The 111,460-nt window shown below is 63.5% G+C and carries 120 protein-coding genes (2 of these 120 only partly in view); 72 read left to right on the forward strand and 48 right to left on the reverse strand.

Features of this window, described 5'->3' with window-relative positions; genetic code table 11:
- The 25 genes from rfbB to U1702_RS00360 all read left to right on the forward strand — a co-directional run.
- Positions 1–704: the 3' portion of a dTDP-glucose 4,6-dehydratase gene (rfbB, locus tag U1702_RS00240; protein WP_332721231.1), read on the forward strand. Its footprint begins 355 nt before the window's first position; only the last 704 of its 1,059 coding nucleotides appear in the window; its start codon lies beyond the left edge, outside the window; the stop codon is at positions 702–704.
- Positions 701–1,570, forward strand: a complete 870-nt coding sequence (rfbD, locus tag U1702_RS00245) for a dTDP-4-dehydrorhamnose reductase (protein WP_332721232.1) — start codon at positions 701–703, stop codon at positions 1,568–1,570. Before rfbB ends, rfbD begins: the two co-directional genes overlap by 4 nt.
- Before the next feature lie 271 nt (positions 1,571–1,841).
- Positions 1,842–3,125 (forward strand): sugar transferase, encoded by a 1,284-nt coding sequence (locus tag U1702_RS00250; RefSeq protein WP_332721233.1) that lies wholly within the window; start codon positions 1,842–1,844, stop codon positions 3,123–3,125.
- Positions 3,126–3,253: 128 nt separating this feature from the next.
- On the forward strand, positions 3,254–4,264 hold the full coding sequence (pseB, locus tag U1702_RS00255; RefSeq protein ID WP_332721234.1) for a UDP-N-acetylglucosamine 4,6-dehydratase (inverting): 1,011 nt from the start codon (positions 3,254–3,256) through the stop codon (positions 4,262–4,264).
- A gap of 5 nt (positions 4,265–4,269) precedes the next feature.
- Positions 4,270–5,424 carry a UDP-4-amino-4,6-dideoxy-N-acetyl-beta-L-altrosamine transaminase gene (gene pseC, locus U1702_RS00260; protein WP_332721235.1) on the forward strand — a complete coding sequence of 385 codons (1,155 nt, stop codon included), beginning with the start codon at positions 4,270–4,272 and terminating at the stop codon, positions 5,422–5,424.
- 4 nt (positions 5,425–5,428) lie between these two features.
- Positions 5,429–6,127 carry a pseudaminic acid cytidylyltransferase gene (gene pseF / locus U1702_RS00265; protein WP_332721236.1) on the forward strand — a complete coding sequence of 233 codons (699 nt, stop codon included), beginning with the start codon at positions 5,429–5,431 and terminating at the stop codon, positions 6,125–6,127.
- Positions 6,124–7,659: a UDP-2,4-diacetamido-2,4,6-trideoxy-beta-L-altropyranose hydrolase gene (gene pseG, locus U1702_RS00270; protein WP_332721237.1), complete on the forward strand. Its 1,536-nt coding sequence runs from the start codon at positions 6,124–6,126 to the stop codon at positions 7,657–7,659. Before pseF ends, pseG begins: the two co-directional genes overlap by 4 nt.
- Positions 7,646–8,689 carry a pseudaminic acid synthase gene (gene pseI, locus U1702_RS00275; RefSeq protein ID WP_332721238.1) on the forward strand — a complete coding sequence of 348 codons (1,044 nt, stop codon included), beginning with the start codon at positions 7,646–7,648 and terminating at the stop codon, positions 8,687–8,689. The genes pseG and pseI overlap by 14 nt, the downstream gene beginning before the upstream one ends.
- Positions 8,690–8,696: 7 nt before the next feature.
- Complete coding sequence (locus U1702_RS00280; RefSeq protein WP_332721239.1) at positions 8,697–9,683, forward strand: Gfo/Idh/MocA family protein; 987 nt, start codon at positions 8,697–8,699, stop codon at positions 9,681–9,683.
- A gap of 9 nt (positions 9,684–9,692) precedes the next feature.
- Positions 9,693–10,973 (forward strand): DegT/DnrJ/EryC1/StrS family aminotransferase, encoded by a 1,281-nt coding sequence (locus U1702_RS00285; protein WP_332721240.1) that lies wholly within the window; start codon positions 9,693–9,695, stop codon positions 10,971–10,973.
- A complete protein-coding gene (locus U1702_RS00290) occupies positions 10,973–11,500 on the forward strand; it encodes a GNAT family N-acetyltransferase (RefSeq protein ID WP_332721241.1) in 528 nt (175 codons plus the stop codon). The genes U1702_RS00285 and U1702_RS00290 overlap by 1 nt, the downstream gene beginning before the upstream one ends.
- Positions 11,478–12,341: a hypothetical protein gene (locus U1702_RS00295; RefSeq protein ID WP_332721242.1), complete on the forward strand. Its 864-nt coding sequence runs from the start codon at positions 11,478–11,480 to the stop codon at positions 12,339–12,341. Before U1702_RS00290 ends, U1702_RS00295 begins: the two co-directional genes overlap by 23 nt.
- Before the next feature lie 174 nt (positions 12,342–12,515).
- Positions 12,516–13,646, forward strand: a complete 1,131-nt coding sequence (locus U1702_RS00300) for an N-acetyl sugar amidotransferase (RefSeq protein ID WP_332721243.1) — start codon at positions 12,516–12,518, stop codon at positions 13,644–13,646.
- Positions 13,643–14,251: an imidazole glycerol phosphate synthase subunit HisH gene (hisH, locus tag U1702_RS00305; RefSeq protein ID WP_332721244.1), complete on the forward strand. Its 609-nt coding sequence runs from the start codon at positions 13,643–13,645 to the stop codon at positions 14,249–14,251. Before U1702_RS00300 ends, hisH begins: the two co-directional genes overlap by 4 nt.
- On the forward strand, positions 14,248–15,018 hold the full coding sequence (locus tag U1702_RS00310) for a HisA/HisF-related TIM barrel protein (RefSeq protein WP_332721245.1): 771 nt from the start codon (positions 14,248–14,250) through the stop codon (positions 15,016–15,018). Before hisH ends, U1702_RS00310 begins: the two co-directional genes overlap by 4 nt.
- Before the next feature lie 5 nt (positions 15,019–15,023).
- On the forward strand, positions 15,024–16,250 hold the full coding sequence (locus tag U1702_RS00315) for an N-acetyl sugar amidotransferase (RefSeq protein ID WP_332721246.1): 1,227 nt from the start codon (positions 15,024–15,026) through the stop codon (positions 16,248–16,250).
- On the forward strand, positions 16,247–17,245 hold the full coding sequence (locus U1702_RS00320) for a zinc-dependent alcohol dehydrogenase (protein WP_332721247.1): 999 nt from the start codon (positions 16,247–16,249) through the stop codon (positions 17,243–17,245). Before U1702_RS00315 ends, U1702_RS00320 begins: the two co-directional genes overlap by 4 nt.
- On the forward strand, positions 17,233–18,312 hold the full coding sequence (locus tag U1702_RS00325) for a Gfo/Idh/MocA family protein (RefSeq protein ID WP_332721248.1): 1,080 nt from the start codon (positions 17,233–17,235) through the stop codon (positions 18,310–18,312). Before U1702_RS00320 ends, U1702_RS00325 begins: the two co-directional genes overlap by 13 nt.
- A 77-nt stretch (positions 18,313–18,389) precedes the next feature.
- A complete protein-coding gene (locus tag U1702_RS00330; protein ID WP_332721249.1) occupies positions 18,390–19,238 on the forward strand; it encodes a hypothetical protein in 849 nt (282 codons plus the stop codon).
- 74 nt (positions 19,239–19,312) lie between these two features.
- Positions 19,313–20,659 carry a capsular polysaccharide export protein, LipB/KpsS family gene (locus tag U1702_RS00335; protein WP_332721250.1) on the forward strand — a complete coding sequence of 449 codons (1,347 nt, stop codon included), beginning with the start codon at positions 19,313–19,315 and terminating at the stop codon, positions 20,657–20,659.
- On the forward strand, positions 20,659–21,960 hold the full coding sequence (locus U1702_RS00340) for a lipopolysaccharide biosynthesis protein (protein ID WP_332721251.1): 1,302 nt from the start codon (positions 20,659–20,661) through the stop codon (positions 21,958–21,960). The genes U1702_RS00335 and U1702_RS00340 overlap by 1 nt, the downstream gene beginning before the upstream one ends.
- Entirely contained in the window at positions 21,957–22,553 is a 597-nt protein-coding gene (locus U1702_RS00345; RefSeq protein ID WP_332721252.1) for a DapH/DapD/GlmU-related protein, read from the forward strand. Before U1702_RS00340 ends, U1702_RS00345 begins: the two co-directional genes overlap by 4 nt.
- Before the next feature lie 72 nt (positions 22,554–22,625).
- Positions 22,626–23,882 carry an O-antigen ligase family protein gene (locus U1702_RS00350; protein WP_332721253.1) on the forward strand — a complete coding sequence of 419 codons (1,257 nt, stop codon included), beginning with the start codon at positions 22,626–22,628 and terminating at the stop codon, positions 23,880–23,882.
- A gap of 13 nt (positions 23,883–23,895) precedes the next feature.
- On the forward strand, positions 23,896–24,846 hold the full coding sequence (locus tag U1702_RS00355) for a WaaS/CpsH family glycosyltransferase (RefSeq protein WP_332721254.1): 951 nt from the start codon (positions 23,896–23,898) through the stop codon (positions 24,844–24,846).
- Positions 24,846–25,268, forward strand: a complete 423-nt coding sequence (locus U1702_RS00360; RefSeq protein WP_332721255.1) for an acyltransferase — start codon at positions 24,846–24,848, stop codon at positions 25,266–25,268. The genes U1702_RS00355 and U1702_RS00360 overlap by 1 nt, the downstream gene beginning before the upstream one ends.
- A gap of 13 nt (positions 25,269–25,281) precedes the next feature.
- Here U1702_RS00360 and U1702_RS00365 read toward each other — a convergent pair whose 3' ends face one another.
- The gene (locus U1702_RS00365; protein ID WP_332721256.1) at positions 25,282–26,370 is read right to left on the reverse strand and encodes an acyltransferase family protein; all 1,089 of its coding nucleotides are present in this window, start codon (positions 26,368–26,370) and stop codon (positions 25,282–25,284) included.
- Between the two features lie 109 nt (positions 26,371–26,479).
- On the opposite strand from U1702_RS00365, the gene U1702_RS00370 reads away from it, so the two are divergent.
- The 9 genes from U1702_RS00370 to U1702_RS00410 are packed head-to-tail and all read left to right on the forward strand — an operon-like array spanning position 26,480 to position 36,735.
- Positions 26,480–27,214: an FkbM family methyltransferase gene (locus tag U1702_RS00370; RefSeq protein WP_332721257.1), complete on the forward strand. Its 735-nt coding sequence runs from the start codon at positions 26,480–26,482 to the stop codon at positions 27,212–27,214.
- Positions 27,215–27,221: 7 nt separating this feature from the next.
- Complete coding sequence (locus tag U1702_RS00375; RefSeq protein WP_332721258.1) at positions 27,222–27,995, forward strand: WecB/TagA/CpsF family glycosyltransferase; 774 nt, start codon at positions 27,222–27,224, stop codon at positions 27,993–27,995.
- A 2-nt stretch (positions 27,996–27,997) separates the two neighbouring features.
- Positions 27,998–29,038, forward strand: a complete 1,041-nt coding sequence (locus U1702_RS00380; RefSeq protein WP_332721259.1) for a Gfo/Idh/MocA family protein — start codon at positions 27,998–28,000, stop codon at positions 29,036–29,038.
- The gene (locus U1702_RS00385) at positions 29,035–29,916 is read left to right on the forward strand and encodes a hypothetical protein (protein ID WP_332721260.1); all 882 of its coding nucleotides are present in this window, start codon (positions 29,035–29,037) and stop codon (positions 29,914–29,916) included. Before U1702_RS00380 ends, U1702_RS00385 begins: the two co-directional genes overlap by 4 nt.
- A complete protein-coding gene (locus U1702_RS00390) occupies positions 29,916–31,046 on the forward strand; it encodes an NAD-dependent epimerase/dehydratase family protein (protein WP_332721261.1) in 1,131 nt (376 codons plus the stop codon). Before U1702_RS00385 ends, U1702_RS00390 begins: the two co-directional genes overlap by 1 nt.
- A gap of 49 nt (positions 31,047–31,095) precedes the next feature.
- A complete protein-coding gene (locus U1702_RS00395; RefSeq protein WP_332721262.1) occupies positions 31,096–32,493 on the forward strand; it encodes an O-antigen ligase family protein in 1,398 nt (465 codons plus the stop codon).
- Positions 32,494–32,537: 44 nt separating this feature from the next.
- Positions 32,538–33,248 carry a polysaccharide biosynthesis/export family protein gene (locus U1702_RS00400; protein ID WP_332721263.1) on the forward strand — a complete coding sequence of 237 codons (711 nt, stop codon included), beginning with the start codon at positions 32,538–32,540 and terminating at the stop codon, positions 33,246–33,248.
- A 37-nt stretch (positions 33,249–33,285) separates the two neighbouring features.
- Positions 33,286–35,499 (forward strand): GumC family protein, encoded by a 2,214-nt coding sequence (locus U1702_RS00405; RefSeq protein ID WP_332721264.1) that lies wholly within the window; start codon positions 33,286–33,288, stop codon positions 35,497–35,499.
- Positions 35,500–35,505: 6 nt separating this feature from the next.
- Positions 35,506–36,735 carry a hypothetical protein gene (locus tag U1702_RS00410; protein ID WP_332721265.1) on the forward strand — a complete coding sequence of 410 codons (1,230 nt, stop codon included), beginning with the start codon at positions 35,506–35,508 and terminating at the stop codon, positions 36,733–36,735.
- Here U1702_RS00410 and U1702_RS00415 read toward each other — a convergent pair.
- The 4 genes from U1702_RS00415 to U1702_RS00430 form a co-directional block, all read right to left on the reverse strand.
- Positions 36,716–37,672, reverse strand: coding sequence for a GDP-L-fucose synthase family protein (locus tag U1702_RS00415; protein ID WP_332721266.1), 957 nt, complete (start codon positions 37,670–37,672; stop codon positions 36,716–36,718). The two genes, U1702_RS00410 and U1702_RS00415, sit on opposite strands and share 20 nt — an antisense overlap.
- Before the next feature lies 1 nt (position 37,673).
- Positions 37,674–38,645, reverse strand: a complete 972-nt coding sequence (locus tag U1702_RS00420; RefSeq protein ID WP_332721267.1) for an NAD-dependent epimerase/dehydratase family protein — start codon at positions 38,643–38,645, stop codon at positions 37,674–37,676.
- A gap of 161 nt (positions 38,646–38,806) precedes the next feature.
- Complete coding sequence (locus U1702_RS00425; RefSeq protein ID WP_332721268.1) at positions 38,807–39,049, reverse strand: hypothetical protein; 243 nt, start codon at positions 39,047–39,049, stop codon at positions 38,807–38,809.
- 236 nt (positions 39,050–39,285) lie between these two features.
- Positions 39,286–40,077: a metallophosphoesterase family protein gene (locus U1702_RS00430; RefSeq protein ID WP_332721269.1), complete on the reverse strand. Its 792-nt coding sequence runs from the start codon at positions 40,075–40,077 to the stop codon at positions 39,286–39,288.
- A gap of 122 nt (positions 40,078–40,199) precedes the next feature.
- Between U1702_RS00430 and U1702_RS00435 the strand changes: the two genes are divergently transcribed.
- Positions 40,200–41,189, forward strand: coding sequence for a M48 family metalloprotease (locus U1702_RS00435; protein ID WP_332721270.1), 990 nt, complete (start codon positions 40,200–40,202; stop codon positions 41,187–41,189).
- 1 nt (position 41,190) lies between these two features.
- Here U1702_RS00435 and wecC read toward each other — a convergent pair whose 3' ends face one another.
- Genes wecC through U1702_RS00450 form a run of 3 tightly spaced genes read right to left on the reverse strand, consistent with a single transcriptional unit; the run spans position 41,191 to position 44,610 of the window.
- Positions 41,191–42,489: a UDP-N-acetyl-D-mannosamine dehydrogenase gene (gene wecC, locus U1702_RS00440; RefSeq protein WP_332721271.1), complete on the reverse strand. Its 1,299-nt coding sequence runs from the start codon at positions 42,487–42,489 to the stop codon at positions 41,191–41,193.
- Entirely contained in the window at positions 42,473–43,603 is a 1,131-nt protein-coding gene (wecB, locus tag U1702_RS00445; RefSeq protein ID WP_332721272.1) for a non-hydrolyzing UDP-N-acetylglucosamine 2-epimerase, read from the reverse strand. The genes wecC and wecB overlap by 17 nt, the downstream gene beginning before the upstream one ends.
- Positions 43,600–44,610 (reverse strand): NAD-dependent epimerase/dehydratase family protein, encoded by a 1,011-nt coding sequence (locus U1702_RS00450; RefSeq protein WP_332721273.1) that lies wholly within the window; start codon positions 44,608–44,610, stop codon positions 43,600–43,602. The genes wecB and U1702_RS00450 overlap by 4 nt, the downstream gene beginning before the upstream one ends.
- Positions 44,611–44,694: 84 nt before the next feature.
- Between U1702_RS00450 and galU the strand changes: the two genes are divergently transcribed.
- The 3 genes from galU (at position 44,695) to U1702_RS00465 (ending at position 47,171) form a co-directional block, all read left to right on the forward strand.
- Positions 44,695–45,573 carry a UTP--glucose-1-phosphate uridylyltransferase GalU gene (gene galU, locus U1702_RS00455; RefSeq protein WP_332721274.1) on the forward strand — a complete coding sequence of 293 codons (879 nt, stop codon included), beginning with the start codon at positions 44,695–44,697 and terminating at the stop codon, positions 45,571–45,573.
- Positions 45,574–45,648: 75 nt separating this feature from the next.
- Complete coding sequence (locus U1702_RS00460) at positions 45,649–46,770, forward strand: hypothetical protein (RefSeq protein ID WP_332721275.1); 1,122 nt, start codon at positions 45,649–45,651, stop codon at positions 46,768–46,770.
- Positions 46,770–47,171: a hypothetical protein gene (locus U1702_RS00465; RefSeq protein ID WP_332721276.1), complete on the forward strand. Its 402-nt coding sequence runs from the start codon at positions 46,770–46,772 to the stop codon at positions 47,169–47,171. Before U1702_RS00460 ends, U1702_RS00465 begins: the two co-directional genes overlap by 1 nt.
- Before the next feature lie 5 nt (positions 47,172–47,176).
- On the opposite strand, the gene U1702_RS00470 is transcribed toward U1702_RS00465, so the two are convergent.
- Positions 47,177–48,493, reverse strand: a complete 1,317-nt coding sequence (locus U1702_RS00470) for a methyltransferase family protein (RefSeq protein WP_332721277.1) — start codon at positions 48,491–48,493, stop codon at positions 47,177–47,179.
- Between the two features lie 193 nt (positions 48,494–48,686).
- Here U1702_RS00470 and ppa point away from each other — a divergent pair, with 193 nt between their 5' ends.
- Positions 48,687–49,226: an inorganic diphosphatase gene (gene ppa, locus U1702_RS00475; RefSeq protein ID WP_332721278.1), complete on the forward strand. Its 540-nt coding sequence runs from the start codon at positions 48,687–48,689 to the stop codon at positions 49,224–49,226.
- Positions 49,227–49,285: 59 nt separating this feature from the next.
- The gene (locus U1702_RS00480; protein ID WP_332721279.1) at positions 49,286–49,936 is read left to right on the forward strand and encodes a hypothetical protein; all 651 of its coding nucleotides are present in this window, start codon (positions 49,286–49,288) and stop codon (positions 49,934–49,936) included.
- Here the strand turns inward: U1702_RS00480 and U1702_RS00485 are convergent.
- From U1702_RS00485 to U1702_RS00500, 4 genes are read right to left on the reverse strand one after another with little or no spacing between them, the layout of a single operon-like run.
- Complete coding sequence (locus U1702_RS00485) at positions 49,902–50,255, reverse strand: TfoX/Sxy family protein (protein ID WP_332721280.1); 354 nt, start codon at positions 50,253–50,255, stop codon at positions 49,902–49,904. The two genes, U1702_RS00480 and U1702_RS00485, sit on opposite strands and share 35 nt — an antisense overlap.
- Positions 50,245–50,736 (reverse strand): GNAT family N-acetyltransferase, encoded by a 492-nt coding sequence (locus U1702_RS00490; RefSeq protein WP_332721281.1) that lies wholly within the window; start codon positions 50,734–50,736, stop codon positions 50,245–50,247. Before U1702_RS00490 ends, U1702_RS00485 begins: the two co-directional genes overlap by 11 nt.
- Positions 50,733–51,632, reverse strand: a complete 900-nt coding sequence (locus U1702_RS00495) for a DMT family transporter (RefSeq protein WP_332721282.1) — start codon at positions 51,630–51,632, stop codon at positions 50,733–50,735. The genes U1702_RS00490 and U1702_RS00495 overlap by 4 nt, the downstream gene beginning before the upstream one ends.
- A gap of 45 nt (positions 51,633–51,677) precedes the next feature.
- Positions 51,678–52,418: a hypothetical protein gene (locus tag U1702_RS00500; protein ID WP_332721283.1), complete on the reverse strand. Its 741-nt coding sequence runs from the start codon at positions 52,416–52,418 to the stop codon at positions 51,678–51,680.
- A gap of 55 nt (positions 52,419–52,473) precedes the next feature.
- On the opposite strand from U1702_RS00500, the gene U1702_RS00505 reads away from it, so the two are divergent.
- Positions 52,474–53,121, forward strand: coding sequence for a DUF1345 domain-containing protein (locus U1702_RS00505; RefSeq protein ID WP_332721284.1), 648 nt, complete (start codon positions 52,474–52,476; stop codon positions 53,119–53,121).
- 10 nt (positions 53,122–53,131) lie between these two features.
- On the opposite strand, the gene U1702_RS00510 is transcribed toward U1702_RS00505, so the two are convergent.
- Genes U1702_RS00510 through ispG form a run of 3 tightly spaced genes read right to left on the reverse strand, consistent with a single transcriptional unit; the run spans position 53,132 to position 54,914 of the window.
- Positions 53,132–53,512, reverse strand: coding sequence for a type II toxin-antitoxin system VapC family toxin (locus tag U1702_RS00510; protein WP_332721285.1), 381 nt, complete (start codon positions 53,510–53,512; stop codon positions 53,132–53,134).
- Positions 53,509–53,754, reverse strand: a complete 246-nt coding sequence (locus tag U1702_RS00515) for an MraZ N-terminal domain-containing protein (protein ID WP_332721286.1) — start codon at positions 53,752–53,754, stop codon at positions 53,509–53,511. The genes U1702_RS00510 and U1702_RS00515 overlap by 4 nt, the downstream gene beginning before the upstream one ends.
- 35 nt (positions 53,755–53,789) lie before the next feature.
- On the reverse strand, positions 53,790–54,914 hold the full coding sequence (gene ispG / locus U1702_RS00520; protein WP_332721287.1) for a flavodoxin-dependent (E)-4-hydroxy-3-methylbut-2-enyl-diphosphate synthase: 1,125 nt from the start codon (positions 54,912–54,914) through the stop codon (positions 53,790–53,792).
- A gap of 176 nt (positions 54,915–55,090) precedes the next feature.
- Here ispG and U1702_RS00525 point away from each other — a divergent pair, with 176 nt between their 5' ends.
- The 4 genes from U1702_RS00525 to U1702_RS00540 are packed head-to-tail and all read left to right on the forward strand — an operon-like array spanning position 55,091 to position 59,329.
- Entirely contained in the window at positions 55,091–56,275 is a 1,185-nt protein-coding gene (locus U1702_RS00525) for an acyltransferase family protein (protein WP_332721288.1), read from the forward strand.
- 31 nt (positions 56,276–56,306) lie between these two features.
- Positions 56,307–57,464 (forward strand): acyltransferase family protein, encoded by a 1,158-nt coding sequence (locus U1702_RS00530; protein ID WP_332721289.1) that lies wholly within the window; start codon positions 56,307–56,309, stop codon positions 57,462–57,464.
- 8 nt (positions 57,465–57,472) lie between these two features.
- Complete coding sequence (locus U1702_RS00535; RefSeq protein ID WP_332721290.1) at positions 57,473–58,447, forward strand: isoaspartyl peptidase/L-asparaginase family protein; 975 nt, start codon at positions 57,473–57,475, stop codon at positions 58,445–58,447.
- 9 nt (positions 58,448–58,456) lie between these two features.
- Complete coding sequence (locus tag U1702_RS00540) at positions 58,457–59,329, forward strand: S1/P1 nuclease (protein ID WP_332721291.1); 873 nt, start codon at positions 58,457–58,459, stop codon at positions 59,327–59,329.
- 3 nt (positions 59,330–59,332) lie between these two features.
- Here the strand turns inward: U1702_RS00540 and U1702_RS00545 are convergent, their stop codons facing one another.
- From U1702_RS00545 to ybgC, 11 genes are all read right to left on the reverse strand, one after another.
- Positions 59,333–59,605 (reverse strand): hypothetical protein, encoded by a 273-nt coding sequence (locus U1702_RS00545; RefSeq protein ID WP_332721292.1) that lies wholly within the window; start codon positions 59,603–59,605, stop codon positions 59,333–59,335.
- Between the two features lie 91 nt (positions 59,606–59,696).
- Positions 59,697–59,906, reverse strand: a complete 210-nt coding sequence (locus U1702_RS00550) for a type II toxin-antitoxin system antitoxin (RefSeq protein ID WP_332721293.1) — start codon at positions 59,904–59,906, stop codon at positions 59,697–59,699.
- A 20-nt stretch (positions 59,907–59,926) separates the two neighbouring features.
- Complete coding sequence (locus tag U1702_RS00555; protein WP_332721294.1) at positions 59,927–60,820, reverse strand: SPFH domain-containing protein; 894 nt, start codon at positions 60,818–60,820, stop codon at positions 59,927–59,929.
- Between the two features lie 73 nt (positions 60,821–60,893).
- Positions 60,894–61,193: a hypothetical protein gene (locus tag U1702_RS00560; RefSeq protein WP_332721295.1), complete on the reverse strand. Its 300-nt coding sequence runs from the start codon at positions 61,191–61,193 to the stop codon at positions 60,894–60,896.
- A 78-nt stretch (positions 61,194–61,271) separates the two neighbouring features.
- On the reverse strand, positions 61,272–61,673 hold the full coding sequence (locus U1702_RS00565) for a hypothetical protein (RefSeq protein WP_332721296.1): 402 nt from the start codon (positions 61,671–61,673) through the stop codon (positions 61,272–61,274).
- Positions 61,674–61,791: 118 nt separating this feature from the next.
- Positions 61,792–62,304 carry a peptidoglycan-associated lipoprotein Pal gene (gene pal, locus U1702_RS00570; protein ID WP_332721297.1) on the reverse strand — a complete coding sequence of 171 codons (513 nt, stop codon included), beginning with the start codon at positions 62,302–62,304 and terminating at the stop codon, positions 61,792–61,794.
- A gap of 87 nt (positions 62,305–62,391) precedes the next feature.
- Entirely contained in the window at positions 62,392–63,756 is a 1,365-nt protein-coding gene (gene tolB, locus U1702_RS00575; protein WP_332721298.1) for a Tol-Pal system beta propeller repeat protein TolB, read from the reverse strand.
- The gene (tolA, locus tag U1702_RS00580; protein ID WP_332721299.1) at positions 63,753–64,610 is read right to left on the reverse strand and encodes a cell envelope integrity protein TolA; all 858 of its coding nucleotides are present in this window, start codon (positions 64,608–64,610) and stop codon (positions 63,753–63,755) included. Before tolA ends, tolB begins: the two co-directional genes overlap by 4 nt.
- Positions 64,610–65,044, reverse strand: coding sequence for a protein TolR (gene tolR / locus U1702_RS00585; RefSeq protein ID WP_332721300.1), 435 nt, complete (start codon positions 65,042–65,044; stop codon positions 64,610–64,612). Before tolR ends, tolA begins: the two co-directional genes overlap by 1 nt.
- Complete coding sequence (gene tolQ, locus U1702_RS00590; protein WP_332721301.1) at positions 65,044–65,760, reverse strand: protein TolQ; 717 nt, start codon at positions 65,758–65,760, stop codon at positions 65,044–65,046. Before tolQ ends, tolR begins: the two co-directional genes overlap by 1 nt.
- Before the next feature lie 7 nt (positions 65,761–65,767).
- Positions 65,768–66,223, reverse strand: coding sequence for a tol-pal system-associated acyl-CoA thioesterase (ybgC, locus tag U1702_RS00595; protein ID WP_332721302.1), 456 nt, complete (start codon positions 66,221–66,223; stop codon positions 65,768–65,770).
- A 138-nt stretch (positions 66,224–66,361) separates the two neighbouring features.
- On the opposite strand from ybgC, the gene U1702_RS00600 reads away from it, so the two are divergent.
- Entirely contained in the window at positions 66,362–67,702 is a 1,341-nt protein-coding gene (locus U1702_RS00600; RefSeq protein WP_332721303.1) for a tetratricopeptide repeat protein, read from the forward strand.
- On the opposite strand, the gene U1702_RS00605 is transcribed toward U1702_RS00600, so the two are convergent.
- On the reverse strand, positions 67,656–68,057 hold the full coding sequence (locus tag U1702_RS00605; RefSeq protein ID WP_332721304.1) for an EVE domain-containing protein: 402 nt from the start codon (positions 68,055–68,057) through the stop codon (positions 67,656–67,658). The two genes, U1702_RS00600 and U1702_RS00605, sit on opposite strands and share 47 nt — an antisense overlap.
- Positions 68,058–68,216: 159 nt before the next feature.
- Here U1702_RS00605 and U1702_RS00610 point away from each other — a divergent pair, with 159 nt between their 5' ends.
- Together U1702_RS00610 and U1702_RS00615 are read left to right on the forward strand one after the other, a co-directional pair.
- Entirely contained in the window at positions 68,217–68,576 is a 360-nt protein-coding gene (locus U1702_RS00610; RefSeq protein WP_332721305.1) for a hypothetical protein, read from the forward strand.
- Positions 68,577–68,643: 67 nt separating this feature from the next.
- Complete coding sequence (locus U1702_RS00615; RefSeq protein WP_332721306.1) at positions 68,644–68,919, forward strand: DUF3297 family protein; 276 nt, start codon at positions 68,644–68,646, stop codon at positions 68,917–68,919.
- Between the two features lies 1 nt (position 68,920).
- On the opposite strand, the gene U1702_RS00620 is transcribed toward U1702_RS00615, so the two are convergent.
- From U1702_RS00620 to U1702_RS00635, 4 genes are all read right to left on the reverse strand, one after another.
- Complete coding sequence (locus U1702_RS00620; RefSeq protein ID WP_332721307.1) at positions 68,921–69,754, reverse strand: alpha/beta hydrolase; 834 nt, start codon at positions 69,752–69,754, stop codon at positions 68,921–68,923.
- Between the two features lie 52 nt (positions 69,755–69,806).
- Complete coding sequence (locus tag U1702_RS00625) at positions 69,807–70,565, reverse strand: isocitrate lyase/PEP mutase family protein (RefSeq protein ID WP_332721308.1); 759 nt, start codon at positions 70,563–70,565, stop codon at positions 69,807–69,809.
- A gap of 71 nt (positions 70,566–70,636) precedes the next feature.
- Positions 70,637–71,437, reverse strand: a complete 801-nt coding sequence (locus U1702_RS00630; protein ID WP_332721309.1) for a LytR/AlgR family response regulator transcription factor — start codon at positions 71,435–71,437, stop codon at positions 70,637–70,639.
- 104 nt (positions 71,438–71,541) lie between these two features.
- The gene (locus tag U1702_RS00635) at positions 71,542–72,639 is read right to left on the reverse strand and encodes a sensor histidine kinase (RefSeq protein WP_332721310.1); all 1,098 of its coding nucleotides are present in this window, start codon (positions 72,637–72,639) and stop codon (positions 71,542–71,544) included.
- Between the two features lie 120 nt (positions 72,640–72,759).
- Between U1702_RS00635 and U1702_RS00640 the strand changes: the two genes are divergently transcribed.
- Positions 72,760–73,185: an OsmC family protein gene (locus tag U1702_RS00640; RefSeq protein ID WP_332721311.1), complete on the forward strand. Its 426-nt coding sequence runs from the start codon at positions 72,760–72,762 to the stop codon at positions 73,183–73,185.
- A 98-nt stretch (positions 73,186–73,283) separates the two neighbouring features.
- Here U1702_RS00640 and gpmA read toward each other — a convergent pair whose 3' ends face one another.
- Positions 73,284–73,970: a 2,3-diphosphoglycerate-dependent phosphoglycerate mutase gene (gpmA, locus tag U1702_RS00645; RefSeq protein ID WP_332721312.1), complete on the reverse strand. Its 687-nt coding sequence runs from the start codon at positions 73,968–73,970 to the stop codon at positions 73,284–73,286.
- A 70-nt stretch (positions 73,971–74,040) separates the two neighbouring features.
- Between gpmA and U1702_RS00650 the strand changes: the two genes are divergently transcribed.
- Complete coding sequence (locus tag U1702_RS00650) at positions 74,041–74,766, forward strand: dienelactone hydrolase family protein (protein WP_332721313.1); 726 nt, start codon at positions 74,041–74,043, stop codon at positions 74,764–74,766.
- An 84-nt stretch (positions 74,767–74,850) separates the two neighbouring features.
- On the opposite strand, the gene U1702_RS00655 is transcribed toward U1702_RS00650, so the two are convergent.
- From U1702_RS00655 to purB, 3 genes are read right to left on the reverse strand one after another with little or no spacing between them, the layout of a single operon-like run.
- Positions 74,851–75,474, reverse strand: a complete 624-nt coding sequence (locus U1702_RS00655; RefSeq protein WP_332721314.1) for a DUF4126 domain-containing protein — start codon at positions 75,472–75,474, stop codon at positions 74,851–74,853.
- Between the two features lie 19 nt (positions 75,475–75,493).
- Complete coding sequence (locus tag U1702_RS00660) at positions 75,494–76,075, reverse strand: hypothetical protein (protein WP_332721315.1); 582 nt, start codon at positions 76,073–76,075, stop codon at positions 75,494–75,496.
- 51 nt (positions 76,076–76,126) lie between these two features.
- Positions 76,127–77,440, reverse strand: a complete 1,314-nt coding sequence (purB, locus tag U1702_RS00665) for an adenylosuccinate lyase (RefSeq protein ID WP_332721316.1) — start codon at positions 77,438–77,440, stop codon at positions 76,127–76,129.
- Between the two features lie 264 nt (positions 77,441–77,704).
- On the opposite strand from purB, the gene U1702_RS00670 reads away from it, so the two are divergent.
- Positions 77,705–78,283 carry a CREC-EF hand family protein gene (locus U1702_RS00670; RefSeq protein ID WP_332721317.1) on the forward strand — a complete coding sequence of 193 codons (579 nt, stop codon included), beginning with the start codon at positions 77,705–77,707 and terminating at the stop codon, positions 78,281–78,283.
- Between the two features lie 76 nt (positions 78,284–78,359).
- Here U1702_RS00670 and U1702_RS00675 read toward each other — a convergent pair whose 3' ends face one another.
- Both U1702_RS00675 and radC read right to left on the reverse strand, forming a co-directional pair.
- Complete coding sequence (locus tag U1702_RS00675; RefSeq protein WP_332721318.1) at positions 78,360–78,761, reverse strand: hypothetical protein; 402 nt, start codon at positions 78,759–78,761, stop codon at positions 78,360–78,362.
- Positions 78,762–78,763: 2 nt separating this feature from the next.
- Positions 78,764–79,444 carry a RadC family protein gene (radC, locus tag U1702_RS00680; protein WP_332721319.1) on the reverse strand — a complete coding sequence of 227 codons (681 nt, stop codon included), beginning with the start codon at positions 79,442–79,444 and terminating at the stop codon, positions 78,764–78,766.
- 160 nt (positions 79,445–79,604) lie between these two features.
- Between radC and U1702_RS00685 the strand changes: the two genes are divergently transcribed.
- From U1702_RS00685 to U1702_RS00710, 6 genes are all read left to right on the forward strand, one after another.
- Positions 79,605–79,922, forward strand: a complete 318-nt coding sequence (locus U1702_RS00685; RefSeq protein WP_332721320.1) for an AtpZ/AtpI family protein — start codon at positions 79,605–79,607, stop codon at positions 79,920–79,922.
- 48 nt (positions 79,923–79,970) lie between these two features.
- Positions 79,971–80,753 (forward strand): F0F1 ATP synthase subunit A, encoded by a 783-nt coding sequence (locus U1702_RS00690; RefSeq protein WP_332721321.1) that lies wholly within the window; start codon positions 79,971–79,973, stop codon positions 80,751–80,753.
- A 75-nt stretch (positions 80,754–80,828) separates the two neighbouring features.
- Positions 80,829–81,056 carry a F0F1 ATP synthase subunit C gene (locus U1702_RS00695; protein ID WP_332724521.1) on the forward strand — a complete coding sequence of 76 codons (228 nt, stop codon included), beginning with the start codon at positions 80,829–80,831 and terminating at the stop codon, positions 81,054–81,056.
- A 66-nt stretch (positions 81,057–81,122) separates the two neighbouring features.
- A complete protein-coding gene (locus U1702_RS00700) occupies positions 81,123–81,623 on the forward strand; it encodes a F0F1 ATP synthase subunit B family protein (RefSeq protein WP_332721322.1) in 501 nt (166 codons plus the stop codon).
- The gene (locus tag U1702_RS00705) at positions 81,616–82,167 is read left to right on the forward strand and encodes a F0F1 ATP synthase subunit B family protein (RefSeq protein WP_332721323.1); all 552 of its coding nucleotides are present in this window, start codon (positions 81,616–81,618) and stop codon (positions 82,165–82,167) included. The genes U1702_RS00700 and U1702_RS00705 overlap by 8 nt, the downstream gene beginning before the upstream one ends.
- 109 nt (positions 82,168–82,276) lie before the next feature.
- Positions 82,277–84,136, forward strand: a complete 1,860-nt coding sequence (locus U1702_RS00710) for a CHASE3 domain-containing protein (RefSeq protein WP_332721324.1) — start codon at positions 82,277–82,279, stop codon at positions 84,134–84,136.
- A gap of 165 nt (positions 84,137–84,301) precedes the next feature.
- Here the strand turns inward: U1702_RS00710 and U1702_RS00715 are convergent, their stop codons facing one another.
- The 3 genes from U1702_RS00715 to U1702_RS00725 form a co-directional block, all read right to left on the reverse strand.
- On the reverse strand, positions 84,302–85,054 hold the full coding sequence (locus tag U1702_RS00715; RefSeq protein ID WP_332721325.1) for a class I SAM-dependent methyltransferase: 753 nt from the start codon (positions 85,052–85,054) through the stop codon (positions 84,302–84,304).
- Between the two features lie 83 nt (positions 85,055–85,137).
- The gene (locus U1702_RS00720; RefSeq protein ID WP_332721326.1) at positions 85,138–86,457 is read right to left on the reverse strand and encodes an amidohydrolase; all 1,320 of its coding nucleotides are present in this window, start codon (positions 86,455–86,457) and stop codon (positions 85,138–85,140) included.
- Between the two features lie 61 nt (positions 86,458–86,518).
- Positions 86,519–87,730 carry a DUF418 domain-containing protein gene (locus U1702_RS00725; protein ID WP_332721327.1) on the reverse strand — a complete coding sequence of 404 codons (1,212 nt, stop codon included), beginning with the start codon at positions 87,728–87,730 and terminating at the stop codon, positions 86,519–86,521.
- A 99-nt stretch (positions 87,731–87,829) separates the two neighbouring features.
- Between U1702_RS00725 and uvrC the strand changes: the two genes are divergently transcribed.
- Positions 87,830–89,746 carry an excinuclease ABC subunit UvrC gene (gene uvrC / locus U1702_RS00730; protein ID WP_332724523.1) on the forward strand — a complete coding sequence of 639 codons (1,917 nt, stop codon included), beginning with the start codon at positions 87,830–87,832 and terminating at the stop codon, positions 89,744–89,746.
- An 18-nt stretch (positions 89,747–89,764) separates the two neighbouring features.
- Here the strand turns inward: uvrC and U1702_RS00735 are convergent, their stop codons facing one another.
- Positions 89,765–90,325, reverse strand: coding sequence for a hypothetical protein (locus U1702_RS00735; protein WP_332721328.1), 561 nt, complete (start codon positions 90,323–90,325; stop codon positions 89,765–89,767).
- 174 nt (positions 90,326–90,499) lie between these two features.
- Between U1702_RS00735 and U1702_RS00740 the strand changes: the two genes are divergently transcribed.
- The 7 genes from U1702_RS00740 to U1702_RS00770 all read left to right on the forward strand — a co-directional run bounded on the left by U1702_RS00740 (position 90,500) and on the right by U1702_RS00770 (position 99,296).
- Entirely contained in the window at positions 90,500–93,298 is a 2,799-nt protein-coding gene (locus U1702_RS00740; protein WP_332721329.1) for a DUF3857 domain-containing protein, read from the forward strand.
- Between the two features lie 271 nt (positions 93,299–93,569).
- Positions 93,570–94,523: a polysaccharide deacetylase family protein gene (locus U1702_RS00745; protein ID WP_332721330.1), complete on the forward strand. Its 954-nt coding sequence runs from the start codon at positions 93,570–93,572 to the stop codon at positions 94,521–94,523.
- 20 nt (positions 94,524–94,543) lie between these two features.
- The gene (locus U1702_RS00750) at positions 94,544–95,458 is read left to right on the forward strand and encodes a GNAT family N-acetyltransferase (protein ID WP_332721331.1); all 915 of its coding nucleotides are present in this window, start codon (positions 94,544–94,546) and stop codon (positions 95,456–95,458) included.
- A 9-nt stretch (positions 95,459–95,467) separates the two neighbouring features.
- Positions 95,468–96,199 carry a DNA repair protein RecO gene (recO, locus tag U1702_RS00755; RefSeq protein WP_332721332.1) on the forward strand — a complete coding sequence of 244 codons (732 nt, stop codon included), beginning with the start codon at positions 95,468–95,470 and terminating at the stop codon, positions 96,197–96,199.
- A 48-nt stretch (positions 96,200–96,247) separates the two neighbouring features.
- Entirely contained in the window at positions 96,248–97,294 is a 1,047-nt protein-coding gene (gene leuB, locus U1702_RS00760; protein ID WP_332721333.1) for a 3-isopropylmalate dehydrogenase, read from the forward strand.
- On the forward strand, positions 97,291–98,394 hold the full coding sequence (locus U1702_RS00765; RefSeq protein WP_332721334.1) for a glycosyltransferase family 2 protein: 1,104 nt from the start codon (positions 97,291–97,293) through the stop codon (positions 98,392–98,394). Before leuB ends, U1702_RS00765 begins: the two co-directional genes overlap by 4 nt.
- 41 nt (positions 98,395–98,435) lie before the next feature.
- Entirely contained in the window at positions 98,436–99,296 is an 861-nt protein-coding gene (locus U1702_RS00770; RefSeq protein WP_332721335.1) for a TraB/GumN family protein, read from the forward strand.
- Here the strand turns inward: U1702_RS00770 and U1702_RS00775 are convergent.
- Positions 99,293–100,522, reverse strand: a complete 1,230-nt coding sequence (locus U1702_RS00775) for a glycosyltransferase family 39 protein (protein ID WP_332721336.1) — start codon at positions 100,520–100,522, stop codon at positions 99,293–99,295. The genes U1702_RS00770 and U1702_RS00775 overlap by 4 nt on opposite strands.
- Before the next feature lie 83 nt (positions 100,523–100,605).
- Here U1702_RS00775 and U1702_RS00780 point away from each other — a divergent pair, with 83 nt between their 5' ends.
- Genes U1702_RS00780 through U1702_RS00795 form a run of 4 tightly spaced genes read left to right on the forward strand, consistent with a single transcriptional unit; the run spans position 100,606 to position 103,556 of the window.
- Complete coding sequence (locus tag U1702_RS00780) at positions 100,606–101,814, forward strand: trans-sulfuration enzyme family protein (protein WP_332721337.1); 1,209 nt, start codon at positions 100,606–100,608, stop codon at positions 101,812–101,814.
- Entirely contained in the window at positions 101,811–102,209 is a 399-nt protein-coding gene (gene apaG / locus U1702_RS00785; protein ID WP_332721338.1) for a Co2+/Mg2+ efflux facilitator ApaG/CorD, read from the forward strand. The genes U1702_RS00780 and apaG overlap by 4 nt, the downstream gene beginning before the upstream one ends.
- A 4-nt stretch (positions 102,210–102,213) precedes the next feature.
- Entirely contained in the window at positions 102,214–103,008 is a 795-nt protein-coding gene (locus tag U1702_RS00790) for a LysR family transcriptional regulator (RefSeq protein WP_332721339.1), read from the forward strand.
- Positions 103,005–103,556: a GNAT family N-acetyltransferase gene (locus tag U1702_RS00795; RefSeq protein WP_332721340.1), complete on the forward strand. Its 552-nt coding sequence runs from the start codon at positions 103,005–103,007 to the stop codon at positions 103,554–103,556. The genes U1702_RS00790 and U1702_RS00795 overlap by 4 nt, the downstream gene beginning before the upstream one ends.
- On the opposite strand, the gene U1702_RS00800 is transcribed toward U1702_RS00795, so the two are convergent.
- Genes U1702_RS00800 through parE form a run of 4 tightly spaced genes read right to left on the reverse strand, consistent with a single transcriptional unit; the run spans position 103,553 to position 108,028 of the window.
- A complete protein-coding gene (locus tag U1702_RS00800; RefSeq protein WP_332721341.1) occupies positions 103,553–104,857 on the reverse strand; it encodes a serine hydrolase in 1,305 nt (434 codons plus the stop codon). The genes U1702_RS00795 and U1702_RS00800 overlap by 4 nt on opposite strands.
- Before the next feature lie 12 nt (positions 104,858–104,869).
- On the reverse strand, positions 104,870–105,460 hold the full coding sequence (locus U1702_RS00805; RefSeq protein WP_332721342.1) for a hypothetical protein: 591 nt from the start codon (positions 105,458–105,460) through the stop codon (positions 104,870–104,872).
- The gene (locus U1702_RS00810; protein WP_332721343.1) at positions 105,457–105,984 is read right to left on the reverse strand and encodes an RNA polymerase sigma factor; all 528 of its coding nucleotides are present in this window, start codon (positions 105,982–105,984) and stop codon (positions 105,457–105,459) included. The genes U1702_RS00805 and U1702_RS00810 overlap by 4 nt, the downstream gene beginning before the upstream one ends.
- A gap of 58 nt (positions 105,985–106,042) precedes the next feature.
- On the reverse strand, positions 106,043–108,028 hold the full coding sequence (parE, locus tag U1702_RS00815; protein ID WP_332721344.1) for a DNA topoisomerase IV subunit B: 1,986 nt from the start codon (positions 108,026–108,028) through the stop codon (positions 106,043–106,045).
- A 155-nt stretch (positions 108,029–108,183) separates the two neighbouring features.
- On the opposite strand from parE, the gene U1702_RS00820 reads away from it, so the two are divergent.
- A complete protein-coding gene (locus tag U1702_RS00820; RefSeq protein WP_332721345.1) occupies positions 108,184–109,029 on the forward strand; it encodes an outer membrane protein in 846 nt (281 codons plus the stop codon).
- Positions 109,030–109,101: 72 nt separating this feature from the next.
- On the opposite strand, the gene U1702_RS00825 is transcribed toward U1702_RS00820, so the two are convergent.
- On the reverse strand, positions 109,102–109,788 hold the full coding sequence (locus U1702_RS00825; RefSeq protein WP_332721346.1) for a GcrA family cell cycle regulator: 687 nt from the start codon (positions 109,786–109,788) through the stop codon (positions 109,102–109,104).
- A 62-nt stretch (positions 109,789–109,850) separates the two neighbouring features.
- On the opposite strand from U1702_RS00825, the gene U1702_RS00830 reads away from it, so the two are divergent.
- Entirely contained in the window at positions 109,851–110,696 is an 846-nt protein-coding gene (locus tag U1702_RS00830) for an ABC transporter permease (protein ID WP_332721347.1), read from the forward strand.
- A 113-nt stretch (positions 110,697–110,809) separates the two neighbouring features.
- Positions 110,810–111,460, forward strand: the 5' portion of a protein-coding gene (locus tag U1702_RS00835; protein ID WP_332721348.1) for an aspartate aminotransferase family protein. The gene runs 546 nt beyond the window's last position; the window shows 651 of its 1,197 coding nt (coding positions 1–651); it begins with the start codon at positions 110,810–110,812; its stop codon lies beyond the right edge, outside the window.

Here is a 111,460-nt window from a genome sequence, read left to right on the forward strand (position 1 = left end):
AGGGGGCGAAGAAGGATGCGTTCCGCTTCCATCATATCTCGACCGACGAAGTGTTCGGCGACCTGCCGTTCGACAGCGGCATCTTCACCGAGGAGACGCCCTATTCGCCGTCCTCGCCCTATTCGGCATCGAAGGCGGCGAGCGACCATTTCGTCCGCGCGTGGCACGATACCTATGGCCTGCCGGTGGTGCTCTCGAACTGCTCGAACAACTACGGGCCGTATCATTTCCCGGAAAAGCTGATCCCGCTCGTCATTCTCAATGCGCTCGAGGGCAAGCCGCTGCCGGTCTATGGCGCGGGCGAGAATGTCCGCGACTGGCTGTATGTCGATGACCATGCCAAGGCGCTGGAGCTGGTGCTGACCAAGGGCGTCGTCGGCGAAAGCTATAATGTCGGCGGGCGCAACGAGCGGACGAACCTGCAAGTGGTCGAGACGATCTGCGACACGCTCGACGCGCGCGTGCCGCTGGCCGACGGCCGCAAACGGCGCGAACTGATCACCTTCGTCACCGACCGCCCCGGCCATGACCGCCGCTATGCGATCGACGCGAGCAAGATCGAGCGTGAATTGGGGTGGAAGGCGGAGGAAAGCTTCGACACCGGACTCGCCCGCACTGTGGACTGGTATCTCGACAATCGCTGGTGGTGGGAGCCGATCCGGTCGGGCAGCTATGCCGGTGAGCGGTTGGGCAAAAGCGCATGAAAATCCTCGTCACCGGGCGCGACGGACAGGTCGCACAGAGCCTTGCCGAGCGGCATGGCGGGCATGAGCTGATCTTCGTCGGTCGCCCCGATCTCGATCTGGCGGACGCCGCCTCGATCGAGCGTGTCGTCGCGGCGGTGAACCCCGAACTGGTGATCTCCGCCGCCGCCTACACTGCGGTGGACAAGGCCGAGGACGAACCCGACCTCGCGATGGCGGTGAACGGGGAGGGGCCGGGCGTCCTCGCCCGCGCCGCCGCGCGGATTAGCGCACCGGTGATCCACCTTTCGACCGACTATGTCTTCGACGGCGGTCTCGACCGCCCGTGGCGCGAGGACGACGCCGTCGCCCCGCTCGGCGTCTATGGCCGCACCAAGCTGGCGGGCGAGGAAGCGGTTGCGGCGTCGGGCGCAGCTCACGCGATCCTGCGTACCGCCTGGGTCTATGGCCCGTTCGGCGCGAATTTCGTCAAGACGATGCTGCGGCTGGCGGCGGACCGCGATACGCTGAACGTCGTCGAGGACCAGATCGGTTGCCCCACATCATCGCTCGACATCGCCGACGGGATCAGTGCCGTAATCGCGGCGTGGCAACGCGATCCGGCGCATGGCGCGAACGCCGTCTATCACTTCGCCGGGGCGGGAGAAACGAGTTGGGCCGATTTCGCCCGCGCGATCTTCGCCGAAAGCGTGGGCCGGGGCGGGCCGGGTGCGGCGGTGACCGGCATCCCTGCCAGCGCCTATCCGACTCGCGCCGTCAGACCTGCTAACTCGCGTCTGGACTGCACGCGCTTCGCCAGCGTTTTCAATCATTCCACGCCGCTATGGCAGCAATCCCTTTCGGAAACCGTGGCGCGACTGGTCTGATATTTCGTCCCATTTTGAACACGGCTGGGACAAGGGTTCCAGTGCGTGAGACATGGGCGATAGCCGTAACATCCTGTAACTGATTGTTCCGCCGTCAGATTTGGTTAGATGCGGCGCGCTATTCTGCTGCGTAACCCGCTGGACTTCGCACATGCGAAAGGAGTATGGGGCCAACGCCCGGCATCGCCAGTAAATAGCGAGTCGGCTGCTCAGGCGTCAGGATAAAGCTAAAATCTTTCCGCAATCGCGGACAGAAGGGGTTCGGATGCTGATGGTTCGTGAAACGGTGGCGACGCAGGTGCAGGGAACTGTGTTTTCGTCCTTCCGTGTTCAGGCTCTGGCCGGACTGGTCGTCGCCGTGCTGCTGCCGGCGGCGATCCGCTACGGCACGTTCCAGTTTAGTGATATTACCGGGCTGGACACCTCGATGATCGCGGCGGCCGCGGCTTATCTTGTTGGCCTGTTTCTGATGCGTCGGGTGCTGATGTTCCCGGGGACGCGCAGCTTCGAGCTGATCCTCCCGTCCTTCAGCACATCCTTTGCGATTGCTCTTGCCACGCTCTTCGCGCTTCGCCTTGAATATCAGCGCATTTATTTCACCTCGACCTTCCTGCTGGCGGTCGGCATCACGTTCCTCATCAGCTTTTATGTGGAACGCCGGACCACGCGGCGTTTCTATACGATCCCCAACACCGATGTCGGTGAATTGCGACAGGTGCCGGGCATCGAATGGTGCACGCTGAGCGACCCCAATCTACCGGCCAATCGCAACGCGCAGATTGTCGCCGACCTGCATTATGACCACCCACCCGAATGGGAACGTTTGCTGGCCGAAGCGGCGGTGGCGGGGCATCCGGTCTATCACATCAAACAGCTGACCGAATCGCTCACCGGCTGCGTCAGCATGGAGCATTTGTCCGAAAACAGCTTCGGCTCGCTGATGCCGAACCTCGCCTATCGCAAGGTCAAGCGGCTTGCCGATATCGTCGGCTGTATTCTGCTGACCCCGATCCTGATCGGGCCGATGCTGCTGATCGCGCTGGCGATCCGGCTGGATTCAAAGGGGTCGGTGATCTTTCGGCAGGAACGGATGGGTTTCCGCGGACATCCTTTCATGATGTACAAATTTCGCACGATGCGGCCCCGGCCGGCATTCGAGTGCGAGGAGGCGTCACGGCAGGACGCGATGACCCAGGCCGACGATGCGCGGATCACGCGGATCGGCCGGTTCCTGCGCCGCACCCGGCTCGACGAGCTGCCGCAGTTCGTCAACGTGCTGCGTGGCGAGATGAGCTGGATCGGCCCGCGTCCGGAGGCGGTGCCGCTGTCGCGCTGGTACGAGGCGGAAATTCCGTTCTACTTCTATCGCCATATCGTGCGTCCGGGCATCAGCGGCTGGGCCCAGGTCAATCAGGGCCATGTCGCCGACCTTGAGGCTGTGAACCTCAAGCTCAATTATGATTTCTATTACATCAAGAACTTCTCGGCCTCGCTCGACATCCTAATCGTGCTGCGCACGCTTAGGACGGTGCTCACCGGCTTCGGGTCGAAATAGGGCAATTCGTTTTTAACGGGCGTGCGGACGCGGCTTGATCGCGCTTCGTCGCTCGACTACCGCGCGCATGCGCTCAACCGGGTCCGCACTGCCGGATCGATCCAAGAATTTCAGGGGCTATTCTCGCGATGCTGAACAACAAGTCGATCCTGATAACCGGCGGCACGGGCTCGTTCGGCAAGGCGTTCGTGAAAACGGTGCTGGAGCGCTACCCGGATGTGAAGCGCGTGGTCATCTATTCGCGCGACGAGCTCAAGCAGTTCGAGATGGCGCAGCAATTCCCGGAGAGCAAATATCCGGGCATCCGTTATTTCATCGGCGACGTGCGCGATGAGCCCCGGCTGCGCCGCGCGCTGGAAGGGGTGGACGTCGTGATCCACGCCGCCGCACTGAAGCAGGTGCCGGCGGCTGAATACAACCCGTTCGAGTGCATCAAGACCAACATTCTGGGTGCGCAGAATTTGATCGAGGCCTGCCTCGACAGCAAGATCGAGCGTCTCGTCGCGCTGTCGACCGACAAGGCCGCGGCTCCGATCAACCTGTACGGTGCGACCAAGCTCGCCTCCGACAAGCTGTTCGTCGCGGCCAACCGTATCCAGGGTTCGCGCGGCATCCGTTTCAGCGTCGTTCGCTACGGCAATGTCATGGGCAGCCGCGGATCGGTGATCCCGTTCTTCATGGATCGCAAGGACAGCGGCACGCTGCCGATCACCGACCATGAAATGACCCGCTTCAACATCTCGCTGCAGGAGGGGGTCGATATGGTCCTCTGGTCGCTCGAAAATGCGCTGGGCGGCGAGATTCTGGTACCGAAGATCCCGTCCTATCGCATCGGCGACGTCGCCACCGCGATCGCACCCGACGCGAAACAGGAAGTGGTCGGCATCCGTCCGGGCGAGAAGATCCACGAGGAAATGATTACCTCGTCGGACAGCCTGAACACCGTCGATCTCGGCGATTATTACGCGATCCTGCCGTCGGCGGGCGCATACAGCGTCGAGGAATATTGCACCAGGCAGGGCGGCAAGCCGGTCGAGCCTGGCTTTGCCTATAACAGCGGCACCAACCCCGATTTCCTGAACGTCGAACAGCTGCGCGAGCTGATCGACCGCCATGTCATCGGTCAGAAGGTCGACTGACCGCAATGTCCTTCATCCCCTATAGCTGTCAGCAGATCGAGGACGAGGATATCGCCGCGGTCGTCGCGGTGCTGAAGAGCGATTTCCTCACGCAAGGTCCAGCGATCACCGCGTTCGAGCAGGAATTCGCGGCAAAGCATGATGCCGCCTTCGGCATTGCCGTGTGCAATGCCACGGCGGCGCTGCACATCGCCTGTCTTGCGCTCGACATCGGGCCGGGGTCGCTGGTGTGGACCAGCCCGAACAGCTTCGTCGCCTCTGCCAATTGCGCGCGCTATGTCGGCGCGGATGTCGATTTCGTCGATATCGATCCGGTGATGCGCAATATGTCGCTGGAAGCGCTGACCGTGAAGCTGGAAGCGGCGGATGCCGCCGGACGGCTGCCCAACTTGCTGATCCCGGTCGATTTCGCGGGGCTGCCCTGCGACATGATCGAGATGCGCGCGCTGGCCGACCGCTATGGCTTCAAGATCGTCGAGGATGCCTCGCACGCGGCGGGCGCGACCTATCACGGTCGACCGGTCGGTGTGCACGCCGATATCTGCGTGTTCAGTTTTCATGCGGTGAAGGTCGTAACCACGGCTGAGGGCGGACTGCTCGCGACCAACGACCCGAAGATTGCCGAGCGGCTCGAATTGCTCCGCTCGCACGGTGTGACGCGCAAGCCGGAGTTGCTCGAAAACCCGTCCGAGGGTGGCTGGTATTACGAGCAGGTCACGCTCGGCTATAACTACCGCATGACCGATCTTCAGGCGGCGCTGGGAAGCTCGCAGCTTTCCCGCATCGACGCGATGCAGGCCAGGCGGATCGCGCATGCCGATCGCTATGACGAGCTGTTCGCGGATATGCCGCTCAAGCTGCCCGCGCGCGCCAACGACCGCGTGTCTGCGTGGCACCTGTACGCGATCGAACTGGGCGACGACGCGAAGGTCAGCCGCGCCGACGTGTTCGCAGCGCTTCGCGCGGCGCAGATCGGCGCCAATGTCCATTATATCCCGATCCATCGTCAGCCCGATTACGAACGACTGGGCTTCAAACGCGGCGATTTTCCCGCGTCGGAGCATTATTACGATCGCGCGATCAGCTTGCCGTTGTTCCCGCGCATGACGAGCGAGCAGCAGGAGCGGGTGGTGTCGGTGATCCGCGACGCGCTGAGCTGACCCCATGAAGGTCGCGATCATCCCCGCACGCGGCGGCAGCAAGCGCATCCCGCGCAAGAATATCAAGCCGTTCGCGGGCAAGCCGATGATCGGCTATGCGATCGACGCGGCGATCGAGAGCGGACAGTTCGACCGCGTGATCGTCTCGACCGACGATGCCGAGATTGCGGAGATCGCCAAGGGGCGCGGCGCGGAATTGCCGTTCATGCGGCCCGCCGACCTTGCCGACGACCACACGCCAACGGTGCCGGTGATCCAGCATGCGATTCAGGCGTGCAACGCGCTCGGCTGGGATGTTACCCATGCGTGCTGCATTTATCCCGGCGTGCCATTCATCCGCGCCGCCGATCTGGCCGCCGCGCTCGACCTGCTCGAAGCAAATGACGGCGAGGGTTACACCTTTCCTGTCACCGGCTTTCCCTCACCGATCCAGCGCGCATTGAAGCGCGGCGGCGACGGTGCAGTCGCGCCGTTCAATCCCGAGCATGTCGCAACGCGCACACAGGATCTGGAACCGGCCTATTTCGATGCCGGCCAATTCTATTGGGGTCGCGCCGAAGCATGGCTGGCGGGGCTGAACATCCACGCCAATGGCCGCGCGATCGTGCTGCCCGAATGGCGCGTGGTCGATATCGACACGCCCGATGACTGGGAGCGCGCCGAGGCGCTTCACCGCGTGATCGCGGCGACGCCCGACCGGTGAAAATCGCGATCCGCGTCGATGCGTCGCGGGCGATCGGCACCGGGCATGTCCGCCGGATGATCGCGCTTGCCGAAGCGCTGCGGACTTGCGGCGCGCAGGTTCGGTTCGTCACCCGCGACCTGGGTCTCGATGTGGCGGGGATGCTGGCGGAGGCGGGTTTCGAGTGCGCGCTGCTACCTAAACCGGCGGGCATGCCGTTCGAGAGCGACGTGCCGCACGGGCAATGGGCTGAGGTCGATCAGGGGAGCGATGCCGCCGACACGCTGATCGCGCTGGCCGCAAACACCGAATGGGTGGTGGTCGATCATTACGGCTTCGATGCGCGCTGGCATCGTGCGGTTGGGCAGGGCGCGGGCTGCCGGATCGCGGTGATCGACGACCTTGCCGACCGTTCGATCGATGCGGACGTCGTGATCGATCATAATTTCGCGCCCGATCACCGCGCCAAATATGCCGGTCGGATCGAGCGGCGGGCGAGCATATTGGGCGGGCCGCGTTTCGCGCTGCTCGGTCCGGCCTATGCTGATGCACCGCGCCATGAGCCGGCGGCGCAGGTTGGCAGTGTGGGTATCTTTCTCGGCGGGGTGGATCAGGACAATCTGTCGGCCACCGCGCTGGAGGCCGTCGACCTGGCCGGGTTTGTCGGGCCGGTCGAGATCGTCTCGACCACCGCAAACCCGAACCTCGCCGCCTTGCGTGTGACGGCAGCGAAGCGCCCCGGCACGACCGTCGCCACCGACCTGCCCGATCTCGCCGCGTTTTTTGCGCGGCACGACATTCAGATCGGTGCCGGCGGCGGCGCGACATGGGAGCGGTGCTGCATCGGCGCGCCGACGCTGTTGCTGGTCGTCGCCGACAACCAGCTGGCGGTCGCCCCGGCGCTGCGCAATGCGGGGGTGGTCGCAACGCCCGACCCGATTCGTGCGCTCGATCCGGCTGCGATTGCAGCCGCGTTGGGACCCTTGCTGGACGATACCCAACGCCGACAATCGCTGTCCGAACGATCCCGCGCGCTGGTCGATGGCCGTGGCGCGCGCCGCGTGGCACTGCGCCTGCTGGCCGATACGCTGAAGGTTGTGCCGGCAACCCTCGATCACGCCGAATTGACGCATTGCTGGCGCGATCATCCGGCAACGCGCGGCGTCTCGCGCAATGCCGAACCGATCCGCTGGGACGATCATCTGACCTGGCTGACCCGCACGCTGGATGATTCCACGCGGACCTTGTGGATCGGCATCATCGGCGAAACCCCGGTCGGCGTCATCCGCTTCGACCGGCTGAACGATCGCTCGGCAGAGGTTTCGCTCTACCTTGACCCCACACTCCACGGCCTCGGTCTCGGTCGCGCGTTGCTGCTGGCGGGCGAAGCGGCCGCTGCGGCTGGCATCGACGTCCATGCCGAAGTATTGGAAGGCAATATCGGTTCTGCCGGGCTGTTTGATTCGACGGGATATCGGCGCATCGACGCCACCCACTGGATCAAGCCTGCGGCGGGCCGCGAACGAACGGGAATGACAGATGAAGATCGGTGAACGCGAAGTCGGCCGGGGCGCACGCCCCTATCTGATCGCGGAAATGTCGGGCAACCACAACCAGTCGCTCGATCGCGCGCTGGAGATTGTCGACGCCGCCGCCGCTTCGGGCGCGGATGCGGTCAAGCTGCAAACCTACACCGCCGACACGATGACGCTGAACGTCCGCGCGCCGGGTTTCGTGATCGAGGATCCGAACAGCCTGTGGGCCGGTCGCCAGCTATGGGAATTGTATGACGAGGCGCACACGCCATGGGACTGGCACAAGCCGATCATGGATCGCGCCGCCAGCCACGGCATGCATTGTTTCTCCAGCCCGTTCGATGAGACTGCGGTCGATTTCCTCGAAGATCTGGGCGTCCCCGCCTACAAAATCGCATCGTTCGAGATCACCGACCTGCCGCTGGTGACCAAGGTTGCGAAAACCGGCAAGCCGATGATTATCTCGACCGGCATGGCCACGGTGGCCGAGATCGACGACGCGATCCGTGCTGCCAAGGAGGCGGGCAACGAGCAGCTCATCATCCTGAAGTGCACCAGCACCTATCCGGCGACGCCAGAGAACACCAATATCTCGACCATTCCCAACATGCGCGATGCGTTCGGGGTCGAGGTCGGGCTGTCGGACCACACGATGGGCTGCGGCGTCTCCGTCGCTGCCGTGGGAATGGGTGCGGTGCTGATCGAAAAGCACTTCACGCTGGCGCGCACCGATGGCGGGGTCGATTCGACCTTCAGCCTGGAGCCCGCCGAATTCCGCATGCTGCGCACCGAGACCGAGCGGGCGTGGCAGTCGATCGGCCATGTCACCTATGGCGGAACCAAGGCGGAGGAAAAGTCGCGCGCCTTCCGCCGCTCGCTCTATGTGTCGAAGGATCTGGCACCGGGCGATGTGCTGACGCCGGACAACCTCCGCATCATCCGCCCCGGTTTCGGCCTGCCGCCCAAATTCTATGAGCAGATGCTGGGCAAGAAGGTGACGCGGGCCGCACCGGCGGGCACGCCGATCAGCTGGGATCTGGTGGCGTAACCGCACCGTGTTTGATGTCCTGCTGATCGGATGCGGCAATATCGCGGGCGGCTTCGATGCTGACCGTGAAGGATTGCCGCCGCTGACGCATGCCGGGGCATTCGGTGAGCATCCCGAGTTTCGGATCGCCGCCTGCGTCGATCCGGATGCGGCGCGGCGCGAGGCGTTTCAGGCGCGATGGTCGGTGCCTGAGGGGGCCGCGGACCTGGCCGCGCTCGACGCGGAGCCGGGACGGTTCGATGTAATCGGCATTTGCTCGCCCACTGTTTTCCATGCCGAACATCTGGAGGCGGCGCTGGCGCTGCGGCCCCGGCTGATCTTTTGCGAAAAGCCGGTGACGCCAAGCGCCAGCGAAACCGAACACTGGGCCGCACGCGCTGCTGAGACCGGCGTGCTGCTGGCCGTCAACCACACCCGCCGCTGGGCACCCGATATCGTGCGGCTGGCAGCGGAATTGCGCGATGGCACGCACGGCGCGATCCGATCCATCGCCGCGACTTATAACAAGGGCGTGTTGAACAACGGTGCGCATATGATCGACCTGCTGCGGATGATCGTCGGCGATGTCCGCGTCGTCCATGCCGGTGTCCCGGTGCGTGATTTCTGGCCCGACGATCCGACCATCCCGGCGATGCTGGAGTCCGCCAGCGGCATCCCGATCCAGTTGAGCGTCGCCGACGCGCGCGACTATGCGTTATTCGAGCTGTCGGTCATCACCGAAAACGCGGTCATCGCGATGGAGGAGGGTGGCCTGTCCTGGCGCATTCGCCGGGCGGGCGCGAGCGGTGCATTCGCCGGCTATCGCGCGCTCGATCCGGGCGAGCGGATCGCTGGCGAGTATTTCGAGGCGATGCGCGGTGCCGTCGCCAATGTCGCCGCCGCATTGCGCGACGGCGCGCCACTCGCTAGCGACGGCGCCAGCGCGCTGGCTGCCCAGCGTGTGTGCGAAGCGATCCGGGAGGCTGCGGCATCCCATTCTCAAGACCGGGCCTAAGGGGGCTGCATGACGAATTCGACACTGGCGCTGCATGGGGGCGATCCCGCAATCCCGACGCCGCTGACCCCGTTCAAGAGCATCGGCGAAGATGAAGTTCGCGTCGCCGCCGAAGTCGTCTCGGGCGAAGTCCTGTCGGCCTATATCGGCGCACCCGGCGAAGGCTTTATGGGCGGCAAGCATGTCCGCGCGTTCGAGGCGAAGGCAGCAGAGTATTTCGGCGTCAAGCACGCCATCGTCGTCAACAGCTGGACCTCCGGCCTGATCGCCGCCGTCGGCGCGATCGGGGTCGAGCCGGGCGACGAGATCATCACGACGCCGTGGACGATGTCCGCGACCGCGATGGCGATCCTGCACTGGAACGCGATTCCCGTGTTCGCCGATATCGACCCGAACAGCTTCAACATCGATCCCGCATCGGTCGAAAAGCTGATCGGCCCGCGCACCCGCGCGATCATGGCCGTCGACATCTTCGGCCAGTCGGCGGACATGAAGGCGTTGCGCGCACTGTGCGACAAGCATGGCCTGAAACTGCTGTGCGACACCGCGCAGGCACCGGGATCGACGCATGAAGGACGGGCAACCGGCACCTTCGCCGATATCGGCGGCTACAGTCTGAATTATCACAAGCACATCCATTGCGGCGAAGGCGGCATCATCGTCACCGACGACGACAAGCTCGCCGAGCGCATGTGCCTGATCCGCAACCACGCTGAATCGGTCATCAAGAGCGAGAATCCCGAGGATCTCGTAAACCTGATCGGCTACAACTTCCGCATGGGTGAAATCGAGGCGGCGATCGCTTCGGTCCAGCTCGACAAGCTGAAGCCGCGCGTCGCCAGCCGCCAGCGCGCCGCCGCCGAACTGGACGCCGGCCTTGCCGGCCTCGAAGGGCTGACCACGCCATGGGTCGATCCCGACGGCACCCACGTCTATTACGTTTATGGTATGACGATTGACGTCGATGCGCTGGGCGTCAGCCGCGAGCGCATCGTCGACGCGCTAAAGGCGGAGGGCGTGCCGGTCTTCGCCGGTTACCAGAACCTCCATACGCTGCCGATTTTCCGCCATCGTATCGCTTATGGTCGCGGCGGTTTCCCCTGGACGCTGCTGGAGCCGGGCCGCGAGGTCCATTATGGCGAGGGCGTGTGCCCGGTCGCCGAGGACTTCCACACGCGGAAATTCGTCGGCCTGAACCTGTGCATGCATGATTTCCCGCCCGAGGAAGTCGCGCAGATCGTTACCGCGTTCAAAAAGGTCTGGGCTGGCCTGGATCAGCTGCGCACCTGATGGAAGCACCGTCGCTGCGCGGCACGAAGGTGCGGATCGACCGTTTCACGGCGGTCGATATCGGCGACGATTACATCGGCTGGCTTAACGATCCGGCAGTCACCCGCTTCAGCAATCAGCGGTTCCGCGCGCACGACCGCGCGAGTTGCGAAGCCTATGTCGCGAGTTTCGAGGGCAGCGCGAACTTGTTCCTGGCGGTGCGGCGGCTCGACGACAGCAAGCTGATCGGGACGATGACTGCCTATCGATCGGTTCCGCACGGGACGGTCGATGTCGGGATCATGATCGGCGATCCGGAAACCTGGGGTGGTGGTTTTGGGCAGGATGCGTGGAATCTGGTCATCGACTGGCTGGCCAGTCAGCCTGACATCCGCAAGGTTACGGCGGGCACGCTTGCCTGTAATCGCGGCATGGTGCGGCTGATGGAGCGGTCCGGCATGATCTTCGACGGCGCACGGCGCGCGCAGGAGATGGTCGAAGGCGAGCCACAGGACGTGGTCTATTATGCCCGCTTCGCCGACCGCTGATCTGCCCCGTCCGCTGGCGGTGGTCGCGCATGATGCAGGTGCGGCGAACCTGATATTGGCGTGGATCGACGGCGCGCCGGGCGAAATCCGCGCGGTGATGGCCGGTCCGGCCGCCGAGTTGTGGCGAAAGCGCTTCGGCGATCGTCTTTTGTGCGACACGGTCGAGGCGGCGCTGGACGGCGCGGCGACTCTGCTCAGCGGCACCGGCTGGTCCAGCGATATCGAACATGATGCGCGAGCCATGGCGCGCGCGCGCGGTATCGAATCGATCGCTGTGCTCGATCACTGGGTCAATTATCCGATGCGGTTCGAGCGGGCGGGGCAGACCGTTCTGCCCGACCGACTGTGGGTCGGCGATGCCGAGGCGGCACGCATCGCCCGCAACGCCTTGCCCGCCGTCCCCGTCACATGCAACGCCAATCGCTATCAATCGGAGCAAGTGGCCGCGATCGCCCCCGCGCCCACTGGCGGCGCGGTGCTGTTCCTCCTCGAACCCGCGCGAAGCGATTGGGGTCGAGGAATTCAGGGCGAGTTTCAGGCCCTCGATCATCTGACCGCCAATCTGGAACGGCTTGGGCTCGCCGACCGCGAGCTCGTCATCCGGCCGCATCCGTCCGATCCTGCGGGCAAATACGACGCATGGCTGGCGGCGAATCCGGGCGCGCGACTCGATGACGCAACCGACGCCGCCGCCGCGATCAGCGCTGCGGAAATCGTTGTGGGGATGCAGTCGGCGGCGTTGGTTATCGCGCTCGAAGCAGGTCGCCGCGTCATCTGTGCGCTGCCGCCCTGGGCACCGCCCTGCCAGCTCCCGCATGACGGGATCGAGCGACTGGACTGACGGCCGCGTCGCAGTCCCGAATTGAACGTAAATTCCTAGCTTTTGCTGGATTTACCTTCCCGAAAGCATATAACGCCGCCGATCGCGCCGCTGCTCCGAGAAGGGCGGGGACGGTTACGGCGGTATCGGCCACAGAGCCGAATCGGCGGGGGGTCGCAGGATTTTGGACATTCAATGAAATATTGCTCGCGCTGTCTTCAGCCTGACACGCGCCCGAACACCCAGTTCACGGACGAGGGGATCTGCCCGGCGTGCGATTATTTCGTGCGACTGAAGCATGTCGATTGGGAAGAGCGTGCCGAAATCCTGACCGATTTGCTTAAAGGCTATAGCCGCAAGCCGGGGCAGCGCTTCGACTGTATCCTGGGTGTCAGCGGCGGCAAGGACAGCACGCGTCAGGCCCTGTGGGCGCGCGATCGCCTTGGCCTCAACCCGCTGCTCGCCTGTCTCAGCTACCCGCCCGAACAGGTGACGCAACGCGGTGTCGACAACATCTCCAACCTGATCGAGCTTGGCTTCGACGTGGTGATTTCCGCGCCGGCACCCGGCGTGTGGCAGCGGATGATGCACGCGGCGTTCCTGCGCTTCACCAACTGGGCGCGATCGACCGAGCTGGCGCTGTTCGCATCGGTGCCGCAACTGGCGATCGCCTATGACATCCCGCTGATCCTGTGGGGCGAGAATCCGGGGCTTCAGCTGGGCGACCTGCGCACGCTGGGTCGCACCGGCTATGACGGCAACAATCTGCGTTTCATGAACACGCTGTCGGGCGGCGCGAACGACTGGATGTTCGAGGACGGCGCGGTTCGCCGTGAGTTGATCCCCTATGACTATCCGTCGATCGAGCAGTTCGAGGCGCATCAGCTGCAGATCGTCTATCTGGGCTGGTTCCTCGGCGACTGGTCGCTGATCGAAAATGGCATGTACGCCGCGACCTGGGGCCTTCACATCCGCGACGATGGGGTCGAGAATACCGGCGACCTTGCCGGCGTCAGCTCGCTCGACGAGGATTGGGTGACGCTGAACCAGATGATCAAATATTATAAGTTCGGCTTCGGCCGCGTCACCGATTACGCGAATGAGGAAATTCGCGTCGGCCGGATGACGCGTGAAAAGGGGATCGAACTGGTCGAGGCGTATGACGATGCCTGTTCGCCCGACTATATCGCGTCTTTCTGCGACTATATCGGCGTGAGCGTCGACTTCTTCCACGATCATGTCCGCAAGTCGGTGAACCGCGATCTGTTCACGGTTCACGACGATGGTCGGATCGAACGCAAATTCCGCGTCGGGGTGGGGCTGTGATCCGCCGCCGCATCGGCGTGATCGACTATGGCGTGGGCAACCACGCATCGGTCGCAAGTGCGCTGACCAGCCTGGGCCATCGTTGCCGCACGACGCACGATCGGGACGAGCTGGCGGCGTGCGAGCTGCTGGTGCTTCCCGGTGTCGGCGCGTTTCCGGCGGCGATGCAGGCGTTGCACGCATACGGGCTGGTCGAGTTCATTCAACAGCGCGCCCGTCTGGGTACGCCAATGCTGGGCATTTGCCTGGGCATGCAGCTGTTCGCGGACGGATCGTCCGAAAATGGCGAGACGGTCGGACTGGGTCTGATCCCGGGGCGGGTCGAGCCGTCGTCGGAAATTGGCTGGCATATCGGCTGGAATAGCCTCGCGGTGACCAACGGCAATTCGCGGTTCGCGCGCGCGGACGGGGCGCTGGTCTATTTCAACCACAGCTATTTCTTTCAGGTGCCGGCCGAATATGAGGTCGCACAGGCGCGGCATCACCGTCCGTTCGCCGCCGCCGTGCAGCGCGGTCGCATCCTGGGCATGCAATTTCACCCGGAAAAGAGCCAGGCCGCCGGGCGAATGCTGCTCCACGACGCGATCGAGGGATTGTGCGCATGATCCATAAGCGCTTCGTCGGTGTTGTCACGGTCCGCGATGGCTGGGCCGTGCAGTCGTTCGGCTATAATCGCTGGCTGCCGCTGGGCCGTCCCGAAACACTGGTCGAGAATCTCGATCGTTGGGGCGCGGACGAGATTCTGCTTCAGGTCACCGACCGCAGCCGTCGCGGGCAGGGACCGGACTTCGACTTGCTCGAACGCATCGCCAAACTCGGGCTGGCGACGCCTTTGGTCTATGCCGGTGGCATTCGCGGCGCCGACGATGCGCGCGACGTCATCCACACGGCGGCGGACCGGGTCTGCGTCGATGCATTGCTCCACGACGACCTCCCCGCCGCACTGGCAATCCGCGAGCAGATCGGGGCGCAAGGAATTATCGCCGCGCTGCCGCTGGCGATCGAGGATGGCGACTTGCGCTGGCTCGATGCCCGCACCGGCAAGTCCCGCCCGCTCGATCCGGCGCTGGTCGACGGCCTTGCCGATGGCGCGATTTCTGAAGCGCTGGTGATCGACTGGCGCGGAGAGGGTTCGCCCGGCGGGTTCGATCCGGCGCTGCTCGATGGCCACCTTCCGGCCAATGTGCCGCTGATCGCATTCGGCGGGCTGTCGAACGGCATGCTGCTGCGCCGGGTGCTGTCGCATGCACAGGTCGCGGCGGTCGCGCTCGGCAATTTCCTGACTTACCGCGAACACGCCGTACAGGCTTTCAAACGCGAACTGGCCGGTCTTCCCGTCAGGCCCGCGATGACCGCCGGGGCGGGATACTGAGAATCATGACCGAACCCATTGCCTGCAAGCGGTGTCTCTACACCACTGCCCATCCCCTTGGTCTGGTGATCGATGCCGAAGGCATCTGTTCCGGCTGCCGCATTCACGAAGAAAAGGACACGCTCGACTGGGATGCGCGCTGGACCCGGCTGGAGCAGCTGGTGTCGCCCTATCGCGTGGCCAGCGGCAAGGCGTATGACTGCATCGTGCCGGTCAGCGGCGCGAACGATTCGCACTTCATCGTTGATGTCGTGAAGCGGCGGCTGGGCCTCAATCCGCTGCTCGTCACCTATAACAAATATTTCAACACGCCGCTGGGCATCCGCAACCTTGCGAACCTGCGGATCAAGCTCGACTGCGACATCCTGTTTCAGAATGTGAACCCGCTGTCGGTTCGCAAGATCACGCGATCGACGCTGCGGCGAATGGGCAGCATGTACTGGCCATGCCTCGCCGGACAGAGCGTGTTCCCGGTGCAGACGGCGGTGCGGCTGAAGGTCCCGCTGATTATCTGGGGCGCGCATCAGGGTCTCGAACAGACCGGCATGTTCAGTCATGAGCATGAGGTCGAGATGACCCGCCGCTACCGCAAGGATCACGACCTGATGGGCGCGGAAGCCGACGATCTGCTCTCGCTGTTCGACATGCTGACCGAGGACGATATCTGGCAATATCGCTATCCCGAGGACCGCGATCTCGACGCGGTCGGCGTCCGCGGCATCTATCTCGGCAATTACGTCCGCTGGGATCCCAAGGCGCAGCATCAGGCGATGGTCGAGCGCTACGACTATAAGGGCGCGAGCTTTGCCCGGACATTCGACACCTATGACCATGTCGACTGCTACAATTTCATGGATGTCCATGACCGCCTGAAACAGATCAAGCACGGCTATTCCAAGGTTACCGATCATGCCTCGCGCGAAATCCGCCACGGGCGGCTGACGCGCGAACAGGGGCTGGCGCTGGTCCGCGCGCATGAGGATGCACCGCTCGGCCATGTCGACAAATTCTGTGAGTGGTTGGGCATGGAGCAGCCCGCGCTCGAATGGCTGATCGACCAGCACCGCAATCCGCGCGTGTGGGAGGAGGGCAAGCCCGGCGACTGGCGGCGGCGCGCAGCGGTTGCCCCCGCCGGAGCGGTTGAGCCGCAACCCGGCTTCGATGCGCATTCCGATTTCGCCGCCGGGCTGGACGACCGTTACGTCGTGGTCGGCAAGGGTTACCCATTGTGAGCGATATCGAGGCGGCGATCGTCCAGCTCGACGGGCCGCGTCAGCTGGTCTGGCGGCGCGAGACGCTGGCGGCCCCGACCGGCAATCAAATTCGCTGCGCAACCATCGTATCGGTGATTTCGCCGGGGACCGAACTGGCCGCCTATACCGGCCTCGCGCCCCTGCGCCCCGGCAATCCCTATCCGCGCGTCCAGGGTTATTGCAACGTCGCGCGGGTGATCGACGCGGGACCGGACGTTACCGATCTGGCCTCGGGCGATGTCGTGTTGACGTTCAGCTCGCACCGCAGCCATTTCACGATCGACGCGGGCGAGGTGCTGGTGAAGCTGCCCGCCGATGGCGATTACGGGAAGCTCGCCTGCGCCTATCTCTATCATCTCGGCTATAATGCGGTGCTGCGCAGCGATGTGCGTGCGGGATCGACGGTGCTGGTGATCGGGCTGGGGGTGCTCGGCCTGACCTCGGTCGCAATGGCGGCGCTGGCAGGCGCGAGAGTTCATGCGGTCTCGAATCAGGCATCGGCGGCGCGAATCGCCACCGCCTTCGGCGCGCGTGCGGTACATGCGCGCGATGCGGTCGATGCCGCACTGGCGGGCGGCGCGGACGTCGTGATTGCCACCACCGGCGGCTGGGACGACTGGCAGATGGCGTTGCGCAATGCAGCAACGATGGGCCGGATCGCGGTGCTCGGTTTCCCGGGCCGGGGTCTGCTCGCGCCTCAGGTTAACCCGCTGGACAGCCAGTATTTCTACGCCAAGCAGCTACGGATCGAGGCGGTCGGCATGTCGCCGAGCAGTGCAGATGACCGGGGTTTCCTGCCGTTCAACGAGCGCGCGAATCTGGCGTTTCTGGCCGATGCCATCCACCGTGGCGATCTCGACCCGTCGCCGCTTATCTCGGGCAGGCTGTCTGGATTTGACATCATTCAGGCCTATGAAGCTATTGTGCAGCGCGATAACGACGCACTGACCTTTATACTGGAGTGGGGCGGTTGATTCAGGCGGCGGTGATCGGTTGCGGGCGAATGGGCGCATTCACCAGTGAATCGGTGCGCCGCTACTCCCCCGCCGCATGGCTGCCGCTGAGCCATAGCGAGGCGATCGCCGCACACCCCTCGCTCCAGCTTGCCGGCCTGTGCGACCCGCATGCCGAGACGCTGGCGCGGGCACAGGCGGAATATGATGTGGCACAGGGTTTTGCCGGTCACCGCGAATTGCTGGCCGCCGTTCAGCCGAAACTGGTCGGGATCGCCACGCGCACCGTCGGCCGGACGGAAATCATCCAGGATTGCGCGGCCGCCGGCGTGCAGGCGCTGCATATCGAAAAGCCGCTGTGCAACAGCGTCGCCGAACTCAACGCGCTGAGCCGTCTGGCGGACGAGCATGGCCTGTTCATCACCTATGGCGCGATCCGCCGGTTCCTGCCGGTGTTTCAACAGGCCAAGGCGATCGCCGATTCCGGCGACCTCGGCGACCTGCTCGAAATGCGGTTCAGTATGGGTGCGCGCACGCTGTACTGGACGCATCCGCACACCGTCGATCTGGCGCTGTATCTGGCGGGCGACCGGCGGCTGACCAATGTCAGCGCGCGGCTGGCCCATGTCGAGCGCTCGGCCCCGTTCGTGATCGAAAGCGATCCGGTGATCGAGGCGGCGGTCTTGTGGTTCGACGATGGTGTCGCCTGCCATATCGGTCGCGCGCCGGGGAACGAGGCCGAACTGGCCTTCACGCGCGGACGCATCAGCATCAAGGCCGATGGCCGCGTGCTGGTGGTGGCCGCCTATCGTGACGACGATCCCTATCTGCACGAGAGCAAGGTCGCGGTGCCGGACGCGGACGGCCCGACCGGCACGCTGGCACCGGTGTCGCAACTGGTCGCATGCCTTCAGGGCGATGCGGCGGCGATCGCGGCGAATGCCGTGGTGCGCAGCGATATCTTCGGCGGCCAGTGCGCGCTGTTCGCGCTGGTGCAGTCGCATCTCGACGACGGCCGCGCGACCGCGCCGGGTGCGGTCGATCCCGCGATGACGATCCTCGCCGCCACCGATGGCCGCTATGCGTGAACCATGTCCCGGTCTTTGCCGCGCATCGCGCGATGAATATCTGGCTCATTTCAGCACATTGATATAGGGAGCGCGCCATGAATGCGGTTCGTGAAGCCTATCGTTTCCTTCGCTGGCGGCCGATTCCGATCCGCTATGCCGGGAAATTGCGCCGGACGCTGACCGGATCGCGCCCCGCGCCGGTGCCGCGCAGTGCGGGGCTGGAGGGGCTGTGGGACAATGGCTGGGTCGCCGGCCCGTCGATTCCACAGGCCGATCTGGAGCCGATTCGCGCACTCTATGCACCTCGCATCGCCGCAGTGAAGCCGGTGCCGGGCGGCCATCCTTTCACCAATTTGTTCGAGGCGCAGGATATCTCGCCCGACAACCCGCTGTGCCGCTTCGCCTTTTCGCGCGAAGTGCTCGACGCGGCGCACGACTATTTCGACGGCCAGCCGCGCTACAATTCGATTCAGCTGATGTATTCGTGGCCGACCGAGGGGCCGTTGCGTGAGAGCCAGATGTGGCACCGCGACTATGGCGACAGCAAGTCGTTCCACTGCATCGCCTATATCAACGACGTGCTGACCGCCGACCACGGCCCGTTCGGCTTCGTCGACAAGCATGACACGCGGCGCATCCGCAAGCTGCCGATCATCCGCCGCATTTCCGACGACAAGTTCGCGCGCGAACTGGGCGACGGAAAAGTCATCACCTTCACCGGCAAGGCGGGCGAATCGGTGTTCGTCGATCCCTCGGCCTGCTATCATTATGGCAGCCGCTGCCGGATTCCGCGGCTGGCCGTGTTCGTGACGTTCAGCACCGACCGTCCCTATGTCAGCCAGACCGGCTTCGTCGAGGAGAACCGCGAACGCTTTCTGGAGACGGCACGCGCGATCCGGCCGGATCTGTCCGACGCATATCTTCGTTCGATCCTGTCGTCCTGACCTGACCCACGACGTGAGCGTGGTCGCCGGACGGCGATGCGTCACGCCGCATCCCGACCCGAGAAATGCCTGACATGACCAAGCCGAAAATCCTGTTCTTCGCGCGCGGCTATCAGGCCGATCTCTATCCACGCCTGCGCGACGATCGTTACGACGCCGTCTATGTCACGCTGACCCGCGCGGAAAAGGCGAAGGTCGAGGCACAGGGCGCAACGGTCGCTGCCTGTTTCGAGGCGGATTTCGACAGCCTGCCGGTCGATCCGGTGCCGGACGATTATCTCATCACCTCCTACATGTCGGACCGCTTCCTCGGCCGCTTCGGCCATGCCGAGCGCGTCCGCATCCTCGGCCGCGAAATCGCCTTCTGGCGGCAATTGCTCGACGCGCATCGGCCGATCGCGGTGCTCAACGAACTGGTCGCGCTGGAAATTTCGGAGGTGCTGCTGATCGAGGCGCGTCGTCGGGATATCCGCTATCTCGCCCCCATGCCCGCGCCGACCGAGGGGCGTTTCTACTGGCTCCCCAATCCGATCAGCCTGTCGGGGCGGCATCTGCCGAAACTGACACCCAGTGCTGAAATGCGCGCGCTGGCCGATACCTATGTGACGCAACTCAAGGTCAAGGACTGGCGTCCCTTCTATGTCCGCGATCTCTCGGGCCGGCGAGCGTTGAAACCGTTCCTGGTCGGTCTCGCCAAGGCGGCGATCTGGCAGCTGCGCGCGCTCACCGCCCGAAACGACGGGCCGTTCCGCTACGAAAGCTATGACGAGGAATATTCTAAGCGCGTCGCGGTCTATCTGAAGGGATTGTGGACCAAGTATGACCGCATCGAGGACATTCCGGCGGAGGTGGAAGTGTTTTTCTACCCGCTCCATCAGGAACCCGAAGCGACTTTGCTGTATCTGTCCGAATTCTACGCCAACCAGCCCGCGCTGATCGAGAATATCATGCGCTCGCTCGGCCCGAACCAGGCGCTGGTGGTCAAGGAGCATCCGGTCGACAAGGGGTCGCTGTTGCGCCGCAAATTCCTCGAACTGCGCGACCGCTATTCCTCGCTCTATTTCGTCCCCGCGGAAGTGCATGGGCGACAAGTGCTGGAACGCTCGGAGCGCGTCGTCACGCTGACCAGCACGGTCGGCTGGGAAGCGGCGGCGATCGGCAAGAAGGTCTATGTGCTCGGCGACATCTTTTTCGACTCGCTGCCCGGCGTAACGCGTCTGTCGAACATCAACGATCTGCGCCGCGTGCTGCGCGACGGCACCGGGGCCGACAGCCGGCTGGAGCATGACGTGCTGGTCGATTTCATCGGGTCGATGCTCGAACTGTCGCATCGCGGCAATCCGTTCCCGCATGCCAACTGGCTGGAAGAGCCGAACACCGGGCTGGTGCGCGATGCCGTGGCGGCGGGCGCCGGCCTTTGATGGTACGGCGCTACGCCCTCCGGATGCTGACGATCTCGCGCAGTGCACAGGCGTTGTTCCTTGCGATCACGATCCTCGTCAATGTCGTGGTGCTCGGCCGCAGCTATGTGACGATGCTGGTGCTGGATTTCAGCCAGTTGGGCCTGGTGGCATTGCTGCAATCGATCATCCTGCTGGTCGGCACGCTGCAATTCGGCTTCCATCAGGGCGGCTATCGCCTGATCTGTTCGGCCGAAGGGGACGAGGCGCGGCGGATCAACAATCTCGTCTACAGCTATACCGCGCTGATCGGCATCGGCGCGCTGGTGGTGGCGGGGGCGATGTTGCCCTTCACTTCGCTCGCCATCACGCAATTGTTTCTGATCCTGGGCGCGGTCGGCGGCGGCACGACGCTGCTGCGCAACTGGCTGAACAGCCAGATGATCGCGCTGGGGATGCTGCGGCAGCTAAACTGGGTCAATCTGTGGTCGGCGCTGGGCTCGCTGGTGCCGTTTCTGTTCCTGAAAAATGACCCGCTGCTGATGTGCGCACTCTCGGTGTTGCTGCAGCCGATCATCGGCGTGGCGATGGCGATGGTGCTGTACCGCGACCTGCGTCCGACCGCGATCAACGCCGACAAGCTGCTGGCCAAGGCGATCATCGCCAGCGGCTTCGCGGTATTCCTGTCCAGCCTGTTCCTGCAACTCAACATGCAGATCGAACGCTGGTACGTGCTGCGCTTCCTTGGCCTCGACGCGCTCGGCCACCTCTATCTGGCAATCCTGTTCGTGACCTTGTTTCAGATCGTGCCGACCGCGCTCAACTCGCTCTACATGCCGCGGCTGGTCCGCGCCTATGACGCGGCATCGGATCATGAGCTCAGCCGGTCGATGCGCCAGTTCTTCCTGCTGACCGTCGGCTACTCGCTTGCGGGTGCGGCGGCGCTGCTGCTGCTGGGCAAGCCGGTCGTCGCGCTGGTGCTCCCGCGTTACGTCCCCGATATTCTCTACGCCGAACTGCTTCTGCCGGGGCTGGCAGCGTTCACCGTCGCCAACACGCTCGCCATCGTGTTCAACATCCTGATCCAATACCGCACCTATCTGATCGGGTTCGGGTCGGGGATCGTCGCTACCGGGTTGCTGCTCGGTTCGACGTTGGTGACCGGATACCGGTTCGATCTGGTGCAGGTCAGCCTCATCAAGTCGGGCGTCTATCTGCTGATGGCGGTCATTCTGATCGCGGGCTATCTGGCGATCACGCGCGGGCGGCCCGGTTTCCGGTTTGCGATCCTGCCGCGCGCGCATTCGGGGGTGGCCGCATGATCCTGTTCCGCATCCGCGACATGGTCTCCACGCTGTTCTGGCGTGCGATGGGACCGTTTTTCGGCAGCTTCGGCCGCCGCGTCCGCCTGATCCGCCCGCTGCGGATCGTCGGCAACCGCTATCTGCACCTGGAGGACGATGCCGGGATCCAGATCGGCGCCTATATCGCGATCCTGCCGGTCCATGCCGACCGCCCGTCGCTGCGGCTGCGGCGCGGGGCCAAGATCGGGCATCACGCGCACATCATTTGCACGCACGATATCGAGTTCGGCGAAGATGTGCTGACCGCCGACCGGCTCTATGTCGCCGACAATCGCCACGGGTTCGAGGATCTGGGCGTACCGGTGCTCGACCAGCCGCTGAAGAAGCTGTCCGCCGTGCGGATCGGCGCACGCACCTGGATCGGCGAAAATGTCTGTGTGATCGGTGCCAGTATTGGCAAAGAATGCGTGATCGGCGCGAACAGCGTGGTGCTGCGCGACATCCCCGACCGCTGCGTCGCGGCGGGATCGCCGGCCGTCCCGATCCGGCGCTACTGCGACCAGCGACAGGCGTGGTTGCGCTGTGATCCACAGGGGAACATTCTCGACTGAGGCGGGCCGCCAGCGGGCTAGGCAGGTCGCGCCTGCTCGGCTATCGCGCTGTGCGGCAAGAGGAAATGCGCGATGAGTATGCTGGCAGCAGGCGATCGGATAAGCCCGGGCATGTTGCAGGCGCTGCGGCGTCTGTTGATGTTCATTGCGATTCTGATGAGCGGTGGGTCGTCGATGATTCCCCGAATTCCACTGATGATCGCGGTTTTCGTGTTGTGCTTCGTTATCAAAGGATCGTCATTCGGGCTTCGCCGCGAAATGGGCGCGGTTGGCTTATTGATGCTGGCGGTGCTGATCGTTGCGCTCGCAGGATCGACAACGATCGATATTGTCGCACTGTCGATCCGATACAGTAACTTCTTGCTGGGCGCAGTGCTTCTGGGCGTATATTGCGACCTGCCGCGCGATACCTTGGCTGGTGACCTGCGGCCGATCTTTTTTTGGATGAGTTGGCAGGCGATTCTGACGCCGATCTTTGCGATTCTGACACCGTTTTTGTTCGTAACCGTCTACAATCCCGGTCAAGAAAACGACATCATTACGATGTTTGGTATTTTCAATTACCACATAATGGTCGATGATCCTTCGTTATATCTGCATCGTCCAAACGGGTTTTTCTTTGAGCCCGGTGTGTTTCAGCTGTATTTGAACATTTACCTGTTTATAGCTGCATTTGTATTTAACCAGCGCAAAGAGGTTTTGCTCGCGATGGCGGGCGTGATCGCTACACAATCAACGGCGGGTATCGTGTTGGCATGCGGAACCGCTGGCGTTTACTTCCTGAATTACCTTCGCACTGCGTCATTTACGGAAAAGTGGATGGCGCTTGTGATAGCCCCAATCTTGCTTGTCCCCTTGTCTTTTTTGATGCTCGCCAATCTTAATAGCAAACTCTACGGTGACAATTCAGGATCAGCAGAAGCTCGAAATTACGATCTGCAAACCGGATGGGAAATTGCGAAACAAAATCCATGGTTCGGCATCGGATTCGATTATCAAAGATACTATCTGGAAGCTCAGACGTACGGGTATAAGGAGGCGCGGCTTAGTGACGAAAATATCACAAATCGCGGAAACTCCAACGGGCTGATAACTGTAGTTTACACCGTGGGTTTTCCGCTCGCTTTGGTATTTTTTATAGGATTGTTTCGACAGCGTTTTTTTAGAGCAAAGTGGTGGATGATGGCGATTTTCCTGCTTTCTCTCTCCACCGAAGCAATTTTCTACACGCCATTCATTCTTATGTTTGCATATAGCGGACTGCTTCTACGAAAAGCTGCAGTGGTCGCGTCAAAACGTCCGGGCGTCGCCGACCCGCGCTTCGCCTGACGGAAAGCCCGTAATGTCACGCATGCTGTTCGTCGGGATCGACTACTATCACTATATTCCGAAGATTCGTGAGGCGTTCGGACGGCTGGGCTTTGAGTCCGACTGGTATCCGATCGAGAATGCCGGATTCTGGGCCAAGACGTTCAAGAAGTTCGCACCGTCGGCCTATCGCGCGCGGCTCGACGCCTATCATCGGCGAATGATCGAGGCGACGGCGGGCACGCATTATGACGTGGTGCTGTTCATCCAGTGCCATCATGTGTCGCTTGAGAATATGCGCCGTCTGCGCCAACTGCACCCGGCTGCGCGGTTCGTCCTGTACAATTGGGACTCGCTGACAACGCATGATTACCAGCCGTGGCTGCCGTTGTTCGACCGTGCGGCCACGTTCGACCCGGTCGATGCCGCAAAGATCGGGATCACCTATCTGCCGTTGTTCGCGATCCGCGACTATTTCGAGGCGGACAAGACGCGCGCGAAGGATTTCGACCTCTACTTCGTTGGCGCGATCGGTTCGTTGCATCGCTTCGACGCGTTGGCGCGCCTTCACGATTTCTGTCAGGCAAACGGTATCCGCACGCACTTTCACCTGAAATGCAGCCCCGCTGTGCGATTGATGCTGTGGCGCAAGCGCAAGTCGCTGCCCGGACTGACGCTCGCATCCTTGTCATTCGGCGGGATCATCGACCTGATCGAACGGTCGCGCGGCGTGTTCGATTTCGCCAACCACAAGCAGACCGGCTATACGATGCGCTTCATCGAGAATATGTGCGCGGACCAGAAGATCGTGACCGAAAATGCCCGGGTGCTGGATGAGGATTTTTATCGCGCAGACCGGATTCTGGTTATCCGCGATTTCGATTTCTCTGGCGTGAAGGACTTCCTTGCGCGCCCGATCACGTCGCAGCTGGATACCGAGCGCTTCTCGATCGACAGCTGGGCAGCGGGGCTGGTGGAGGGGTGATGCGACTTTTCATTTCAAAGATCGTGCAGCGGCTGCGCTACCATTGGTACCGGGCACGCGGGTATGACATGCACATCACCTGCGAACTGGAGCGCGGACTGAACCTCGACCGATATTTCCCGCAGGGCATCCATGTCGGACCGCACACCATCCTGACGTCGCGCGTCACGATCCTCAGCCACAAGCTGATCCCGCGCAAATCGCTGGGCCGTTACGACGGCGAGAAGGTGCATACCTATATCGGGGAATGGTGCGTGATCGGCATTGGTGCGGTTATCATGGGTGGCGTGCGGATCGGCGATCAGGTGGTGGTCGGCTCTGGTGCAGTAGTGACGAAGGATGTGCCGTCGAACTGCATCGTGGCCGGTAATCCGGCGCGGATCGTGCGGGAAAACATCACGATGGAAGGTCTGCGGCTCTAGATCGCTTTTCGAGCTAGCTTTGCGAACTTTCTTTCGATCGCGTCATGTGGCGTAACAACGTCAGTGACGGTTGCTCAAAGAAGCGGAACAGCAATGCCCCCGCGATGATGACCGCCACAACGGCGCCTGCGATATAGAGCGCCGCGAACACCGGTGACCTGAGATCGAAGAGGCGACCATAAATCTGGAACAGGGCCGACAGCAAGATCGCGTGGGATAGATAGATCGAATAGGATGCGTCCCCGATGAGCAGCGGCAGGCGATAGCGGCGGATCGGCCGCCGGATCTCGCCCAGAACGACGGCGGTGACGATCAGGATCGAGCCGACCCCGTTACGGATCAGTCGATGCGCGTCGAACTGTGCGGCGATCAGGACCGCGCCGAACAGCAATAGCGTGATCGCGACACCCCGCGGCAGCCACGCGCCGCGCTGAATCGCATAGCCGAGCATGGCCCCGGCGGCGAATTCGAGAATTATCGGATCGGTGTAGAAACCCAGCATCGAGGCACCGTCCGGCGCAAAGACATGTGCAACGGCCAGCAACGAAAACACTGCTGTCACCGTGATGACCCGCGCGAGGGGCGGGAGAGGCAGCATCAATCCGAACAGCAGATAGAAATACATTTCATAGTTCAGCGTCCAGCCCGGTACGAGCAGCGGAAACATCGAATCTGCGATGGCCGGATGGGGTTGGGCGATAAAGAAATAGGATGCGACAACATGCCCCCAGTCCAGCGCACCTGATTTGACCAGTATGGGCGCAAGCAGCAGGATCGCGAGCATCAAACTGGTCAGCAGCCAATAAAGCGGAACGATTCGGATAATCCGCCGAAAATAAAAGTTGCGGGTTGAAGTTGGCTTGACCGTGGTGTGCCACATGACAAAACCGCTGATGACAAAGAAAATATCGACGCCCGCCGACCCGTAATTGACCAAGCCAAGGCTGATGCCAACCCGCTGAAGCTGCTCCTGCAAATGGATCAGAACGACGAGCATGGCAGCGACACCGCGAAGATACTGTACACCCAAAAGCGTCTGACCCGGTGTGTCTTGCGCAGAACCTTTTGCGCCACCGGCTGGTGATACCGCGCTGCTCGTCATGATGCCCCCATTTGACGCAAAGATGCGCGATTGCGTCAGTTGAACTTCCGCAAGCCGTTGTCAATTAAGCGGCAGGGCTGTAGCGCCGCAACAAATTTTGGGGAATCATATGAGCGCGAAGAAGACGTTGTTGGGCGTGGCGAACGCGCTGCTTGGCCCTGTGGGCGTTCAGCTTTACCGCAAGGGCATCGATATGGAGTCGGTGCTGAAGCAGATGTCGGGCTGGAATCACGGCATCGGATCGATCCTCGATCTGGGTGCGGCGCGCGGGCATTGGAGCCAGATGGCGCTGAACCTGTTTCCGGGCACGAAGATCGTCGCGGTCGATCCGCTGAAGGAGCGCGAGCCGTTCCTGTCGCGGCTCAAGGACCGCTATTCCGACCGTTACGATTATGTGCTGGCTGTGGCCGGGCGCGACGATGGCGGGTCGGTCGAACTCGCGGTGACGCCCGATCTGGACGGCAGCACGGTGCATGGGCTTGAGGGCGAAGTGCGCACCGTGCCGGTGCATTCGGTCGACAGCATCGTCAAGATGAAGGGGCTGAAAGGGCCGTTCTTCCTGAAGTTCGACACCCACGGTTTCGAGAAGCCGATCCTCGACAGCGCCGAAGAGACGCTGAAAGAGACCAAGTACATGGTCATGGAGGCGTATAATTTTCGTCACAGCCCCGACACGATGCTGTTCCACGAGATGATCGCATATCTGGAGACCAAGGGGTTCCGCGTGTTCAATCTCGTCGACATTCTCCAGCGTTCGACCGATGGCGCGCTGTGGCAGATCGACCTGTTCTTTGCGCGGGCGGACGACCCCATCTTCAACAGCAACAGCTATCGCCATGCTTGACGATCCGATGAAGCCCGGGCCTGCGGGCGTGCCCGACCGGGCCAGTCCGGATCAGTGCGTCTCGGCGATGGGCTATGCCGTTTATAACGAGGATCTGTCGCTGATCCCGATGAACCGGCCCTGTTCGACGATTCAGACGATCAGCCCGATCTCCTATGGCAATGCCACCCGCGACACCGTCTATCGCGACGCGATGCAGCGGGCCGACTGGCTGTGCCTCGACGGCGTCTATTTCGGGCTGGCCGGGGTGGTGCTGAAGGGCAAGACGGTCAAGCCCAACCAGGGGCCGGACATCTTCTATCACTTCATGCAGCGCGTGGAGGAAAAAAAGGGCCGGGTGTTCTTCCTCGGCGCGTCGGACAGCACGCTGGAGAAGATCCGCGTGCGCGCGGCGAAGGAATATCCGAACGTCACGGTCGGCAGCTACTCGCCGCCGTTCAAGCCGGAGTTCAGCGACGCCGATAACGATGCGATGATCGCCGCGATCAACGCCTTCAAACCCGACATCGTGTTCCTCGGCATGACCGCGCCGAAGCAGGAGAAATGGGGCTATGTCCACCGCGACCGGCTCGACACGTGTCTGGTCGCGGCGGTCGGTGGCGTGTTCGACTGGTATGCCGGCAACCGGCCCGAAATCGCCGCGATCTGGTGGAAACTCTATCTCGCCTGGCTGATCCGCACGATCGACCGCCCCGAGCTGCTGAAACGCTATCCGCAGATCGGCAAGTTCTTCTGGCACCTCGCGCTGGCGCGGGTCGGTATCAAGAAATATCCGGAGTGACTGTGAGCAAGCTGAAAATCGGCATCATCGGTGCCGGGCGCATGGGCGTCACGCACCATTGCATCACCAATACCCATCCGAACGCGCAGGTGGTCGCAACCGCCGATCCGTCGATCGTGATGAACAAGATGCTGTCCAAATATGCCGGCGTCGAGACGTACAAGGATTATGCCGCGATGCTGGCGAAGCAGCCGCTTGACGCGGTGCTGGTCTGCACACCGCCGGCGCTGAACTACGATATCCTGAAGGCCGTCCATGCCAAGGGGCTGCACGCGTTCGTCGAGAAACCCTTCACCCTGTCGCCTGTGCTTGGCGCGGAGCTGGCCGGGCTGTTCGACGGGGCGGGGCTGGTCAACCAGGTCGGTTACGTCAACCGCTTCAACGACGTGTTCGGCAAGACCAAGTCGCTGATCGAGGACGGCGTGATCGGCAAGCTCGTCCGCTTCCGCACCGAGATGTTCAGCAGCACGATCATCCGCGAGCAGGAAGAAGAAGGCTGGCGCGCAAGCCACGCCAATGGCGGCGGCGCGATGTATGAAATGGCCAGCCACGCCATCGATCTGGTCAACTATCTGTTCGGCGCGCCGGACAAGATTTCGGGCACGTGCCTGACCCCGGTCTTCTCCAAGAATGTCGAGGATATCGTCGCGGGCAGCTTCCGCTATCGCAGTGGCGTGACCGGTTCGATCTACGTCAACTGGAGCGACCAGAGCTTCCGCAAGCCGACCAACAAGATCGAGGTGTTCGGCACCGGCGGCAAGATTCTGGCCGACCAGCACGGCATGAAGATCTACCTGACCGAAGCATCGCCGAAGCACGGTTACGAAAAGGGCTGGAACCAGGTCTATATCACCGACGTGTTCAGCAACGTGCCCTTCTATCTGCGCGGCATCGAGTTCACGGCGCAGCTTTATCACTTCATCGACACGATCGTGGCGGGCGGCGGCAAGACGCGCTGCAACTTCGCCGATGGCACGGCCGCGCTGGGCGTCATCGACGCCATGTTCCAGGATAATAAAGAACTTCAGGGTGAGCTCGCATGAGCAAGATCGATCGCGTCGTCTTCGGCGACAATCAGTTTTTCGGCATCAACCACATGTCGCAGGACAAGGCGCAGGCGCAGTCCGAGCGCTTTGCCGATCTCGACAACATCTTTGGCGTCTATCAGAACGCGTTCGACGCGGGCGTGCGAGCGATCATGCTGAACAGCAACGATCGCGCCGCGTCGATCACCGACCGCTTCCGCAGCAACCCGTCGGCCTATCCGGAGATCGCCTGGTATCCGTCGATTCCGTACCCCCATAAATACGCGAATCTGGTCGCGGAAAAGGGCATGGTCGGCGCGATGAACAACATCCTCTTCTCCGAAGGTGCAGGCTCGGCGCTGGGCAAGATGGCACGCGGTGCGACCGCGATGATGACGCTCGACGCGGTCAAGCTGATGAAGATGCTGATCGATCAGGAAATGACGATCTTCAAGGGGCTCGATGTGCGCGTCGTGTTCCTGCAGAACATCGTCACCGATCTGGTGATGGGTTTCGGCGTGCGCGAAGCGATTTACGAATATTGCGAGCATGTCCGCAAGAAGCACAAGGCACTGCCCGGCCTGATCACCCAGAACATGCCATTCACCCGCGCCAAGCTGATCGAATGGGGCATCAAGGACGTGGTGCTGTGCTCGTCGATCAACAAGATCGGCTATCTGATGTCGCCGGACGTGCCGACCTATGAGTCCGTGCTGGCCGAGAATGACGGCGACACCTATCCGATGATGGCGATGTCGACGCTGGCATCGGGCGCGGTTCCGGCACCCGAAGCTTACGAGTTCATCAACCAGCTCAACATCCAGTCGGTCGTGTTCGGCGCCTCGTCGCGCGGCAATATCGACCAGTCGGTCAAGCTCATCAACGGACAGGGCTGATGCGCGTCCTCATCACCGGCGGGGCTGGCTTTATCGGCTCGCGGCTTGCGCTCAAGCTGATCGAGCGCGGGCATGAAGTGTCGGTGCTCGACACGCTGTCGCCCCAAATCCATGGCGACCAACCGGAAGAGGGCGACCTCTATCGCTCGATCGCGGGCAAGGTTCGTTTCTTCCACGGCGACGTGTCGGTCAAGGCCGATCTGGAGCCGGCGCTGGCGGGGCAGGAGGCGATCGTCCACTATGCCGCCGAAACCGGCACCGGCCAGTCGATGTACCAGATCGAACATTACACTCGCGTCAATGTCGGCGGCACCGCGCTGATGCTCGACCTGCTCGCCAACAATCCGCATCAGGTCAAGCGCATCGTCGTTGCCTCGTCGCGCTCGGTTTATGGCGAGGGGCGGTACCGCACCGCCGATGGCCGCTTCGTCTATCCCGAGCATCGTTCGGCCGAGGCAATGATTGCGGGCGATTTCGACGTCCATCATCCGGGCGAAGGCGCGCTTGAACTCGTTGCCACCGACGAGGAATCCAAGCTCCACCCGTCGTCGCTCTACGGCATCACCAAACAGGTGCAGGAGCAGATGGTGATGACCATTGGCCCCACCATCGGGATCGAGCCGGTCGCGTTCCGCTATCAGAATGTCTATGGCCCGGGCCAGTCGCTCAAGAACCCGTACACCGGCATCCTGTCGATCTTCTCGACCCAGATGCTGGCGGGCAATCCGATCAACATTTTCGAGGACGGGCTGGAAACGCGCGACTTCGTCTATGTCGACGACGTGGTCGAGGCGACGGTGCGCGGGATCGAGTTGCCCGGTGCGGCGGGTCATGTGTTCAACGTCGGCACCGGCGTTGCCACCAGCGTGATGACGGTCGCACAGACCTTGAAGCGCCTGCTCGGATCGACCTCGACGATCTCGGTCAGCGGCAATTTCCGGCTGGGCGATATCCGGCATAACTATGCCGAAATGGCGCGCGCCGAACGACTGCTCGATTTCCGCCCCGCATTCGATTTCGAGACCGGCATCGCCAATTTCTGCGCCTGGGTCCAGGCGAGCGCACCGGAGGCCGATGGCAGTTACGAGGCGTCGATGGCGGAGATGCGCGCAAAGGGACTGATGAAGTGACGCGGCCTGCGTCTTTCGTTACGATGTTCCGATCGGGGATGGAGGACGCGTGACGGCACGGACGGGCAGGGCGAGCGGGCTTTCGGGCAATTATGCTTACTGGACGCTGGTCGTCCTGCTGCTCGCCGCGTTCTTGCTGGGCGGAAGCTCGCGTGAGGATGTGCCCGGTCTGATTGTGCTGCGGCCGCTGGCGATCGTCTGCCTCGCCATCGGTTTGGTCGGGTTGACGCGCGACGAGATCGCTCGCTTCCGCTGGCCGCTGGGGTTGATGCTGGCGTGGATCGGGCTGATCCTGCTCCATCTGGTGCCGCTGCCGCCATCGCTATGGACGACGCTTCCGGGTCGGGACCTGGTGGCGGAGGCGGCCGTCGCCAGTGGCATCCCGCAACCGTGGCGCCCACTGACGATGGTGCCGTGGCGCGGATGGAACGCCTTTTACGCGGCGTGCGTGCCGCTGGCCGCCCTTGTCCTCGCCATTCGCTGTACCCCTGAACAGCGTCAGAGCTTGGTCCCGCTGATCGTCGGTATCGGTCTGGTCAGCGGCGCGCTGGGCGTGCTCCAGCTCGCCGGGGGCGAGTCGATCGGCTTGTCGCTTTACGGTGAACGCAGCGAAGGCAGCCCGATCGGCCTCTTCGCCAACCGCAATCACGCGGCGGCGTTTCGATGCTGCCTCATCCTGATGGTGCCCGTGTTGATCCGTATGGTTCCGGATGGTTCGGATGGAAACAGGATGCGCCAGATTTTGGCGGCAATGGTGGTCGTTCTGGTGTTCCCGCTGATTCTGGTGACGGGATCGCGTGCCGGACTGATGCTGGCGATGCTGGCAATCCCGCTGGCCGCAGCAATTTACCTGATCCCGCGCAACCGCAATGCCGGTGCGAAGCGGCGGACGATGCTGTGGGTCGCGGCGGTGGTCGGCGGGCTGGCGCTGTTGTTGATGCTGTCGGTAACGCTGGCGCGATCCGACGCGCTCGACCGGCTGCTTGCCACGGCGTCCGCCGACGAAATGCGATTATTGTCATGGGGGCCGATTGTCGAAATCGCGCGCGCATATCTGCCCTTGGGCGCGGGATTCGGTTCGTTCGTGGAGGCCTATCAGGTAAACGAGGCGGCGGTGTTGCTTCAGCCAAGCTACCTCAACCATGCGCATAACGACCTGCTCGAAATTGCGATGGAGGGCGGCATTCCGGCGCTGTTGCTGCTTGCGGTCGCCGTGCTGGGATCGTTTTTCCGGACAATCCGGGTTGCCCGAAGCTGGCACGGTGACGACTCATTTCCCTATCTCGCCATGCTTGGCGCGGGGGTGCTCTTGCTGTTAGGATTGGCGAGTCTGGCGGATTATCCGTTGCGGACGCCGGCGCTCGGCTGTGTGCTGGCAATTGCGGCGGTCTGGCTGGCGGCGGATGACCGGTCTGCCGCACCGGTCCGTCGTAAAACCGGTTGGTGACAGCGTGATGGACAAAGAAGACCTAAAAAGACATAGGGGTTAGCATGAACGGCAAGCTCTTCGTGATCGCGCTCGCGGGCGTCCTGGCATCGTGCGGCTCTCCGGAGCCGCTTCAGAGTTCTGGGTCGCTTCAGGTGCTCCCCGGCAGTGAGCTGCCACCCCCCGGTGCCGCCGACCTGATTGGCAGCAGCCGGCCGTATCTGGTCGGTCCGCTCGATAAGCTGCGGGTCGAGGTTTATGGCATCCCCGATCTTCAGAGCCGCTCGGTTCAAGTCGATTCGAGCGGGCGTCTGTCGTTTCCGCTGGCCGGCACGGTCGAGGTCGCCGGCAAGTCCCCGCCCGAGATCGAACGCCTGATCGAACAGCGGCTGCGCGAGGCGTTCATCCGCAACCCGCAAGTCACCGTCAACCTGGAAGAGGCCATCAGCCAGCGCGTGACGATCGATGGTGAAGTGAAGGATCCGGGGCTGTACCCGGTCGTTGGGCGTATGACACTGATGCGCGCGGTGGCAGGTGCCAAGGGACTGACCGAGTTCGCCCGGCTCGACGACGTGATCGTGTTCCGCACCGTCGGCGGTCAGCGCATGGCGGCGGTCTATAATATGAAGGCGATTCGCCGGGGCGCGTATCCCGATCCTGAAATCTATGCCGACGATATCGTCATTGTCGGCGATTCGCCGCAACGCCGCATGTGGAAGGACCTCATCGCCGCCGCGCCGCTGATTACCACGCCGCTCATTATCGCGCTTCAGTGACCTGCCAGTACGCCAGGCCAGCCAGAGATTATCCCTGATGAATTATAACTCGACCCTCGACCGGGCGCCGATGCAGCAGACGCTGATCGACGATGTTGGACCCGGCCAGGGCGGCGGTCCTGCCGCTGCGCCTTTGCTGCTCGAATATTGGCACATCTTTCTTCGCTGGCGCTGGCTGATTCTCGGTATCATCGCGGTTGCGCTGGTGCTCGGTTTTGTCGTCACCATGCTGATGACGCCGCAATATACGGCGGTCAGCCGGATCGAAATCGCGCGCGAGCAAAAGCGGGTGACGAACGTCGAAGCCGTCGATCCGTCGGAAGGCAATCGCAACCAGGAATTCTATCAGACGCAATATTCGTTGCTCGAAGCGCGCTCGCTCGCCGAACGTGTCGCAAAGAAGCTGCGTCTTGCCGAGAATCAGGCATTTTTCGAGGCGCATCGCCCGCAATTGTTCGGCAAGGCGCCGGCACAGGCTGCAACCGCTGGCTCCACTGCTGAAGAGCGGCGGACGCTGGAGCAGCGCGCGGTCGGCCTGATCCGCCGCAATATCAAGATTGCACCGGTCGCGCGATCGTCGCTGGTCGATATTCGTTATACCAGCGCCAATCCCGAACTGTCAGCGTTGATCGCCAATACCTTTGCCGAGCAGTTCATCGCTTCGTCGATCGATCGCGGTTTCGCATCGACGGCGGACGCGCGCCAGTTTTTGGAGCGTCGCCTCGAAACGCTGCGTGCCCGATTGCAGGAATCCGAATCCCGGCTGGTGAACTATGCCAATGAAAAGGGCATCGTTACGCTGTCCAAGACTGAACAGGATGGTCGCACCACCGGCGAACGCACGCTTGCTGCGGACAATCTGGGCGCGCTGAACGGTGCGCTGTCCGAAGCGACTGCTCAACGCGCCGCGATCGAAGGGCGGATGCGCGCTGGCGGTGGACGTGCGTCGAGCACGGAGACGGTCAACAACCCGGGCATCACCGCGCTTCGTCAAAAGCGGGCCGAAGTGGCGGCCGAATATCAAAAGCTGATGGTCCAGTACGAACCCGGCTATCCTGCGGCACAGGCCCTGCGTCAGCAGCTTCAGTCGCTCGACCGCAGCATCGGCACCGAAGAAGGCCGCGTAAAGGGCAGCCTGACCACCGAATATCAGGCCGCGATCGAGCGCGAGTCGATGCTCAAGGCACAGGTCGAGATGTTGACGGGCCGACTGGCGACGCAGCAGCGCGACGGTATTCAGCACAATATCTTCCAGCGCGAAGTCGATACCAACCGCACCCTCTATGAGGGCCTGTTGCAGCGCTACAAGGAGATCGGCGTCGCCGGTGTAGCCGCGAACAACATTGCGGTGGTCGACGAAGCGCGTCGCCCCGGAATGCCGTCCTCGCCAAGCTTGCCGCTCAACCTGGCGATCGCATTTCTGGTCGGCTTTGGTGTTGCGGGCGTCGCGGTGTTCGCGCTTGAGCAGATCGACGAAGGGCTTCGCAGTCCGGCCGATGTGCCGCGCTTGCTCAACATCCCGTTGCTGGGTGCGGTGCCGCATCTCGACGATGCCGAGGCGCACGAAATGCTGCGCGACACCAAGTCGCATCTGTCGGAGGCGTACCTCACGATTCGGTCGGTGCTCGCTTTCTCGACCGACCACGGCGTCCCGCGCTCGATGGTCGTCACCAGCACGCGCCCGGGCGAGGGCAAGAGCACGAGCAGCATGGCGCTTGCCACCGTCCTGGGCCGTACCGGCAAGCGTGTGCTGCTGATCGACGCCGATCTGCGCTCCCCGTCGGTCCACACCTTGTTCGGGTTCCAGAACGAAGCCGGCCTCAGCAACTTCCTTGCTGGTGACGGTGACTGGCGACGGATGATTCATTCCGAGGCGGCACGCAACGTGTCGGTGCTGACGTCGGGGCCGATTCCGCCAAGTGCCGCTGAATTGCTCAGCAGCGATCGCATGCAGCATCTGATTGCCGAACTGCTCGAAGTGTTCGACCATGTCGTGATCGATGCCCCGCCGATCCTGGGCCTTGCCGATGCGCCTTTGCTGTCGCGTTCGGTCGAGGGTGTCGTGTTCGTAATCGAAGCGGAAGGTGTCGCGGTACGCGGGATCAATTCGGCGCTGGATCGTCTGCGGTCCAGCCACGCGCACATCTTCGGCGCAATCCTGACCAAGCTTAAGGAGCGTTCGGCTGGCTACGGTTACGGCTATGGCTATGGTTACGGCTATGGTTATGGCTATGGCAAAAACGCCGAGTAGGCCGTTGTGAAGCACAGCGATCGGCCGTCCTGGTGGCGGATCGCCGTGGTGGCGGTTATTTTCGTACCGCTTGCTTATTTCGCGGGGACCCATGTTGTGGCCGTGCTGACGCGGACCAGCGAGCCCGAGCGCGCGCTGGCGCTGGTCGGCAACGATGCAGTGGCGTTGATGCGACAGGCGCAGTCGGGAATCGGCAAAGACGGCAAGGTCGATCAGGTGACGGTCACCAGCTTTGCCAAGCGCTCGGTCGAGGCACAGGGCCTCAACCCGCGCGCGATCGAAGCGCTGGGTGCGGCGGCTGCGTCGCGGGGCGATGTTCCGGCGGCAAAGCGTCTGTTTGCCTTGTCCAACGCCCAGTCTCGCCGCAATTTGAGCACGCAGCTGTGGCTGATCGAGGAAGCCGTGCAGGCCAATGACGTGCCGCGCGCCTTCACCCATTATAACGCGGCACTGCGCACCCGAAATGCCAGCCAGGACCTGTTGTTTCCGGTGCTGACGGTCGCGCTGGAGGATGAGCGGTTATGGCCGGCCTTTCTCCCCTATATCGATCCGTCCAACCGCTGGCTCGGTGCCTTTTTCCGTTATGCCTTCCGTCAATCGGCGAATCCGGAGGCGTTCGCACGGCTTCTGGCCAGCGCCAGGACGATACCGGCTTCGACCGAAATGGAAGCGTTGCAGGGCGAACTGCTTCGCCGGCTGATATCGCGCGGCAGCATCGCCGACGCGCGCCGCCTCTATTTGCGGCTGCCCGGTGCGGCGGCACCGGTGTTTGCGTCGCCCGCGCTCTCGGCGGCCAGCGCCGACCCGCGCTATGTGCCGATTACCTGGATGTTGTTCCAGCGCGATGGCGTGGGCGCATATTTCCAGCGTGACGGTGCGGAGAACCAGACAGCGCTCGCCTTCTCCATCGATCGCGGGACGCCCGGCACGTTAGCGCGAAAACTGTTGGTCGTACCTGCCGGCGTTTACCGTTTCAGCACGCGGCAGCACATCGAAACGCCCGCACCGGATGTGACCTTGACCTGGTCGCTGCTTTGCCTGCGCGGTGAAAAGGCCGAGCCGCTTCAGCGCAGCTCGTCGAATCTGGGACAGACCCGGCGCATGGTGGACGTAACCGTGTCGATATCGCGCGCATGCAGCGCAATACTGCTCGATCTTGCCATGGCCAGCGGTGGAGAAGAAGTGACGGTCGACTTCACCATCGACCACGTCACCCTCACCCCCCTGGGCGATTAGGCCCGCGCCCCGGACCTTCGTTGCAATACCAGCGATAGGTTTCTTTCAGGCCCCGCGTCAGCAGCGTTGCCGGTCGCCAGCCGAGCGCGGACAGACGGCTGCTGTCTAGCGCCTTGCGCTGAACGCCATCAGGCCGGGTGGCATCCAACGTTAATCCGCCGGAAAAGCCGACGACATCAGCCACCAAACGGGCGAGATCGGCGATCGACACTTCTTCGCCACTGCCGACATTCACCGGTTCCTCGCCGTCATAGCGTTGCGCCAGAAACACCAGCGCATTGGCGAAGTCATCGACATAAAGGAATTCGCGCAGCGGCTTTCCCGAGCCCCAAAGCTCGAACGACCCGGCACTCGCCAGCTTCGCCTCATGCGCCTTGCGCATCAATCCGGCGAGGACATGGCTTCCCTCGGCGTCGAAATTGTCGTGCGGGCCATAGAGGTTCGTCGGCTGGGTGGCGATGAAGTGGCAGCCATATTGGCGGCGATAGGTCTGGCACAGCTTGATTCCCGCGATCTTGGCGATCGAATAGCCTTCATGTGCCGGGTCCAGCGGGCCGGTCAGCAGCGCGCTTTCCGAAATCGGCTGCGCTGCCTCTGCGGGGTAACTCGCCGATGAGCCGATTGCGACCAACCGGCTGACCTTGGCCCGACGCGCGCCCTCGATCACATTCGCCTGAATGACCAGATTGTCATAGAGAAATTCGGCCGGACGGTCGCGGTTGGCGAGGATTCCGCCCACGCGCGCTGCCGCCAGAAAGATGAAATCGGGACGGGCCGATGCGATCCACGCGAACGCAGCATGCTGATCGCGCAGGTCGATTCGGGCGGGCGGGGCGACCAGTTCGCACTGCTCGGATGCCAATCGACGGGTCAGCGCGCGTCCGACCATGCCGGTCGCCCCGGCAATCCAGACGCGGCTGCCCGCTAGCTTAAACACGTCAGGCGGCGTTGCGGCGCAATTCGTGCTCGATCCAGGCATAGGATTTTTCGAGGCCCGAACGCAGCGTCGCGCTGGGCTTCCAGCCGAGCTTTTCCTGAATCAGATGATTGTCGGAATTGCGACCGCGAACACCTTCCGGCCCCGGAATATGGTTCTTGTACAGCGTCTTACCCGCAATGTCCGACACGATGTCGACCAGCTGGTTGATTGTCACCATCTCGTCGGAGCCGATGTTCACCGGACCCTCGAAATTGGAGCGGGTCAGGCGCAACGTACCCTCGATGCATTCGTCGATGAACAGGAACGAGCGGGTCTGCTTGCCGTCGCCCCAGATTTCGATCTCGCCATTGTTCGGTGCAGATGCAACCTTGCGGCACACTGCGGCGGGTGCCTTCTCCTTGCCGCCCTGCCACGTACCCTGTGGGCCGAAGATGTTATGATAACGCGCGACTCGGTTGGCCATGCCGTGGTTGCGGTTATAGGCGAGGAACAGGCGCTCGCTGAACAGCTTTTCCCAGCCATATTCGCTGTCGGGCGCGGCGGGATAGGCCGAGCTTTCGACGCAATTGGGGTTGTCCGGATCTTCCTGATTATAGGCCGGGTACATGCACGCCGACGACGAGTAAAACACGGTGCGGATGTTCCGCTTGTGCGCACGATCGGCGACGTTGAGGTTGATCGTCGCCGAATTGTGCATGATGTCAGCATCATGCTCGCCAGTGAAGATGTAGCCGGCACCGCCCATATCGGCGGCGAGCTGATAGACCTCGTCAAAGCGGCGGTCGATCACGCGATCGCACACCGATTGGTCGCGCAAGTCGCCGATCACGAAATCGTCGGCTTGGGTCTCATCGAATTCGGGGAATTTCAGGTCCACGCCGCGCACCCAGAAGCCTTCTTGCTTCAGCCGCTTGACCAGGTGCCCGCCGATGAAACCACCGGCACCGCACACGAGAGCAGTCTTGGTCACGTATCGTGTTCCTTATCTGGGATTGAACCCAGCACTGATGAACAGGGCTGGGAGACCTCGCCCGTGCATTCGCACAGAGAGTCAAAGTCAATTGCGCGCGCCGCGCGAACAAAAATGGCGGCCCAAGGACCGCCATTTCGTAAAATTCAAAGCTTCAGAGCTTACGGGCTCTGCGGCTCGTCCTCTTCATCGACAGCCACCAGGATGCCGAGGATGATCGCGATGATCGCAATCGCAGGAATGATAAATCCGCCAGTACCTTCGTTCGACTCACCGGCCGTGGTCGAACCACGTACCGACTTCGAAGCCGAAACCGACAGCTTCGACGCTGCAGGTGCGGCCAGCACCGGAGTCGCCGCGAGCGAACAGGCCGCAACGGCCATCATCATCTTTGCCAACCGCATCTTAAAACTCCCTCTTTTCAATTCCCGGGGTTCAGCACGCTCGCCATATGGCACAGGCCACTAACGCTCGCAACCGAGAAACCCCAACTTGCCGAAACTCTGAACGACCGTTGCCTGAACAACACAGCAACGTTTCGGTTCCGTGACTCGCAAGCCTCTTTTCCGACACGTTGCGGCGAACAAACACCGACAAGTTCAGTCGTTTTATACTGCACCGCACCCATGTCGCCAAGGGGTTAAAACTTCGTGGAAGTGCCTTTTGTCTGCAAAATCCAGCGATCTGACGCTTCAAACCCCATCGCGGTGAGCCGACCGGACGCATAGGCCCCGGTATCGAGTCCGATTCGGCACACGCGCTCCTCGACCTCGGTGGAAATCGTGTGACCGTGAACGACCACTTTTTCCAGGGGCTGGTCGTGACCCAGAAATTCTTCACGAATCCAGCGCAGCGCCGCGATATTCTGGCGATCGAGCGGCAGATCGGGCTTTATCCCGGCATGGACAAAGGCATAGTCCCCGATGACGATAACGTCCTCGAATCGAGAGATGAAGTCGATATGCGCCCCGGGAACGCGGGCCTGAAGCAAATCGAGCAATGCCGGATAATCGCTGTCCAGATACTCATCCTCGGTGATTCCATAGCTCAGTGTCGTCGGCTTGCCGCCGATCTTGATAAAAAACGGCAACGCGCCTTTCTCACCCGCCAGCGCCTTGAGAAACACCTCCTCATGATTGCCCAGGAGAAAGCGGATCGACGGGGATTCGCGGGAAAGATCCAGTAACCGCTGAACCACTTGTGCCGAATCGGGACCACGATCGACCAGGTCGCCCAGGAAGATCAGCGTCGTTTCCATCGGTGCGCGCGTGGCGTCATCTGCTTCGATTCGCACGAGAAGATCGTCGAGTAAGTCCAGCCGACCATGAATATCGCCGACCGCATAGACGCGCTGACCCGGCGGCACCGCACCGACCGGAGTCGTGACGGGCGCGGGTTCGGGCGCAAAAGCAGAAAGGAGCCGACGGAGCATGGCTAGATTTTCGATTCATTCGGGCAATGGACGCGCCCGACTTCCCCATGCAACCGTGATCGGCCATAGGCAAGTCCATGATCCGGCGGCGAATTGCGATCCTGTGGCTGACGCTCCTGAGCATGGCCCTCGGTACGGCCGCAGTTGCGCGTGCGCAGGGCGGCGATGCGGCCTTGTTTGAGGCGATTCGCGCGGCGGACATGGTGCTGGCGACCACCGGCTTTGAACTGAGCACGGCCAATGCCCCACTCTGCGACCGGCTGGAGCCCGGGTTGGGCATCCAGTTGCACACGCTGGCCCAATATGACGTGAAAGTTCGCGAGTCGGTGCGTGGGCATTTCCGATTCGCAGGGTCGGTCGCGGTCGAGGGCGTCGTCCCCGGCAGTCCGGCCGCCGCAGCGGGGGTCCGTCAGGACGACACTGTGGTCAGCATCGGCGGGCTGGTCCCGGCCGAGCCGCCGTCCGGCGCCGAACCGACCGCACAGTTGGCCAGCTATGTCGCGGCGATCGCCCTGCTGCCATCCGATCAGCCGGTGAAGCTTGTCCTGTCCCGCGCAGGTGCACGCATCGAGCTGACCGTGCGCCCCGTGCCGGCATGCCGCAGCCGCTATGAATTGCGGATCGCCAATATGTTCGACACGCGAGCCAATGGCGAAATGGTGCAGATCACCTCCAAATATATCGATGAATATGGTGTGGAGAGGGTGCGGGGCGTGGTGGCGCACGAACTGGCACATAATATCCTGCGGCATCGAGAGCGGCTGGCGGCGGCCGGCCTGAGTTTCGGGATCGCGTCGGGGTTCGGGCGCAATGTCGGCTATTTTAGGCAAGCGGAGATTCAGGCCGATATCCTGTCCGCGCATTTGCTCGTCCGCGCCGGCTATGACGCGAATGCTGCTGCGCAATTCTGGCGCGATGCGGGGCCGGCATTGCTGGGCCTGAAGATCCGCAGCCGTTCGCACCCGGCCTTCAAGGACCGCGCGGCGACGATCGAGGCCGAAGCGGTGCGGATTGCAGCCAGTGGCGGCGTTGCGACACCGCCCGCCTTCCTTGCCGACCGCGACAAGCCGCTCGACGGCAAGTGGCAGCCGCTGCTGGTGCGCGCGCGCTAAACTATACGGCGAGACGCAGGGCACCGGGGGCATCGCCGCGTGCAGGCTGGTCGGGCCAGATGCCGCGCGTGTCATAGATGATCTTGTCGGTGCGTTCGGCCAGCGGGACCGAGCGGAACACGTCGTGATCGACCAGCACGATCATGATCGGGCACGTCTCCAGCGCGGTGTCGATATCGGTCAGCACCGCGCCGGTGTCGGCCAGCGTCGGCGGGAGCGACGCGGCATAGGGCTCGACGATGCGAATGCGAGACCCGTGGCGAGCGGCCAGCGCCTCAGCGACATGCAGCGCCGGGCTTTCGCGGAAATCGTCGATATTCGCCTTGAACGCGAGGCCGAGGCACGCGACCGGGGCGCCCGGCAATTCGGCAATCAGCTGTTCGGCGCGCTCGACCGAATAAGCAATCTTGCCGTCATTCACTTCGCGCGCCGTGCGGATCAGCGGGGTGTTGGCACGGTCGGCGGCGACCAGAAACCATGGATCGACGGCGATGCAATGCCCGCCGACGCCGGGGCCGGGCGACAGGATGTTCACGCGCGGATGGCGATTGGCGAGGCGGATGACCTCCCACACGTCGATGCCCATGCCGTCCGCCACGATCGACAGCTCATTGGCAAAGGCGATGTTGACGTCGCGGAATGCGTTTTCGGTGAGCTTGGTCATCTCCGCCGCCTTGGCCGTCGTCGTGACGCACGCCCCGCGAACGAAGCGGCGATAGAATTGCAGCGCCTTACGCGCGCACCGTGGCGTGACGCCGCCGACCACGCGGTCATTCTCGATCAGCTCGATCAGGATGCGGCCAGGCAGCACGCGCTCGGGGCAATAAGCGATGGCAACGTCCGCGGTGCCGATGCAATGGCCGGGGATTTTCAGGTCCGGGCGAAGCTGGTTCAGCAACGCCGCGACCTTCTCGGTGGTGCCGACCGGTGAGGTCGATTCGAGGATGACGGTGTCGCCCGCCTTCAGCACCGTCGCCACCGTCGTCGCGGCCTGAAGCACATAGCCGATGTTCGGCGCGTGATCCTCGGCAAAGGGGGTGGGGACGGCGATCAGGAACACGTCCGATGGCTCGATCTGGGTCGAGGCGCGCAACGTGCCCCGCGCGATCACGCCGGAGACGAGGCCGTCGAGGTCGACTTCCTCGATATGAACCTTGCCCGCATTGACCGTGTCGACGACGCTTTGGTGGACATCGATGCCCAGCACCATCGCGCCGGTGCGGGCGATCACCGCCGCCGTTGGTAGTCCGATATAGCCCAGACCCAGTACGGCGACCGTGAGTTCAGAACCCGAATCCATGTGCGACGACCCTTGCAATCCGTGCCGAGGCATGGCCGTCGCCAAACGGATTGTGGGCGCGGGCCATTGCCGAATAGGCAGCCTTGTCGTCCAACAGGGTTGATATTTCGGAAACGATACGCGCCGCGTCGGTGCCGACAAGCTTTGCGGTGCCCGCGACGACGCCTTCGGGGCGTTCGGTGGTCTCACGCATGACCAGCACTGGTTTGCCGAGGGCAGGCGCTTCTTCCTGCACACCGCCCGAATCGCTCAGCACGATTTCGCACAGGTCGAGCGCGCGGATGAAATTGGGATAATCGAGCGGTTCGATCCGCGCGACATTGGGCCGGTCGCCCAGCACTGCGTCCATAACGGACACGACATTAGGGTTGGGGTGCATTGGAAACAGGATGGCCGTATCCGTCCGGTCGGCGATTTGGCGAATCGCGGTGGCGATCGATTCCATGCCCCCACCGAAATTCTCGCGCCGGTGGGTGGTGACGAGGATCAGGCGCTTGCCCGCAAACCGTTCGGCGATGGGATCGAGGCCAGCGGCAAGCGCGGGTTCGGCGGCAATGCGCGCCTGTGTCGCCAGCAGCGCGTCGATCACCGTGTTGCCGGTGACATGGATCGTGGCGGGATCGATATTCTCACGGCGCAAAGCATCAGCGGCGGTTTCGGTCGGCGCGAAATGCTGGTCGGCGATGGGCGCGACGATGCGGCGGTTCACCTCCTCGGGCCAGGGTTGCCAGATGTCGCCCGAGCGCAGCCCCGCCTCGACATGGCCGACCGGAATTTTGCGGTAATAGGCCGCCAACGCGCCGACCATCGCGGTGGCCGTATCGCCCTGCACCAGCACGCGATCCGGCTTCTCCGCATCCATTACTTCGCCCAGCCCGGTCAGCAGACGCGCGGTCAGGCGGTCGAGCGACTGACCCGGCTCCATCAGGTCGAGGTCGATATCGGGGGTCAGGCCCGCGATCGACAACACCTGATCCAGCAGTCCGCGATGCTGCGCCGTCACGCAGGTCCGAACCGTGAGCCCCTGCGTTTCGGCCAGCGCGCGGATGACCGGGAAGAGCTTGATCGCCTCGGGCCGGGTGCCGAAAATCACCAGGATTTTTGCGTTCGTCATGCGTAAAACTCCCGATACCAATCGACGAACGCCTGCACGCCCTCCCGCACATCGGTGGTGGGAACGAATCCGATCAGGTTCCGCAGCAACTCCGGCGACGCCTCGGTCGCGGGGACGTCGCCCGGCTGCATCGGCATGAAGTTCTTGCGCGCCTCGCGGCCCATCGCGCCCTCAAGTGCCGCGACATAATCCATCAGCGGCACCGGCTTGCCGCCGCCGATATTGACGGTGCGGAAGGGCGCGACGGGGGACAGGCTGTCGCCCGAGACCGGCTTGCTCCCCGGCACGACATCGATCAGCGCGATCAGCGCGGTGACGAGATCGCCGGCATAGGTGAAATCGCGCACCATCTGGCCATTGTTGTAGATGTCGATCGGCTCGTCGTTCAGCATCGCCTTGGCGAACTTGAACAGCGCCATATCGGGCCGCCCCCATGGGCCATAGACGGTGAAAAAGCGGAAGAACGTCGCCGGTATCCCGAACAAATGGCTGTAGCTGTGCGCGATCAGCTCGGTCGAGGCTTTGGTCGCGGCATACAGGCTCATCGGTGTCTGCGTTCGCTGCGTCTCCGCAAACGGCATGTCGGTATTCGCGCCATAGACCGAGCTGGTCGAGGCGGCGAGGAAGTGGCGCACCGGGTGATGCCGCGCCAGCTCCAGCAGGTTGAAACTGCCGGTGATGTTCGCCGCCATATAGTCGGCGGGATGCTCGATCGAATAACGCACGCCGGCCTGAGCGGCGAGATGGATGACGGTGTCGGGCGCAAAATCCCGCCACGCCGCGCCTAGCGTGTCGGCATCCTCGATCGATAGACGCGCGAGGTTGAAGCCGGGATGTTCGGTCAGGATCGCGTTGCGGCGCTCTTTCAGCGACACGTCGTAATAGGGCGCGAAATTGTCGATGCCCAATACCGTTGCGCCCGCCTCCAGCAGCCGTAGCGCGGTGTGGAACCCGATAAACCCGGCCGAGCCGGTGACGAGGATGCGGCGGTTGGCGAAGTCGTTCATCGGCATGGCCCTATACCGGTTGCCGTTACGCCGCCGTTAAGTCCAGCGCTTTGCCCGCGCCGCGCGTTCGGCTAAGCGCGGGGAATGACCATCAAGCCCCTGCGCAAGGCCGTATTCCCCGTTGGCGGACTCGGCACCCGTTTCCTCCCAGCGACCAAGGCGCTGCCCAAGGAAATGCTGCCGGTCGTTGATCGCCCGCTGATCCAGTACGCGGTGGACGAGGCGATCGAGGCTGGGATCGAGCAGATGATCTTCGTCACCGGACGGGGCAAGAGCGCGATCGAGGATCATTTCGACATCGCCTATGAGCTGGAAACGACGATGTCCGCGCGCGGCAAGTCGCTTGAGGTGCTGGATGCGACGCGACTGAAGCCCGGCGCGGTTGCCTATGTGCGGCAGCAGGAGCCGATGGGCCTTGGCCATGCCGTGTGGTGCGCCCGCGACATCGTCGGCGACGAGCCGTTCGCGGTGCTGCTGGCCGATGATTTCATGGTCGGCGACCTCGGCCAGCCCGGCTGCCTGAAACAGATGGTCGAGGCGTATAACCGGGTCGGCGGCAATTTGATCTGCGCGCAGGAAGTGGCCGACGAGCAGACCGACAAATACGGCATCATCACCCCCGGCACGCGCGACGGCACGCTGACGCAGGTGCTGGGTCTGGTCGAAAAGCCCCAGGCCGGGACCGCACCGTCCAATCTGGCGGTGATCGGGCGCTATATCCTGCAACCCGAAGTGATGCGCGTGCTGGAAGGTCAGGAAAAGGGCGCAGGCGGTGAGATCCAGCTGACCGACGCAATGGCGCGGATGATCGAAGGACAGGCGTTCCACGGCGTGACGTTTCAGGGCACGCGCTATGATTGCGGCGACAAGGCGGGCTACGCGCAGGCGAACCTCGCGCTGGCGCTGAGCCGCGAGGATATCGGGCCAGCGGTGCGGGCGTTTGCGAAGGGGTTGTTGGGATAAATCTGCCAAAATCGGTTGACTTGTTGGAAAATGTTGCTGATATGTTCTCACCGCTATTCGGAATGAGGCAGCGGTATGGATATTTCGACACAGGGGCAGCGATACGCATTTTCGCAGTGGATACGGACAGGACTTTGGCCCGGTGACCCGGATGCGAATGATGTTGAGGTCAAGTTCAATCCCTATCACGACCCACGCAACGGACAGTTCACTTTTGCGCCGGGCGGCCCGCGCTCGCTAAGTCGAGTGACTATTTCACATAGACGGCGCGGGACGCAGCGCGCGGCTGGTTCGGCTATCCAATCCGTAAGATCTGAAACGCAGCCAGCGCTGGTCACGCCGTCCAACCATGTGCAAAGCGCACCGCTTTTCGATGCTGTTTACAGGACGGATGAACCTGCACAATTGGAACAGGTTTCACGCGGGTGGCGGCCGAATCGCGGTAGCAACAGTCTTGCATTCCAGGATCCAATGACGCTGGAGCAGGTGTTTCCCGGGCTACGGAATTCCCCCGGCGGCGCGGTGGTTGCGGTGGCGGACAATATCTTTGATTTGTCAGGCCCGTCGCGTGCGGCCAATGCTGCAATCGTGCAGAACTGGTCGAATGTGCTGATCGAGCAGATCAGGGCGACCGAGCCGGGATACCGGTATGATTCTTTTGGTTTTCCGCAAACTTTCCAAGGGCAGATGAATCAGTTGAATCATCTGCGTTGGACACGCGCCGCCGCACTCGTACGAGCAAAGGCAGAGTTACGGCCCCTTCAGGTTGAGACGCTACGGTTCATTCAGGAGCGCGCTGATCGTGCTTATAGCGAGGGTGTGTCGCTATTGCGGGCGGGCAAGTTGCCAATACGGCTCTCACCGCAAGAAGCGTTGGGAAACTATATCGACCAGAGAGTGCGGCATGATCTGCGTAAGCTATATAAGCTGCATGGGGTCGAAGCTGCGGGAAGGGGCTTAGTTCGCGTAAACCGCCGCGAGAACGATAGTTCGGGCAGCGAGTTGACCTACCGACTGCCAGACGCGCGGGTAGGCAGCATCGCGTTTGATGTGACTTTGACGCCGAAGAACCTGAAGACGCCACAAGTTCAAGGTTTCTTTGGTACGGATTTCAGACCAACGCATGTGATTATTATTCGCCCTCGGCAGGTCGGGGCCGACCACACATATGTTATCACTCGACCGGAGAGAAAGTGATGAGCGACTCTAACGTCAATTCATATCATAATCCTGAGCCATATATCCCAGAATCGTTGAGCGAGATCCATGACTTCCTCGCAGGCTTAATCGGTGGGGCACCGACATTCGTGGATGATACGGGCTTCTATCCAAACCAAAGTATCGACACGGAGTTTGCCGTGCTCCTTGCCGCTTTCGACAAGGTTCGCGAGAAACTGGACGAGGACCGTTATGCGCGTCTGGTCGACCTTGCTGCGCGGGCGAAGGCGCTATTCGAAGCCGATCCTGACGAGAGCAACGGTAAGACGCTGGAGGGCTGCAAGCTTATTTGGGAAATAGAGGAAATTGTTCAGGACGCGCGCAAGCGCCGGGTCGAGGAGAAGCTGAAAGACGATGAGGGTCGGACTAGCGGTGACTGACGCGCTCAAGTTTCAGAACCCGCATATCCCGGCGTGAACTGCCGCCCCGTCACCCACGCCACAAACCGCGGGATCGGTGCATTCCGCTCCATCCACTCGCTATACTCGCGGTACGCCGGGTCTGCGCCCAGATGGCGTTCCTCGGTCTTGGCGCGCCAGTAATAGACGGCGCTGACCACGCCGAGCAATGCGGTGGCGCGGATGGCGTCGACCAAACTGCCGGTGGTGACGATCAGCGGGCAGGTTGACAGCCACCAGAACAAATTCTTCGACACATAGGCCGGGTGGCGCGTCCAGCTGTACGGGCCATGCGTAATGATGCCGCGATGGGTGAGGTTCGAGAAGCGGAAGCCGAACGCCATCGTCGCCCAGGCATAGATCGCCGTCAGCGCGACCAGCACCGCGCCCATGATCCACAGCAACACGTCATAGCCCGCCAGCCACTGCGTCCAGTCCGAGGTGCCGGGGTGATAATCGAGCGGCCCGCCAGTCCCCATCATGATGAACGGCGGATAGCAGATCAGCGCCGCCGCCCATGCCGCCGCATAGGGATTGGCGGTGCGGATATGGCTGTCGAGCGGGCGAAACGTCAGGACATAGCCGACCGTGGCGAACGCCACGTCGATCATGAACATGCCGGTGATGAGCCAATTGGCCAGCGCCACCGGATTATGCAGGATGCCATCGCTGCTCGCGCGGATGAACGCGCCGAAACCCGGCGGGACGATGGCGAGCATGAAGGCGAGGAAGAACGCCTTCACCGCCCAGCTGCGCAAATGGTTGTGGATCGCCTCGCGGTCCAGTTCTTCCTTTGCGCCGAGCAGCCATGCGCCCAGATTCCACGCGCCGTCCTTGGGCTTTTCCAGCCGCCGGTCGATCCACATGACATAGGGGATGGAGAGCAGGAACACTGCCGGTGCCGCCATCTGGAAACACCACATGGCGAAGGCGAAATTGCCTTCCCAGTAAAAGCGACACACCGAATAGATGAACGCGATCCCGCCCCAGGTCAGCCACAGCCCGGCGATCTTGGTGATCGAGATATCGAGCGTTTCCCTGAGCGGGCGGGGATTCTCCCATTTCACGCCGGTGGTCGGGTTGCGGTGGACCTTGTCCACGAACACCGCCCACAGCACCATCGGAATACCGCACGCGAGCAGATTGACCAGCGCGCCGAACGGGCCGTCCAGGCCATAGTGGCGGGCAACGCCGAGCCAGATGACCATGCCGACCAGACCGGCAAGGCCCACGCCGCCACTGACCGCCGATTTGGGACGCGGATCGGCCTGAATTTGCCGGGCGAGCGCGGTGTCGTGATACATGACGCCCGCATAGCGGTAAAATGGTAAGCAAGCCGTGAAGGCTGTTTGGGCACGCGCCGCGATTGCCAACTAGCCATCGACACTCCTGAAAGCCTGCGCTATCCGCGCGGCAACAAAGGGGCCGGAGAGGGTGCCTGGATCGGCTGAAAGTCCCGCGATGACGGGATCGCCGAACCAACAGAGGAAGAAATACATGCGCATCGACATGATTCCTGTCGGCGACGATCCGCCGCACAGCCTGAACGTCATCATCGAAGTCCCGACCGGTGGCGAGCCGGTGAAATACGAGTTCGACAAGGCGTCAGGCGCGTTGTTCGTCGACCGCATCCTGCACACGCCGATGCGCTATCCGGCCAATTACGGCTTTGTCCCTCACACGCTGTCGCCCGATGGCGATCCGCTGGATGCACTGGTGATCTCGCGCTCGCCCTTCATTCCCGGTTGCGTAGTGCGTGCGCGGCCGATCGGCGTGCTGAAGCTGGAAGACGAGGCTGGCGGCGACGAGAAGCTGATCTGCGTGCCGGTCGACACGACCTTCCCATATTATACCGATGTCGGTGAGCGTGGCGATCTGCCGTCGATCGTGCTGTTGCAGATCGAGCATTTCTTCAAACACTATAAGGATCTGGAATCCGAAAAGTGGGTGCGGATCGGCGAATGGGGCGATGCCGAGGAAGCCAAGCGCATCGTGCTTGAGGCTATCGACGCGGCGAAGAAGGCGAAGGCCGCCTGAACGGGGCGCTCGCCTGGCGGGTTTGTGCCCTCGCCGGGCTGGCGACGCTTGCCGTGTCGGTGATGTTCGGTCGCGTGCCGAACCTCACCCCGTGCGGCCCGTCGGGCGGCGCAGGTGCGATTATCGCGCTGGAGCTGGTTCGCAGCGTCTCCGACGTCACCGCGCTGTTCGGCAACGAGCCGTGTACCGGCGGCCTGATCGTGGCGCAGCGTCAGGCGCTGTGGCTGGACATGCTGGGGTTCATCCCCGCCTATACGCTGTTCCTGCTGGGCGCGGTGGTGGCGCTGCGGCGCGCGAGCTTGGGGCTGGCGCTGGTCGCGTTCAACCTCATCATGATCGCGGGCGCGCTGGATTTCATAGAGGGGCTGATCCTGTTCAAGCTGCTCGGCAATCTGCCGGGGGATGAGCGGACCTTTACCGGCCTGTTCTGGACCGTGCGGCCCAAGTTCGCGCTGCTGGCACTGGGCGAGGTGATGATCGCGCTGATGCTGTGGCGCGGCGCGCTGGCGGCGAAGATCGCGGCGGGCGTGATGGCGGCGGGCGGCGTGGTGGCGCTGGTCTATCTGTTCCGCGCGCCCCACGATCCGGCGATGATGAAGGGCCACACCGTCGCCTGGGGGGCGCTACTGGTCGTGGCGGCAATCGGCGCGCTGCGGCCGGGTGTGCTCGGGCTGGCTACTTCGCCCGCTTCTTCTTCACCGGCGCCCTGAGTCCTGCCGCAAGTCCAAGCGTCGCCCATTGGCGCATCGCATCGGTATCGTCGTAAACGTCGTCCGGCGCGCGGCGATAGTTCATCGACACGGTCTCGCCCTCCTTTGTGATGAAGGTGAAAGGCGGGCAGCCCGCTTCGTCCCACACCGGCGCGCTGACCGTATCCATCTTGAAATAGATCGCCTCGTCATCGACGACGGCGAATAAGGTGCCATCGCAATAGAGCACCGCCGCACCCATCATCGCGCGGTGGGTGATCGCACCCATCGGCTCCAGCGCTTCCTTCGCCCACTCGATCAGGGCGGAATCAGCTGCCATTTTCGCTTCCTGCGGCCAGCCCCGTCAAGGCGTCGTCCTGCATCCGCCAGCGCTCCCACCCGTCGACATGCGCTGCGCCTATGCTGCGGTAAAAGCCTTTGCCCAGCTCGTTCCAGTCGAGCACGTTCCACTCCAGCCGCGCGCCGCCGCGCTCGATGACCAGCGCGGCGAGGCGGGAAAGCAGCGCGCGACCCAAGCCGGAACCCCGCGCATGCGGTTCGACGAACAGATCCTCCAGCCAGATGCCGGGCTTGCCCTCAAAGGTCGAGAAGGTCTGGAAGAACAGCGCGAACCCGGCCGGCGCGCCGTCGATCTCGCCGATCAGCACTTCGGCGGCAGGGCGTTCGCCGAACAGATGGTGGTGCAACGTGGCATCGTCGAAGCGGACTTCATGTGCGAGCTTTTCATACTCGGCCAGCTTGCGGATGAAGGCCGCGACCAGATCGAAATCGTCGGAAGTGGCAATGCGGATTGAGATCATAACTGCGCCTCGGTATCGGCCACGGGGGCGTGGTCGCGCCGTCGTGCGGCGATGATGCAGCCGCCGACGATCAGCGCCGCCCCCGCGACGGTGAAGAAGGATACGCTCTCGCCGAACACGACCCAACCCCACAGGGTCGCCCACAGAAATCCGGTATATTCGGTGGGCGCGAGATAGTTGGCCTCGGCGCGTCCATAGGCCCAGGACAGCAGGAACAGCGACGCGGTGGCGAGCATGGCGGCGAGGATCAGCGCCGGGGCATGCTCGATCGCCGGGACCACCAGCAGAAACGGCGCAGCGAGCAGGAATACGATCGTGACCAGCAGGGTCTGAAAGAATGCCACCTCCGTCGCGCCGGCCACCAGCGACTGTTGCCGCATCAAAATGATGTTCCACGCATAGCAGACGGCGGAAACGAGGATCGCGATGGCACCCCAGAACGCTTCCCGCCCCAGCTGCGCCTGTGACTGACCGTAGAGGATGACGAGGATGCCGCCGAACGCCATGACGGTGGCGATGATGGCGACGCGGGTAATCCGCTCCTTCAGGATGATCGCCGCCAGGAACAGCGCAATGATCGGCGCGATGAACGACAGCGCGATCGCCTGAGCCATCGGTACGCGGCCCAGGCCCCAGAAGAACAGATAGGCCATCACCGCCGACACCAGCGCGCGCACGATGTGCAACCGCAAGACATGCCGTGCGGGCCATTTGGGTTTCGACAAGGCATAGGGCACCGCGCTGACCGCGACCCCAGCCATCATCCGCCATGTCAGCGCATTGTATGCGCCAAGCGTCAGCACCAACCCCTTCATCACCGCATCCATCGACGAGAAGATCGCGATGCCGAGCGACGCGACCGCGAACGCGATCAGGGGGGAGGCGGTGCGCGACATGACATGCCGGTTAGAAGCCGTGCGCGTGGTTCGCAATGGCCGTGTCTATGCGGGTGCTCGCAGCCGTCGCGCCATCGCGTCATAAGCGGTGTAGAGCGCTGCGCCGACCAGCGACGCCAACAGCCCGACGACGACGGAATCGACGATCATCAATACCCAGATCACCGGGCGCGACTGGCCGATCGCCCATTTGTGAAGCAAGCCATGAACGAACTGAGGCGGCGCGAAGGCGAAGATCATCAGGAGCGCGAGCAGAACCACCCAGGGCCAGCTGCGTTTGAGCATGACCGACAATGGAATGCTGCGGTCGCCAAACAGGCCGGACAGCATGTAAAACACCAGCGGCAACGTCAGCAGCGACAGGATCAGATCGGCGATGTCGAGCCAGTTGTCCTGCACATGCCCTCGCAGCGGCCAAGTGGAAAGCGACACCAGCGCGATGATCGCGGCGGCGCCGAACAGGCGACCCCAGGCGATCTCGCCCGGCCACCACCAGCGGCCACCATGCTCACGCGTCCACCAGAAACGTGCGCAGGCGAGGAATGCGAGGACAAGGCCAACGAGCTTCACATAGCCGAAGCCCCAGCGCAGCGGCGTGTTGGCGAACGCCTGAGCGCCGGCACGGCTATCGAACATGCCATTCTGGATTTCCGCCACATGCTGTGCGAACTCCGGCACGATAACGAGCGCTGCGGCGGGGAGGCCGATGGCGAACAGCATGAAACCGCGACGATACGTATCGCTGAGGCAGCCAAGGATCATCTGGGCGGTATTCTGAACGGTCATTGCGGCTCCCCCGACGGTCTGGAACGACGGTGCCGGATAGGCTTATACCAGCGACATGGATCGTCCAGCCCCGTCGATCGGAAACCGCATCGCGCCGCCGCGCTTCCTGCTGTTCTGCGTCGTTCTGATCGTGGCGGGGGTTCCCGCCGTTGCGACGTTCGGCTGGGCGGCGGGCGGGATGGCGGCGTTCGATCTGGCCGCGATGGCGTTTCTGCTGGCGTGCCTGCCGCTGCTTGGCGATGTCGGCGCACCGGTGATGCGCGACGCTGCGACACGCAACGACGCCAATCGCGCGATGCTGCTGGCGATCAGCTCGGTCACGACGCTAGCCGTGCTGGCCGCCGTCGCCAGCGAACTCGGCGGAGCGGGTGCACCGGGAGCGTGGATGGTCGCCGCGATCGTCGCCACGCTGATGCTGACGTGGCTGTTCGGCAACACCGTCTATGCGCTGCACTACGCGCATTTGTTCTACAGCAAGGGCGAGGACGGCAAGGATGCCGGCGGGCTCGATTTTCCTGGCACCGACGAACCGAATTACTGGGATTTCGTCTATTTCGCCTTCACGCTGGGCATGACGTTTCAGACCAGCGACACGTCGATCCGATCGACGCGGCTGCGCAAGGTGGTGACTGCGCATTCGCTGGTGGCGTTCGTGTTCAACCTGGGTGTGATCGCGTTCACGATCAACGTGTTGGGTGGGTAGGGGCGGATAGTCAGCGGATCATGCGGATGTCGAGGCCGACGTCCGCTTCCGCCATCCGGCGATCGGCGGTGAGGATCGGCCGGTCACTGAAATGTCCCTGAGCAAGACAGGCACGATCGCCAAGCGACAGACCGAGATGCGAGGTAAGCGGGCGAAGTCGGGCTGCCTCGAGCGCATGCTCCTCCCGAAACGCACGAATTCGAATTCCATAGTCGAGCAGAATCTGGTGGGTTTCATCCCGGTCCGCGCCATTTTCCGCGATTTTAGACATGACCTCGCAGTGATTGACGGCTGAGAGTTCCGAACCTCGGACAACTTCAGCGACCATGGCTGTGCCGGGTTCATCGAGGAGCAGAGCCAATATTGCCGAGGTATCAAGGACGAAGATCATTCGTGCTCTGCGTCGGCACGCTTCTCGGCGATATACTCATCGACGGTGAAAGGGCGCTTCAGCATGGCGCGAAATCGCTCCTGCCCTTCGCGGATAATCTGCGAATGTGTCCGGATTGTCAGTGTGCCGGTAGGGGACCGGTCGACCAGAACGAAATCTCCGTCCTGAATACCCAAATCCCGGCGGAACTCTGCTGGAATGACGATCTTGCCACCGGCAATCACTTTGGCATGATAGGTCATTTTAGGACTCCAGTACCTGAGACTTAACACAGGCCCTATTCGGCAGCCAGTACCTTCTCAGCATCCGCCGCCTCGATCTCCGCCGCCTTGGCCTCGACCAGCTTGACGATGTGTTCCAGCATGTCTGCGCTTTCGACCGTGTGATCGGTCACGCCGGACAGATAAACCATATGCTTGCCGTTGCCGCCGCCGGTCAGGCCGATATCGGTCTCGCGCGCTTCGCCCGGACCGTTGACGACGCAGCCCAGCACGCTGAGCGACATCGGCGTGCGGATGTGCTGGAGGCGTTCCTCCAGCGCCTGGACGGTGCGGATCACGTCGAAGCCCTGACGCGCGCAGCTGGGGCAGGAGACGACGCGGACGCCACGGTTGCGGATGCCCAGCGCCTTGAGAATCTCGAAGCCGACGCGGACTTCCTCTTCCGGCTCGGCGGAGAGCGAGACGCGGATCGTGTCGCCAATGCCGTACCACAGCAGCGAACCGATCCCGATCGCGCTCTTCACCGCGCCGCCGACAAACCCGCCCGCCTCGGTGATGCCCAGATGCAGTGGGCAATCGACCACTTCGGCGAGCTGCTGATAGGCAGCGACGGCGAGGAACAGGTCGGACGCCTTTACTGCGACCTTGAAGTCGTGGAAATCGCGGTCCTGCAACAGCTTGATATGGTCGAGCGCGGATTCGACCAAAGCTTCCGGGCACGGCTCGCCATATTTTTCGAGCAGGTCTTTCTCAAGCGAACCGGCATTCACGCCGATGCGGATCGCGCAGCCATTGGCCTTCGCCGCGTTCACGACTTCGTTCACCCGCTCGGCGCTGCCGATATTGCCGGGGTTGATGCGCAGGCACGCGGCGCCCGCGTCTGCCGCTTCGAGTGCGCGCTTATAGTGAAAGTGGATGTCGGCGACGATCGGCACGCGCGCGGCGCGGACGATCTGGCCCAGTGCCGCCGTGGATTCGACGTCGGGGCAGGACACGCGAATGATGTCCACACCCGCATCCTCACAGCGGCGAATCTGGTCGATCGTCGCGCGCGGATCGCTGGTCGGGGTGTTTGTCATCGTTTGAACGGTGACCGGCGCATCGCCGCCGACGGGAACGTTGCCGACCATGATCTGGCGGCTGGTGCGGCGCGTGATATCGCGCCAGGGGCGGAGTGACATCTGGATTCCTCGGGGTTTGGCCGCGCTATACGCGAACCGGCACGTCAGCGGAAGGCGACGGTTGCGATGAAAGCAGCGTCAGAATTGCCGCCGAAATGGCGGATTTCGGACCGATCCTTGCATTTCGCTAACCAATTGGTGATTGCCCGACCTTTATAGCGCGTCCCGTGACACCGATGGACGAACATCTGCGCAACGGGCGCCATTACGGGCTGGACTGGCTGCGGATCGCGGCGTTCGCGCTGTTGATCCTCTATCATATCGGCATGGTGTTCGCGCCGTGGGACTGGGTCATCAAGACCAACCACAGCTATCCTGAGCTGATTGCGCCAATGTCCGCGCTGACGCCGTGGCGGCTGGCATTGCTGTTCGCGGTGTCGGGCTTTGCTTCACGCCACTTGTTTGAAAAATCGGGAAATCCCGGCACATTCCTGAAATCCCGCAACCTGCGCCTGCTGGTGCCGCTGGCGTTCGGCATGGCCGTGCTGGTGCCGGTCGAGATGTGGATTCGGGTGGTCGAGGCGGGTTATCCGAACGGCTATCTGCATTTCTGGGCGCGCGATTACTGGCGCTGGGGCGAGTTTTGGGGCCGCGAGTTTCCCAGCTGGGAGCATCTGTGGTTCGTCGTCTATCTATGGGCCTATACGGCGATTCTGGCAGCGGCGCTGTTCGCATTCCGGGTGCGGCTCGAGGGTGGCGCGGCGTATCTGGTGCGGTGGCTGGCAATCGGCTGGCGCATCTTGTGGCTGCCGATGGCGGGGCTGGTCGTCGCCAAGCTGGCGCTGATGTTCGTCGTGCCCGAAGATCATGGCCTGTTCAGCGACTGGATGGGACATGCGCAATATTTTCCGATGTTCCTGTTCGGCTTCGTGCTCGCCGGATCGCCGGCGTTGTGGCCTGCATTGCAGCGCGTGTGGAAACCGGCACTGGGCATCGCGCTGCTGACCGGTGGAATCGTCGTCGCGGTCGAAACGCTGTTTCCGGGAGAGGCGGTGCCGTCGCGCTGGATCATGGCAGGCGAGCGCGCGGCGCAAGTGGCGATGGGCTGGACGATGACGGTCGTGCTGTTCGTGCTGGCCGATCGGTTCCGGAACCGCGACCATCGCTGGCGCAAAACCTGTGCCGAGGCGGTATTCCCCTTTTACCTGATCCATCAGCCCGCGATCGTGCTGATTACGTGGTTCTCATTGCCGCTGAAATTGAACGCATGGGTCGAGTTCGCCGTGCTGCTGACCGGGACGGCGCTGGTGTGCAGCGCATTCTATCTGATCGGGCGCGAGATCGGGTGGCTACGGCCGCTGATCGGCCTGGGCCCGCGTGCCGCCATCAAGACTCAAGGTGTTTCGCCTCAACCAGCCTGACAAGGCCGTCCACACCCGCTAAAGCCCCCGCGTGGAACGGCATTATGGCATGGACTGGTTGCGGATCGGGGCTTTCGGGCTGCTGATCCTCTATCATATCGGCATGGTCTTCGTGCCATGGGGTTATCATGTAAAAACCGCCGCACCCGCCGACTGGGTGACGGTGCCAATGCTGTTCACCAGTCCTTGGCGGCTGACCTTGCTGTTTCTCGTCTCCGGCTATGCCAGCCGTGCGCTGTGGATGAAGTCGAAGGGCGCGGGCGCGTTCGCCGGGAACCGCACCTGGCGGCTGATCGTGCCGCTGGCGTTCGGCATCGCGGTGATCGTGCCGCCGCAAAGCTGGGTCGAGCTGGTAACCAAGCTTGGATATCGGTTCGATTATCTGACCTTCTGGTTTCATCATTACTGGTATTTCGGAAAGCTGGGGCATTTGATCCTGCCGACCTGGAACCATCTGTGGTTCGTCGCTTATTTGTGGTTGTACACGCTGGCGCTGATCGTGATCGCGCTGCTGCCCGGTGGCGCCACCGCGCAGCGGGTGTTCGACCGGGTGTTCGCGGGTACGCGCGTGCTGTGGCTGCCCACCGCCTGGCTGCTCCTGACACAGGTGGTGTTCTTTCAGCGGTGGAGCGACAGCCACGATGTCATCAACGATGGCGTCGCCCACCTCGCTTATTTCCCCGCATTCCTGTTCGGTTTCGCGCTGGCGGGAGCGGGCAGCGTGATGGCGTGGATCGCGCGCTTATGGAAACCGGCGCTGGCGATCGGGCTGGCGGGATACGCGACGACCGCCGCGATCGACATCGCCTATACCGACGATCCGCCCTGGGTGGTCGCACGGATCATGCTGGCGGCGCGCTATATTCAGTGCTGGATGACGATCGCGGCGCTGATCGGGATTGCGGAGGTGTTCCTCAATCGCGACCATCGGCTGCGACCGATGCTGACCGAGGCGGTGTTTCCCTTCTATCTGATCCATCAGACCATCATCGTGGTGGCGATGTACTGGCTGTTGAAACTGAGTCTGCCCGCGCCGGTCGAGTTTGTCGTGCTGGTGCCGGTGACCGCGCTCGGGTGCTGGTTGTTTTACCGTTATGGCCGAGAGGTGAAGCTGTTGCGGCCGTTGATCGGCCTGCGCATGGAGCGGCGCGACCGGCCCGCGCCGACGCCTGTTCCGGAGGCCGTATGAACCGCCTGATGATCCTGATTGGAGCCTTGCTGATGTCCGCCCCTGCCGTCGCCGAAACCAAACCGCAATGGACGCTCGTCATTCACGGCGGGGCCGGGCTGCTGGAGCGCGCAAAGATGACCCCCGAGCGCGAGGCGGCAGCGCGCGCCGGGCTGGACGCGGCGTTGTCGGCAGGTGGCAAGGTGCTGGCCGATGGCGGCAGCGCGCTCGACGCAGTCGAGGCGGCGGTGCGCGTGCTGGAGGATGATCCGCATTTCAACGCCGGGCGCGGGGCGGTGTTCACTTATGAGGGTACGAACGAACTCGACGCCGCGATCATGGAGGGCACTGAGCGCAGGGCGGGCGCGGTTGCGGGGGTCACGCGCACGAAGAACCCGATCAGCCTCGCGCGGAAAGTGATGGAGGACAGCCCGCATGTGATGCTGGCGGGCAAGGGCGCGGATGTGTTCAGCGTGGAAAAGGGACTGCCACAGGTCGATCCTTCCTATTTCGGAACGGACGAGCGTCGCCAGCAGCTGGAGAAGATGAAGGCGCAAAAGACCAGCTGGTTCGACGTCGACATGAAATACGGCACGGTCGGCGCGGTGGCGATGGATGCAAAGGGCCATGTCGCCGCCGCGACGTCGACCGGCGGCGTCACCGGCAAACGCTGGGGCCGCATCGGCGATTCGCCGCTGATCGGCGCGGGGACTTATGCCGACGACCGGGCGTGTGCAGTGTCTGCGACCGGGGCCGGGGAGTTCTTCATCCGTGAGGGCGTTGCGCACGAGATTTGCGCGCGTGTCCGCTTCAAGGGCGAGAGCCTGAAGGCCGCGGCGGACGCGGTGATGGCGGATACCAAGTCGCTGGGTGGCACCGGCGGCGTGATCGTTACCGGGCCAAGTGGCGAGATGGCGTGGAGCTTCAACACGCCGGGCATGTATCGCGGGCGGGTGAGCGCGGGCGCGGCGAAGGTCGTGGCGATCTATGGCGACGAAGACTAGGAAGGCGGCATGATTCGCACCCTACTCGCCGCCGTCGCGCTGTTGGCATCGCTCGTCTCCACCCCGGCGCTGGCCTATTGGGAATATGGGCATGAGACGATCGCCAGCATCGCCTACAAGAACGTAAAGCCCGAAACGCGGCGGGCGATCGACCGGTTGCTGGCGCGGCAGGCGTTGCTGGAGACGCCGACATGTCCCGCGAAAACGATCGAGCAGGCGAGTGTGTGGGCCGATTGTATCAAGCCGCTGGGACCGCGCTTCAGCTATGCCTATAATTGGCACTATCAGAATGTGAACATCTGCAAGCCGTTCACGCTGAAGGGCAATTGCCCGGACGGGAATTGCGTCTCGGCCCAGATCGAACGTGACGTGAAGCTGTTGCAGGACAAGGGCGTGCCGGCGCGCGAGAAGGTGATGGCGCTCGCGTTTCTGGTGCATTTCGTGGGCGATCTGCACCAGCCGCTGCATGCCGGGGACAAGGGCGATCTGGGCGGCAACCGGGCGCGGTCGGATTACGGGATTTACGGGCCGGAGCGCCTGAACCTTCATTCGATCTGGGACGGCTGGTTGGCCGAGCGCGCGATCTCGACCCCGCCGCCGGTGATTGTCGCTTACTCCGCCGAAGAGAAGCTGCTTACCGGAGCGGGGACGGTCGAGGACTGGAGCCGCGAGAATTGGCAGGTGGCCCATAAAGCCTATGCGGCGGCATATGGCGGCGATCCTTGTCGTGCCGATTTGCCCGAGCGCGGCAAGCTCGACGACGCTGCAATCGAAGAGCTTGTGCCTGTGTTGCGTCTGCAGGTGCAGCGCGGCGGCCTGCGCCTCGCCCGGCTGCTCGACGAAGCGTTCGGACCGCCACCGCCGGAGCAGCCAAAGCGCTGATCCTCACTTCTTTTCCGGTCCCCAGCGCCAGCCGAAGCCGCCATCGGTCCGGGTCCACACGAAATAGAGATACACCGTCGTGATCGGCACGATCGTTCCGACTTTGAGGAACGTGGTCGGTGCCAGCCACGCGGCAAGGCCGACAATGCCAAGATAGACGAGCGCACTCAGCCAGCCCTGCCACGTCACCGGCGTCGCGCCATAACCATAGAGTTTGCGCGCGAACCAGTAGCCGGGGCGCACCTTCATCGCGTCGCGATGGGCCTGAAGCGTCATCACAGCATCACCAGCAGGCCGACGCCGAGCAACAATGCCGACGCGGCGGCGAGCCAGCGCAGATGTGAGCGGCGGGCGAACAGGGCAATCATCATGTGTCGTCTCCTTGCCTGGGCGGTCGGCCGCGTTTTGCGCGCACCGGGTCCGCGAGTTTGATGCCGCGCTTCGCCAGCGCTTCGCGCAGCAGGCATTCGACCTGCGCGTTGACGCTGCGCAGATCGGTCGCCGCGCACCGCTCGATCGCCGCATGCAGCGCGGGATCGAGGCGGAGCGGGAACGCTTTCTTGGGTGGGGTCGCCATGGTCGTTACTGGCGCTGGCGTTACTGGTACAGCCCGCCCGCATTGACGACCGGCTGCGTGTCGCGTTCGGAGCAGAGCACGACCATCAGGTTCGACACCATCGCCGCGCGGCGCTCGTCATCCAGCTCGACGACGTTCTTTTCCGACAGCAGGTCGAGCGCCATCTCGACCATGCCGACCGCACCCTCGACCAACGTTTTCCGCGCAGCGACCACCGCCTCGGCCTGTTGCCGGCGGAGCATCGACTGGGCGATTTCCTGCGCATAAGCCAGGTGGGTGAGGCGGCATTCGTCGATATGGACACCGGCGGCGAGCACACGCTCCTGCAACTCGATCCGCAATTCGTCGCTGACATGCTCGGCATTGCCGCGAAGCGTCATCTCTTCATGGGTGAAATCGTCATAGGGGTAGCGCGATCCGATTGCGCGCACCGCGCTTTCGATCTGGATGTGGACGAACTCGCGATAATCGTCGACGTCGAACAGCGCCTGTGCCGTGTCGGCGACGCGCCATACCACGTTCGACGCGATCTCGATCGGATTGCCACGCAGGTCGTTCACCTTCAGCCGTTCCGACGTGATGTTGTGGATGCGTACTGAGATCTTCTTCTTGACCAGCCACGGCCATGCCCAGCGCAGGCCAGTCGTGCGATCGGTGCCCTTGTAATCGCCGAACAGCATGATCGCTGCCGCCTGATTCGGTTGCAGCAGGTAGAAGCCGACCGACACGAAGCTAAGGACCACGCATCCCGCGACCAGCACCCATGGCGCCCAATCCGCTTCCCCGATCTGGGGCGCAGATGCGATGACGGCGACCAATGCGGCGAGCGCGACCAGCAGCATGAAATAGCCGCTGGTGGTATAGGCAGGACGCTCGGTGCTGCTGCGGAGCGCGCTGATATTGAAGTCCGACATATTTGCCTCCCCGTTAATGTGATATCACTGTTATATCGATTTAACGGGGAGGCAAGTGGAATCTGGCGCGACGTTATCTCGCGCCGCTGTCCCACATCAGCCAGCATAGCACCAGGAAGGGCAGGGTGATCGCCAGCGCGATTCCCAGATGTTTGCCCAGCCCCACACGGAAATGCTCGGCATGATCGGCCAGTACGCGCTGGATGACGGGAGCCGTCGCGGGATCGCCCTTCAGCATCCCGCGATCGACGGCAGGACCGAATTTCAGGAAATCGAGCAATTCACTGGTCTCGCGGGGTTCCAGGTTGGGATAGCGATCGAGCAGGGCCGCGACATGGGTTCGCAGACTGGTTTCGGTGATGGTTTCGGTCATGATGGTCTCCAGGCGCGCGCACGCACCTTCGCCGCCGGAGCGGCGCGATGGTCTGAATTAGGGTGAAACCAGCAGCAGTTATGCTGCGTGTAGACCGACCGGGGGTGCGCGCGCGCTATACGCGTCGCGGATATTTGAATGGGGGAACGCGGTCGCGTGGAGGCCATCGCTGGCGCTGATTGCGAGCGCTGTCGCCCCGAAGGCGAATGCCTTGCCCGGCAAATGCGGATTGCCGTCGCCGCTGCCATCATGCGCCTTGAACGAGAGCGCACTGGCGCGGGCGACCTGAACGGTCTGGCCGGATTCGCGGAATTGCACCGCAAGCCGGGCGGCGGCGGTGACCTTTGCGACGCGCCACTCGTCCTGCGAAAAAGCAGTGGCAGTCGGCGTCGAGACGGTTGCATGAAATGCGAGCAACAGCCCAAGCGTTGCCAGCCACAGCGCGCGAAGCGAGGCGAGAGGGAGGGGCAGGACACGCATTACTGCAAACCTAGATAGGTCGCAGGTTGCAAAGGGCCACAAACCGGACACGAAAAAGGGGCGCAGCCGCACGACCACGCCCCCGATTCATCGATAAATCGATCGGTTCAGGACGCCATCAGTTCAGCACGATCGTCACCGCACGACGATTCTGTGCCCAGCTGCCCTCGTCGGAGCCAAGTGCCAGCGGGCGTTCCTTGCCGTAGCTGATCGTGGTGATGCGCGCGGGCGAAACGCCGCGTGCCGCCAGATAGTTTTTCGCGGCATTGGCGCGGCGGTCCCCCAAAGCGAGATTGTATTCGCGCGTGCCGCGTTCGTCGGCATGTCCCTCCAGCGTGATCCGCGTGTTGGAGTATTGCGTCAGCCACTGCGCCTGACTGTCGAGGATCTGGCGCGCCTGGGCGTCGATATCATACTGATCGAAGCCGAAGTTGATCGTGTCGCTCGTAACATTCTGCTTGAAATGCTCGGGCGTGCCGGGACGGGCAGGGCCGTTTCCATCCGGACCGGGTCCGGGGCCAGGATCGACCGGACCGGGGCCGGGCGGCAAGGTGTCGGGGCGCTTTTTCTGACAGCCAGCGACGGCGATGGCCATCGTTGCGATAATCAGAGCGGTTTTCAGCTTGGCCATTGGTTTGTCTCCCTAGGCGTCTTCAGATTTCGATACCCCTGCGTAACAAGCAAGGTGCGGGTGCGTTCCGGGTCACGTCAACCCCGTTCAGGGGCGTAACGGTCCCCATGCGGGATCGGATCCATCCAACGGAGTCGGAATCCGCCGCGCATTGGTGCCGGTCAGGTCGACCGACCACACATCGGCCTTGCCCGAGCTACCCTGTGATCCGCGATAGAACATCAGCACGCGGCCATTGGGCGACCAGGTCGGGCCTTCGTCGCCCCAGCTTTCGGTCAGCAATTTCTCGCCACCGCCGCCGGGGTTCATCACCCCGATGCGAAAGCCGCCGCCGATGCGGGTAAAGGCGATCAGATCGCCGCGCGGGCTCCATGACGGCGTCGCATAGCGGCCGCTGCCAAAGGAGATGCGCTGCTGGTTCGATCCGTCGGCATTCATCACGTAAAGCTGCTGCGTGCCCGAACGGTCGCTCTCGAACACGATGCGGCTGCCATCGGGCGAATAGCTGCCGCCGGTGTCGATGCCGGGGCCGCTGGTCAGCCGCTGTGCCGCGCCGCCGGTCGAGGAAATGCGGAAGATATCGGCATTGCCCGCGGTGGACTGGGTGAACACGATCCAGCGCCCGTCGGGCGAGAAGCGCGGCGCAAAGGCCAGGCTGACATTGGTGACCAGCAGCCGTTGCGTGCCGTTCGACAGGTCATAGACGTACAGCGACGGCTTGTCGTTCTGGTAGCTCATATAGGCGATCTTGCGTTCGTCCGGCGACAGACGCGGAGTCAGCACGATCGACTGGCCGTTGGTCAGAAAACGGTGGTTCGCGCCGTCCTGATCCATGATCGCCAGCCGCTTGATGCGGCGACCCTTCGGCCCGGTTTCACTGACATAGACGACGCGGCTGTCGAAATAGGCACCCTCGCCCGACAGGCGGGTATAAACGGTGTCGGCGCATTTATGCGCGGCGCGGCGCCATTCGGCGGGGCGCACGACGAACCCCTGCCGCGCCAGTTCGGTGCCGAGCGCGATGTCATAAAGATAGCAGCCGACGGTGAGGTTGCCGTCGCCATTGGCGCGGACGAACCCCTGCACCAGCGCCTGAGCACTCGCCCCGCGCCAGTAAGCGAAGTCAGGCGCACTCGCCTCCGAGAAAGGGATCGCGCGCACGCCGGTGGGGCCAAGCGGCTTGAACAGGCCCGAATTGCGCAGATCGGCGGCGATCACGTCGGAAATCTGGCGACCCAGCGCATCGGTGCTGCCCGCGGCGGTCTGGGTGACCTGCGCGGCGGGCATGGGGGGGATCAGGATGGTGAGGTCGGCCGACGCGGTGTCGGTGACATCGACGCTCAGCCCTTCCTCTTCCTGCTGCGGCGCTGCCGCGACCGGCGGCGGAGTCACCTGCTGCGCGACCACCGGTGTGGCGATCAGGAGGGCGACGAGCGAGAATACGGGCTTCATCGGCTGAGATTCCTGTCGAAATTAGGTTTGAGGATTTTCCAGGCTTCGTAATATTCTGCGGGCAAGTTGAACGGGGCGGCAAGGCGGGCGGCGTTGAGCGCGCGCTCCTTGTGCAGTTCAGCCTGAGCGCGATTGCTGGCATTGACGCCGGTCTGGCCGATCACGCGCGGGGGCGCGGCGAGCGATCCGTCCGGTTTCAGGCGAATCTCGACCGTGGTGCGGAGTAATTCGACATCGGCGCCGGTTGGCGAACGCCAGTGCGGGCGGAGTTGGCGAATGACCTCCGCTTGCAACGACGATTTCACTGCAGCACCGATCTGGCTCGCCTGCGGTGTCGTCGCCTTGCCCTTGCTCGGCTGGTCGGTCAGGCCATCGACGATGCCGGTCAAGCGACCGGTGGGGCGCGCGGATTTGGTCGCGGCCTTCGGTTGCGCTCTGGGCTGGCTTGCCGTCTTGGTCGCTGCCTTTGGCTCCGCGCGGGGCGGGGTCGCGGCCTTTTTCGGTTCGGCCTTGGGCTGCGGTCTCGGCGCGGGCGCGGGGGCCGCCTTGGGCGGTGTCGGATCGGGCCGCGCGATCGGCTGCGGATCGGGGATCGGCGCAGGTGGCGGCGTGTCGGGTTCGACCGGGCCAGGAACTTCCGCAAGCCGCTCGGCGGGGGCCTCGCGGTTGATGACCGGCGCTTCGCTCTTCAATCCAACCTCATCGGTCAGCGAGATTTCGATCGGGATGGGTTCGAGCTTCAGCGGATTCGGGGTCGCCAGGAAACCGACCGAGAGCACGCCGAACAGGATGACGTGGCCGATGACGGCCAGCCCCAGTCCGGCGGATTCCCTGCGGTCGATCGCCAGTGCCATCAGTCGCCGTCCACCGGGGTGGTGACCAGCGATACCTTGTTCAGCCCGACCCGGTTGAGTTCGCCCATCACGCGCATGACCTTGCCATATTCAAGCCGCATGTCGGCGCGCAGATACACTTGCGGCTTTTCCTCGCCACCCTTGGCCGCGATTTCCTCAAGCAACGGCCCGAGGCCGGCTTCGGTCACTTCGGTGTTGTCGAGGAAGATACCGCCGTTCTGATCGATCGAGATCTGCACCGGCTCCTTGTCCTGGTCCAACGCCTTGGCCTTGCTCTCCGGCAAATTCACCGGGACGCCCGCCGTCAACAGCGGGGCGGTGACCATGAAGATGATGAGCAGCACCAGCATCACGTCGACCAATGGCGTGACGTTGATGTCCGCCATCGGGGCGCGACGGCCCTTGCTGCGGGCGGAGGGAAGTTGCGCGCCCATTACAGCAGCGATCCGCTGTGCTGGGCCGGACCGCCGTCGAGCTGGCGGCTGAGGGTCGCGTGAAAGCCGTCGGCGAAGCGGTTGAGCCGTGCCTCGATCATGTTCATGCGGTGGCTGAAACGGTTATAGGCGATCACCGCCGGAATGGCGGCAAACAGCCCGATGGCAGTGGCGAACAGCGCCTCGGCAATCCCCGGCGCGACCACGGCGAGCGAGGTATTCTGCTCGCTGGCGATCGCGGTGAAGCTGCGCATGATGCCCCATACGGTGCCGAACAGCCCGACGAACGGCGCGACCGACCCGACCGTGGCGAGGATGTTGAGCCGTTCCGACAGCCTGTCGATCTCCAGCGCGACCGCCGCGCCCATGGTGGTCGCCAGCCGCTCGCGCGTGCCCTCCCGGTCCAGCGATTTGCCGCCGGTCGAGCGCCGCCATTCGGTGACGCCCGCTGCAAACACGCGCGCGACCGGATGATCCTCGTCGCCGTGCAGGCGGTGGAAGGCATCGATATCGTCGCTCTTGCGGTAATCGCGCTCGAACCGGTCGGTCGCCTTGCGCACCTTGCCGATCCGCCCCCACAGGCTGAAGATGATGCCCCAAGTCCAGATGCTGGCAAGCAACAGGCCGAGCATCACTGCCTTCACCACCCAGTCGGCCTGAAGGAACAGGCCAAATGGCGACATCGTCGCGGCGTCGGTATTCATGAACCAGTCCATGTGTCGCTTAAGTCCCTTTATATATCAGCGGCACGAACGCTTCGACCCACTCGGCCGGTTGCCGCTTCGGACGCCCGGATGGCGTGACGAACGCGGCCTCGACCGTGGCTTCGGTCAGCAATTCCCCGCCGCGCATGACTCGTTGATGAATATCGACCGACGCTGCACGCAAACGCACCAGCCGACTGACCACCACCAGCGCATCGTCGAGCCGGGCGGGGGCGTGATAGCGGATCGCGAGATCGCGGATCGCATAGACGCCCTCACCCGCCTCGAACACCGCACGCTGATCGACCCCGGCACAGCGCAGCATATCGGAACGCGCGCGTTCCATGAACCGCAGATAATTGGCGTGATAGACCACGCCGGACAGGTCGGTGTCCTCAAAATAGACACGTACCGGGAAGCGATGCTCGATACCGTCGAAGCGGCCGGCGATGGGTTGGTCGATTTCAGCGGCCACCCGTGCGCCATAGCGGCGGGGGGATTCGGTTGGCAACGGTCAGGGGCGGTGAGGGGGTGCTGCGGCGGGATGAGTGCAGTGCGCGATGACGGGAATTGTCAGGGGACAGACCGGGTCGCATCGGTAACATGATTGTCGATGCAGCTGATTCGCCTCGCTTTTGCCTTATGGATGCTGGCGATGCTGCCTTTGTCGGCGCAGGCCGCAGAGCGATGGCCCTATTCGGACTTCGGAATGGCTGCCTTCAATCGCGGTGACTATGCCGCTGCGCTCAAATCATTCCGCCTTGAATTAGAGAAATGCGAAGCGATGCGACTGGTGGGTGATCAATGCCTCGACCTGTTGCTTGGCGTTGCTAACATGGAGTTGTTGGCGGGTGATATGCGGGCAGGCGAGCGCTATGCGCGACAGGCGCTGGCGCTTGCTGAGCGCACCCTCAACGTTGGCCATCCAGACGTGGCGACAAGCGCGAACGTACTGGCTGCCATTCTGAACGCACAGGCGCGTTATGCCGACGCGGAAGTGCTTTATCGTCAGGCACTGGCTATCCGTGAGAAAGCGCTCCCGGCTGGACATGAAGATATCGCGGCGAGCTCTAACAATCTGGCTGAGAACCTGCGGACACAGGCTAGATATACGGAGGCGGAGCCGCTCTATCGTCGGGCGCTGATGATGCGTGAGGCTTCGCTGCCCGCGATGCATCCAGACCTTGCCAGCAGCTACAGCAATTTGGCATCCAATCTGGCTGCGGAAGGGCGTTACGCGGAAGCGGAGCCATTCTTACGCCGGGCGCTGACGATCAGCGAAGCGTCGTTACCGCCGACCCATTTGTTCATCGCGGTCGTTACCGAAAATATGGCGTCGTGCCTGGACGCGCTGGGCCGCCATGCAGAGGCGGAGATATTGTTTCGCCGCACGCTTGCCATGTACGGATCGAATCTCGCCCCCGGCCACCCTTCGATCGCCAGAACGCTCAACAATCTGGCCCTCAACCTGCATAAACTAGGTCGGTACGCGGACGCGGCAAAATCATATCGTCAGGCATTGGCGATACGCGAGGCAGCACTGCCGGCCGGGCATCCCGATATCGCAATCGCATATAGCAATTTCGCGCTCGTCCTGATCGACCAAGGCGATTCCGCGCAAGGGGAAGCGATGCAGCGCAAGGCACTGGCGATTTACGAGGGTGCGCTGCTGGCGTCCCATCCAGATCGGATAAGAGGATATTGGGAACTCGCCGTCCAGTTGCAGCGGCATGGCGGCGGGCGTCCCGAAGTCCGAACACTTTATCGACGGGCCGCAGCGGGTGCTTTGTCACGGATGCGGTCGTTCACCGGTTTCAGCCAAGCCGCTCAAGCCGAAATCCGCCAATATCGACCGGTTTTCACGAACCATGTGCGCGCGGCATGGGATCTGTCGAGCGGTGGGGCCGTTACCCCTTCGCCATCTTCAGCACCTGCTTCCACTCCGCCTCGCTGACCTTGCCCACCGACAGTCGCGAATATTTGGTCAGCTCCATCTCCGCCAGTTTTGGTTCCGCCTTGACCGCCTTCAGCGTCACCGGGTTGGGCAGCTTCTCGACCGGCTTCAGCTCGACCGAAACCCAATGCTTGCCGTCGCCGTCGGGCTTGGCCTCGCGTGTCACTTCCATGATGCCGACGATCTCAAGCCCGATATTGCTGTGATAGAAAAACGCCCGATCGCCGACCTTCATCGCGCGCAGATTACCCGCCGCCGTGTGGTTGCGGACGCCGTCCCATTCGGTCGTGCCGTCGCGGACCAGATCGTCCCAGCCGAACACGTCGGGTTCGGACTTCATCAGCCACAGGTTCATGAAAAGCTTCTCCTTTTCGGCTCTCCTGCGCCAACCCTTGCCTAAACCGCAAGTGAACATGCGATTCCGGACGCGTTCAGGACGACTCGGGCAATTTGCATCCACGACGTCGTTTATGCGTTCTGACGTCAGTTTGTGCAGATGCACGAGGAGGAAGTCATGAAGATCATCACCAAAGCGGTGCTTGGCCTGACGCTCGGCGCCACCGCGCTCACCGTTGCCGCTCCGGCGGAAGCGCAGCGTTATCGTCATCGCGACCGCGACAATACCGGCACCGCCATTGTTGCCGGGATCGCCGGCATCGCGATCGGTGCGGCCATCGCAGGATCGAGCCGTGATCGCGGTTACGACGACCGACGTTACTATGACGACCGGCGTTATTACCGTCAGCGCGGCTATTATTCGCCGCAGAGCAGCTATTATCGCGATTACGAGCGTCGCGGGTTTCGCGGCTGCTCGGTCCGTCGGGTCTATGACCCGTATCTGGGCCGTCGCGTGAAGGTACGTTACTGCCGTTAATCCGGTCCGACGATACAAACAGGCGGCGCGGGTTTATTCCCGCGCCGCTTTTGTTTAGGGGGCGCTGATGAGCGACACTCCCCCCGACCGGCTCTCGGTCAATCCGAAGAGCCCGTATCACGACCCGACGCTGCTTCAGCGCGGCATCGGCATCAAGTTCAAGGACGTCCAGCGCCGCGACGTCGAGGAATATTGCGTGTCCGAAAACTGGATTCGCGTTCAGGTCGGCAAGACGATGGACCGCAAGGGCAATCCGCTGACGATCAAGCTAAGCGGGCCGGTCGAGGCGTGGTTTGAGAGTCCTGCGCCGGGTGAGGATGCGGGCGAGGGCGCGACGGAATAGACTATCGTTCGGGCGGCTTGAACAACAGCCGCATACCGGCGCGATAGGCGTCGGTGCTGTTCGCGGCATGCGTGCCGCCCGCGATCGACACGGCGTGCAGCCGCCACGGCAGATCGCGCCGTGGTTTCCAGCGTTCGATCCATGCGCTGGTACCGGTGCGCAGCTCCGGCCTGTCGTTCGTGCCGCTGGTGACGATCAGGGCAAGGTCGGATCGCACGGCACGCGCCGGTTCGCCTTCATAGGAATAGGTGAGCGTCAGCGCGGGGTTGCTGGCGATTCGGCCCCAGAACATGTCCGGTTCGACAAAGGCCGAATGGATGGCGAATCGTCCGCCGAGCGACTGCCCGAACAGGATGCGGCGGGCAGGATCGGCCCGATAACGCGTTTCGACCGCAGGGATCAGTTCGCCCTTGAGGAAGCTCAGAAACGCCGCGGCACCCGCCTCGCCGGGCGCCTCGCTCGTGCTGCGTTCACGATAGTCGATGCCGCGTTTGTTGACGGGTCCGAAGCCGCCATAGGCGATGCCGACGACGATCGCCTCGGGGAGCTTGTCGTCGAGCGTCAGGAACAGGTGCGTCGCGCCGAGGATCGGGAACAGCGAGTCGCCGTCGAGCAGATAGACGACCGGGTAGCGCCGCGCCGGATCGGCGGCATAGTCCTGCGGCAGCCGGACATAGATATGGTAAGTGCGCCCCGTCGTGCGCGACGGCTGCGAGAAATAGTCGCCGCTCAGTGCGGGGAGATACGCCAGTGTCGGTGCGGCCGGTACATTAGGAACCGGCGTGCAGCCACTCGCCACGAACGCGCAAGCGGCAAGGATCGTGATGCGTGACATTCGGCCCACCCCTGCCGTCGTCGTACCGCAAACGTGGCGACGGCGCGAGGGGTCAGGCCTCGCCGCCCAACGTTGCTCGCGCCGCATCCTCGAACGCCTTCATTGCCAGCCGATGCGGGAACGGCCCATGGCTGATACGCGCCACACCCGCCTTCGCCACCGACGCGGAATCCGGTGCACCGGGAAAGGCCATGAAGTTCACCGGCAGCGGCGATTCCCAGCAGACTCGCTTCAACAGATCGAGATCGGCCAGGCCGGGGACGAAAAAGCCGTTGGCACCGGCCGCCGCATAGGCATGCGCGCGTTCGATCGCGGCATCGACCTTGGCTTCGTCATGCGTGTCCGCTTTGGCTTGGAGGAAAATGTCGGTGCGCGCGTTGATGAAGAAAGCGGGGCCGGTCGCGGCCCGGATCGCTGCGATGCGCGCAGCCTGAACCGCGACATCGTGAATCCCGCTGCCGCCGATCACCTGATCCTCGAAATTGCAGCCGATCGCACCGGTTGCAGCCAGTCGCGCGACGTTGCGCCCGACCGCTTCCGGATCGACCGCATAGCCACCCTCGAAATCGATGGTCACCGGCAGATCGACGGCACGCACGATGCGTTCGGCATTGGCCAGCGCGAGATCGATCGGAAGCTCTTCGGCGTCCAAAAAACCGTTCGCCACCGCGACCGAGGCACTGCCGGTGGCAATCGCCCTCGCCCCGGCCTGCGCCGCGACCTTTGCCGATCCGGCGTCCCAGATGTTGAACAGGATCATCGGATCGCCGCTGACGTGCAGCGCGGCGAAACGGTCGAATCTTGCAGTCATCGTCGTGGTCCTTTCTCGTTCCCAACCTTTCTAGGTTAGGAACGAAAGCGGAACAATCCCGATTCTTGCGATCAATGAACGAAGCGCGCCACCACGTCGCGATACGACCGGCTGACCTTCACCTGCGAACCCGAATCGAGCACCAGGAAGCATTCGCCATTGGTGTGCGGCTTGACCTGCTTCACCTGATCGAGGTTGACGATGGTCGAGCGGTGAACGCGCTGAAACCGGCGCGGATCGAGCCGCTTTTCCAGATCCTTCATCGTCTCGCGCAGCACCAGCGTGTTGTCGGCGGTCTTGATGCACATATAATCGCCGGCCGCCTCGACGATCTCGATCGTGTCGACATCGACGCGGAAAATCTGGCCGCGATCCTTGATGTTGATGAGCTTCTCGTAGCGGTTGGCGGAAACCTCGCCATCGGCAGCGGCCAGTTCCTCGGCGGCGTCCGGTGCGACCTCGGCCAACACTTCCTTCAGCTTCTCGACTTCCTCGACACCGCGCTTTTCGGTCAGCCGCTGGCGCACGCGCTCCAGCGTGTCGGCCAGGCGCGCCTCGTCCACCGGCTTCATCAGATAATCCATTGCGTTCGCCTCGAACGCACGGATCGCATGGTCCGAATAGGCAGTGACGAACACGAACAGCGGCGGCTCGACTTCCATCAGACCCTGAACGACCGAAAAGCCGTCGAAACCGGGCATCTGAATGTCGAGAAAGACCAGATCGGGCTTGTGCGTCTTGATCGCTCGGATCGCCTCGCGGCCGTTTTGGCATTTGTCGATGATCTCGACGTCTTCATGCGCCTGAAGCCGCAGTTCGAGGCCCTGAATGGCCAGCGGTTCGTCATCGACCAGGATGGTACGGATCGTCATGGTTCTTTCTTACTCTCATCCGGCGCTGCGTCGATGCCCCCGACGCGGTGCCAACAATCCCCTGCCTTTAATGTCCAACGCAGAACGTTACGGTCCGGTTACGATCAGGCGGCTTCCTTCGCTTGTTCCTCGATCTGGAACGGTATCTCGATCTCAACGCGGAAACCGCGTCCGGGGTCCGTTCGGGTTTCAAAGCGGTGGTCAGGCCCGAATGCCTGCGCCAGCCGCTCCCGTATATTGGTGAGCCCAACCCCGGTTGAAAGGCTTGGACGGTTCTTGCCCTCGATCAATCCCGGGCCGGTGTCGGACACGGTGATCTGCACCCGATCGCCGTTGAGTCGAGCAGCGATGGCGATTTCGGCACCCTCTTCCTGGGGCGTGACGGCATATTTGATCGCGTTTTCGACGAGCGGCTGCAGCAGCAGCGAGGGCAGGCGGGCCTTGGCCGTACGCGGGTCGATATCGAACACCGGCTTCAACCGTTCCTCGAACCGCATCTTCTCGATCTCCAGATACAGTTTTAGCGTTTCCACTTCCTGCGCCAGCGTGACGTGCGCGGTGGGTTCGTTGGCAAGCGTGTAGCGCAGGAAATTGGCAAGCCGCGCCAGCATCGCATTTGCGCGATCGGTCTGTTTGAGCAGCACCAGCGTCGAAATCGAGTTGAGCGTGTTGAACAGGAAGTGCGGGTTGAGCTGATAGCGCAACATCGCCAGCTGCGCCGACGATGCCTGATTCTCCAGCAACTGCATCCGATCGATCTGATCTTCCACGATCAGATAGAAATTGATTCCGAAATACAGCGCCGACCAGCCCGCCAACACGGTGAAGTTGAGGAACAGACTGCCCAGGATGAGCGGCAGTTCGATCCCCGGATCGGCGCGCATGACCGAGACGGTGAACGCATTCAGCATCGCATAGACGAGCGTCGCGGCGGCCAGCGTCGCCACGGTTGCGAGGATGCCGGTGATCCGCGGCAGCCGCCGGTAACTGCCGTACAGCGCCGACAGCAGCAGCGTCAGGCAATAACCGACGATCGATTCGATCAGAACGCGGATCAAGTCTTCAAAGCTGAACGTGCGGTTCGAGAAATTGGAGACCGCGCGAAGCAACAGATATCCACCCCAGCCGGCACCCTGCAACATCCAGAAGGCGCGTGTCTTCTGTTCAAAGAACGGACGGGAAAGGACGGCGGGGTTCTTCATGCTCCGGGGGGTGCTCTACAGGTCGGGGAGGGCGAAGGGCAAGAATGGGGAACGACGGCGCGATGATATCGTTGCAGACCCGTTCACATTGCTTGTCCGCCTCCCCCAAGGAGATTTCGCATGACCACCCGCACCGCCACCGCCCGCTATTCCGGCTTCGGCAAGGAAGGGAAGGGCGCGATCACCACCCAGTCCGGCGTGCTGACCGACCAATTCTATGGCTTCAACACGCGCTTCGAGGACGAGCCGGGTACGAACCCGGAGGAGCTGATCGCCGCCGCCCATGCCGGGTGCTTCACGATGGCGCTAAGCTTCGCGCTGGCCAAGGGCGGGTTCAGCGAAGGTACGCTGGAGACCAAGGCCGCAGTGAAGCTGGAAAAGGATGGCGACGGCTTCACGATCACGCGGTCGGACCTGACCCTGACTGCCAGCGTGCCGACGATCGACGCGGCGGTGTTCGCCGAGCTGGCCGAGGGCGCGAAGAAGAACTGCCCGGTGTCGAAGCTGCTGAAGGCTGAGGTGACGCTGGACTATACGCTGGCGTGATTTGAGCGCCCTCACCCTTCGCGCCTTCGGCGCTCTTCCCTCTCCCGGTGGGATAGGGAGGGAGGCGCGAAGCGCCGAAAGGGTGAGGGTGACGGCCCTTACCGCTCGCTCAAATAATACCGATCCACTGCCTTCAACCCCCCGTCCAGTTCATAAACGATCGGCTGCCCCGTCGGAATTTCCAGCGACGCAATCTCATCGTCCGAAATGCCCGACAGATGCTTGACCAGCGCGCGCAGCGAATTGCCGTGCGCCGCAATCAGCACCCGCTTGCCGGCCTTCAGTTCAGGCGCGATGCGCTCTTCCCAATAGGGCAGGACGCGCGCGATCGTGTCCTTCAGGCTCTCGGTCTGCGGGATCGGGATGCCCTTATACCGCAAATCCGCCGCCAGATCCCAGGGCGACCCTTCCTCTGGCAAGGGCGGCGGGATGTCGAAGCTGCGACGCCAGATCTTGACCTGATCGTCGCCGTGCAATGCGGCGGTCTCAGCCTTGTCCAGCCCGGTCAGGCCACCATAATGGCGCTCGTTCAGCTTCCACGATTTCTCGGTCGGCAGCCACAGCCGCCCCATCGCCTCCAGCGACAGGTTTAGCGTCTTGATCGCGCGGCTCTGAAAACTGGTGAAGGTCAGGTCGAAATCCAGACCCTTTTCCTTCATCAGCACGCCCGCCGCGACCGCCTCGCGCACGCCCTGCTCGGTCAGGTCGACATCCCACCAGCCGGTGAAGCGGTTTTCCAGATTCCAGGCGGACTGGCCGTGGCGGATCAGGACGAGATTGGGCATGCGCGTCTCCTTGCGGATTATTGCCCGCGTCCTTAGCGGATGCAGACGACAGGGCAACGGAAGGATGGCCATGGCGATCGAAAGGCAAACCATCGTCTATGACGGGCCGGGCGGCCCGTTCGAGGGTGTCGTGGCGGCGGACAGCGACTGGGATGCGCCACGTCCGGGCGTGATGATCGTCCCCAATGTGCTGGGCCAGAAGGAGGCCGACAACGTCATCGCGGAGCGGATTGCGGCGCTGGGCTATGTCGGCTTCGTCGCCGATACCTATGGGCAGGGCAAGCGAACGACCCGCGAGTCGCCCGATCCGGCGGTCTATATGAACGCGCTGAACGCCGACCGCGCGTTGCTGCGCGACCGGTTGTTGGCGAGCGTCGCGGCGCTGCATGCCTTGCCACAGGTCGATGCGGCGCGAACTGCGGCGACGGGCTATTGCTTTGGCGGCAAGTCGGTGATCGACCTCGCACGGGCCGGCGGCGACGTGCTGGGCGTGGTCGCATTCCACGGCATCTTCGATGCGCCCGATTATGTCTATGCAAAACCGATCGCGGCCAAACTGCTGGTCTGTCACGGCTGGGACGATCCGCTCGCGCCGCCGGAGTCAGTGACGGCGTTGGCGGCGGAACTGACGGTGGCGGGCGCGGACTGGCAGCTGCACGGTTACGGCCATGCGGGACATGCGTTCACCGATCCCGGTGTTAAGGCGGGCACGCGGCCCGGCTTCGGCTATGACGCCAATGCCGATCGGCGCAGCTGGCGGGCGATGACCGATTTTCTGGCGGAATTGTTCGCCTAGCCCGAATTCGGTCTGCCCTTATCGTCATCCCTGGCTTGACCCGGGACCGAGCTTCTTCGCCGTCGTCAGAAGCTGGGTTCCGGGTCACGCCCGGGATGACTGAGGGGGTTGGGCTGTCTTGGCTGGCTCTCGCCTCAGTAGCCGTCGCAACACCCGCCGCAGCAACACCAGCGCCGCGATCGTCGCGGCGAGGATCAGCACCGCGATCACCACCGCCGCGACCGGGTTGGCGAGGGCGAGGAACAACAGCCCGCCGGTCAGGATATCCTCACCGGTCGACACAACCGCGTTGCTGAACGGCTCCGGACTGGCATTGACCACCGCTCGCCCGCTGGCCTTGGCCCCGTGCGTGAGCAGCGCCCCGCCACCGCCCAGTAGCAGCGCGGCGACCTGCCATGCCGGGTCCGACGGATCGACGATGGCGAGCGCAAGCAGCGCGCCGCCGACCGGGCGGATCAGCGTGTGGACGGCGTCCCATGCCGAATCGACCCACATCACCTTGTCCGCGACGAACTCGATCACCGCGCCTGCCCCGGCGATGCCGATCAGCCACGGATTGGCGAGCACGTCGAGCGCCTTCAGTTGCGCCGGCAACTCGACCCAGCCGGTGTACATCGCCAGTCCGACCGCTAACACGCACAGGTAAAGCCGCCAGCCCGCCAGCAGGCTGACGCTGGCGGCGAGGCCGATGATCTCGACGGCGTTCACGCGGCGGCCCGCCCGCCGGTCAGCTGACGGGCTTGGCGGCGGGTTTGCGGGCGGCGGGCTTGCGCGTCGTTGCGCGTGGCTTGACCGGTGCTTTCGGCTTGGCCGCCGCCTTTACCGCAGGCGCCTTGACCACAGCCGCTTTCGCGGGTGCCTTGGGCTTTGCGGCGGCCGCCAGCTTCGTCGCAGCAGGCTTGGCAGCAGCTGACTTCGTCGCGGCGGGTTTCCGTGCAGCCGGCTTGCGCGCCGCCGGTTTCGGCGCGGCGGCGGGCGTTGACGGTGCAGGCGGCGGTGCGGGACTGTCGAACAACCGGCTCGATACCGTCTGCGCTGCCTTGGCTGCGAGCGCGGTCGCCAGGATGGTTGCACTCTTGCTCAGATTACCGGCCGCATCGGAGGGCTTGGGCGCGACGTCGGCCTTGGCATCGCCCTTGCGCATGCTGGAGGCCAGCGCGACCAGCCCGGCGGCGACGATGTCCGAAACCATCGGATGCTTCGCCAGTTCGACGAACTTTTCGACCTGCTTGCGGACTTCCTTGGGGATCTTGATCCCGTCATTCTTCTTGTCCGATTTCGCCGACTTGCTCTTCTTATCTTTGGCCACGGCCCGGTCTCCTGTTGTGTTACCGAAGCGTCACACCAACCGGGCGCTACGTCAATCGGCGAAAACTCTGGCGAAAATGGTGTCGACCTGCTTGAAATGATAGCCGAGGTCGAACTTGTCCTCGATTTCGGCCTCCGACAGCGCTGCGGTGACCTCAGGATCGGCCTTGAGCAATTCGAGCAGCGACAGCTCGCCATCGCTCTCCCACACCTTCATCGCGTTGCGCTGGACTTGGGCGTAGCTATCCTCGCGGCTCACCCCGGCCTGCGTCAGCGCCAGCAACACGCGCTGTGAATGGACCAGCCCGCCCATGCGATCCAGATTCTTCTGCATCCGCACCGGATAAACCAGCAGTTTGTCCATCACCCCGGTCAGCCGCGCGAGCGCAAAGTCGAGCGTGATCGTCGCGTCGGGGCCGATATAGCGTTCGACCGACGAATGGCTGATGTCGCGCTCGTGCCACAAAGCGACATTCTCCATCGCCGGGATTGTCGCCGCGCGAACCATGCGGGCGAGGCCGGTGAGGTTCTCGGTCAGCACCGGATTGCGCTTGTGCGGCATCGCCGACGAGCCCTTTTGCCCCGGCGAGAAATACTCCTCCGCTTCCAGCACTTCGGTACGCTGGAGGTGCCGCACTTCGACCGCGAGCCGCTCGATCGAGCTGGCGACAACCCCCAGCGTGGCGAAGAACATCGCATGGCGATCCCGCGGAATCACTTGAGTCGAAACTGGCTCGATCGCCAGACCCAGCTTCGCCGCGACGTGCGCCTCCACGCGCGGGTCGATATTGGCGAACGTGCCAACCGCGCCGGAAATCGCGCAGGTGGCGATGTCGTCGCGCGCCGCGATCAGCCGCGCCCTGTTGCGTTTGAACTCGGCATAGGCCTCCGCCATTTTCAGGCCGAACGTCACCGGTTCGGCGTGGATCCCGTGGCTGCGGCCGATCGTCGGGGTGAGCTTGTGCTCGAACGCGCGCCGCTTCAGCACCGCCAGCAACTGATCGAGATCGTCAAGCAATATATCGGACGCGCGCACCAGCTGCACCGACAAACAAGTGTCGAGCACGTCGCTCGACGTCATCCCCTGATGCATGAAGCGCGCTTCATCGCCGACTTGCTCCGCGACCCAGGTCAGGAACGCGATCACGTCATGCTTGGTCACCGCCTCGATCGCGTCGATTGCGGCGACGTCGATCACCGGCTTGGTCGCCCACCAGTCCCACAGCGCCTTTGCGGCGGATTGCGGGACCACGCCCAGATCGGCCAGCGCCTGCGTCGCATGCGCCTCGATCTCGAACCAGATGCCGAAACGGGTTTCGGGCGACCAGATCGCGGTCATGGCGGGGCGGGAATAGCGGGGGACCATGGCAAGCCTTTCGTGCGGAGCCGCCCCCTAGCAAAGCCATTCATCCCCGGCAAACCGCCGTGCTTGGAATCTTTTCTAAACGGTTCGTCGCGGATTCAGCACGTCATTGCGACGAGTCGAGTTAAGTTGCCGACAAGTTGAACGAGTGCGTAATTTTATAATGGAACGTGATAAATATGCAACGTGTTATATGGTTGCAGATCAATCGAGCTATCCTATCTGTTAATGCAAGAACAACGGATAGAATAACTTAGGAGACATATCATGTTGAAGAGCATTCTACTTGCCAGCGCTGTGATGATTTCGGCCCCTGCACTTGCGCAGGAGGCGGCACCACAGGAAACAACGCCTCCGGCACAGGAACAGACCGTGCCACCGGCCGCTGAGCCGACTGCGCCTGCCGACGCTCCGGCGCCCGCCGATGAAACCGCAGTCGACAGCACGGCGCAGACTGCACCGGCTCCGGCTGAACCTGCCGCACCCCCGGCTGAACAGCCGGCGCAGACCGCCGAGCAGACCCCGGCTCCCGCCGAGCAGCCAGCGCAGACCGCGCAGCAGCCTGCGCCCGCAGGTCAGCAACCGGCCAATGCGGCTCAGATCGCTCAGGTCGTCGATTCCGGCTTCCCGACTTACGACAAGGATGCCGACGGCAATCTGAAGGCGGAAGAGTTCGGTGCATGGATGGTGGCGCTGCGTTCGGCGAGCGAACCGGCCTTTACCGGTCAGTCGGCTGCCGACAAGGAGTGGATTACCCGCGCCTGGGCCGCTGCCGACAAGGACAAGTCGAACGGCATTAACAAGGACGAGCTTAAGGGCTTCCTTGCCCCCGCTGCCGCTTCCTAACGAGGCCCTCCGAGGCAGGGACCGCATCTCCTGCCTCAGCGGCCGTCGGACCTCGGTCCGGCGGCCGTTCTCTTGTTCAGTTTGCTGAAGCGCGAGTCCAGCTTCTGCCCACCGGCGTCAACAACATCGTCACGGCAACGACCTGAACAATTCCTGCAATTGCGCCAAGCAGGATTACTGGCTCATTCCAACGTTCGATGCCGATCGAAACCGCGCTGAAAACAGCGAACAGGATAAGAATGATGAGGGTCCATTTGGCGGCTTTGCTGCCTGCCCGTGTAACGGCAATGCCTAGCAGCAATACGATCCACGGCACGCCAAACGTAAAGACGGCGGCGAGCATCTTCCCATCCACGTCTACACGCCGGTCGAACAATCCGATCAGGTGAAGCGTCTCGAAAAGTGCGGCTACAGCCAGCAACAGCTCGAATCGAGCCTTGGTCACGAACGATGTCGCCCCCTGGTTGCCTTTCGCCATCGTCACATCAACCCCATCGCGCGCAGGCTGGAATGGCCTTCGGACCCCATGATGATGTGGTCGTGCACGCCGATGCCCAGTCGTTTGCCCGCCTCGACAATGTTGCGCGTCAGTTCGATGTCGGCGCGGCTCGGGCTAGGGTCGCCGCTGGGGTGGTTGTGGACCAGAATGATTGCGGCAGACCCCAGGTCGATTGCGCGGCGGATAACCTCTCGGACATAGACCGGCGCCTCGTCCACCGACCCCTCCTGCATCAATTCGTCGCGGATCAGCATGTTGCGACTGTTCAGATGGAGCACGCGCACCCGCTCGATCGCGTGATGCGCCATGTCGGCACGCAGATAGTCGAGCAACGCCTGCCAGTTTGCCAGCAAGGGCCGCGCGGCGACTTCCCCCCGCAAAAGGCGCAGCGCTGCGGTGTGGACAATTTTGATTGCTGCAACTGAGGTTTCGCCCATCCCGCCGACCCGCGCGATCGCTTCGCCATCGGCGGTCAGCAGGCCGCCCAGCCCGCCAAACTCGCGCAACAACGCCTTCGCCAGTGGCTTGGTATCCCGGCGGGGAATGGCCAGCGCGAGCACATATTCGATCAGCTCATGATCGAGCAGCCCCTCGCCATCGCTCAGCAACCGCTGGCGCAGGCGGGCGCGGTGGCCACTATTGTCGGTGTCGGCTTCCCCCATGGCCCCAAACCTAACCCGGTGTTCCGCGACAGGGAAGGGCGCAGCAATGTTGCGCTGCGGTTGACTCGGGGACACCCCCTTTCTAAAGCGCGCGTGCCTTGGCGGGCTCGCCGCTCGGCACATGCGTTTCGCCGGGCGTCACAGGCGCTGGAGAGACGAAATGGCCGAGAACGAGCCCGGACTGGACCCCCTCAAGGAGGATGCCCGCATCACCTCGCTCAACGAGCGGCTGGCGCAGGCGAAATCCGAAGAGGCGATCCGCAGGGGTGAGGGGCGCGACAAGGGCGATGCGGATTACCGCCTCGGCAGCCGCGTTCTGACCCAGCTGGTCGGTGGTTTGGTGGGTGGCGCCGTGGTCGGGTGGACGCTCGATCATTTTCTCGGCACTTCCCCGTGGTTCCTGCTCGGGATGCTGTTCCTCGGAATCGCATCGGCGTTCAGGAATATCATCAGGATTTCAAACCAGCGCTCGAAGTGATTTTCGGGCGCTTCGGTTAATTCTAGTCGGTTAAAGTGGGACGCAAGCGTGGCTGAGGAATCTGGCAAGATCGACCCGATGCACCAGTTCGAGGTGCAGGTTGTTGGTGGCCCGTGGGAGATTTTGGGCCAGCCGATCGCACTGACGAATTCGGCGGTGTGGATGCTGCTGACCGTCGCGGTGCTTTGGGTGTTCATGGCCGGTGGGATGAAGCAGGCGGTCGTCCCCGGCCGCTGGCAGATGCTGGTCGAGAATTTCACGGGCTTCATCGCCAAGCTGGTGGACGAGAATATCGGCAAGGGCGGGCGCAAATACCTGCCCTATATCTTCTCGCTGTTCATGTTCATCCTGTTCGCCAATTTGCTCGGCCTGCTGCCGATTGGCCTGTTCGGGCTGCACCCGTTTACCTTCACCAGCCATTTCACCGTCACCGGCGTGCTGGCGATCCTGTCCTTCTCGATCGTGCTGATCGTCGGTTTCTGGAAGCACGGGTTCAAGTTCTTCAGCCTGTTCGTGCCGGCGGGAACGCCGCTGCCGATGGTGCTCATCATCTTCCCGATCGAGCTGGTCTCGTTCCTGTTTCGCCCGTTTTCGCTGGGTCTGCGACTGTTCGTTGCGATGATCGCCGGGCATATCCTTTTGAAGGTGCTGGCCGGTTTCGTCATCAACGCCGCGAACGCCAGCCCCGTATGGGGCGGCGTGGTCGGCATTCCCAGCTTCGCGCTGATGATCGGCGTGTCCGCACTCGAAGTGCTGGTCGCCGGTATTCAGGCCTATGTCTTTGCACTGCTCACGTCGCTGTACATCCACGACGCCGAGCATCTGCACTGAGTTTCCCATTTACCGACCAACCCAACCACCAACGATATCTGAAGCAGGAGTTTTGAAATGGAACCGACCGTCATGATCAGCCCGGATGCGGCGAAGCTCATCGGCGCCGGCCTGGCCGCCATCGGCGCGGGCATGGCCGCAATCGGCGTGGGCAACGTCTTTGGCTCGTTCCTCGAAGGCGCGCTGCGCAATCCGGGTGCGGCCGATGGCCAGCAGGGCCGTCTGTTCATCGGCTTCGCGGCTGCCGAGCTTCTCGGCCTGCTCGCGTTCGTCGTGGCGATGATCCTGATCTTCGTCGCGTAATTTCTCCGGTTTCGGGCCGGGCCAAGCTTGCGGACTGGCTCCGGCCCGTATTCGGCTAGGAAAACAATGCCACAAATCGCGCAACTCACGCAGGACTCCTGGTACGTCGGTTCACAGCTATTGTGGCTGTTGCTGACGTTCGGTGCCGTCTATTTCTTCATCGGCCGGGGCATGGCGCCCAAGGTCCAGGCAAATGTCGATCAACGCGACAAGACCGTCGCCGACGATCTGGCCGCTGCCGAAGCCGCGCGTGTCGCAGCCGACGCCGCCGAAGAGACTTGGCGGGCGCATGAAAATGCGGCGCGTGAGGCGGCGCAGAAAAAGCTCGCCGAAGCGCGTGGCAAAGCCGCCGTGGCGACCGAAAAGCAGCTGGCCACGGCCGGCAGCGCGATCGACGCCAAGGTGGCCGAGGCCGAGGCGCGGATTGCGTCTGCGACCGGCGCGGCTCAGGCCGAGATCGAGGCGGTTGCGGCCGAGGCTGCGCAGGACATCGTCACGCGTATTTCAGGCGTGAAGGTCACTGCGGCTGAGGCACAGACAGCAGTAAAGGCGGCGATCAATGGCTGAAACCACAGCAGCAGTCGCCGCTGAGGGCGGTGCCGTGCATCACGCCGAACCGGCGGTGTTCGGCGTGCTCGACGCCACCGTGTGGGTCAGCATCGCCATGGCGGTGTTCATCGCCATCCTGATCTGGAAAAAGGTGCCGGCGCTCATCACGCGCGGCCTCGACGGCCAGATCGCAGCGATCAAGGCGCGACTTGAAGAAGCCAAGGCGCTGCGTGCCGAGGCCGAAGCCTTGCGCGACGAATATGCGCGGAAAATCGCCAGCGTCGAGGAACAGGCCGCAGCGATGGTCGCCCATGCCGACGAAGAGGCCAAGGCGGTGATCGCCAAGGCCAAGACCGACGCCGAAGAACTCATCAAACGCCGCGGCAAGATGGCCGAGGACAAGATCGCAGCCGCCGAGCGTTCGGCGCTGGAGGCGGTGCGCGCGCAGGCAGCCGATGCCGCCGCGAAGGCAGCGGCGTCGATCATCGCTCAGAAGCACGATGCCGGGGCCGACAAGGCGCTGGTCGATCGCACGATCGCGGGACTTTCGCGGTTGAACTAGACGCAGGTTAAGGCGATTTCGCCCTTCGCGTCGCTAACACGTTGATAACGTAACAAAGACGGGCGCGGCCACTTGCCGCGCTCGTCTTTTTGCGTATTGCCGACATGCTATGGGGGATGCTCGCAAAGACCGCGGCCTGATCGCGCTCATCATCGGCTTTGCCATCGTGGCCACGGCGGTGATCGGCGTGCTGTTGATGTTCAATGCACATCAAAAGGCACAGGCGCGCGTGCTGCACACGCTGACCGTGCAGGAGAGCCTTAGCCGGACGCTGTCGCACCTGCAGGATGCCGAGACGGGGACGCGCGGTTACTACATCACGCGCGATCTCGATTACCTTCGGCCATATATCGATGGCCGACGGGGTCTGGCGGCGGATTTGCGTTCGCTCCCCGGTCAGGTTGCGGACAATCCGTCGCAGGTGAAGCGCGCCGACGCCTTGGCGCAATGCGTGCGCGATCGCGTGCGGACGCTGGAGATCGGAGTCGCCGATGCCCGGCAAGGCCGTTTCGAGCGCTCGCAGCAGGTGGTTCGGTCCGGCGTCGGCAAGCGCCAGATGGACCAGTGCCGCGCCCTGATCGGCGAGATGAAGGCGGAGGAGCAGCGCCTGCTCGCCGAACGCAACAGCAATTTGCAGGATTGGGCCAATCGGCTGACCTTATGGCTGGTATTCGGCGGGATCGCGATCTTCGCACTTGCATGGTACGCCACACGCGATGCACGCCGCCGCGCGCGCGCTGCGATCAGGGCGGGTGACGCGCTGATCGTCGCCAACCAGCAATTGACCGAGGAAGCGGAAAGCCGCGTCGCCGCCGAGGCACAGGTGCGTCAGCTGCAAAAGATGGAGTCGATCGGCCAGCTGACCGGCGGCGTCGCGCATGATTTCAACAACATGCTGGCGATCGTCATTGGCAGCCTGGATATGGCGCGCCGCCGTTTGCGCAGCGATCCCGACAAGGCGAGCGAGAGCCTGAACAATGCGATGGAGGGGGCGGAACGCGCGGCACAACTGACCGCGCGGCTGCTCGCTTTCTCGCGCCAGCAGCCGCTCGCGCCCAAGGCGGTCGATGCCAACAAACTGGTCGGCGGGATGTCGGAGATGCTTCGCCGCACGATCGGTGAGGATGTGCGGATCGAAACCGTATTGGCCGGCGGCCTGTGGCCCGCGTTCATCGACGGCGCGCAGCTTGAGAACGCCGTGCTCAACCTGTGCGTCAACGGGCGCGACGCGATGCCCGATGGCGGGCGGCTGACGATCGAAACCAACTGTGCGCACCTCGACGACGCCTATGCCGCCGCGCATGCCGAGGTTGTCGCCGGGCAATATGTCATGGTGTCGGTCACCGACACCGGCACCGGCATGCCACCCGAGGTGGTCGAGCGCGCGTTCGACCCATTCTATACGACCAAGGGTGTCGGCAAGGGCACCGGGCTTGGCCTCAGTCAGGTGTTCGGCTTCGTCAAACAGTCCGGCGGCCATGTGAAAATCTATTCCGAACCGGGCGTCGGTACCACGGTGAAGCTGTATCTGCCGCGCCATTTCGGCGAGGCGGAAACCACCGGCACAAACGATGGCGACACCGCAGAACTCCCGCGCGCGCAGGGCGACGAGATCATATTGGTGGTCGAGGACGAGGATCGCGTGCGGCACATGTCGGTCGATGCGCTGCGCGAACTGGGCTATGTCGTGGTACAGGCGGCGGACGCTAACCAGGCGCTGACCGTGCTGGAAATCCAGCCGCGTATCGACCTGTTGTTCACCGATATCGTCATGCCCGACATGAACGGGCGGCTGTTGTCGGACCGTGCGCGGGTCATGCGCCCGGACCTGAAAGTGCTCTACACCACCGGCTATACCCGCAACGCGATCGTCCATAACGGGATGCTCGACCACGACGTCGCGTTCTTGGCCAAGCCCTTTACCGTGCAGCAGCTGGCGGTGAAGGTGCGGGAAGTGCTGGATAGCTAGAGCATGATAACGACTTCAGCTTGAACCAACCTCCGTCACCCCGGGCTTGACCCGGGGTCCCGCTAATGGCGAGCGCTCGAAGAAGCGGGACCCCGGGTCAAGCCCGGGGTGACGATAAATCAGCATGATGTCGTCACGCTACAAAGGCGGGCGAGCTAGTCGCCCTCAATTCGTCGGACGCGGCTTCACGAACTTAAACACGAACTGGTCGCTCTTGCCGCGGATCGAGGGGTCGAACACGCTGGCGGTGCGCGGGTCAGACGGGTTGCGCAGGATCTCCAGCTTTCCGGCGAAACGGAAACCGGCCGCCTGAATGGCCTTGCGCGCCACTTCCGGATCGATGCGGTGGATCGCGTTCGGCGCCTTGTTCTCCGGATCGGCATTGGCGACATGGTCGATCACCAGCAGCACGCCGCCGGGTTTCAGCGAATTGTACAGCTTGCGCGTTACCGACTCCGCCGTGCCCTTTGGAAAGGGCGCGAGGAACAGGTCGTGATAATTCTGGACCGTCACGATCACGTCGAGCTGTTCGGGGAAGCTGAACGCCGGGAAGCTGCCGTTGACCGCGACCGCGTTGGACAGCCCTGCCACCGCAGCCGTCTGTTCCTCGCCATAGGCGGCGCGGAACGTGATGAACTCGGCGGGCTGATAGGCATAGACCTTGCCCTTTGGCCCCACGAGCGGGGAGAGGATGCGCGTCCAATACCCGCCGCCCATCACGAAATCGCCGACCTTGTGCCCCGGCTTGACCCCGGCAAAGGCGAGGATTTCGGCGGGCTTGCGCACCGCGTCGCGTTCGCGCTGATCGGCGGGGCGCGAGCTGTCGGCCAGCGCAGCGGTGATTGCGGGCGTGACCTTCTGTGCGGCGAGCGGCGCGGCGGTGGCCAACAGGATGGTGGCGGCCAAGGCAAATTTCATGATCTTCCTCCCCAGAAACGCGTAAAAGCTATGGTTAGCACCGATCAGCAGCAATCTTCTTTCGACGAACGCCCGACCGGACCCTATTTCTTCAGCAGATCGAGCACCGCGACCGTCATCGCCTGAGTCCCCAGCGTCACCGAAGACTTCGGATCGATCCGGAAGAACGGCGAATGGTGACCGGGGACCGGCTTGCCGCCCGCCTTCTCGGCGTCGATATCCGCCTGTGGCGTGCCGCCGACGCCGAAATAAGCGCCCGGCACCTTTAGCTCGGGCTGAATGAAATAGGCGAAATCCTCCGCGCCCATGCTCTCGCGGGGTTCGACGAGGATGATGTCGTTGCCGAACGCGCTGGTGAAGGCACCGCGTACCCGCGCGGTCAGTGCGGGATCGTTGAGCGTCACCGGAGTCGATTCAAACCCGACTTTGACCGTGGGTAGCTTGTCCTCGGGCAAACCATTCATGCGGCCGACATTGGCGGCGATGCGCTTGATCCCGTCGAGCAGCTTCTTACGCGTGGCCTCGTCATCCGACCGCACGGTCAGCTGCAATTCGGCCTTGTCGGAAATGATGTTGTGCTTGAACCCCGAATGGAACGACCCGACCGTCACCACGCCGGGGCGCAGCGGCGCGATCTCGCGGCTCACCAAAGTTTGCAGCGCCATCACGATTTCCGCGCCCATCACGATCGGGTCCTTGCCCATGTGCGGTGACGCGCCATGGGTGCCGACGCCGTGGATGGTGATATCGACGCTGTCCGATGACGACGAACTGATCCCGGGTTCGAGCAGAAGCTTGCCCGTCGGGGTGCCGGCCGACACATGGAAAGCGACGGCGAAGTCGGGCTTGGGAAAGCGCGTGTAGAGGCCGTCGGCCAGCATCCGCCGCGCCCCGTCGATCCGCTCCTCGCCCGGCTGAACGACGAACACGATCGTGCCCTTCCACCGGTCCTTCATCTTCGCCAGCTGGCGCGCGGTGCCGATCATCGACGTGATATGCACGTCATGCCCGCACGCATGCATCACCGGTTTGGTCACCCCGTCAATATCGACCTGGGTGACGGCGGAGGGATAGGCGACGCCGCTATCCTCTTTCAGCGGCAGCCCGTCCATGTCGGCGCGGACCAGCAGCACCGGGCCGTCGCCATTCTTCATCACCCCGACCACGCCGGTCCCGCCGACCTTTTCGGTCACCACGATCCCGCCGACCGCGCGCAACTCCTTCGCCATGATCGCGGCGGTGCGGACCTCTTTGAACGACAATTCGGGGTTTTTGTGAAAATCGATGAACAGCTTTTCCAGATGCGCGGCATAATCCGCCTCGATCGCCGGTGCGAAGTCCGGTCCCGCCAACGCGGGCGCGGCGAGCAGCGATGTGGCGAGCAGAACGGTGAGCAGGCGCATTGTGACGGTCCCCTAAGTTACCGACAGGCTATCAGATGGATGGAGCGACGCAATCCGCGCATCATGCCGATACCGCCGCCGGGGTTGCGCCACCGCCATAAGTGAGCCGTCGCCACAGCCATTCCATCGGCCCCTGCGCGAAATGCCGCAACCACAGGATCGACCACAGCATCTGAAGCACGAAACAGGCGAGCGAAATCGCCAGCACGGTGAACGGTCCGACATGCCCGGCCAGCCCGAACCCGATCCCGAAATAAATGGCGATCCCCAGCAACGTCTGGGTCAGATAATTGGTGAGCGCCATGCGACCCGCAGGGGCAAGCAGACCCAGCACCGGTTTTGCGACGGGCCACGCCAAAATGAACAGGGCCGCATAAGCGAGCGCCAGCGGGATCGTGCCGAGCAGCGAGCCGATGCCGGTCTGATTCAGCCCCGGCGACACCGCATAGAGATAGCTCATCGGCAACCCGACCACCGCCCCGACGATCGCCGTGCCGACCAGCAATCGCCGGTTATTAAGTAACGTCCCCGCGATCAGGTGGCGGCCAGCCCACATCCCCAGCAGCATCATGCCCAGTACCTTTGGCAAGCGCCAGCTGTCGAACAGCCCCCAGATGCGGAATATCCAGCCGCTGGATTTCCACTCAAGAAAACTGGCCCAGTCGGGCCGCTGAAGCCACGCGACCAGATCCAGTTTCGGGTCGAGAAACTGCGGCGTCAGATAGCTTGCCAGCCCGAACAGCACGTTCCACGGTGCCCAGCCTAACGCCTGAAACGCGGGCGCGGCGACCACCGGCAAGAGCATCAGGCCGAACGCGGTGGCGAGCAGCGCCCGGTTCGACACCGTGCGGAAGAACGGCAGCAGCAGACCCAGCAACGCGTAGAGCATCAGGATATCGCCATCCCAGATGCACACCAGATGGATCACCCCAAACCCCAGCAGCACCAGCAGCCGCCGCCGGAACAGCCGGATGCCATCGACGCCGCGCCGCTCCACCCGGTCCAGCTGAAGCGCAAACCCAAGCCCGAACAGCATCGAGAAGATCGTGTAGAATTTCCCGTCGACCAGCAGCTTGTGCCAGAACCACAATCTCTCGGTCGCCGCCTGCCCGAACTGCGCGATCGACCGGCCCGGCGGCATGAAATCCCAGCCCGAGAAATACAGCGCATTGGCGAACAGGATGCCCATCAGGCAAAAACCACGCAGCGCGTCCAGCACCACGATTCGCTCCGCCGCGCTCGCCCCGCGCGCGCCATCCGCCACCGTCCCCATATCGCTATCTCCCCCCGGAAAGGATCAGGCTCAATCCGGCGCGGCAAATTGTCAATCATGATAGCAAGATGCGCATACTGACCCTAGATCAACATGACGATGTCCGACCCGAAATCCCCGAACCGCTTCAACGAAGACTCCGCCACCTTCGCCGTGCGCGGGTCGGAGACGCCCGATCTCGACGCGGGCGTGGCGGCGATCCGCAATGTGCTGAAGACCTTGCCGGCGCGCCCCGGCGTCTATCGTATGCAGGATGCGCGCGGCGACGTGCTCTATGTCGGCAAGGCCCGCGCGCTGAAGAACCGCGTCGCCAACTATACCCAGCCCGCCAAACTCTCGAACCGCCTGCGCCGGATGATCGCGCAGACCCGGTCGATGACGATCGTGACGACCAATAACGAGGCCGAGGCGCTGTTGCTGGAGGCGCAGCTGATCAAGCGCTTTCGCCCCGCCTACAACGTCCTGCTGCGCGACGATAAGTCGTTCCCCTACATCCTCCTGCGCGGCGATCACGCCTTCCCCCGCGTCCAGCTTCATCGCGGCGCGCGCCGGTTCAAGGGCGATTATTTCGGCCCGTTCGCCGGGGCGGGGCAGGTCCGCAAGACGCTGAACGCGCTGCAAAAGCTGTTCCTGCTGCGCTCCTGCACCGACGGTTTCTTCAACACCCGCGACCGGCCGTGCCTGCTCTACCAGATCCGCCGCTGCTCCGCCCCCTGCGTCGATCGCATCGACAAGGATGGCTATGCCGAACTGACCGCCGACGCCCGCGCATTCCTCTCGGGCAAATCGACTCAGGTTCAGGCCAAGCTGGGCGAGGCGATGACCGCCGCTGCGGAGGCGATGGACTTCGAACAAGCCGCCGTCCTGCGCGACCGGCTGAAGGCGCTGACCTTCATTCAGGGGTCACAGGCGATCAATGCCGAGGGTGTGGGCGACGCCGATATCTTTGCACTCGCCGCGAAACAGGGCAGCATCGGCATCCAGGCCTTCTTCATCCGCGGCGGTCAGAATTGGGGCCACCGCGCCTTCTTCCCCGCGCACACCAACGAAGTGCCGGAGGATGAGGTGCTGACCCAGTTCCTCATGCAATTCTATGAGGAAGTGCCCCCGCCGAAGCTGGTGCTGCTCGACCGCGACCTGCCCGACGGCGAGGTGCTGGCGGAGGCGCTGGCCGAGCGCGCCGGGTTCAAGGTCGCGCTGTCCCAGCCGCAACGCGGCGCGCGCCGCAAGCTGATGGAACAGGCGCAGCGCAACGCGACCGAGGCGCTCGACCGGCGGCTGGCGGAATCGACCACGCAGGCAAAGATCCTGCGCGAAGTCGCCGACCTGTTTGGCCTCGCCGAAGCGCCCAACCGGATCGAGGTCTACGACAACAGCCATATTCAGGGCACCAACGCCGTCGGCGCGATGGTCGTCGCCGGGCCGGAGGGGTTCCGCAAGGGCGAGTATCGCAAGTTCAACATCAAGAGCGCCGCCACCGACGACGATTTCGCGATGATGCGCGAAGTGTTTGGCCGCCGTTTTGCCCGCGCGCAATCCGAAGACCCCGACAGGGATCTGGGCAACTGGCCCGACCTCGTCCTGATCGACGGCGGCAAAGGCCAGCTGAATTCCGCGCGCGGCGTGCTGGAGGAATTGGGGATCGAGGACGTCTGCCTGGTCGGCGTGGCCAAGGGCCCGCATCACGGCCGCGACGGGCGCGAAGTCTTCCACTTGCTCGACGGCCGCGAATTCCAGCTCCCTGTCAACTCGCCCGCACTCTTCTACCTCCAGCGCCTGCGCGACGAAGTTCACCGCTTCGTCATCGGCGCGCACCGCGACAAGCGCACGAAAGCTATCGGCGCATCCCCGCTGGACGAAGTCCCCGGCATCGGCCCGGCGCGGAAGAAAGCACTGCTGATGCATTTCGGCACGGCGAAAGCGGTGCGCGGCGCCAGCCTGGAGGATTTGCGCAAGGCACCGGGCGTTTCGGCAGCGGTGGCGCAGCAGCTTTACGACTATTTTCATATGGGATGAAAATAATAAAGTACTTTTTTACTTGCGCCCTGCACACGCAATTACTTTGACCTTGATCCATCCACCTGATCCGGGTGGCTTACTAACCATGCGCGGTTGACCAGTTTCTAAAACTTTAAGGCATGCTTTGCCATCGGTTAGACCAATTTGATTCTCATCGACCTTGCCGGGTGCCGAGTAGAGTTTAGCACCATCCGCATCTGCGACTTTGAGTTGATCGTCGACCTTGAGCTCGCCATATTGTCGACCGCCCCTTATGACCCAAAGGCGGCCGTCAGGCGGGGCGAGCTGGCCCGATTTGGTGACTTGATAATAAGTCCATCCCTCCTCGCTTTGGGACGTTTCTTCCTCCTTATTAATGACTTGGTTTGTATCAACCACGATCTTAGCGAGATAGATCGCCCCTAGAAATGCGATAACGAATACGATGGCGCGTATTCGAGGGGGAGCGTCTCGGAGAAAAAAGTAGAGCAAGACCGCGCCAATCAGCCAGATGACAGCGATTAGTCCGTTGGTGTTGCCTGAAAGCCGGGAGATAATTTCCGGCAAGTTATCGATTAATTTTTCAATCCATTTCATGCTGATGCCCCCCCCGGGAAAATTTATCGTGTGTGATCGTTACGATAAACGCAATAGGCTCGTTTTCTGCGAATATTGCGAGGTCAACTGCCCAAGTGAGTTTTACACGCACGCTAACAGCACTTGCTCACGGCGCGGCAGCCGCTACTTTCGCAACAAACACCGGGGGTTATCATGTTGCGTAAAACCGCGCTGCTCTGCGCATTGCTCACGTCTGCCACATCGGCATGGGCGGGCGACAAGCCGCTCTACGCGCCCGTTCCGGATTGGGTGAAGCCCGCACCGCCAGTGGACACGGCCAAAATTGGCGACGATGCGCCGGTATTCCTGATAATCGATCAGCAGCAGCGGCTCGCCGATGGCCAAGTGTGGCATTATATCGAGAGCGCCACGCGCATCGCTTCGCCGCAAATCCTGACTCAGGCGGGCACGATCCAGATGCCGTGGAACCCCGATCATGGCGACCTGATCGTCCACAGCGCGTCGATCCTGCGCGGCGGCGAGACGATCGACCTGCTGACCGGCGGCAAGCAGATCCCGGTGATCCGGCGCGAACAGAAGCTGGAGCAGATGCAGCTCGACGGGATGCTGACGGCAACGATGCCGGTCGAGGGGCTGCGCGTCGGCGATGTGCTGCGGCTGCGTTTCACCACGACGCGCAAGGACGCGACGCTGGCCGGCAATGTGCAGAGCAGCCTGCCGCTCTTCGCGCAGCCGATGCGCGTCGGCTTCGGCCGCGCCCGCCTGATCTGGCCAGAGGCGTCGACGGTGAATTGGCGATCCTATGCGGGTTACGTCAAGCCCGAGGCGGTGAAGATCGCCGGTGGCTATCGTGAGGTCAGCGTGCTGCTGCCGATCGCCAAGCAAGTCGAGATTCCCGGCGACGCGCCGATGCGGTTTCAGTCGCTGACCTTCATGGATGCCACCAGCTATGCCGATTGGGGTGCCGTGGCAAAGACGATGGCGCCGCTTTACCGCACCGAGGGGCTGATCGCGGCGGGCAGCCCGCTGGCGAAGGAAGTGGCGACGATCGCCGCCGCTTCGACCGATCCGCGCGTCCGTGCGGCGGCGGCGCTGCAACTGGTGCAGGACAAGGTCCGTTACCTGTTCAACGGCATGGCACAGGGCAATTACGTGCCGCAGACGCCCGCCGACACCTGGTCGCTGCGCTATGGCGATTGCAAGGCCAAGACGCTGTTGCTGGTGGCGATCCTGCGCGAGCTGGGGATCGAGGCGGACGCCGTGCTGGTGCACAGCAAGATGGGCGATCTGGTGCCGAAGCGGCTGCCGATGCCGGGGGCGTTCGACCATGTCATCGTCCGCGCGATGGTGGGCGGCGAAAGCCTGTGGCTGGACGGCACGTCGAGCGGTGATCGCATGGCCGATCTGGCGAACGTCCCGCCGTTCCGCCACGCGCTGCCGTTGCGCGAGGCTGGGTCCGAACTGGTCGTCTTGCCCCAACGGCCCGCCGCGCGTCCCGACATCGATGCGCAAATAGATATCGACCAGAGCGCCGGGATCCATTTTCCCGGCCCCTTTACCGCGAAGATCAGCATGCGCGGGCAGGTCGTTCAGCTCGTGCGCGGCGCGGTCGCCGCGCTGGGCAAGGACGAGACCGAGAAGATGATCGGCAATATGGTCGGCAACTATATCGAGACCGGTACCTACACCCAGCGCAAGTTAAGCTTCGACGATGTGGCAGGGACCGCCGTCATCACCGCCAGCGGAGTCGCCTATCCCAATTGGGCGCGCGAGAATGAGCGGTTCAAGCTCACGCTCGACAATGCGGTGCAGGCTATCACCTTTGAACCCGACCGCAGCCGCATCACGTGGCGCGACCTGCCGGTGACCACCGGCGAAGCGGGCCATACCCGTATCCGCACCAGCTATCGCCTGCCCGGCGGCGGCAGCGGGTTCGCGTTCGACGGCGATCAGAAACTGCCGACGCAGATGGCCGGACGCATCCTGTCGCGTCAGGCGACGCTGTCGGGCGATGCGCTTCAGGTCGAGGATCGCACGATTGCGACCGGCGCCGAAGTCGCGCCGGCCGATATCGGGCCGGCGCGGCTGCAATTGTCACAGGCGAAGACGCGCCTGTTGCGCGGCGTCGCGCCCGCCGCCTATCCGCAGCGCTGGCAGGATGTCGCCACCGCGCGCAAGGCTGGCGGGTTCCAGAAGATCCTGGCCGTCTATGCCCAGGCGATCGCCGCCGATCCGGGTGAGGTCGACGGCTATACCAACCGCGCCTGGTTCCATGAGCGCGTGTTCGACTATCCGGCGGCGATCCGCGACATGGACAAGGCGATTTCGATTGCCCCGTCGGTCGATTCGCATCTGCGTCGCGCCGGCCTGTTCCACACCACCGGACAGCTCGACAAGGCGATTGCCGATGCCGATGCCGCGCGTGAACTCGACCCCGGCTCGACCGCCGCGATCAGCACCGCGATCAACCTGCGCGGCGAAAAGGGACAGCGCGACGCGGCGTTGGAAATGGTCGATCGTCAGATCGAATCGGCTGGCAAGGACAAGCCCGGTTTCCTCTCGCTCAAGGCCGATTTGCAGGCCGATGGTGGACAGGTCGATGCGGCGCTGGCAACGCTGGACGCGGCGATCACCGCGCATCCGGGCAATGCCGTACTGCTCAACAGCCGCTGCTGGGTAAAGGGCACGCACAAGGTCGCGCTCGACACGGCGCTGCGCGATTGTTCGCGCGCGATCGAACTGAGCGACAATCCCGCCCCCGCGCTCGACAGCCGCGCGATGGTGTATTTCCGCCTGGGGCGGATGGAGGAAGCGCTGGGCGACCTGAACGCCGCGCTCGACAGCGTGCCCGACATGCCCGCCGCGCTTTATCTGCGCGGGGTGGTGCGCAAGGCGAAGGGCGAGAGCGGGGCCGATGCCGACGTGCTCGCCGCACGCATGATGTCGCCACAGATCGACGTTAAATACGGCAAGTGGGGGATCAAGCCGTAAGCGTGTCCCGACTTCTTGGGAAATTTTCACCCGATGCGACAAAGCGGCGATCATGCCGGCCCGTATTTTCCTACAAGCCCTCGGCCTGCTATCATCGCCGGGATGACCACGCACCGCCCCCCGCCATGCGAATGCGCCACCCCGCGCCTCTCAACCGCGCGCGACACACATGCGTTTTTCGTCAAGACTGTCAAAAAACTGAACCCCTCCGTTCAGCAATCGCCGCCCGCATTTTGCGATTTCTTCATGACCCGCCGCTAAATCCGCCCCCATGCCGACTCGCGTCTTCCTGACCGTCGATACCGAACTGATGTGGCGTCACCACGCCGCCGGGCTTGATATCGACACTATCGCCGAACGATCGCTGGAACCGGCGGAGGTGGGTATCGGCTATCAGCTGAAGCTGCTTGCCGACCACGGGCTGAAGGCGACCTTCTTCGTCGATCCGATGCCAGCGGTCGCCTATGGCATCGATCCGATCAAGCGCGTCGTCGGCGCGATTCTGGCGGCGGGGCAGGAGGTTCAGCTGCATCTCCACCCCAACTGGGCGGCGGCGAGCGACGAGGATCGCGCCGCGCATGCCTCGTTTGAGCTGATCGACTTCACCTTCACCGAACAACGCGAACTGATCCGCGCCGCGTCCGACCTGCTCGTCGCGGCCGGGGCGCAGCGGCCGGTGGCGTTCCGCTCCGGCTCCTATTCGGCGAGCGACGACACGCTCAGCGCACTGGCTGAACTCGGCATCCGTTACGACAGCAGCCATAACGGCTCGGAACATCCCTGGCCCAGCGCGATCAGCCTGCCCGAACGCCAGATCGCGCCGGTCGAGCATCGCAGCGTGATCGAAATTCCCGTGACACTGATCGAGGACTGCGCGGGGCATCTGCGTCATTTCCAGATCTGTGCGCTCTCCACCACCGAAATGCGCGACGCGCTCGACCATGCCGTGCGCGCCAGCCATGTCGCCACCACGATAGTCAGCCATGGCTTCGAGCTGTGCAACCGCGCCGGCACCCGCGCCAATGCGATCCATGTCCACCGGTTCGAAGCCTTGTGCCGCATGCTCGCCGAACGGCGCGGCGCGATGGTCACCAGCCATTTCGCCGACCTCGCCGATCTGCCGCTCGGCCGCGACGATCAGCCGCTCGGCCCCAGCCTGATCCGCACCCGGCTGCGTCAGGCACAGCAGCTCTGGTCCAACCTCGTCTCCGAGCGCGCTGCGTGACACCCGAAATAGTCTTTGGCGTGACCGCGCGACCCACCGCCCTAAGCTTCAAGATCGGCGCCCGCACGCTGATGGCGGTGCAGCGCGCGATGGTGCGCGTCAACGTCAGTCTCGACGCGGCGCGCGAAGGGCGTCTGCCCGTCCTCCCGCCGCTGCCGCGCGACGGGCAAGGCTATCTCGTCACGTCATTGCCCGAGGACCGGCTGGAGGCAATGATTTATGCCTCGGGCCGCATGATCGGCTTCGTACGTCAACGTTATACCCGTTATTATGCTGACCTGACCGGCGGTTACGACGCCTACCTCGCCGGGCTTTCGAGCAACGCGCGCCAAGGCGTGAAGCGCAAGGCGAAGAAGATCGCGATGGTCTCCGGCGGCACGCTCGACGTGCGCCGCTATCGCACCCCGGCTGAGCTGGAGGCGTTCCACGACATTGCCCGCCGCATCGCGCTGCGCACCTATCAGGAAAAGCTGATGGGCGAGGGGCTGCCCGACACCCCCGACTTCATCCACACGATGGTGACGATGGCGGCGGCGGACGAGGTCCGCGCCTGGCTCCTCCACATTGCCGGCGAACCGGCCGCCTATCTCTATTGCCCGATCCATGGCGACACCGTGATCTACGAATATGTCGGGCATGATCCGGCGTTCAACGACCTGTCCCCCGGCGCGGTGCTGCAAATGGAAGCGTTCCGCGACCTGTTCGATGAAGGGCGGTTTTCGCGCTTCGACTTCACCGAGGGGGAGGGGCAACACAAACGCCAATATTCCACCGGCGGCGTCGCCTGTCTCGACCTGCTCCTCCTGCGCCCATCACTGGCCAACCGCGTTACGACGGCGGCGCTGGGCGGCTTCAACCGCACGGTTGCGGGGGGGAAGGCAGTGGTCGAGGCAGTGGGGCTGGAAAAGATCGCGAAGAAGCTGCGGCGGGGGTAATGTCCCCCCATGCACCTCAACGCCACCGCCATCGTCCTCGCCGTCCGCCCCCACGGCGAATCCGGCGCGATCGTGCGGGCGTTGACGGCGGAGGCGGGCCTGCTCCCCGGCTATGTGCGTGGCGGTCGCTCCCGCCAGCATCGCCCGACGTTGCAACCCGGCAACCTCATCCTCGGCGACTGGCGCGCGCGCACCGACGACCAGCTCCCCGCGCTGACCGTCGAACTGATCCACAGCCGCGCGCCGATGTTCCGCGAACCGCTCCCCGCCGCCGCCTTCGAATGGGCGACCGCGCTCACGGCTGGCATCCTGCCGGAGGGGCAGGCTTATCCGCAAATCTATGCTGCGCTGGGCGGGATGCTCGATGCGATCGAGGCGGCACCCGCGGCGCGCGGCTGGGCCGTGGCGCTGGTGCGCTATGAGCTGCTGCTGCTTGCCGCGCTCGGCTTCGGCCTCGATCTCGACCGGTGCGCCGCGACCGGATCGACCGAGGACCTTGCCTTTGTCAGCCCGAAAAGCGCGACTGCGGTCAGCCGTGCGGCGGCAACCGGCTATGAGGCGCGGCTGCTGCCCTTGCCCGCGTTCGTGCGCACCGGCGGCCCTGCCGAATGGGACGATATCCTTGCCGGACTGCGCCTGACCGGGCATTTCCTCGAGCGCGACCTGCTCCACGGACGGGCGGCGGAGGTGCTGGCAGCACGCACGCGGCTGGTCGATCGGCTCAAGCGGGCGGTTGCGTGAACCGCGCAAGCCGGTAATGCGCCTGCAAACGAGTGGGTGGGAGTTTCAATGCCGCTGATCGCAATTCTTCCCGGCGACGGGATCGGTCCCGAAGTCACCGCCGAAGCGCGCCGCGTGCTGGATGCGCTGAACCTGGGCCTGACGTTCGAGGAAGCCCCGGTCGGCGGCGCGGCGTATTTCAGCGATGGCCACCCGCTGCCGCCCGCCACGCTCGATCTGGCGAAGCGCGCTGACGCCATCCTTTTCGGCGCGGTCGGCGATCCGCGCTGCGACAATCTCGAGCGCCATCTGCGCCCCGAACAGGCGATCCTCGGCCTGCGCAAGGAACTTGAGCTGTTCGCCAACCTGCGTCCCGCGCGGCTGTTCGCGGGACTTGAGGACGCCTCGGCGCTCAAGCCAGAGGTGGCGGGCGCGATCGACATGGTCATCATCCGTGAACTGAACGGTGACGTCTATTTCGGCGAAAAGGGCATGCGTACCACCGCGACGGGTCGCCGCGAAGGCTATGACATCATGTCCTATAACGAGGACGAAGTTGCCCGCATTGCCCGCGTCGGCTTTGAAACCGCGCGGGTGCGCAACCGGAAATTATGCTCGGTCGACAAGGCCAATGTCCTCGAAACCTCGCAATTGTGGCGCGACGTGGTGATCGAGGTTTCGGCCGACTATCCCGATATCGCGCTGACCCACATGTATGTCGACAATGCCGCGATGCAGCTGGTGCGCAATCCCGGCCAGTTCGACGTGATCGTCACCGGCAATCTGTTCGGCGACATCCTGTCCGATCAGGCGAGCATGTGCGCCGGCTCGATCGGCATGCTCCCCTCCGCCGCGCTCAACGGCAGCGGCAAGGGGTTATACGAACCGATTCACGGCTCCGCGCCGGACATTGCGGGGCAGGGCAAGGCCAATCCGTGCGCGACGATCCTTTCGACCGCCATGCTGCTGCGTTACTCGCTGGGCCTGGAGGCGGAAGCGGATCGGATCGAGGCGGCGGTGACGGCGGCGCTGGTGAGCGGCGCGCGCACCCCCGAATTGGGCGGCACGCTGACCACCCGCGAAATGGGCGACGCCGTGCTGAAGGCGCTTGCGTGAAGCCTGAACTGCTCGAACTGGCGGTCGTCGTCCCGACCTTCAACGAGCGGACCAACGTGCCCATTCTCGTCGCCGCGCTGGACCGGGCGCTGGCGGGGCGGAACTGGGAAGCGATCTTCGTCGACGACGACAGTCCTGACGGCACTGCGGATGCCGCGCGCGAACTGGGCCGGACCGATCCGCGCGTCCGCGTGATCCAGCGGATTGGGCGGCGCGGACTGTCCTCCGCCACGATCGAGGGAATGTGCGCCACCGCTGCACCAGTCGTCGCCGTAATCGACGGCGACATGCAGCATGACGAGACGCTGCTGCCGAAGATGCTCGATGCGTTGCAGGCCGACGAGAGCCTCGACGTCGCGATCGGATCGCGCTTTGTCGAGGGCGGCGGCACCGGTGAGTGGGACGGCGACCGCGTCGCCAAGTCCGCACTCGCCACGCGCCTGTCGCGACGGGTGCTGAAGGCCGACCTCAGCGATCCGATGAGCGGATTTTTCATGGCGCGCAGCAACGTCGTGCGCGAAATGGTGCCGCATCTCTCGGCCATCGGCTTCAAGATCCTGCTCGACATCATGACCGCTTCCCCGCGCCCGCTAAAGTTCGTCGAGCTGCCCTATGTGTTCCGCACGCGGACCGAGGGGGAGAGCAAGCTCGATCACGTCGTTGCGATGGAATATCTGATCGCGTTGTACGACCGCATGTTCGGTCGCGTGATCCCGGTGCGCTTTGCGATGTTCTCCGCCATCGGCGCGCTGGGCGCGGGCGTGCATTTCGCGGTGCTGGCGCTGCTGTTTCAGGGGCTGGGCTTCACCTTCCTGACCGGCACGATCGTCGCCACGCTGGTCGCGATGACGTTCAACTTCTTCCTCAACAATGCGCTGACCTACCGCGACCGCCGACTGAAGGGGTTCCGGCAATTGCTCGACGGCTGGGTCAGTTTCTGCGTGGTCTGTTCTGTTGGAGCAGTGGCCAATGTCGGTGTCGCGGCGTTTCTGCATGATGTGCAGGACGCACAATGGGCACCGTCCGCGCTGGCCGGGATCATGGTGTCTGCGGTCTGGAATTACGCGCTGTCGTCGCGTTTCGTATGGGGGCGGTATTGAGGTTTCTGGCGCCGCTCCTGCTGCTTGCCGCGACACCTGTGATGGCACAGGAGGTGGACGACGTCGTCATTACGGCGCGTGCGTCGGGTGCGCCGATGTGGACTATCCAGACGCCGACCGGTGTCGTGCTGCTGGTCGGTGAGATCACCAATGTGCCAAAGGCGACACCGTGGCGGCCCGAACGGCTGGAGGCTGCGACGGCGCGGGCACAACGCATCATCCTCGGCACCAAGGCCAAGATCTCGCCCGGCGACATCTTCCGCCTGCTGTTTAGCGGCGGCAAGCTGACGAAACTGCCCGATAAGCGTGTCGCCGCCGATTATCTCGACGCGCCGCGACTGGCGCGACTGGAGGCGCTCGGGCTGAAATACGAGCAGGATTACGCTAGCCGAAATTTCCTTATTTCCGCTTTTGACCTGTTGGCAAAGCGGCTGGCATTCAACAAGGATACCGCCGACGATGCGTCGGATGTGGTGCGCAAGGCCGCACGGCGAACCGACATTCCCGCTCAGCCGGTCGGTGAGGTGCGCGGCGAGGATATGATCGACAACCTCTTCGCTGCCGGGCCGGAAACGCATATCCCGTGCCTTGACGCGGCGATGACCGCAGCCGAGACCGGCCCTGCGATCGTCACGGCACGCGGTGCCGCCTGGACCAGTTTCGACGTGCCGACGGTGATGGCCAACCCGCTCGAAACCGCGCTGGGTCGCTGCTGGCCATGGACCAATGACAGTCTGGGCTCGGTGCTGCGCGGGCAATGGGTCGATGCGATCCGCGATGCGACGGCAAAACCGGGTGTGACGCTGGCGGTGGTGCCGCTGCGGGTGCTGGCGGAGAAAGATGGGGTGCTCGACCAGCTCGAAGCGCGGGGGCTGCCGATCAAGGGGCCGAAGTGGCGTTAAGCCCAGCCCGGTAGCCAGATCCACCGCTCGAACCCGCGCTCTCCCGCCAGCGGCAGGGCGGCGATGATCGGGTAGAAGAACACGAACACCCCGATCCCGATCACTAGAAACCACTCGTCATTGCGCTTCACCCGTGCGGCGTAGTGGTGGAACGCCACCGCCAGCACGACGCACAGGATGATGCTCGGCAGATAGTAATAATAATAAAAGCCGAGCGACTTGGGGATCACCGCCCATACGCCGAGTGAGAATGTCCACAACGCCGCCGCCGCCAGCGGCACGCCCGCCTTTTCGCGCAGCCCCGCCCACCAGCACGCCGCGACCGCCAGCAACCCGCCCCACATGATCGCCGGATTGCCGATCAACAGCACGCCCCGCACCGCCCCCTGATCGGGCTCATAAAAATACCATATCGGCCGCAACAATAGCGGCCAGCTCCACCAGCTCGACTGATAGGGGTGGGCGCTCAGCACCTGAGTCTGAAGCTGCCACATCTCCAGCTGGAACGGAAATATCGACAGAATCGTCAGCGGATCGGCGGTGTAGAAAAAAGCGGGGGCAAAGGTCAGGAAATAAGTGCCGACGCTAAGGACACCCAGGATGGCGAGACCCGCGAACCAGCCGATCCCGCCGAACCGTGCAGGGTGCCCGCGCCGCAGCCACAGGAACGCGACCCCAGCCAGTGCAACATAAGGCACCGCCGCCCATTTCACCGCGACCGCACAGCCGAGCATCACGGCGCAGAACGTCCACACCCAGCGCGACTGGGACTGCATCGCCCACAAAAACGCCACGCCCGCCCACACCAGAAACGCACCCAGAAACGCGTCGAGCATCCCGATCCGCGCCTGCACGAAGATCGTCTGGCCGAGCATCGCAAACAGTGCCGCGAACAGCGCAGCCCGTGTCGCACCGGTCAGCCGCAAGGTGAAGGCATAAACCCCGACGACCGTCGCCGTGCCCGCCAGCGTCGCCATCGCGCGCCAGCCGATCGAATTGTCTCCAAAAAGCATCATGCCCAGCGCGATCAACGACTTCCCCAGCATGGGATGCTCCGGGTTCACCGGATGTGCCAGTGCCAGCAGCGCGCGCGCGGCGGGGACGTAATGGACTTCGTCGAACAGCAGGATGCTGGGCCGGTGCAGCCCGATCGTGAACAGTAATTGCGCAGCGATGCCGATCAGCAATGCCAACAGGACGGGACGGTGTTGGAGACGGTCGAGCATTGCGGCGTGGATAGCGCAGCTTCGCGGCGGCGTCACCCGCTGTCCCTTGCATGCGCAGCCCCTACGCTTCTAGAGGGTAGCCCATGAAGCGCCGCACCGGACAAGACCGCAGCATCACCCGCAACTGGAAGCCCGCCACGCTCGCCGTGCGCGGCGGCACCGCCCGTTCGGAATGGGGGGAGACCAGCGAGGCGCTCTTCCTCACTTCCGGCTATGCCTATGATTGCGCCGGAGATGCCGCCGCGCGCTTTGCCGGCGATCAACAGGGCATGACCTATTCGCGGCTGCAGAACCCGACGCTCGAGATGCTGGAACAGCGGATCGCGTTGCTGGAGGGCAGCGAGGCATGCCGCGCCACCGCATCGGGGATGGCGGCGATGACCGCTGCCTTGCTGTGCCAGCTCCAGACCGGCGATCATCTGGTCGGCGGGCGCGCCGCCTTCGGGTCGTGCCGCTGGCTGACCGACACGTTGCTGCCCAAGTTCGGGATCGAGACGACATTGGTGGACGCGCGCGATCCGCAGCAGTTCGTCGATGCGATCCGCCCGAATACGAAGGTGTTCTTCTTCGAAACGCCTGCCAACCCGACGATGGATGTCGTTGACCTTCAGGCGGTGTGCGACATCGCCCGCGCGCGTGGCATCACCACGGTCGTCGACAACGCCTTCGCCACCCCCGCGCTGCAGCGTCCGCTGGAGTTCGGCGCGGATGTCGTCGCTTACTCCGCGACCAAGATGATGGACGGGCAGGGCCGCGTGCTCGCCGGGGCGGTGTGCGGGACCGAGGATTTCATCAACAACACGCTGCTGCCCTTCCACCGCAATACCGGGCCGACCTTGTCGGCGTTCAACGCATGGGTGGTGCTGAAGGGTCTGGAGACGCTCGACCTGCGCATCCGCCGCCAGAGCGAGAATGCACTGAAGGTCGGCCGCTTCCTCGAAACCCGCGTGCCCAAGGTCAATTTCCCCGGCCTGCCCAGCCACCCGCAGCATAATCTGGCGATGCGTCAGATGGATGCGGCGGGGCCGATCTTCTCGATCGAGCTGGATGGCGGGCGGACTCAGGCGCACGGGCTGCTCGACGCGCTCGGCCTGATCGACATTTCGAACAATATCGGCGATTCCCGGTCGCTGATGACTCATCCTGCCTCCACCACCCATTCAGGCGTCGCCGAAGAGCAACGGCTGCTGATGGGCGTGGGCGAGGGGATGCTGCGGCTGAACGTCGGGCTGGAAGACCCGGCGGATGTGATCGACGATCTGGATCAGGCGCTGACGGCGGTCGGGCTGTGAAGGCGCTGTTCGGCGAGGAAGCAACGACCCGCGACATCGTCGTGCGGGTTTCGGTCAGCTATCTTCCCGAACAGTCGGAGCCGGATCGCGGTCGTTGGTTCTGGGCCTATCACATCCGCATCGAAAACGAATCGCATCAGGCTGTGCAGTTGCTCACCCGCCATTGGATCATCACCGACGGGCGCGGCGTGAAGCACAATGTCGAGGGCGAAGGCGTGATCGGCGAGCAGCCGATGATCGCGCCCGGCTCCAGCTATGACTATGTTTCGGGCTGTCCGCTGGCGACGCCGACCGGATCGATGCAGGGCAGTTACGAAATGGTCGGCGCGGACGGCATGACGTTCGACGTGGCCATCCCCAAATTCGCGCTGCGTGCGCCAGCGGTCGCGGAGTGATCGAATGAAGCGGACCCATCTTCCCCTTAACGGCCTGCGCGTGCTCGACGCGGCGGCACGGCATTTGTCGTTTACGCGCGCGGCGGACGAACTGGCGGTGACCCCGGCTGCGGTCGGGCAACAGATTCGCGCGCTGGAGGACACGCTGGGCGTCGTCCTGTTCCGGCGCACGACCAAAGGGCTGGAGCTGACGCCCGAAGCAGAGGCTGGTCTCGGCGCGCTGCGTGCCGGCTTCCTGCAATTCGAGGAATCGGTGCGCGCAATGCAGGCGGGGCAATCGTCCAAATCGCTGACCATCGCGGCCCCCCGCGACCTGACCGAAAAATGGCTGATGCCGCGCCTTGCCGAAATCGCGCGCGGCGATTCCGAACTGCGTTTCGTGCTGGTCGCGGCGGACGAGGCGATCGACTTCACCGAAGCCAATCTCGACCTCGCGATCCGCTGGGGCGAGGGGCCGGGCGAGAATGAGGGTGAGGCGCTGGAAAGCGACGGCATGGTCACCGTCGCGCGGCCCGATTCGCGCGTCGAGGCACCGATCGCCTGGCCCGGCTGCGTCGCCGAGGATGGCGTTGCGCTGGTCCGCGTCGGCGATGCCGGCCTTGCGCTCGATGCCGCTGCCGAGGGGCTGGGGCGGGCGACGATACCTGAGCTGCTCGCGCGCGGCGATATCGAGGGGGGGCGTGTGGTCGTGGTCGGCGAGCCAAAACCCGCAAAATTCGGTTACTGGATGGTGGCCCCGCTGCCGCAGTGGCGGCAGAAGAAGGTCAAATCGCTGGTCGAAGCGCTGGGCGAGGCGTGACGTCCCCACCGACCCCGGTCCTAACCACCGCGCGGTTGCGGCTGCGTGCATTCCAGCCTGAGGATGCCGAAGCGTTGCACCCGACACTGGCCGATGCCGATCTGATGACCTGGTGGTCCAGCGCCCCGCATGCGACGCTCGCTGAAACGCGCGATTATTTCGTGCCGCGCGAGGGTGAGAAACGCTGGCGCAGCTGGGCGATTACGCGCGCGCCGGACGATACCGCGATCGGATGGGTCTCGGTCGGCGAGCGCCGTCCGGGCGTCAGCGAAATCGGCTATATGCTCGCTCGCGCGCACTGGGGCGACGGCATCGCGCGTGAGGGCGTGAGCGCGGTGATCGACCATCTGTTCGCGGTGGAGAAGCACCGCCGCGTGTTCGCCGATACCGACCCCGAAAACATGGCCTCACGCGGTTTGCTCGAACGGCTCGGCTTCTGGAAAGAAGGGCTGCTGCGCGAGGAATGGGAAACCCATATCGGCGTGCGTGACAGCGTGATCTATGGCCTGCTCCGCAACGAGTGGCGGGCGGAACAGGCCCGCGCCTAACGCGCCGCCAGTTGCGACAGCAACCGGTTCATCAGGTTGATGAAAACCGTCTGATCGACCGCACCATCGGGGCGATTCCACCCGCCGGTGACCGCGAACCAGTTGCCCTGCTTGGTCCGCACCAGCCAGCTGCCAAAGATCACGCCCGGCTCCGATCCGCCCTTGAACCCGGCATAATCGAACTGGGTGGCGCTGGGCAGACCCGGATTGACCGCAAGTATGTCGAGCGCGCGCTGGCCGCCACGCGTTCGCAGCCAGTTGAGCACCGCGGCCTCGTCCCGCGCGCTCGCAAACCATTCCACGTCGGGGCCGACGGGCTTGTCGCCAAAGATCGCCGGATCAACCTGCGTCTTGCCCAGCCGGGTAGCATTGTCTCGCAGCAACCGACGTCGCCCGTCCGCTCCGGCGGCTTTCCACGCGGCGGCAATGTCGGCATTGCCCGACGATTTCAGCCGGAACGCCTCGATCGTCGTTAGCACGGGCAAGGTCGCTGCGGGGTTGGCGACGCCAGTCGCTGTAACCATCGCATCCACCCGTTCCCGGCCCAGCGCCGTCAACAGCGTGTCGGTGGCGGTGTTGTCGCTGATCGAAATCATCAGCGTCGCCAGCGTGTGCAGCGTCACCGGCGCGTCTTTCGGCCAGCTCTGTGTAACGCCGGACGGCAGCGAGCGCGGCCCGAGGGTTACAATATCGCTCCACTTGCGCGCGCCGGAATTCACCTGTCGCGCCGCTTCCGCCAGGACCCACAGCTTGAACGCCGAACCGATTGGCATTGGCTGATCGCCGCGCAGTTCCGACACCGGCGTGGCGGCGTCACCCAGCGCATAGATGCCGAATGCGGTCGTGCCGGGGAGCGCGCGCAGATCGGCCTCGACCTTTTCCACGCTGTCGTCTCGGGGTTCGACCTTGGCAAAGCGCAACCCGGTTACCGGGTGGGGCAATGCGGAATCGACCACGATGTCGATCGTGCCGATGCCGCGCTCGAAACCGATCAGCACGGTCGCCTGATAGGGTGAGGCCGCGATGATCTTCTCCACCTTGATCGCTGCACCGAACTGCGCCTTTAACTGGACGCCGATCTGGTCGAACTGCGCGCGCGGGATCTGCGTCTTGAATGCGCTGGCGAAATAGCTTTCGTAATCGCCGGTGCCATTGATGATGGCGGGCAGTTTTTCGGCCTGCTGCACCATCGCCGGGGCCGGTTGGACAACCGCGGCGACCGGCGGCGGGGTCTGCGCGGCAGCGGGAAGCACGGGTGGGGCGATCAGGCACAGCGCGGCAAGCAGATGGACAGGCTTCATCGAAACATCCTCTCAGGATCGGGTGATAACGGGATCGGCGGTTGCGTCGAGCGCGGCGATTTCGGTGTCGAGTGCGCGGGCGGCGCGGGCGTTGAGCCACCACACGCCCCAGAAGATGCCACCGACGATCGCCGCAGCCACGGCCCCCACGGCAAAGGAAGCGGACAGCGGCATGGTCTGCGCAATGGCCCGCATCGTAGCGGCGAGGAACAGGATCATGCCCGGCACCATGGGCCCCAGATACCAGCGGCCGACGCTGGCCAGCGCATCGCGCTGTCCGACCAGCCGGGCGTGGTAATGCGCGTGGGCATCGCGGGCGAGCGCGGCGGGATCGTCCTTCGGACGCCGCTGCCACAAATTCCACATCACCAGCAGCGTACCTGCGATCAGCACCGCGCTGGCGATGCGGACACCCCAGTCGGGCGTGGTGAAGCCGATCCGGCCAAAGGCGGCGATGACGAGGGCACCCGCCGCATATTCGACGATGTCGCGGCGAAACACGCGGCGGCGCAGAACGGCCTCCCGCTGCTCCAGCTCGGCACGCGACAGGCCGCGCGCCTCGCTCTGCTGTGCGGTCCACAGCTTGACGATCGGGTCCGTCATGCGGGAGTCCCTTCTGCGAAATGGCTGGCCAGCATCGCCTTGATGCGGTGAATCTTGACTGCGACATTGCCGGCGGAAAGCCCGGTAACCTCACCGATCGCGGCGGCGTCCAGCCCTTCCAGATAGAGCAGGATCACGCTGCGGTCGGGATGCTTGAGCGTGGCGATCAGCATGCGGACGCGGTCGAGCAACTGTGCATTGCTCGCGTCGCCCTCCGGGTCGCCCGGCGCGGTCAGCGCCTCGGCATCTTCCAGCGTGACCAGCTTCGCCGACCGCGCACCGCGCGACGCATGAGTCGCGGTGACATTGTGCGCTACGCGATAGGTCCAGGTGCCGATGCTGCAGCGCCCGTCGAAACCGGCAAAGCTGCGCCACAGCGCCAGATGAATGTCCTGCTCCAGATCGCGGGCGCGGTCCCCGTCCGCCTCCACCGCACGGGCCAGGCGGGCGATCGCCGGGGCATGCGCGGCGCTGGCATCGGCGTAGAGCCGATCCTGTGCGATGCTGGTGTCGTCCCCGTTCATGCCCCTTTAGTCGCGGGGTTCGCGGCGTTCTTACAGGCCTAGGTGAAAAAACTTTTCTTCACGCGTCGATCGCGTCCTCGTCCAGCCGTGCCGCATTCTCCTGAATGAACGCAAAGCGGTGCGCCGGGTTCGTGCCCATCAGCCGATCGACCAGATCCTTCACGCCCGCGCGCTCCTCATATTCCTGCGGCAGGGTGATGCGCAGCATACTGCGGGTCTTCGGGTCCATCGTCGTTTCACGCAGCTGGCCCGGGTTCATCTCGCCCAGCCCCTTGAACCGCGACACCTCGACCTTGCGCCCTTTGAACGGTCCCGCCTCGATCTCGGCCCGGTGCGCGTCGTCGCGGGCGTAGAGCGACTTCGCCCCCGCCGTCAGGCGATAGAGCGGCGGCTGCGCCAGATAGAGATGCCCGCGCCGGACGATGTCGGGCATTTCCTGAAAGAAGAACGTCATCAACAGCGTGGCGATATGCGCGCCGTCCACGTCCGCGTCGGTCATGATGACGACGCGCTCGTAACGCAGATTGTCGGGCAGGCAGTCCTTGCGCGTCCCGCAACCCAGCGCGAGCGTCAGGTCGGCGATCTCGCTGTTTGCGCCGATCTTCGCGCTGGTCGCCGATGCCACGTTCAATATCTTGCCGCGGATCGGCAGGATCGCCTGCGTCTTGCGGTCGCGCGCCTGTTTGGCGCTGCCGCCCGCGCTGTCACCCTCGACGATGAACAGCTCTGTCCCCGCCGGATCGTTGGCCGAGCAATCGGTGAGCTTGCCGGGCAGACGCAATTTCCGCCCGCTGGTCGCGGTCTTGCGTTTGATCTCGCGCTCCTGCTTGCGGCGGAGGCGGTCGTCCATGCGCTCCAGCACGTAGTTCAGCAGCGCTTTGCCGCGATCCATCCGGTCGGTCAGGAAATGGTCGAAATGGTCGCGCACCGCTTTTTCGACCAGATTCGCGGCTTCGGGTGAGGTCAGCCGGTCCTTGGTCTGGCTCTGGAATTGCGGTTCGCGGATGAAAACGCTCAGCATCAACTCGCTGCCGACCATGATGTCGTCGGCAGTAATGTCCTTGGCCTTTTTCTGCCCCACCAGCTCGCCGAACGCGCGGATGCCGCGCACCAGCGCTTGCCTGAGCCCCTGTTCGTGCGTGCCGCCATCGGGCGTCGGGATGGTGTTGCAGTACCAGCTGTAACTGCCGTCGCTCCACAGCGGCCATGACACCGCCCATTCGACGCTGCCCTGTGCTTCGCCGGGAAAGTCCTGCCGTCCTGCGAAAAACTCGGCGGTCGCACCCTCGCGCGTCCCGATTTGCTCGCGCAGATGATCGGCCAGCCCGCCTGGAAACTGGAACACCGCTTCTGCGGGCGTCTCGTCGGAAATCAGTTCCGGCGCGCATTTCCAGCGGATTTCGACGCCCGCGAACAGATACCCCTTCGACCGCGCCAGCTTATACAGCCTCGCCGGCTTGAACTGCATCTCCGGCCCGAAAATCTCGGGGTCCGGCGTGAACGCGACGCTGGTGCCGCGCCGGTTGGGGGTGCCGCCCAGATGCTCGATCGGCCCCAGCGTCTGCCCCTGGCTGAAGCGCTGGCGATAAAGCTGCTTGTCGCGCGCGACCTCGATCACCGTGTCCACCGACAGCGCGTTGACCACGGAAACGCCCACGCCATGCAGACCGCCGCTCGTGGCATAGGCCTTGCCGTTGAACTTGCCGCCCGAATGCAGCGTGGAAAGAATCACCTCCAGCGCCGACTTACCCGGAAATTTGGGGTGCGGATCGACCGGAATGCCGCGCCCGTTATCGACGACGGTCAGCCGGTTGCCCGGTGCCAGCTCGATCTCGATCCGCGTGGCATGGCCCGCCACCGCCTCATCCATCGCATTGTCGATGACCTCGGCGGCAAGGTGGTGGAGCGCGCGCTCGTCGGTCCCGCCGATATACATGCCGGGGCGGCGGCGGACGGGTTCAAGCCCCTCCAGCACCTCGATCGACGAGGCGTCATAGGTGTTTTCGGGGGTGGCGGAACCGGGCTGGAAAAGGTCGGAGGACATGCGTGTTGCTATATCGTTCCGCAAGCTGCGAGCAAGCGATGGTGTTGCCGCAATGCAACATAAACCAGCTTTCACCCGATTAGGCGAAACCATTACGGCGGTGCACCGTTATCGAACCCGCAATTGAGCGTGTAACCAACTGGAGTTTCCTACACATGCGTATGCGTAATTTGATGGGCGCCGCCACCGGCGTCCTTGCCCTCTCTGCTGTCTCGGCCCCGGCCTATGCGCAGGATATGGCGTCCGACGAAGAGTTCACCGGTTTCTATGTCGGCGGTTCGGTCGGCTACACCGTTCAGAACAACGATATCGGTGAGAGCATCGTCTTCGACGCGGGCCGCAACGGCAGCTTCGGCGACACGATCACCACGGCCCCGCCTGCAAGCGCAAATGCCTTCTCGCCCGGTTTCTGCAACGGCGCGGCAACCTCGAACCTCAACAATTCGTGCGTCAACGACAAGGACGACATCGAATATTACGCCCGCGTCGGTTTCGACAAGCAGTTCGGCGGCGTTGTCGTCGGCCTGGTCGGTGAGTTCGGCAAGTCGCAGATCAGCGACAGCGTGTCGGCGTTCAGCACTACCCCGGCTTTCTACACCATGACCCGCGAACTCGACTGGAACGCCGCGCTGCGTGCCCGCGCCGGTTATGCGGTCGGTCCGCAGACGTTGGTCTATGGTACCGGCGGCGGTGCTTATGCCAAGCTCGGCAGCAGCTTCACCACCGGCAACGGCGCGAATTCGTTCGCGGTGTCGGGCGACGACATGGTGTGGGGCTGGCAGGCTGGCGGCGGTCTCGAGCAGAAGCTGGGCAGCAACTTCTCGATCGGCGTCGAATATCTCTACAGCCGCTATAACGACGATGAGTCGCGCGTGAATGTCGGCAACGGCACGGCGGGTGCGACCAACCCGTTCGTTCTGGCCGGCGGTGCGGACTTCCGTCGCAGCAGTGACCGGTTCGACTTCCACTCGCTCCGCGCGACGGCGGCGTTCCGCTTCTAAGCGGGCGCAGACGGCAAACAAAAAAGGCCGGCGGAGCGATCCGCCGGCCTTTTCTTGTTGAGTATGCCGTTCTCAGCGAACGCGCGGGCCGCCATAGGGCATCGGCGGCGGCGGGCGGCGGTCGCGGCGGGGAAGCTGTGCCTGATAGGCATGGCCGCAATGCGCCACGCAATATGGGAAGCCTGGGTTCACCTTGTCGCCGCAAAAATGAAAGTCCGGCTCGCCCGGATGGCCCAGCGGCCATTTGCAGATGCGGTCGTTCAGGTCGAGCAAGCCGGTCTTGCCCTCGATTTCCTTGCTCGGCTTGGCCGGGACCAGTCGGCGGGGCGGGGCCGGAGTGATCGGCGGCGATTGCTCGCCCGGATTCTGGCGGATGAAGCCGCCAGGACCGACCGAACGCATCACCGGCCCTTCGCGCACAGGCGCGGCAACAGGGGCGGCGTCGTCGCCGTCATCCTCATCGTCGATTTCGGGTTCGGGTGCAGGCGCGGGCGCTGCCGCAACCTTGGGCACTGGCTTTGGCGCTGGCGCCGGTGGCGGCGCGGCAGCAGCTGGTGGCGAGGCGGGCGCGGCCTTCGCCTCCACCGTCGCCGCATTGGGCTTCACCGGCGACGGGCGCGAGGCGAGGCCCAGCCGATGCGCCTTGCCGATCACTGCGTTGCGGCTGACGCCGCCCAGTTCCTCGGCAATCTGCGTTGCGGTCAGGCCGCTGTCCCACATCTTGCGCAGCGTCTCGATCCGTTCGTCGGTCCAGCTCATTTGTCGTCCTTAAAGAATCATCCCGTTGCCGGGAGGTGCCGCAGCGATTACCCGGCATAACCATGCCTGAACAACCCCAACCGCATGAAACATCGATGTCCGCCCCCGGCGTTCCGGTCATCCGCAACGTGAATTGGGGAGGGCTTTGGACGCTATATGTGAAGGAGGTACGCCGTTTCTTCAAGGTCCAGCTCCAGACGATCTGGGCACCGGCGGTCACGACCCTGTTGTTTCTGGTGGTTTTCAGCGTCGCTTTGGGCGGCAGCGGACGCACCGTAACGCTCGACGGACGCCCGATTCACTTCGCCGATTTCATCGCGCCGGGGTTGATCGTCATGGCGATGCTGCAAAATGCCTTCGCCAATGCCAGCTTCTCGCTGCTGGTCGGCAAGATTCAGGGGACGATCGTCGATTATCTGATGCCGCCGCTCTCCACGGGCGAATTGCTGGCTGCACTGGCGGGCGGGGCGGTGACCCGTGCCTTTTGCGTCGGCGGGGCAGTGTGGCTGGCGATGGCGCTGTGGCCGGGGGTGCATGTCACGCCGCATCATCTATGGGCGATCCTGTGGTTCGGCTTTCTCGGTGCGTTGTTTCTGGCGCTGCTTGGCGTGCTGACGTCGATCTGGGCTGAGAAGTTCGATCACGCCGCGGCCGTCACCAATTTCGTCGTCGCGCCGCTCGCACTCTTGTCCGGCACCTTTTACTCGGTCGATCGCCTGTCGCCGACATTTCAGGCGATCAGCCACGCCAACCCGTTTTTCTACATCATCTCGGGCTTTCGCTACGGCTTTCTCGACGCGGCGGACTCGCCGATCCTGGTCGGCAGCGTCGTCATCCTCGGCATCGACATCGCGCTTGGCTTGCTGTGCTACGCGCTGCTGCGCTCGGGCTGGAACATCAAGAATTAGGTGCGGGGTTGCCGCGTCGTTGCGGTGACGATAAAAGCTCGCTCCGGGCGGTCCGGTTGGGCCGCCTTTTTGTATTTCCGGAGCAATCCTCAAGTCCCGAAAGGAGCAGTTCGATGTCGATCACCCCGCTCATGCCCGTTTACCCGCGGTGCGATGTGCGTCCGGTGCGAGGCGAGGGCTGCTGGCTGATTGGGGAGCGAGGCGAGAAATATCTCGATTTCGCCGCAGGCATCGCGGTCAACGCGCTCGGCCACGGCCACCCGCATCTGACAGCGAAGCTGCAGGAGCAGGTCGCCACCCTGATGCACGTGTCGAACCTCTACGGCAGTCCCCAAGGTGAGGCGCTGGCGCAGCGTATCGTCGATCACAGCTTCGCCGACACGGTGTTCTTCACCAATTCGGGCGCCGAGGCGATCGAGTGCGCGATCAAGACCGCGCGCCGCTATCATTATGTGTCGGGTAACCCGAACAAGACCAAGATCATCACCTTCAACAACGCCTTTCACGGACGCACCATCGCGGCGATTTCGGCGACCAATCAGGCGAAGATGCGCGACGGGTTCGAGCCGCTGCTGCCCGGTTTCGACTATGCCCCGTTCAACGATCTCGCCGCCGCGCTGGCGCTGGTGGACGACGATACCGCTGGGTTCATGGTCGAAACGGTGCAGGGTGAGGGCGGGATGACCGCCGGCACGTCCGAGTTCATTCAGGGGCTGCGCAAGGCGTGCGACGAGCGCGGCATGTTGCTGATCCTCGACGAAATC

Origin of the sequence: Sphingomonas sp. LT1P40 (assembly GCF_036663835.1) — a bacterium.
Lineage (GTDB): Bacteria > Pseudomonadota > Alphaproteobacteria > Sphingomonadales > Sphingomonadaceae > Sphingomonas.

What these genes read in the sequence shown, in the direction of transcription:
- rfbD (WP_332721232.1), top strand. Translation starts at nt 701, where the DNA reads ATGAAAATCCTCGTCACCGGGCGCGACGGACAGGTCGCACAGAGCCTT.
- U1702_RS00250 (WP_332721233.1), top strand. Translation starts at nt 1,842, where the DNA reads ATGGTTCGTGAAACGGTGGCGACGCAGGTGCAGGGAACTGTGTTTTCG.
- pseB (WP_332721234.1), top strand. Translation starts at nt 3,254, where the DNA reads ATGCTGAACAACAAGTCGATCCTGATAACCGGCGGCACGGGCTCGTTC.
- pseC (WP_332721235.1), top strand. Translation starts at nt 4,270, where the DNA reads ATGTCCTTCATCCCCTATAGCTGTCAGCAGATCGAGGACGAGGATATC.
- pseF (WP_332721236.1), top strand. Translation starts at nt 5,429, where the DNA reads ATGAAGGTCGCGATCATCCCCGCACGCGGCGGCAGCAAGCGCATCCCG.
- pseI (WP_332721238.1), top strand. Translation starts at nt 7,646, where the DNA reads ATGAAGATCGGTGAACGCGAAGTCGGCCGGGGCGCACGCCCCTATCTG.
- U1702_RS00285 (WP_332721240.1), top strand. Translation starts at nt 9,693, where the DNA reads ATGACGAATTCGACACTGGCGCTGCATGGGGGCGATCCCGCAATCCCG.
- U1702_RS00290 (WP_332721241.1), top strand. Translation starts at nt 10,973, where the DNA reads ATGGAAGCACCGTCGCTGCGCGGCACGAAGGTGCGGATCGACCGTTTC.
- U1702_RS00295 (WP_332721242.1), top strand. Translation starts at nt 11,478, where the DNA reads ATGCCCGCTTCGCCGACCGCTGATCTGCCCCGTCCGCTGGCGGTGGTC.
- U1702_RS00300 (WP_332721243.1), top strand. Translation starts at nt 12,516, where the DNA reads ATGAAATATTGCTCGCGCTGTCTTCAGCCTGACACGCGCCCGAACACC.
- U1702_RS00310 (WP_332721245.1), top strand. Translation starts at nt 14,248, where the DNA reads ATGATCCATAAGCGCTTCGTCGGTGTTGTCACGGTCCGCGATGGCTGG.
- U1702_RS00315 (WP_332721246.1), top strand. Translation starts at nt 15,024, where the DNA reads ATGACCGAACCCATTGCCTGCAAGCGGTGTCTCTACACCACTGCCCAT.
- U1702_RS00330 (WP_332721249.1), top strand. Translation starts at nt 18,390, where the DNA reads ATGAATGCGGTTCGTGAAGCCTATCGTTTCCTTCGCTGGCGGCCGATT.
- U1702_RS00335 (WP_332721250.1), top strand. Translation starts at nt 19,313, where the DNA reads ATGACCAAGCCGAAAATCCTGTTCTTCGCGCGCGGCTATCAGGCCGAT.
- U1702_RS00340 (WP_332721251.1), top strand. Translation starts at nt 20,659, where the DNA reads ATGGTACGGCGCTACGCCCTCCGGATGCTGACGATCTCGCGCAGTGCA.
- U1702_RS00345 (WP_332721252.1), top strand. Translation starts at nt 21,957, where the DNA reads ATGATCCTGTTCCGCATCCGCGACATGGTCTCCACGCTGTTCTGGCGT.
- U1702_RS00350 (WP_332721253.1), top strand. Translation starts at nt 22,626, where the DNA reads ATGAGTATGCTGGCAGCAGGCGATCGGATAAGCCCGGGCATGTTGCAG.
- U1702_RS00355 (WP_332721254.1), top strand. Translation starts at nt 23,896, where the DNA reads ATGTCACGCATGCTGTTCGTCGGGATCGACTACTATCACTATATTCCG.
- U1702_RS00360 (WP_332721255.1), top strand. Translation starts at nt 24,846, where the DNA reads ATGCGACTTTTCATTTCAAAGATCGTGCAGCGGCTGCGCTACCATTGG.
- U1702_RS00365 (WP_332721256.1), bottom strand. Translation starts at nt 26,370, where the DNA reads ATGACGAGCAGCGCGGTATCACCAGCCGGTGGCGCAAAAGGTTCTGCG.
- U1702_RS00370 (WP_332721257.1), top strand. Translation starts at nt 26,480, where the DNA reads ATGAGCGCGAAGAAGACGTTGTTGGGCGTGGCGAACGCGCTGCTTGGC.
- U1702_RS00375 (WP_332721258.1), top strand. Translation starts at nt 27,222, where the DNA reads ATGAAGCCCGGGCCTGCGGGCGTGCCCGACCGGGCCAGTCCGGATCAG.
- U1702_RS00385 (WP_332721260.1), top strand. Translation starts at nt 29,035, where the DNA reads ATGAGCAAGATCGATCGCGTCGTCTTCGGCGACAATCAGTTTTTCGGC.
- U1702_RS00390 (WP_332721261.1), top strand. Translation starts at nt 29,916, where the DNA reads ATGCGCGTCCTCATCACCGGCGGGGCTGGCTTTATCGGCTCGCGGCTT.
- U1702_RS00400 (WP_332721263.1), top strand. Translation starts at nt 32,538, where the DNA reads ATGAACGGCAAGCTCTTCGTGATCGCGCTCGCGGGCGTCCTGGCATCG.
- U1702_RS00405 (WP_332721264.1), top strand. Translation starts at nt 33,286, where the DNA reads ATGAATTATAACTCGACCCTCGACCGGGCGCCGATGCAGCAGACGCTG.
- U1702_RS00425 (WP_332721268.1), bottom strand. Translation starts at nt 39,049, where the DNA reads ATGCGGTTGGCAAAGATGATGATGGCCGTTGCGGCCTGTTCGCTCGCG.
- U1702_RS00430 (WP_332721269.1), bottom strand. Translation starts at nt 40,077, where the DNA reads ATGCTCCGTCGGCTCCTTTCTGCTTTTGCGCCCGAACCCGCGCCCGTC.
- U1702_RS00435 (WP_332721270.1), top strand. Translation starts at nt 40,200, where the DNA reads ATGGCCCTCGGTACGGCCGCAGTTGCGCGTGCGCAGGGCGGCGATGCG.
- wecC (WP_332721271.1), bottom strand. Translation starts at nt 42,489, where the DNA reads ATGGATTCGGGTTCTGAACTCACGGTCGCCGTACTGGGTCTGGGCTAT.
- wecB (WP_332721272.1), bottom strand. Translation starts at nt 43,603, where the DNA reads ATGACGAACGCAAAAATCCTGGTGATTTTCGGCACCCGGCCCGAGGCG.
- U1702_RS00450 (WP_332721273.1), bottom strand. Translation starts at nt 44,610, where the DNA reads ATGAACGACTTCGCCAACCGCCGCATCCTCGTCACCGGCTCGGCCGGG.
- galU (WP_332721274.1), top strand. Translation starts at nt 44,695, where the DNA reads ATGACCATCAAGCCCCTGCGCAAGGCCGTATTCCCCGTTGGCGGACTC.
- U1702_RS00460 (WP_332721275.1), top strand. Translation starts at nt 45,649, where the DNA reads ATGGATATTTCGACACAGGGGCAGCGATACGCATTTTCGCAGTGGATA.
- U1702_RS00465 (WP_332721276.1), top strand. Translation starts at nt 46,770, where the DNA reads ATGAGCGACTCTAACGTCAATTCATATCATAATCCTGAGCCATATATC.
- U1702_RS00470 (WP_332721277.1), bottom strand. Translation starts at nt 48,493, where the DNA reads ATGTATCACGACACCGCGCTCGCCCGGCAAATTCAGGCCGATCCGCGT.
- ppa (WP_332721278.1), top strand. Translation starts at nt 48,687, where the DNA reads ATGCGCATCGACATGATTCCTGTCGGCGACGATCCGCCGCACAGCCTG.
- U1702_RS00485 (WP_332721280.1), bottom strand. Translation starts at nt 50,255, where the DNA reads ATGGCAGCTGATTCCGCCCTGATCGAGTGGGCGAAGGAAGCGCTGGAG.
- U1702_RS00490 (WP_332721281.1), bottom strand. Translation starts at nt 50,736, where the DNA reads ATGATCTCAATCCGCATTGCCACTTCCGACGATTTCGATCTGGTCGCG.
- U1702_RS00495 (WP_332721282.1), bottom strand. Translation starts at nt 51,632, where the DNA reads ATGTCGCGCACCGCCTCCCCCCTGATCGCGTTCGCGGTCGCGTCGCTC.
- U1702_RS00500 (WP_332721283.1), bottom strand. Translation starts at nt 52,418, where the DNA reads ATGACCGTTCAGAATACCGCCCAGATGATCCTTGGCTGCCTCAGCGAT.
- U1702_RS00505 (WP_332721284.1), top strand. Translation starts at nt 52,474, where the DNA reads ATGGATCGTCCAGCCCCGTCGATCGGAAACCGCATCGCGCCGCCGCGC.
- U1702_RS00510 (WP_332721285.1), bottom strand. Translation starts at nt 53,512, where the DNA reads ATGATCTTCGTCCTTGATACCTCGGCAATATTGGCTCTGCTCCTCGAT.
- U1702_RS00515 (WP_332721286.1), bottom strand. Translation starts at nt 53,754, where the DNA reads ATGACCTATCATGCCAAAGTGATTGCCGGTGGCAAGATCGTCATTCCA.
- ispG (WP_332721287.1), bottom strand. Translation starts at nt 54,914, where the DNA reads ATGTCACTCCGCCCCTGGCGCGATATCACGCGCCGCACCAGCCGCCAG.
- U1702_RS00525 (WP_332721288.1), top strand. Translation starts at nt 55,091, where the DNA reads ATGGACGAACATCTGCGCAACGGGCGCCATTACGGGCTGGACTGGCTG.
- U1702_RS00535 (WP_332721290.1), top strand. Translation starts at nt 57,473, where the DNA reads ATGATCCTGATTGGAGCCTTGCTGATGTCCGCCCCTGCCGTCGCCGAA.
- U1702_RS00540 (WP_332721291.1), top strand. Translation starts at nt 58,457, where the DNA reads ATGATTCGCACCCTACTCGCCGCCGTCGCGCTGTTGGCATCGCTCGTC.
- U1702_RS00545 (WP_332721292.1), bottom strand. Translation starts at nt 59,605, where the DNA reads ATGACGCTTCAGGCCCATCGCGACGCGATGAAGGTGCGCCCCGGCTAC.
- U1702_RS00550 (WP_332721293.1), bottom strand. Translation starts at nt 59,906, where the DNA reads ATGGCGACCCCACCCAAGAAAGCGTTCCCGCTCCGCCTCGATCCCGCG.
- U1702_RS00555 (WP_332721294.1), bottom strand. Translation starts at nt 60,820, where the DNA reads ATGTCGGACTTCAATATCAGCGCGCTCCGCAGCAGCACCGAGCGTCCT.
- U1702_RS00560 (WP_332721295.1), bottom strand. Translation starts at nt 61,193, where the DNA reads ATGACCGAAACCATCACCGAAACCAGTCTGCGAACCCATGTCGCGGCC.
- U1702_RS00565 (WP_332721296.1), bottom strand. Translation starts at nt 61,673, where the DNA reads ATGCGTGTCCTGCCCCTCCCTCTCGCCTCGCTTCGCGCGCTGTGGCTG.
- pal (WP_332721297.1), bottom strand. Translation starts at nt 62,304, where the DNA reads ATGGCCAAGCTGAAAACCGCTCTGATTATCGCAACGATGGCCATCGCC.
- tolB (WP_332721298.1), bottom strand. Translation starts at nt 63,756, where the DNA reads ATGAAGCCCGTATTCTCGCTCGTCGCCCTCCTGATCGCCACACCGGTG.
- tolA (WP_332721299.1), bottom strand. Translation starts at nt 64,610, where the DNA reads ATGGCACTGGCGATCGACCGCAGGGAATCCGCCGGACTGGGGCTGGCC.
- tolR (WP_332721300.1), bottom strand. Translation starts at nt 65,044, where the DNA reads ATGGGCGCGCAACTTCCCTCCGCCCGCAGCAAGGGCCGTCGCGCCCCG.
- tolQ (WP_332721301.1), bottom strand. Translation starts at nt 65,760, where the DNA reads ATGGACTGGTTCATGAATACCGACGCCGCGACGATGTCGCCATTTGGC.
- U1702_RS00600 (WP_332721303.1), top strand. Translation starts at nt 66,362, where the DNA reads ATGCAGCTGATTCGCCTCGCTTTTGCCTTATGGATGCTGGCGATGCTG.
- U1702_RS00605 (WP_332721304.1), bottom strand. Translation starts at nt 68,057, where the DNA reads ATGAACCTGTGGCTGATGAAGTCCGAACCCGACGTGTTCGGCTGGGAC.
- U1702_RS00610 (WP_332721305.1), top strand. Translation starts at nt 68,217, where the DNA reads ATGAAGATCATCACCAAAGCGGTGCTTGGCCTGACGCTCGGCGCCACC.
- U1702_RS00615 (WP_332721306.1), top strand. Translation starts at nt 68,644, where the DNA reads ATGAGCGACACTCCCCCCGACCGGCTCTCGGTCAATCCGAAGAGCCCG.
- U1702_RS00620 (WP_332721307.1), bottom strand. Translation starts at nt 69,754, where the DNA reads ATGTCACGCATCACGATCCTTGCCGCTTGCGCGTTCGTGGCGAGTGGC.
- U1702_RS00625 (WP_332721308.1), bottom strand. Translation starts at nt 70,565, where the DNA reads ATGACTGCAAGATTCGACCGTTTCGCCGCGCTGCACGTCAGCGGCGAT.
- U1702_RS00630 (WP_332721309.1), bottom strand. Translation starts at nt 71,437, where the DNA reads ATGACGATCCGTACCATCCTGGTCGATGACGAACCGCTGGCCATTCAG.
- U1702_RS00635 (WP_332721310.1), bottom strand. Translation starts at nt 72,639, where the DNA reads ATGAAGAACCCCGCCGTCCTTTCCCGTCCGTTCTTTGAACAGAAGACA.
- U1702_RS00640 (WP_332721311.1), top strand. Translation starts at nt 72,760, where the DNA reads ATGACCACCCGCACCGCCACCGCCCGCTATTCCGGCTTCGGCAAGGAA.
- gpmA (WP_332721312.1), bottom strand. Translation starts at nt 73,970, where the DNA reads ATGCCCAATCTCGTCCTGATCCGCCACGGCCAGTCCGCCTGGAATCTG.
- U1702_RS00650 (WP_332721313.1), top strand. Translation starts at nt 74,041, where the DNA reads ATGGCGATCGAAAGGCAAACCATCGTCTATGACGGGCCGGGCGGCCCG.
- purB (WP_332721316.1), bottom strand. Translation starts at nt 77,440, where the DNA reads ATGGTCCCCCGCTATTCCCGCCCCGCCATGACCGCGATCTGGTCGCCC.
- U1702_RS00670 (WP_332721317.1), top strand. Translation starts at nt 77,705, where the DNA reads ATGTTGAAGAGCATTCTACTTGCCAGCGCTGTGATGATTTCGGCCCCT.
- U1702_RS00675 (WP_332721318.1), bottom strand. Translation starts at nt 78,761, where the DNA reads ATGGCGAAAGGCAACCAGGGGGCGACATCGTTCGTGACCAAGGCTCGA.
- radC (WP_332721319.1), bottom strand. Translation starts at nt 79,444, where the DNA reads ATGGGGGAAGCCGACACCGACAATAGTGGCCACCGCGCCCGCCTGCGC.
- U1702_RS00685 (WP_332721320.1), top strand. Translation starts at nt 79,605, where the DNA reads ATGGCCGAGAACGAGCCCGGACTGGACCCCCTCAAGGAGGATGCCCGC.
- U1702_RS00700 (WP_332721322.1), top strand. Translation starts at nt 81,123, where the DNA reads ATGCCACAAATCGCGCAACTCACGCAGGACTCCTGGTACGTCGGTTCA.
- U1702_RS00705 (WP_332721323.1), top strand. Translation starts at nt 81,616, where the DNA reads ATGGCTGAAACCACAGCAGCAGTCGCCGCTGAGGGCGGTGCCGTGCAT.
- U1702_RS00710 (WP_332721324.1), top strand. Translation starts at nt 82,277, where the DNA reads ATGGGGGATGCTCGCAAAGACCGCGGCCTGATCGCGCTCATCATCGGC.
- U1702_RS00715 (WP_332721325.1), bottom strand. Translation starts at nt 85,054, where the DNA reads ATGAAATTTGCCTTGGCCGCCACCATCCTGTTGGCCACCGCCGCGCCG.
- U1702_RS00720 (WP_332721326.1), bottom strand. Translation starts at nt 86,457, where the DNA reads ATGCGCCTGCTCACCGTTCTGCTCGCCACATCGCTGCTCGCCGCGCCC.
- U1702_RS00725 (WP_332721327.1), bottom strand. Translation starts at nt 87,730, where the DNA reads ATGGGGACGGTGGCGGATGGCGCGCGCGGGGCGAGCGCGGCGGAGCGA.
- uvrC (WP_332724523.1), top strand. Translation starts at nt 87,830, where the DNA reads ATGTCCGACCCGAAATCCCCGAACCGCTTCAACGAAGACTCCGCCACC.
- U1702_RS00735 (WP_332721328.1), bottom strand. Translation starts at nt 90,325, where the DNA reads ATGAAATGGATTGAAAAATTAATCGATAACTTGCCGGAAATTATCTCC.
- U1702_RS00740 (WP_332721329.1), top strand. Translation starts at nt 90,500, where the DNA reads ATGTTGCGTAAAACCGCGCTGCTCTGCGCATTGCTCACGTCTGCCACA.
- U1702_RS00745 (WP_332721330.1), top strand. Translation starts at nt 93,570, where the DNA reads ATGCCGACTCGCGTCTTCCTGACCGTCGATACCGAACTGATGTGGCGT.
- recO (WP_332721332.1), top strand. Translation starts at nt 95,468, where the DNA reads ATGCACCTCAACGCCACCGCCATCGTCCTCGCCGTCCGCCCCCACGGC.
- leuB (WP_332721333.1), top strand. Translation starts at nt 96,248, where the DNA reads ATGCCGCTGATCGCAATTCTTCCCGGCGACGGGATCGGTCCCGAAGTC.
- U1702_RS00770 (WP_332721335.1), top strand. Translation starts at nt 98,436, where the DNA reads ATGGCACAGGAGGTGGACGACGTCGTCATTACGGCGCGTGCGTCGGGT.
- U1702_RS00775 (WP_332721336.1), bottom strand. Translation starts at nt 100,522, where the DNA reads ATGCTCGACCGTCTCCAACACCGTCCCGTCCTGTTGGCATTGCTGATC.
- U1702_RS00780 (WP_332721337.1), top strand. Translation starts at nt 100,606, where the DNA reads ATGAAGCGCCGCACCGGACAAGACCGCAGCATCACCCGCAACTGGAAG.
- U1702_RS00790 (WP_332721339.1), top strand. Translation starts at nt 102,214, where the DNA reads ATGAAGCGGACCCATCTTCCCCTTAACGGCCTGCGCGTGCTCGACGCG.
- U1702_RS00800 (WP_332721341.1), bottom strand. Translation starts at nt 104,857, where the DNA reads ATGAAGCCTGTCCATCTGCTTGCCGCGCTGTGCCTGATCGCCCCACCC.
- U1702_RS00805 (WP_332721342.1), bottom strand. Translation starts at nt 105,460, where the DNA reads ATGACGGACCCGATCGTCAAGCTGTGGACCGCACAGCAGAGCGAGGCG.
- U1702_RS00810 (WP_332721343.1), bottom strand. Translation starts at nt 105,984, where the DNA reads ATGAACGGGGACGACACCAGCATCGCACAGGATCGGCTCTACGCCGAT.
- parE (WP_332721344.1), bottom strand. Translation starts at nt 108,028, where the DNA reads ATGTCCTCCGACCTTTTCCAGCCCGGTTCCGCCACCCCCGAAAACACC.
- U1702_RS00820 (WP_332721345.1), top strand. Translation starts at nt 108,184, where the DNA reads ATGCGTATGCGTAATTTGATGGGCGCCGCCACCGGCGTCCTTGCCCTC.
- U1702_RS00825 (WP_332721346.1), bottom strand. Translation starts at nt 109,788, where the DNA reads ATGAGCTGGACCGACGAACGGATCGAGACGCTGCGCAAGATGTGGGAC.
- U1702_RS00830 (WP_332721347.1), top strand. Translation starts at nt 109,851, where the DNA reads ATGCCTGAACAACCCCAACCGCATGAAACATCGATGTCCGCCCCCGGC.